Annotated in this window: 103 protein-coding genes and 4 pseudogenes; 61 read left to right on the top strand and 46 right to left on the bottom strand. The window is 68.4% G+C overall.

The features are described 5' to 3' along the window. A partial coding sequence (locus HNR00_RS16030) for a heavy metal translocating P-type ATPase (protein WP_183571093.1) occupies positions 1–2029 on the bottom strand: 2029 nt, incomplete at its 3' end. Between the two features lie 100 nt (positions 2030–2129). On the opposite strand from HNR00_RS16030, the gene HNR00_RS16035 reads away from it, so the two are divergent. Together HNR00_RS16035 and HNR00_RS16040 are read left to right on the top strand one after the other, a co-directional pair. After that, positions 2130–2531: a MerR family transcriptional regulator gene (locus HNR00_RS16035; RefSeq protein ID WP_007557643.1), complete on the top strand. Its 402-nt coding sequence runs from the start codon at positions 2130–2132 to the stop codon at positions 2529–2531. A gap of 479 nt (positions 2532–3010) precedes the next feature. Beyond that, the gene (locus tag HNR00_RS16040) at positions 3011–3748 is read left to right on the top strand and encodes an NYN domain-containing protein (protein WP_183571095.1); all 738 of its coding nucleotides are present in this window, start codon (positions 3011–3013) and stop codon (positions 3746–3748) included. A gap of 13 nt (positions 3749–3761) precedes the next feature. On the opposite strand, the gene HNR00_RS16045 is transcribed toward HNR00_RS16040, so the two are convergent. Further along, entirely contained in the window at positions 3762–4238 is a 477-nt protein-coding gene (locus tag HNR00_RS16045; protein WP_183571097.1) for a DUF411 domain-containing protein, read from the bottom strand. 86 nt (positions 4239–4324) lie between these two features. On the opposite strand from HNR00_RS16045, the gene HNR00_RS16050 reads away from it, so the two are divergent. Then, positions 4325–4993 (top strand): hypothetical protein, encoded by a 669-nt coding sequence (locus HNR00_RS16050; RefSeq protein WP_183571099.1) that lies wholly within the window; start codon positions 4325–4327, stop codon positions 4991–4993. A 14-nt stretch (positions 4994–5007) separates the two neighbouring features. On the opposite strand, the gene HNR00_RS16055 is transcribed toward HNR00_RS16050, so the two are convergent. From HNR00_RS16055 to HNR00_RS16125, 15 genes are all read right to left on the bottom strand, one after another. Beyond that, complete coding sequence (locus HNR00_RS16055; RefSeq protein ID WP_183571101.1) at positions 5008–6177, bottom strand: LPD7 domain-containing protein; 1170 nt, start codon at positions 6175–6177, stop codon at positions 5008–5010. A 19-nt stretch (positions 6178–6196) separates the two neighbouring features. Continuing rightward, the gene (locus HNR00_RS16060) at positions 6197–8128 is read right to left on the bottom strand and encodes a type IV secretory system conjugative DNA transfer family protein (RefSeq protein ID WP_183571103.1); all 1932 of its coding nucleotides are present in this window, start codon (positions 8126–8128) and stop codon (positions 6197–6199) included. Then, complete coding sequence (gene virB11 / locus HNR00_RS16065; RefSeq protein ID WP_246390732.1) at positions 8094–9101, bottom strand: P-type DNA transfer ATPase VirB11; 1008 nt, start codon at positions 9099–9101, stop codon at positions 8094–8096. The genes HNR00_RS16060 and virB11 overlap by 35 nt, the downstream gene beginning before the upstream one ends. Positions 9102–9178: 77 nt before the next feature. After that, on the bottom strand, positions 9179–10345 hold the full coding sequence (virB10, locus tag HNR00_RS16070; protein WP_183571107.1) for a type IV secretion system protein VirB10: 1167 nt from the start codon (positions 10343–10345) through the stop codon (positions 9179–9181). After that, positions 10342–11217, bottom strand: coding sequence for a P-type conjugative transfer protein VirB9 (virB9, locus tag HNR00_RS16075; protein WP_183571109.1), 876 nt, complete (start codon positions 11215–11217; stop codon positions 10342–10344). Before virB9 ends, virB10 begins: the two co-directional genes overlap by 4 nt. Beyond that, complete coding sequence (locus HNR00_RS16080) at positions 11214–11888, bottom strand: VirB8 family type IV secretion system protein (RefSeq protein WP_183571111.1); 675 nt, start codon at positions 11886–11888, stop codon at positions 11214–11216. Before HNR00_RS16080 ends, virB9 begins: the two co-directional genes overlap by 4 nt. Beyond that, positions 11881–12234 (bottom strand): hypothetical protein, encoded by a 354-nt coding sequence (locus HNR00_RS16085; protein WP_246390716.1) that lies wholly within the window; start codon positions 12232–12234, stop codon positions 11881–11883. The genes HNR00_RS16080 and HNR00_RS16085 overlap by 8 nt, the downstream gene beginning before the upstream one ends. A 73-nt stretch (positions 12235–12307) precedes the next feature. Next, positions 12308–13291: a TrbL/VirB6 family protein gene (locus tag HNR00_RS16090; protein WP_183571113.1), complete on the bottom strand. Its 984-nt coding sequence runs from the start codon at positions 13289–13291 to the stop codon at positions 12308–12310. A 13-nt stretch (positions 13292–13304) separates the two neighbouring features. Then, the gene (locus tag HNR00_RS16095; RefSeq protein WP_183571115.1) at positions 13305–13592 is read right to left on the bottom strand and encodes an EexN family lipoprotein; all 288 of its coding nucleotides are present in this window, start codon (positions 13590–13592) and stop codon (positions 13305–13307) included. Then, on the bottom strand, positions 13589–14281 hold the full coding sequence (gene virB5, locus HNR00_RS16100) for a P-type DNA transfer protein VirB5 (RefSeq protein WP_183571117.1): 693 nt from the start codon (positions 14279–14281) through the stop codon (positions 13589–13591). The genes HNR00_RS16095 and virB5 overlap by 4 nt, the downstream gene beginning before the upstream one ends. Beyond that, the gene (locus HNR00_RS16105; protein WP_183571119.1) at positions 14278–16653 is read right to left on the bottom strand and encodes a VirB4 family type IV secretion/conjugal transfer ATPase; all 2376 of its coding nucleotides are present in this window, start codon (positions 16651–16653) and stop codon (positions 14278–14280) included. The genes virB5 and HNR00_RS16105 overlap by 4 nt, the downstream gene beginning before the upstream one ends. Next, positions 16646–16981: a VirB3 family type IV secretion system protein gene (locus HNR00_RS16110; RefSeq protein WP_183571121.1), complete on the bottom strand. Its 336-nt coding sequence runs from the start codon at positions 16979–16981 to the stop codon at positions 16646–16648. Before HNR00_RS16110 ends, HNR00_RS16105 begins: the two co-directional genes overlap by 8 nt. Before the next feature lie 69 nt (positions 16982–17050). Then, on the bottom strand, positions 17051–17347 hold the full coding sequence (locus HNR00_RS16115) for a TrbC/VirB2 family protein (protein ID WP_183571123.1): 297 nt from the start codon (positions 17345–17347) through the stop codon (positions 17051–17053). Between the two features lie 59 nt (positions 17348–17406). Then, entirely contained in the window at positions 17407–17946 is a 540-nt protein-coding gene (locus HNR00_RS16120; protein WP_183571125.1) for a lysozyme family protein, read from the bottom strand. Positions 17947–17956: 10 nt separating this feature from the next. Beyond that, the gene (locus tag HNR00_RS16125; protein ID WP_183571127.1) at positions 17957–18601 is read right to left on the bottom strand and encodes an acyl-homoserine-lactone synthase; all 645 of its coding nucleotides are present in this window, start codon (positions 18599–18601) and stop codon (positions 17957–17959) included. A 238-nt stretch (positions 18602–18839) separates the two neighbouring features. Here HNR00_RS16125 and HNR00_RS16130 point away from each other — a divergent pair, with 238 nt between their 5' ends. Beyond that, positions 18840–19562: a helix-turn-helix transcriptional regulator gene (locus tag HNR00_RS16130; protein WP_183571129.1), complete on the top strand. Its 723-nt coding sequence runs from the start codon at positions 18840–18842 to the stop codon at positions 19560–19562. Positions 19563–19780: 218 nt separating this feature from the next. Here the strand turns inward: HNR00_RS16130 and HNR00_RS26140 are convergent, their stop codons facing one another. From HNR00_RS26140 to HNR00_RS16180, 11 genes and pseudogenes are all read right to left on the bottom strand, one after another. Beyond that, a complete protein-coding gene (locus HNR00_RS26140) occupies positions 19781–20329 on the bottom strand; it encodes a DUF4396 domain-containing protein (RefSeq protein WP_312886072.1) in 549 nt (182 codons plus the stop codon). Positions 20330–20341: 12 nt separating this feature from the next. Further along, positions 20342–20903: pseudogene (locus HNR00_RS25580) on the bottom strand (YHS domain-containing protein); the annotation flags it as partial. A gap of 208 nt (positions 20904–21111) precedes the next feature. Then, positions 21112–21348, bottom strand: a complete 237-nt coding sequence (locus tag HNR00_RS16140; RefSeq protein WP_183571131.1) for a hypothetical protein — start codon at positions 21346–21348, stop codon at positions 21112–21114. Positions 21349–21445: 97 nt separating this feature from the next. Continuing rightward, positions 21446–21925 carry a DUF305 domain-containing protein gene (locus tag HNR00_RS16145; protein WP_183571133.1) on the bottom strand — a complete coding sequence of 160 codons (480 nt, stop codon included), beginning with the start codon at positions 21923–21925 and terminating at the stop codon, positions 21446–21448. Positions 21926–21980: 55 nt separating this feature from the next. Further along, complete coding sequence (locus HNR00_RS16150) at positions 21981–22313, bottom strand: four-helix bundle copper-binding protein (RefSeq protein WP_183571135.1); 333 nt, start codon at positions 22311–22313, stop codon at positions 21981–21983. A 179-nt stretch (positions 22314–22492) separates the two neighbouring features. Next, on the bottom strand, positions 22493–22894 hold the full coding sequence (gene copM / locus HNR00_RS16155) for a CopM family metallochaperone (protein ID WP_183571137.1): 402 nt from the start codon (positions 22892–22894) through the stop codon (positions 22493–22495). A 26-nt stretch (positions 22895–22920) separates the two neighbouring features. Next, the gene (locus HNR00_RS16160) at positions 22921–23286 is read right to left on the bottom strand and encodes a hypothetical protein (RefSeq protein WP_183571139.1); all 366 of its coding nucleotides are present in this window, start codon (positions 23284–23286) and stop codon (positions 22921–22923) included. Between the two features lie 24 nt (positions 23287–23310). Further along, complete coding sequence (locus HNR00_RS16165; protein WP_183571141.1) at positions 23311–26460, bottom strand: efflux RND transporter permease subunit; 3150 nt, start codon at positions 26458–26460, stop codon at positions 23311–23313. A 12-nt stretch (positions 26461–26472) separates the two neighbouring features. Beyond that, positions 26473–28212 carry an efflux RND transporter periplasmic adaptor subunit gene (locus HNR00_RS16170; protein ID WP_183571143.1) on the bottom strand — a complete coding sequence of 580 codons (1740 nt, stop codon included), beginning with the start codon at positions 28210–28212 and terminating at the stop codon, positions 26473–26475. 85 nt (positions 28213–28297) lie between these two features. Continuing rightward, a complete protein-coding gene (locus tag HNR00_RS16175) occupies positions 28298–28756 on the bottom strand; it encodes a hypothetical protein (RefSeq protein WP_183571145.1) in 459 nt (152 codons plus the stop codon). Positions 28757–28848: 92 nt separating this feature from the next. After that, complete coding sequence (locus HNR00_RS16180; RefSeq protein ID WP_183571147.1) at positions 28849–29061, bottom strand: heavy-metal-associated domain-containing protein; 213 nt, start codon at positions 29059–29061, stop codon at positions 28849–28851. Between the two features lie 333 nt (positions 29062–29394). On the opposite strand from HNR00_RS16180, the gene HNR00_RS16185 reads away from it, so the two are divergent. The 8 genes and pseudogenes from HNR00_RS16185 (at position 29395) to HNR00_RS16215 (ending at position 35057) form a co-directional block, all read left to right on the top strand. Next, entirely contained in the window at positions 29395–29862 is a 468-nt protein-coding gene (locus tag HNR00_RS16185) for a MerR family DNA-binding protein (protein WP_246390719.1), read from the top strand. Further along, positions 29859–30080, top strand: coding sequence for a heavy-metal-associated domain-containing protein (locus HNR00_RS16190; RefSeq protein WP_183571149.1), 222 nt, complete (start codon positions 29859–29861; stop codon positions 30078–30080). Before HNR00_RS16185 ends, HNR00_RS16190 begins: the two co-directional genes overlap by 4 nt. A 33-nt stretch (positions 30081–30113) precedes the next feature. Then, the gene (locus tag HNR00_RS16195) at positions 30114–32576 is read left to right on the top strand and encodes a heavy metal translocating P-type ATPase (protein WP_183571151.1); all 2463 of its coding nucleotides are present in this window, start codon (positions 30114–30116) and stop codon (positions 32574–32576) included. Further along, positions 32573–32917 carry a heavy-metal-associated domain-containing protein gene (locus HNR00_RS16200; RefSeq protein WP_183571154.1) on the top strand — a complete coding sequence of 115 codons (345 nt, stop codon included), beginning with the start codon at positions 32573–32575 and terminating at the stop codon, positions 32915–32917. Before HNR00_RS16195 ends, HNR00_RS16200 begins: the two co-directional genes overlap by 4 nt. Beyond that, positions 32914–33594, top strand: a complete 681-nt coding sequence (locus HNR00_RS16205; protein ID WP_183571156.1) for a cytochrome c biogenesis protein CcdA — start codon at positions 32914–32916, stop codon at positions 33592–33594. The genes HNR00_RS16200 and HNR00_RS16205 overlap by 4 nt, the downstream gene beginning before the upstream one ends. 14 nt (positions 33595–33608) lie before the next feature. Next, positions 33609–33848: a heavy-metal-associated domain-containing protein gene (locus HNR00_RS16210; RefSeq protein WP_183571158.1), complete on the top strand. Its 240-nt coding sequence runs from the start codon at positions 33609–33611 to the stop codon at positions 33846–33848. A 92-nt stretch (positions 33849–33940) separates the two neighbouring features. Further along, positions 33941–34126 (top strand): annotated as a pseudogene (locus HNR00_RS25840) (MFS transporter); the annotation flags it as partial. Positions 34127–34226: 100 nt separating this feature from the next. Beyond that, complete coding sequence (locus tag HNR00_RS16215; RefSeq protein ID WP_312886068.1) at positions 34227–35057, top strand: MFS transporter; 831 nt, start codon at positions 34227–34229, stop codon at positions 35055–35057. A 769-nt stretch (positions 35058–35826) separates the two neighbouring features. Here the strand turns inward: HNR00_RS16215 and HNR00_RS16220 are convergent. The 3 genes from HNR00_RS16220 to HNR00_RS16230 form a co-directional block, all read right to left on the bottom strand. Further along, positions 35827–36222, bottom strand: a complete 396-nt coding sequence (locus HNR00_RS16220) for an SCO family protein (protein ID WP_183571160.1) — start codon at positions 36220–36222, stop codon at positions 35827–35829. Positions 36223–36342: 120 nt separating this feature from the next. Beyond that, positions 36343–36987, bottom strand: a complete 645-nt coding sequence (locus HNR00_RS16225) for an NrsF family protein (protein WP_183571163.1) — start codon at positions 36985–36987, stop codon at positions 36343–36345. Beyond that, complete coding sequence (locus HNR00_RS16230) at positions 36984–37541, bottom strand: sigma-70 family RNA polymerase sigma factor (protein WP_183571274.1); 558 nt, start codon at positions 37539–37541, stop codon at positions 36984–36986. Before HNR00_RS16230 ends, HNR00_RS16225 begins: the two co-directional genes overlap by 4 nt. Positions 37542–38570: 1029 nt before the next feature. On the opposite strand from HNR00_RS16230, the gene HNR00_RS16235 reads away from it, so the two are divergent. The 18 genes from HNR00_RS16235 (at position 38571) to HNR00_RS16320 (ending at position 58142) form a co-directional block, all read left to right on the top strand. Then, positions 38571–38894 (top strand): hypothetical protein, encoded by a 324-nt coding sequence (locus HNR00_RS16235; protein WP_183571165.1) that lies wholly within the window; start codon positions 38571–38573, stop codon positions 38892–38894. Positions 38895–39083: 189 nt separating this feature from the next. Next, positions 39084–39317 (top strand): hypothetical protein, encoded by a 234-nt coding sequence (locus HNR00_RS16240; RefSeq protein WP_183571167.1) that lies wholly within the window; start codon positions 39084–39086, stop codon positions 39315–39317. A 238-nt stretch (positions 39318–39555) separates the two neighbouring features. After that, complete coding sequence (locus HNR00_RS16245) at positions 39556–39786, top strand: hypothetical protein (RefSeq protein ID WP_183571169.1); 231 nt, start codon at positions 39556–39558, stop codon at positions 39784–39786. Between the two features lie 68 nt (positions 39787–39854). Then, on the top strand, positions 39855–40736 hold the full coding sequence (rpoH, locus tag HNR00_RS16250; RefSeq protein WP_210306520.1) for an RNA polymerase sigma factor RpoH: 882 nt from the start codon (positions 39855–39857) through the stop codon (positions 40734–40736). A 1127-nt stretch (positions 40737–41863) separates the two neighbouring features. After that, positions 41864–42217, top strand: a complete 354-nt coding sequence (locus tag HNR00_RS16255; RefSeq protein ID WP_312886069.1) for a FixH family protein — start codon at positions 41864–41866, stop codon at positions 42215–42217. 98 nt (positions 42218–42315) lie between these two features. After that, positions 42316–42783, top strand: coding sequence for a FixH family protein (locus HNR00_RS16260; protein WP_246390723.1), 468 nt, complete (start codon positions 42316–42318; stop codon positions 42781–42783). Beyond that, positions 42783–44294, top strand: a complete 1512-nt coding sequence (locus HNR00_RS16265) for an efflux RND transporter periplasmic adaptor subunit (RefSeq protein ID WP_183571173.1) — start codon at positions 42783–42785, stop codon at positions 44292–44294. The genes HNR00_RS16260 and HNR00_RS16265 overlap by 1 nt, the downstream gene beginning before the upstream one ends. Further along, on the top strand, positions 44291–47485 hold the full coding sequence (locus HNR00_RS16270) for an efflux RND transporter permease subunit (protein ID WP_183571176.1): 3195 nt from the start codon (positions 44291–44293) through the stop codon (positions 47483–47485). The genes HNR00_RS16265 and HNR00_RS16270 overlap by 4 nt, the downstream gene beginning before the upstream one ends. A 72-nt stretch (positions 47486–47557) precedes the next feature. Continuing rightward, positions 47558–48553 (top strand): NAD(P)/FAD-dependent oxidoreductase, encoded by a 996-nt coding sequence (locus HNR00_RS16275; RefSeq protein WP_183571178.1) that lies wholly within the window; start codon positions 47558–47560, stop codon positions 48551–48553. Positions 48554–48674: 121 nt separating this feature from the next. Further along, complete coding sequence (locus HNR00_RS16280) at positions 48675–48956, top strand: hypothetical protein (protein ID WP_183571180.1); 282 nt, start codon at positions 48675–48677, stop codon at positions 48954–48956. Positions 48957–49724: 768 nt separating this feature from the next. Continuing rightward, entirely contained in the window at positions 49725–50102 is a 378-nt protein-coding gene (locus HNR00_RS16285) for a copper-binding protein (protein WP_183571182.1), read from the top strand. 24 nt (positions 50103–50126) lie between these two features. Then, positions 50127–50564, top strand: a complete 438-nt coding sequence (locus HNR00_RS16290) for a DUF411 domain-containing protein (protein WP_183571184.1) — start codon at positions 50127–50129, stop codon at positions 50562–50564. Positions 50565–50611: 47 nt separating this feature from the next. Continuing rightward, on the top strand, positions 50612–50875 hold the full coding sequence (locus HNR00_RS16295) for a hypothetical protein (RefSeq protein ID WP_183571186.1): 264 nt from the start codon (positions 50612–50614) through the stop codon (positions 50873–50875). Positions 50876–51151: 276 nt separating this feature from the next. Then, on the top strand, positions 51152–51457 hold the full coding sequence (locus tag HNR00_RS16300) for a hypothetical protein (RefSeq protein WP_183571188.1): 306 nt from the start codon (positions 51152–51154) through the stop codon (positions 51455–51457). A 515-nt stretch (positions 51458–51972) separates the two neighbouring features. Beyond that, a complete protein-coding gene (locus HNR00_RS16305; RefSeq protein WP_183571190.1) occupies positions 51973–54348 on the top strand; it encodes a heavy metal translocating P-type ATPase in 2376 nt (791 codons plus the stop codon). A gap of 324 nt (positions 54349–54672) precedes the next feature. Next, on the top strand, positions 54673–55734 hold the full coding sequence (locus tag HNR00_RS16310) for a tyrosine-type recombinase/integrase (RefSeq protein ID WP_183571192.1): 1062 nt from the start codon (positions 54673–54675) through the stop codon (positions 55732–55734). Between the two features lie 549 nt (positions 55735–56283). Then, the gene (locus HNR00_RS16315; RefSeq protein ID WP_183571194.1) at positions 56284–57447 is read left to right on the top strand and encodes a nucleoside triphosphate pyrophosphohydrolase family protein; all 1164 of its coding nucleotides are present in this window, start codon (positions 56284–56286) and stop codon (positions 57445–57447) included. Then, positions 57444–58142, top strand: a complete 699-nt coding sequence (locus tag HNR00_RS16320) for a uracil-DNA glycosylase (RefSeq protein ID WP_024827161.1) — start codon at positions 57444–57446, stop codon at positions 58140–58142. Before HNR00_RS16315 ends, HNR00_RS16320 begins: the two co-directional genes overlap by 4 nt. Here the strand turns inward: HNR00_RS16320 and HNR00_RS16325 are convergent. From HNR00_RS16325 to HNR00_RS16345, 5 genes are read right to left on the bottom strand one after another with little or no spacing between them, the layout of a single operon-like run. After that, positions 58115–58885, bottom strand: a complete 771-nt coding sequence (locus HNR00_RS16325; RefSeq protein WP_183571196.1) for a thymidylate synthase family protein — start codon at positions 58883–58885, stop codon at positions 58115–58117. The two genes, HNR00_RS16320 and HNR00_RS16325, sit on opposite strands and share 28 nt — an antisense overlap. Next, on the bottom strand, positions 58857–59543 hold the full coding sequence (locus HNR00_RS16330) for a C1 family peptidase (RefSeq protein WP_183571198.1): 687 nt from the start codon (positions 59541–59543) through the stop codon (positions 58857–58859). Before HNR00_RS16330 ends, HNR00_RS16325 begins: the two co-directional genes overlap by 29 nt. Then, positions 59540–60553, bottom strand: a complete 1014-nt coding sequence (locus HNR00_RS16335; protein WP_183571200.1) for an ImmA/IrrE family metallo-endopeptidase — start codon at positions 60551–60553, stop codon at positions 59540–59542. Before HNR00_RS16335 ends, HNR00_RS16330 begins: the two co-directional genes overlap by 4 nt. A gap of 5 nt (positions 60554–60558) precedes the next feature. Continuing rightward, positions 60559–60933: a helix-turn-helix domain-containing protein gene (locus HNR00_RS16340; RefSeq protein WP_024827157.1), complete on the bottom strand. Its 375-nt coding sequence runs from the start codon at positions 60931–60933 to the stop codon at positions 60559–60561. Continuing rightward, a complete protein-coding gene (locus HNR00_RS16345) occupies positions 60933–61280 on the bottom strand; it encodes a hypothetical protein (protein WP_210306521.1) in 348 nt (115 codons plus the stop codon). Before HNR00_RS16345 ends, HNR00_RS16340 begins: the two co-directional genes overlap by 1 nt. 162 nt (positions 61281–61442) lie before the next feature. On the opposite strand from HNR00_RS16345, the gene HNR00_RS16350 reads away from it, so the two are divergent. The 3 genes and pseudogenes from HNR00_RS16350 (at position 61443) to HNR00_RS16360 (ending at position 67399) form a co-directional block, all read left to right on the top strand. Beyond that, positions 61443–63668: a metallophosphoesterase gene (locus tag HNR00_RS16350; protein WP_183571202.1), complete on the top strand. Its 2226-nt coding sequence runs from the start codon at positions 61443–61445 to the stop codon at positions 63666–63668. A gap of 214 nt (positions 63669–63882) precedes the next feature. Beyond that, positions 63883–64890 carry an ArdC family protein gene (locus HNR00_RS16355; protein WP_183571204.1) on the top strand — a complete coding sequence of 336 codons (1008 nt, stop codon included), beginning with the start codon at positions 63883–63885 and terminating at the stop codon, positions 64888–64890. 355 nt (positions 64891–65245) lie between these two features. Further along, a pseudogene (locus tag HNR00_RS16360) lies at positions 65246–67399 on the top strand (ParB/RepB/Spo0J family partition protein). Positions 67400–67573: 174 nt separating this feature from the next. On the opposite strand, the gene istB reads toward HNR00_RS16360, so the two are convergent. Continuing rightward, positions 67574–68365 (bottom strand): IS21-like element helper ATPase IstB, encoded by a 792-nt coding sequence (gene istB, locus HNR00_RS16365; RefSeq protein ID WP_183571206.1) that lies wholly within the window; start codon positions 68363–68365, stop codon positions 67574–67576. Next, entirely contained in the window at positions 68362–69381 is a 1020-nt protein-coding gene (gene istA / locus HNR00_RS16370) for an IS21 family transposase (RefSeq protein ID WP_183571208.1), read from the bottom strand. Before istA ends, istB begins: the two co-directional genes overlap by 4 nt. A gap of 513 nt (positions 69382–69894) precedes the next feature. Between istA and HNR00_RS16375 the strand changes: the two genes are divergently transcribed. Then, entirely contained in the window at positions 69895–70215 is a 321-nt protein-coding gene (locus HNR00_RS16375) for a DUF736 domain-containing protein (RefSeq protein WP_183571210.1), read from the top strand. A 348-nt stretch (positions 70216–70563) separates the two neighbouring features. Here HNR00_RS16375 and arsH read toward each other — a convergent pair whose 3' ends face one another. Next, positions 70564–71310 (bottom strand): arsenical resistance protein ArsH, encoded by a 747-nt coding sequence (arsH, locus tag HNR00_RS16380; RefSeq protein WP_183571212.1) that lies wholly within the window; start codon positions 71308–71310, stop codon positions 70564–70566. Positions 71311–71360: 50 nt separating this feature from the next. Here arsH and HNR00_RS16385 point away from each other — a divergent pair, with 50 nt between their 5' ends. The 27 genes and pseudogenes from HNR00_RS16385 to HNR00_RS16515 all read left to right on the top strand — a co-directional run bounded on the left by HNR00_RS16385 (position 71361) and on the right by HNR00_RS16515 (position 104632). Further along, complete coding sequence (locus tag HNR00_RS16385) at positions 71361–71717, top strand: ArsR/SmtB family transcription factor (protein WP_183571214.1); 357 nt, start codon at positions 71361–71363, stop codon at positions 71715–71717. Beyond that, positions 71710–72237, top strand: coding sequence for an arsenate reductase ArsC (locus HNR00_RS16390; protein ID WP_183571216.1), 528 nt, complete (start codon positions 71710–71712; stop codon positions 72235–72237). Before HNR00_RS16385 ends, HNR00_RS16390 begins: the two co-directional genes overlap by 8 nt. Continuing rightward, positions 72237–72662, top strand: coding sequence for an arsenate reductase (glutaredoxin) (gene arsC, locus HNR00_RS16395; RefSeq protein WP_183571282.1), 426 nt, complete (start codon positions 72237–72239; stop codon positions 72660–72662). The genes HNR00_RS16390 and arsC overlap by 1 nt, the downstream gene beginning before the upstream one ends. An 8-nt stretch (positions 72663–72670) precedes the next feature. Continuing rightward, positions 72671–73735, top strand: coding sequence for an ACR3 family arsenite efflux transporter (gene arsB / locus HNR00_RS16400; RefSeq protein ID WP_183571218.1), 1065 nt, complete (start codon positions 72671–72673; stop codon positions 73733–73735). Further along, a pseudogene (locus HNR00_RS16405) lies at positions 73725–74921 on the top strand (MFS transporter). Before arsB ends, HNR00_RS16405 begins: the two are co-directional and overlap by 11 nt. A gap of 423 nt (positions 74922–75344) precedes the next feature. Next, positions 75345–79706, top strand: a complete 4362-nt coding sequence (locus HNR00_RS16410) for a strawberry notch family protein (protein WP_183571219.1) — start codon at positions 75345–75347, stop codon at positions 79704–79706. Continuing rightward, positions 79706–80779 carry a DUF7146 domain-containing protein gene (locus tag HNR00_RS16415; RefSeq protein WP_183571221.1) on the top strand — a complete coding sequence of 358 codons (1074 nt, stop codon included), beginning with the start codon at positions 79706–79708 and terminating at the stop codon, positions 80777–80779. Before HNR00_RS16410 ends, HNR00_RS16415 begins: the two co-directional genes overlap by 1 nt. A gap of 344 nt (positions 80780–81123) precedes the next feature. Next, on the top strand, positions 81124–82065 hold the full coding sequence (locus HNR00_RS16420) for a DUF2493 domain-containing protein (protein WP_183571223.1): 942 nt from the start codon (positions 81124–81126) through the stop codon (positions 82063–82065). Positions 82066–82642: 577 nt separating this feature from the next. Next, the gene (gene repA / locus HNR00_RS16425; RefSeq protein WP_183571226.1) at positions 82643–83869 is read left to right on the top strand and encodes a plasmid partitioning protein RepA; all 1227 of its coding nucleotides are present in this window, start codon (positions 82643–82645) and stop codon (positions 83867–83869) included. Further along, complete coding sequence (repB, locus tag HNR00_RS16430) at positions 83866–85005, top strand: plasmid partitioning protein RepB (RefSeq protein ID WP_183571228.1); 1140 nt, start codon at positions 83866–83868, stop codon at positions 85003–85005. Before repA ends, repB begins: the two co-directional genes overlap by 4 nt. A gap of 410 nt (positions 85006–85415) precedes the next feature. Continuing rightward, a complete protein-coding gene (gene repC / locus HNR00_RS16435; protein WP_312886070.1) occupies positions 85416–86630 on the top strand; it encodes a plasmid replication protein RepC in 1215 nt (404 codons plus the stop codon). Between the two features lie 153 nt (positions 86631–86783). Next, the gene (locus HNR00_RS16440) at positions 86784–88025 is read left to right on the top strand and encodes an ATP-binding protein (RefSeq protein ID WP_183571230.1); all 1242 of its coding nucleotides are present in this window, start codon (positions 86784–86786) and stop codon (positions 88023–88025) included. Between the two features lie 765 nt (positions 88026–88790). After that, the gene (locus tag HNR00_RS16445; protein WP_024827133.1) at positions 88791–89543 is read left to right on the top strand and encodes a ParA family protein; all 753 of its coding nucleotides are present in this window, start codon (positions 88791–88793) and stop codon (positions 89541–89543) included. After that, a complete protein-coding gene (locus HNR00_RS16450; RefSeq protein WP_183571232.1) occupies positions 89540–90541 on the top strand; it encodes a ParB/RepB/Spo0J family partition protein in 1002 nt (333 codons plus the stop codon). The genes HNR00_RS16445 and HNR00_RS16450 overlap by 4 nt, the downstream gene beginning before the upstream one ends. A 397-nt stretch (positions 90542–90938) precedes the next feature. Beyond that, complete coding sequence (locus HNR00_RS16455; protein ID WP_053621730.1) at positions 90939–91487, top strand: plasmid mobilization protein; 549 nt, start codon at positions 90939–90941, stop codon at positions 91485–91487. Then, positions 91484–92536 carry a relaxase/mobilization nuclease domain-containing protein gene (locus HNR00_RS16460; protein WP_312886071.1) on the top strand — a complete coding sequence of 351 codons (1053 nt, stop codon included), beginning with the start codon at positions 91484–91486 and terminating at the stop codon, positions 92534–92536. Before HNR00_RS16455 ends, HNR00_RS16460 begins: the two co-directional genes overlap by 4 nt. 398 nt (positions 92537–92934) lie before the next feature. Continuing rightward, positions 92935–93330 carry a hypothetical protein gene (locus HNR00_RS16465; RefSeq protein ID WP_183571234.1) on the top strand — a complete coding sequence of 132 codons (396 nt, stop codon included), beginning with the start codon at positions 92935–92937 and terminating at the stop codon, positions 93328–93330. Positions 93331–93338: 8 nt separating this feature from the next. After that, complete coding sequence (locus tag HNR00_RS16470) at positions 93339–93701, top strand: hypothetical protein (RefSeq protein WP_183571236.1); 363 nt, start codon at positions 93339–93341, stop codon at positions 93699–93701. Positions 93702–93834: 133 nt separating this feature from the next. Then, positions 93835–95184, top strand: a complete 1350-nt coding sequence (locus HNR00_RS16475; RefSeq protein WP_183571237.1) for an efflux RND transporter periplasmic adaptor subunit — start codon at positions 93835–93837, stop codon at positions 95182–95184. 14 nt (positions 95185–95198) lie between these two features. Continuing rightward, complete coding sequence (locus tag HNR00_RS16480; protein WP_183571239.1) at positions 95199–98459, top strand: efflux RND transporter permease subunit; 3261 nt, start codon at positions 95199–95201, stop codon at positions 98457–98459. Positions 98460–98652: 193 nt separating this feature from the next. Next, the gene (locus tag HNR00_RS16485) at positions 98653–99081 is read left to right on the top strand and encodes a threonyl-trna synthetase (protein WP_246390728.1); all 429 of its coding nucleotides are present in this window, start codon (positions 98653–98655) and stop codon (positions 99079–99081) included. Positions 99082–99167: 86 nt separating this feature from the next. Continuing rightward, positions 99168–99506 carry a hypothetical protein gene (locus HNR00_RS16490; RefSeq protein WP_183571243.1) on the top strand — a complete coding sequence of 113 codons (339 nt, stop codon included), beginning with the start codon at positions 99168–99170 and terminating at the stop codon, positions 99504–99506. Between the two features lie 676 nt (positions 99507–100182). Next, complete coding sequence (locus HNR00_RS16495; RefSeq protein WP_183571245.1) at positions 100183–100860, top strand: Crp/Fnr family transcriptional regulator; 678 nt, start codon at positions 100183–100185, stop codon at positions 100858–100860. A 156-nt stretch (positions 100861–101016) separates the two neighbouring features. Then, positions 101017–101403, top strand: coding sequence for a hypothetical protein (locus tag HNR00_RS16500; RefSeq protein ID WP_183571247.1), 387 nt, complete (start codon positions 101017–101019; stop codon positions 101401–101403). A gap of 598 nt (positions 101404–102001) precedes the next feature. Then, positions 102002–103348 (top strand): TolC family outer membrane protein, encoded by a 1347-nt coding sequence (locus HNR00_RS16505; protein WP_183571288.1) that lies wholly within the window; start codon positions 102002–102004, stop codon positions 103346–103348. A gap of 126 nt (positions 103349–103474) precedes the next feature. Further along, the gene (locus HNR00_RS16510) at positions 103475–103987 is read left to right on the top strand and encodes an RT0821/Lpp0805 family surface protein (RefSeq protein ID WP_183571249.1); all 513 of its coding nucleotides are present in this window, start codon (positions 103475–103477) and stop codon (positions 103985–103987) included. Between the two features lie 129 nt (positions 103988–104116). Then, positions 104117–104632, top strand: coding sequence for an MgtC/SapB family protein (locus HNR00_RS16515; RefSeq protein ID WP_183571251.1), 516 nt, complete (start codon positions 104117–104119; stop codon positions 104630–104632). A 19-nt stretch (positions 104633–104651) separates the two neighbouring features. Here the strand turns inward: HNR00_RS16515 and HNR00_RS16520 are convergent, their stop codons facing one another. The 7 genes from HNR00_RS16520 to HNR00_RS16550 all read right to left on the bottom strand — a co-directional run bounded on the left by HNR00_RS16520 (position 104652) and on the right by HNR00_RS16550 (position 113580). Then, positions 104652–104900 (bottom strand): hypothetical protein, encoded by a 249-nt coding sequence (locus HNR00_RS16520; RefSeq protein WP_183571253.1) that lies wholly within the window; start codon positions 104898–104900, stop codon positions 104652–104654. Between the two features lie 33 nt (positions 104901–104933). Next, positions 104934–106943, bottom strand: a complete 2010-nt coding sequence (locus HNR00_RS16525; protein ID WP_183571255.1) for a class I SAM-dependent methyltransferase — start codon at positions 106941–106943, stop codon at positions 104934–104936. Positions 106944–107724: 781 nt separating this feature from the next. Then, entirely contained in the window at positions 107725–108987 is a 1263-nt protein-coding gene (locus HNR00_RS16530; RefSeq protein WP_183571257.1) for a calcium:cation antiporter family protein, read from the bottom strand. Positions 108988–109265: 278 nt separating this feature from the next. Continuing rightward, on the bottom strand, positions 109266–110558 hold the full coding sequence (locus HNR00_RS16535) for a YkgJ family cysteine cluster protein (protein ID WP_246390730.1): 1293 nt from the start codon (positions 110556–110558) through the stop codon (positions 109266–109268). A 1074-nt stretch (positions 110559–111632) separates the two neighbouring features. Beyond that, on the bottom strand, positions 111633–112352 hold the full coding sequence (locus tag HNR00_RS16540; protein WP_183571259.1) for a cytochrome c biogenesis CcdA family protein: 720 nt from the start codon (positions 112350–112352) through the stop codon (positions 111633–111635). 6 nt (positions 112353–112358) lie between these two features. Further along, positions 112359–112751, bottom strand: a complete 393-nt coding sequence (locus tag HNR00_RS16545; protein WP_183571261.1) for a thioredoxin family protein — start codon at positions 112749–112751, stop codon at positions 112359–112361. A gap of 28 nt (positions 112752–112779) precedes the next feature. Continuing rightward, complete coding sequence (locus tag HNR00_RS16550; RefSeq protein WP_183571263.1) at positions 112780–113580, bottom strand: pentapeptide repeat-containing protein; 801 nt, start codon at positions 113578–113580, stop codon at positions 112780–112782. Between the last annotated feature and the right edge of the window lie 163 nt (positions 113581–113743).

The following is a 113743-nucleotide window of genomic DNA, read 5'->3' on the forward strand; positions in this document are numbered from 1 at the left end:
CCCGAGAGAGGGAGACCAGCGCGGCCACGTCGCCCACCCGGTCGTTCAGCACCGCCGCGTCCGCCGTTTCCAGGGCCGCGTCGGTGCCGCCGCCCATCGCGATGCCGACGCTGGCGGCGGCGAGCGCCGGCGCGTCGTTGATGCCGTCGCCGACCATCGCCACCGGAGCCGCCGCCTTCAGGGCCGCGATCTCGGCGAGCTTGTCCTGGGGAAGGAGCTCGGCCTTCACGTCGAGCCCGAGCTCGGATGCGACCGCCTCGCCCGTGCGCCGGTTGTCGCCGGTCAGCATCACGCTGCGCACGCCCAGCTTCCGCAGGGCCGAGATGCCGGCCGCCGCGTCCGCGCGGGGTTCGTCCCGGACAGCGACGGCACCCAAGGCCTCGGCGCCGCGGACGACGATGACCACCGTCTTGCCGCCAGCTTCCAGGTCTGCGACCGCGCGCTCGGCCTCGGGACCGAGCCGCGCGCTCTCGGCGGCGTGGCGCGGGGAGGCGACGAGCACCGTCTGACCCATCACCGTGGCCGACACCGCCTTGCCAGGGATGGCGCGGGCGTCCCGCGTCGGGCGCAGCGGCACCCCGTCCGCGCTCGCCCGGTCGAGGATGGCCCGGGCGATGGGGTGGCTGCTTCCGCTCTCGACCGCGGCGGCCAGCCCGAGAAGCGAGCGCTCCGACGCGTCCCGGACGAAGACCAGGATGTCCGAGACCCGCGGCCGTCCCGCGGTCAGCGTCCCGGTCTTGTCGAACGCGACCGTGCGAACCCGCCCGATGACCTCCAGCGCGGCGCCGCCCTTCACGAGCAGCCCGCGCCGCGCCCCGGCGGCCAGTCCCGAGGCGATGGCCGCCGGGGTCGAGAGCACCAGCGCGCAGGGGCAGGCGATGAGGAGGAGCGCCAGGCCTCGGTAGATCCAGGTGCCCCAGTCGGCGCCGAGCAGCGGCGGCACGACCGCGACCGCGGCCGCGAACGCGAACGCGATGGGCGTGTAGACCGCGCTGAACCGGTCGATGAAGCGCGCCGTAGGCGACTTCGACGCCTGCGCCTCCTCGACGAGGTGCAGGATGCGGGCGACCGTGTTGTCGGCCGCCGTCTTGGTGACCCGGACCTGGAGCGCGCCGTCGGCGTTCACGCTACCGGCGTAGACAGGGTCGCCGACCTCCTTGGGCTTCGGGACCGACTCGCCGGTGATAGGGGACTCGTCGAGGCTCGACGCGCCGTCGGTGATCACCCCGTCGGCGGGCACGCGGTCGCCCGGCCGCACGACCACGACCTGACCGATGGCCAGCGACGCGGCTGCCACCTCGCGGATGGTGCCATCGGCCTTGTCGACCAGGCGGGCGGTCTTCGGCACCAGGGCGGCGAGCGCCTTTATGCCGGCCCGCGCCCGGCCCGCCGCCACGACCTCTAGCATCTCGCCGACCGTGAACAGCAGCACGACGATGGCCGCTTCCTCGGCGGCGTGGATGGCGAGCGCCCCCGCGGTCGCGACCGACATCAGCATCTCGATGGAGAAGGGCGTGCCGGCGAACGCCGCCACGGCCGCGCGGCGACCGTAATAGGCGAGGCCGACGAGCGCCCCCGGCCAGTAGGCGTACTCGCCCGCCAGGCCCGGCGCGATCCGCTCGACTAGGAAGCCGGCGGCGAACAGGGCGCCGATCAGGAGGCCCAGCAGCGCCTTTCGGCTCCGCCAGAGCGACGGCTCGGGCTCCTCCACGGTCTCGGCGGGCGGGGCGCCGCCCGAGGCTTGCGCCACGGCAAGGTCCGCGGCCGTGGGGAGCGGCGCGACGCCGTAGCCCAGGCGCTCGATGCGCCCCTCCAATTCGGTCCTCGGCGTCGCGGCCTCGTCGAGCGCGAGGTCGAGGACTTGGCTGCCGTAGTTCACGCGCACGTCCGCGACGCCCGGCAGCCGGGAGACGGCGGTCTCGATCTTCCCGGCGCAGGTCGGGCAGTCCATGCCCTTGACCCTGTAGCGCAGGGCCTGCGGGCCGCTCGTGGGGAAGGATGTGCGGTCCGCGTCGGCGGCCTGGTTCATGGTGCGCTCCGTTCGCCGGGCTCCTGGTCCGGACTGGGAAGGCCCCCTACATGCACCCTGTAGTCGCTACAGGGTCAAGGCCGTGCGCACCACCACTTCCATGACCATCGGCAGCCTCGCGGAGGCCACGCAGACCCGTGTTGAGACGGTCCGGTGGTACGAGAAGGTCGGGTTGCTGCCCCCGCCGGCGCGGTCGAGCGGGAACTACCGGCTCTACGGGCCCGAGCACCTGCGCCGGCTGAGCTTCATCCGCCGCGGTCGCGCCTTGGGCTTCACCGTGGAGCAGATCCGGGACCTGCTCGCCCTGGCGGACGACCGGGATCGCTCCTGCGGCGAGGTCGACACCATCGCCCGCGCTCATCTCGCCGACGTGGAGCGCAAGCTGGCCGACCTGACCCGGCTCGCCTCGGAACTCCGCGAGGTCATCGGCCAATGCGGCTGTGGGTCTGTCGCCGACTGCCGCATCATCGAGGCCCTGTCGCCGTTGGGTGAACCCGCGTGAGCGACCTAGGTGCGGGGATCAGAGAGCGACGTAGGGCGTCATCAGCACCCGGCTCTCAAACAGCCCCTTGGCCACGAACCCGCAGCACGCGACGGCGAGGACTGCGACCGTAATCGCGACGAAGGCTCGCCGCGCGGCCGCCCGGATATGTGGCCTGACACGACGGCGACGACCCGCGTTCCTCTGGCCCCAGGAATGGCGTTCCACGCGAACCGCTCCGTTCCGCCCGACGAGCCTCGCGGGTCTGCCACCGCGACCTTCCAAGGCCCGGGGGGACCATGCCGGAGGGCAAAGTCGGAAGGGCCAGTGCGGCCTGCTCACGAGAGGCAAAAAGACAGTACCACGCGAGGCGAACTCAGAATAGAACAGCCTCGAAAACCAAGAAGCCCACAGGTTGGAACCTGTGGGCTTCACACGGGCCGGAGCCCATGGGTTGCTGACGGCGCACCGTTCAGCGTTGACGGATCGGATATGAGTGCATGGGGCTGGATAGTCAAGCGGGAAAATCCAGGAAACGGGCGGCACTCTACATCGACGGCTTCAATTTATATCATTCCGTCAACGACTTAGGAGAGCCGTTCCTGAAGTGGTGCAACTTCTGGAAGCTGGGGGAGTCGATCATCCCGCGCCAGTCGGAGGAGCTCGTCCGCGTCGTGTTTTGCACGGCCTATTACCCGGGCGATCACAGCAAGAAAATCCGCCACGAGCGCCTGGTCCGGGCCCTCAAGCTGGTCGGCGTCGAGACCATCCTCGGCCACTTCAGCCATGAAGATGCCAAGTGTCGGGACTGTGGCTCCATTTGGCAGAAGCCGACCGAGAAGGCGACGGACATCAATCTCGCGCTCAGCGTCTATGACGACGCTGCACAGGACGTCATGGATACTGCATATCTCCTGACGGCCGATACGGACCAGGCAGCGACAGCCAAGCTGTTAGCCAAGCGCTTTCCCGGCAAGAGGCTTGTCAGCGTCAGCCCCCCGGGGCGGACGCACTCGCAGCACATCCTGTCGCACACCCCGCACAAGATCGCGCTCAACCGGGAGCATATCGAGAGGGCTCTGTTCCCGGGGCTCGTCACCGCGGAAGGCCAGGCCTCCGTCATGCGCCCGCACGAGTACGACCCGCCGGCGGGCTACGTGATCTGGGATCAGCGTCCGAAACCCGCGCCCAAATCGGGAGCGATGGCGGCTGCACCGGCGGCGATGCCCGAACGCTGAACCCGCGGCGGCCTTAGGCCGGCTCCCCGCCGCGGTACCGCGCGAACGTCGACCGTCCGTCCTTCCCGAACAGGACGACGTCGTAAGTATCGGGCTGCGTGTCCTCTACCTCCATGCCGGGCGAACCGACCGGCATGCCCGGCACGGCCAGACCCGTTCCCTCGGGCCTCTCCGCGAGGAGGCGCTTGATCGCCCCGGCCGGGACGTGCCCCTCGATCACGTAGCCGCCGACCTGGGCGGTGTGGCAGGAGGCAAGCTCGCGAGGCACCCCGAGGCGGATCTTGAGCGGGTTCACTGGGCCCTCGGTCACGGTGACGCTGAAGCCGGCCTCGCGCAGATGGGTGACCCACCTCTCGCAGCAACCGCAACTCGGATCCTTGGTCACCGATACTGTCGGCAGCCCCTCCGCCAAGGCGCCCGGTCCGAGCGCCAGCCCCGCCGCCAAGCCCACGAGCACGGCACGCCGGGATGGCATCGCATCGCTCCTCATCGTCCTCTCCCGTTCGCTCTCACTCGGCCGCCTGCGGCAGCCGCATCGCCCCACCGTTCGTCCTGTCACGGACCGCGCCGGCCGGGATGGCCTTTCGCGACGATCTCGATGAAGCAGCCTCGGTCGAGGAACTCGAAGCCCTCTCGAACAAGAAGCGCAGAGCCAAGCTCGACGCGACCCGTGACGCATGCCGGGCCTATATCGTAGGCCTCTTGCGGGAGGCGCTGCGCACGCCGCTTGCCGAGGCGACGGATGGCGTTGCACGGGTCGAGGTGGACGCGGCCGACCCCGACGGTCAGACCCTGCTATTGTGGTATCCGGAAGCGGAGCCGGCGGACGACGCCTATGCCGGCCCGGTCGTCTGCATCGAATCGGTTCCCAAACCGCGCTCGACCCCCACCGATTCGCGCTCATACGACCGTACATTACCAATGATGTCGCTGGTCGCAATCTCTCACTGCGACCTGCATTGTTCGAGCCGCTCGGAGGCGGGCCGCGCAGCCATGGCGGATCAGTCACTTTGTCTCGGCTGTGTCAAGCACGCGCGCATGTTCTTCGATCGTCCGGACTATGCTTTCGTTTCTGCCCGACCAGGTTCGGTTGCGTACCTTTCATCGGCCGAAATGATCGACCCGTTGCGGCGGGACTACGACAACGCGACCACCATGAGCTTAGGGACAGCGCCGACATTTGACGCCATTCACGAATCCCTTCCAACCGTCGAGGCAGTGATTAACCGAGCGCTAAAGAAATAATCTCTTAGCAAGTTTTAGCGGTCGCGGCCTCGCTCGCGGGTGTGAAGGCGCTCCTCTCGCCGATGATTGACGCGCGATGCGGGCTCGACGGCATCTCTTACTGCCGTCCGCTCAGAGGCTCGGATCTCGGCTCGGCGGAAGGTCCGCCCCTGTTCCAGATGTTCCGCGATGCGCTGGCGGGCCGCGTTCAGGATGATCTTCCGCGCCCCCTCATCCTGCGGGAACTGCGCCTTCAAAGCGCGCTCCAGAACCGCGACGTTCGAATGCGCTGCGGCCAGCGCGGGATCGCGGACGGCCTCATGCCGGTCGAGTGATCGGAACTGCTCCGCCGTGACCGCCCAACGATTGCGAGCCAGATCTCGCCGTTCGACGGAGATCGTATCGGTATGGCCCACGACGGTCCCGGCATCCTTCCCCGCCCGCTCCAAGCCATCGCGGTGAATCCGAACGCCGTCTCCGATCCCAACCTTCGCCGCCTCCAGCGCTTTCGGCAGCGCCGCTCCCCTGATCCGCCGGGAGCCGCCATCGCTCAGCGCGAGGTCGACGTAGGCGGATGGCTCAGCACGCTCGCGACCGGGATAGCGAGCTCGGCCGAGTTCGACGAGACGGCCCTCCACTCCGACGTCGAGATTCGTCCGCGGTGACGGCACGCCAGCCTCGGTCGTCGACGAGAAATCGCGATCGGGGGCAGGGCGGACTGAGTCGCTTCTGTGGTGGACCCGATCAGCAAGACGTTTTCGCAAAGTTTCGTGGTCGAGTTCCGCCGGCTCGTAGCCGCGGAGGGTCAGTCCTCGCGCTGTGGCTTCCAGCCACGCCTCCCGACGAAACTCCACCGACCCGCGCACGCTGACCGTTTCCCAGCCGCGGTGCTCCGCGACCGCAACCATGTCACGAACGACGCCCGGCGATCCGTTCCTGGTGGACAGACGATCACCCGAATCCTTGAAGGCTAGGTACTCGCCCTGCCGGTCTGTGTAGACCCGAGCGTGGTCCGGCTCCCCGTCAGGTCCTGCTTTCGTCGCGACGACGTAGTATTTGCGCCGAACCCGATCGGGAAATCCGTTCCGATCCTCCTGCTCGCGTTCAGGGCTGCCCTGGGCTGATCGCTTCTTCGGGTGCTGAGCCGAGGTGCCCTCGCTCCTCGCGCCGCGTTCCATCGTGAACTCGACAGCCTCGTCCGTCATGCGATCAGGATCCTTCCGTTCACGCCGCCGCGGGCCTGTCGAGTGCGCCGTCGATCAGCCCGCGGGCGAAGGCCTCGAGATCCGCATCGGACAGGTGGTCGCGCTCGATCGCGACCTCGGTAAAATCGATCGTCAGAGCCTCAACCGGTATCTGGTCGGGATCGAGGATCTCCGCATCCGTGACCGGCCGCACCCGGATCGTGGCCGAGAGCTCGGCCACGGTCGCCGAGAGGCGGCGCACCTGTCGATGCAGATGGATCATTTCTGGTGCTACGCCGGAAACGAAGGGCTTCACGTCCGGCGGCGCCAGGAGGCGCGCGGTGAAGGCCGGGTCGGCATGGTAGATGACCTTCTCGGCCCGAATCGGGGCGAGGCCGCCCATCAGGATGAACGCCGTGCCCTCGTCGGCAAGCTTGAGTTCCTGCGGAAGCATCAGCGGCCGCGCCTGGTCTGACAGCGTCTCGCTCCGGCCCTGTCGCCCGCCATGCAAACCCCACGGGCGGCTGCGCGTTCGACCCTCGACGGTGTCGATCCCGAACCGGCGAGAGAGCTCCTCGGCGACGTCCTGCTCCTTCGGTCGGAAGACGATCTCGACGGCGTGGTTCGTCATCAGCGTCTTGGTCACGTCGGGGCCGTAGATCGCGCGCAATTGCGAGGGGCTCTGGAGGATGGTGAGCAGACGGATGCCGTAGCCGGCGAGGAAGGGGACGGCGTTGGCCAGCACCGCGACGTTTCCAAGCGCCGGAAACTCGTCGAGAAGGAGCAGAACCTGCCGGGCGGGATCGCGCTCATGGGCGGTCGACTTCGGAAGCTCGCGCGTGTGCAGATCGATCACCTGCTGGAAGAACAGGTTGAGCAGAGGCGCCAGCCGCGCCAGATTGTCCGGCGTCACGGCGAGGTAGATCGACATCGGCCGCTTGCCGAGCTGTCGCAGATCGAAGTCGCTCTCGGCGGTCGCGAGATCGATGCGGGGATTGAGCCAGATCTCGAGCGAGGCGGTGACACTCTTCCGGATCGACGAGAAGGTGTTGTCGGAGGTCGCGAGAAAGTCGTTGAGCGCCGTCACGCACGAAGCGGAGAGTGGCGCGTCGCCGTCCTTTCGCCTCATGATGATGTCCGTGAAGTGCTTCTTCGGGTCGGCTTCCGCGGTCAGTTGGCGCAGAATCTCGCCGACGGTGAACGGCAATCCCTCCGTCTCGGCGATGTAGCCGCCGATGCCGACGAAAGCCGCCCGCGCCGACTTGGCCCAAAATGGGTCTTCCTGCGCGCTGGCGGGATAGAGCATGGCGGCGACCCGCTGGAGGTCGTCGTAGAGATCGATCGGGTTGCGCCGCACGTAGCTCAGCGGGTTGTACCGGGCCGTGCGTCCCTCGGCATCGAGCGGATCGAGGATGAACACCTCCTGCCCGTGCGCGGCCCGGAAGCCGGCGGTGCGCAGGAAGTTCTCCTTCTTGATGTCGAGCACCACGACGGAACCCGGCCAGTTCAGCAGGTTCGGGATCACGACCGCGACCCCTTTACCCGACCGGGTCGGGGCGTAGACGACGACGTGCTCGGAGCCCGGAAAGGTCAGGGGATGTCCGCCCTTGCGGCCGAGCAGGATCCCGGTCTCGGCGCGCAAACCGGCTCGTCGGATCTCGCGCTCGGTCGCAAAGCGGGCGCGCCCGTGCAGCGGACGTGGCCGCGCACGCAGGATGGCGCCGATCCCGAACAGGAACAGGAGCCCGGTTCCGATGAGGCTCAAGCGAACCCAGCGCGCCACCTTCGGGTCATGACCATAGAACCAGCCGTACTCGACGACCGACAACAGGTGCAGACCGCCATCGTGCCGGCGTAGCCCCAGGAGCATCACGTTCGAGGCAATGAACAGGTAGAGCACGACCGCGATGATGAGGGCGGCTATGCCGAAGGCGAGCTTAAGTCGCCAATCGACGTTTGGCGTCAGGCTCATAGTAGATCTCCGAGATGCGGTAGCGCCCCTCCACACGGCTCATCTGGACGACGACGTCGACGGTCAGCGTCAGCAGCTCGCGGATATCGTCGCGGGCGAGATCGCGGCCCTCGGCGCTCTCCTTCACCAGAAGGGTGAGCTGCTCGAAGGCGAGGCGCGCGGAATCGGCGTGGACCGTGGTGATCGAGCCGGGATGGCCGGAATTCACGTTGCGCAGGTAGTAGAAGGCCGTGCCGTCGCGCAGCTCCTGGAGCAGGATGCGGTCGGGCCGCATGCGTAGTGACGATTCGAGCAACTCCCGGGGACCGATCCGTGCGATGCCGAGGCCGTCCTTCGAGTAGAGCAGCCGCACGTGGTTGGCGTGCGGGACGGTGAGTTCGGCGGTGTCCTCGATCGTGAGGATGCGCTCATGGGCCGGGATGCAAGCCACCAGACCCTTGGCGAGCGTGGTCTTACCCGAGCCCGTCGCGCCCGAGATGATGATGTTGCGCCGGGTCCGGACCGCGAGCTCGAGGAAGGCGCGCCAGGCGCCGCCGTCCCAGAGAAGCAGGAGCTCCTCCTCTTCGATCGAGAGGGCGCCGGTCGCGGGCTGGACCTCACCGAACAGATCACGCCGCTCGAGTTCGTCGAGCGTCATCGCGATGCGAGCGGCCTTGCGGATCGTGAGGCTGACGGACCCCGCCGGGACCGCAGGTGGCACGACGATCTGGCAGCGCTCGCCCCCGGGCAGCACGGTCGAAACGATCGGATGGTCGGGTGTGATGTCCTGGCGCGTGTAGGCCGCGGCAGCCAACGCGAGATTCTGCAAGTGCTGACCGGTGAGGGCAGGGGCGTCGTGCCGGGTCCAACCATTTGGCCCTTCGGTAAACACAGTGCCGGGCTGGTTCACGACGATTTCGGTCAGGCACTCATCGACGAGGTAGGGCCGTAGCGGATCGAGGTAGCGCTCCAGCACCCGCCGCTGCGGCGACAGCGCCTCAGGCCGTCGCTCCGGATCGACGCACTCTGCCGATAGGGGAGGGGGCAGCGACAGGTCGCCCAGTGCGGCCGTCATGGCTTGAACACCGGCCGGCGGGGGGGCAAACCGGCGGCCCGGTCCAGAAGGTCCGTTCGACGTCCCGTCACCCGCAGCGCGTAGACCGAGGAGAAATCGAGATCGCGAGCGACGAAGATCGAGACAAGCTCACCCTGGTTCTTGTTGAGCGTCGGCGGGATGTTGATCGAGTTCTCGGTGGCGATCGCGGCGGCCGATTGACCGCCGCGCTGGACAGAGTTGATCTGCAGCCCGCCGTCCGAGAATTGCTGGCCCGCGAACTGGCCGGCATCACCGACGATGGACAGGAGGAGCGCGCCGCCGAAGCGCTCCATGAAGTGCCCGTCGATCTCGCCGTCGAAACCCGCGCGGCCGAGCGCGTCGGTCGCCGGTGAAGCGAGGTTCACGATGACGCCGGTCGGAGTCTTCGCCCTGCTCCAAAGCACGAACATGCGCGACGAGCCGCGTCGGATGGTGCCGCGGTACTCACCGACCACCTGAGTGCCCTTCTCCATGAGGACGACGTTGCCGTTGTCGCTCATGACGTCGCGGTTGATCACGCACGACACGAAGCCCGCCACGTCCGACGACATCGCGGTCTCGAGCACGCACGGGATCGCGGTGCCCTGCGCGACGAGGAGGTTGCGATTCGGAAGACGCGCTGCCTGGACGCCCTCGATCGGGGTTGGCTTCAGTTTGTCGGACAGCTCGTTGCGCGGTTCGGGCGCGCCGTAGCCCAGCCCGTAGGAAAGGGGGCTCGCTGGGTCGTTCGGATAGCCCGGTGATGCCGATCCCGATCTCGCCTGCGGCGGCCGGTTGTAGACCAGCACCGGCGCGCGCCGGCTACTCTCCAGGAGATCGTCGGCGGGCGAGCGCTCAACCCGTTGAGGGGATGCAGGCGGTGGCTGGCTCACCGGCAGCGCTGCCGTCTGCGCGGGTTCGCTCGGCGGCTCGCGCAGGCGTTCGAAGCTGCTGGCGACCGAGATTGTCGGGTTCGTCCGGGTCTCTGGTTCGGACGGCGCCCGCTTCCAGCTCGCCCAGAGCAGGCCGCCGCACAGCGCGACGAGCGCCACGGTGCCGGCGACCTTGCGCGCGCTCCCCGGCCGGGCGGTCGCCGCGCCGGCGACCGGTGTGATCGCCCGGTCCGACCCGTTGAGGGACTGCGCGTCGTGCGGATCGGTCATCGTGCTGCTCCCTGGCGTCGGCTCGGCCGTCGGGCTAACCGCGTGACGGCCGGGCTCGTGGTGCGCGTGCCGTAGTTGATCCCGACCGGGTCGAAGGCCTCGTTGAACAGGCAGGTCACCTGCGAGCCCTGGCGCAGGCGCAGCTCACGACCGATCGCGTGGACGACGACGAGCTCGCCGCGCACGTCCTTGGGCACCAGGCTCTCGGTGCCGTCGCTCGCCACGAGGTAGACGGCCGGCACCTCGCGGTTGCCCTCGAAACGCAGGTAGGTCTCCCGGCCGTCGTCGTAGACGCCGTCCGGCTCCAGCGCGGCGGCCCCCTGTGCCGAGTAGCGCCAGTTGCGCGGACCGGCGGCATCCGAGAGTGCGAAGGTCTGGTCGACCGCTCCGGCCTCCGCCGCCGAACGGCGGAGCGAGGCCTCGGCACGGCGAATCTCTGCCTCATCCTCCGGATAGGAGAACCGGACGACGAAGTAGCTCTCGGCCAGCGAGCCCTCATTGATCGTGAGCTCGAACTGGTAGGAGCGCTTGCGCCCGTCGCGGCGCGTGGTCACCACCTGCAGGTTGGTGGCGGGATGCCGCTCGCGGGGCTTGAGGAACAGGATGTTGCCGGCCGGTGCGATCTCCCAGGAGACGGAGTCGCCGATTGCCACGTGCGCGATCTCCTCGCCCTCGGCGAACAGGACCTGCGTCGAGGCGCGGATGACGCCGTTGACCTTCACGACGTTGGACGGATCGTAGACGACGTTTCGCACGCGCGCATCGCGGCTCCCGGCTTGAGGATGCTGCAGGGCCAGGGCCGGTAGAGGACCGAGCGAGGCCAGCACGGCACCCATGAGCAGCGTCGCCGGGGTGAGGGCCAAGCGGTTCATGGCGCCACCTCCGGGTCGGAGCGATACTCGGAGACGAGGAATCCGAGCGGATTCACGAGCCGGTCGCTCGTCGACATCTTCGCCCGCGGCTCGAAGCCGAAGGCGAGGGTGGCGATCCAGTGCGAGACCTTGGTCTCGTCGCCGCGCCGGCTCTCGCGCAGGTAGCGCACCGAAGCGAGGTGGGGTCCAAGCAGCGAGATCGCCTTGATGCGGATCTCGGCGATGCCGGACCGGCCGAAGGCGACCTGCGGGCTCTCCGGGTTCGAGCCCTTGTAGAGCGTCGCGAACCGGACCTGTTCCGGCCCGCTCGACAGCAACGAGACGGTGCGGAAGTTCACCGGTGCCTCGACGAAGCTGTAGCCCTCACGCATCCGGACGTACTGGCCGAGGAAGTACTTCATCACCGCCTCGTCGTAGGAGGCCGGGCCGGCATTCAGTCCCGAGACGACGTCGACGATGCCGGTGGCGTTGTCGACGCGCACCACGAAAGGCTCGACGCTCTTCAGGGGACTGAGCGCCGCGACCGCGCCGACGGAGACGATCGAGAGCAGGCAGGCGCCGGCGGCAACGCCCCAGGCGAGGCGTTTCGAGCGGTAGGCGGCGGTGAGCTGATCCTGTTCCCAGAGCCGGGCGCGCGCAAAGTAGGTCTTGAGATCGCCCGCCTCAACCATGACCGACATCGCCGGCGCAGGGCAGCAGGGAAGCGGCGATGTCGAGATTCGGCAGCACCCGCCCGCGAGCCACACCGACGCGCTCGCGCGTGTCAGCGTCACCTTTGCGCATGATCGGCTTGCCCGGAACGGCCGGTGGCGACGCCGGTTCCTGACCCGAGGCGGGCGCAGTCAGGTTCGCGACGGGCGCACCCGGCCTCGTTCCTTCCCAGTCCCACATCGAGCGGTTCAGCGGGCGGCGCGCACCTCCGTCGCAGCTCGGCGCCGGCGCCGGCCCCATGACGCTCGCGCATCCCCCAAGCCCGGTCGCCGCTGCGACCAAGCTTGCCATCATGATCCGATGCATGACTCTGTCCCCTGTATGCCGGGCCCGGCTCTGCGGCGGGCTCCTGGTTTTCGGTCGGTGCCGAGATCGCTCGCTACCCGGCTCGGCTTCGTTCGATGCTGCCGCCGGACCGCGCGGTGCGGATCGCGGCCGCCGATTGCCTTGCCGCCGCGCGCGAGCCCGCATAGGCGCCTGCCGCGGCGGCCGTGCCTCCCGTCAGCGCGGCCGCGGTCAGGCTCCGGCTCATCGCGCGGCCAGCGAGCGACGCCCCACCGCCGGCGAGCGCGCCGGCGATCTCAGGCAGCTGAAGGGCGACGTAGGCGGCGAGCCCCAGGATGGCGCTGATCGCAACGGCCCCGACGATGAGTTGGCCGCCAGTCGCGGCGTTGGCGCCGTACTTGTCGACGAACTGCACGACCGTCGTCAGCATCAGTCCGACGAGCGCGATCACGAGGATCTGCAGGACGACGAAGTTGGCGAGCTGGCGCGTCCAGGCCTCGGCGAAGGGGCGGGTCGCCTCGAACAGGGCGAGCGCGACGAAGATCGGTCCGAGCGCGATCACCAGGGCCATGCCGACCTTGGCGTAGAGCATGATCGCGAATTGCAGGAAGCCGGCGGCCGCGGTGAACACCATCAGGATGGCCGCGACCAGCGCCGGGGCGATGTTGGTCAGGCCCGCCTGCTCGTAGATCTTCGTGGCAACCTCGATGCCCTTGTTCAGGAGCTGATCGAAGGGCTGGCCGGACTTCATGCTAAGGCCGGAGCCCGCGATCGCGTTGCCGATCTCGCGCGGCAGGGTGTCGTTGAACAAGTCGGTGACGTGTTGCTGGAAGGTGCCGGCGTTGGTGGCGAGCATGACGATGGCCACGAGCCGGACCGAGCGCCAGGCGAAGTCCATGACGGGCTCGCGCACACCGCCGCGAATGATCGCGATGCCGTAGAGGACGATATAGAGCATCAGCCCGACACGGAGTGGCCCGCTGACCGCTGAGGTCAGATTCGTCACCGAATCCGAGACGAACCGCGTGAGCGGCTGCTCGAACTCGCGCAGGAACTCGTCGAAGATTTGGATCGCCACGCGCGTCTCCCGTTCAGCTCTTGAGGCTCTGGATGGCGCGCTCACGACCGAGCATCATGATCCGCTCCTTGGCGTGGCCGGCGTTCCGGCAATCGGGCGTGTCACCGATCCCGCCCGGATCGTTGCGACAGCGCGCCCAGGCCTCGTCGAGCGCGGCAGGATCCTCGAGGAACTGCAGCACAGTGCGGTTCTTCGGCTGGTGGCTCGCATCGCTGGCCCGAGGCTGAGCAGGCGGCCCGGAGTCATTGCAGGCGCCGAGGACGACAACGACGCCGAAGGCGAGAGCAGGGCGGATCATCATCGGACCGCCGCCTTCATCTCGTCGACGAGCTGGCGCCCGCGCTCGCGCTCGCGCTGGCCGTTCATCTCGCCCTGCGCCCGCTGGACCATGGCAAGGCCCTGCATGCGCAAAACATCGTTCTGGAGCAGCGTCGACTCGACCTGGACGCGGGCGGAGAGATCGAGGACGTCCTTGACGTCGCGCGCCTGCCCGATCTGCTGACGCAGCTTGTCGAGCCCGTCGACGCGCTTGGCCGCTGTGTCGTAGACGGCCTGCCCGATCGAGTGGCTCGTCCCGGTCTGGCGCGCGATGCGGTCGAGCTCGGCCGCGTAGAAGGCGTTGCCGGGATTGGCGGTGTAGACCCGGTTCTGGGTCAGGTAGCTGTCGAGCGAGGACGCGAAGGACCCGCTTCCTGAGCCGTTTACGAGGCTCTCGATCTGCGAAAACTCGGCGGGCAGGTATTTCCGGAACTGTGTGGAGTTCAACAGCCCCGCGACGTCGCCTGCGTTGGTCAGCTTATTAAAGCTGTCGTAGAGGCGTTTGGCTTGGGTAAGCTGATCGTTCAGAGCGGTAAGCTGCTTCTCCATCTGCTGGACCTGGTCGACGAGCTTGGCGACCGCGGTCGGATCGTAGACGATGTCGAAGGCCGGAGCCGGACTGGTGAGGAGGATCACGGTCAGCGACGCCGCCAGTCGCGCGAGACGTCTCATGGCAGGGCGCTCCGTTCTGCGTGGAAGGTGGGAAGCCAGGCCGCCGGGTCATCGCCGAGCTTGGAGCGAAGGCGGTCCAGAAGCTCGACCGTCGCGGTGCGGCCTGACAGCACGGCGAGGTGATCCTTCATCCCGGTGAGATCGAGCTCGGCGACGACGGCGTGCCGCCCCTGCTTGACCAGGAAGCGCCGGCTCTCGTTCGAGAGCTCTTCCTTGACGAGGCGGTACTCGCGCCGGCTGAGATGAAAGCCGTCGATGTAATCCGCCGCCTGGCCCCGAGGGTTCGGGAAGAACACCTGGGTCGGGCATTGCTCCACGATGGTGTGGGCGATCGGGCTTGCCAGGGCGTCGCGTGGCGACTGCGTGCCGAACAGCATCGCGCCGTTCTTCTTGCGGATGGTCTTCAGGCCGTCATTGGCCAGCGCCCTGAAGGCCTCGTCGCCGAGCGCCTTCCAGAACTCGTCGATGGCGATCAGGATGCGACGCCCGTCGATGAGTTCCTCGACTCGGTGGAACAGCACCATCATCAGCGGCGTGCGAATCTGCGGATCGTCGAGCACCTCCGTCATGTCGAAGCCGAGCGCTGGCGCGTCCAAGCTGATCGCGTCGGCGTCGTTATCGAGCACCCAGCCGAGCGGGCCACCCCGGCACCAGCGCTCGAGGCGAGCACCGATGCCGTCGGGATCGCGCTGGCCGAGAAAGACGCGCAAGGCCGAGAAGGAGCGCTCCTCCCGCGGCAGGTCGCGCAACGCCAGGAGCCCCGCGTCGATCCGGCCTTCGTCCACCGTGGAGAGCGGGCGTTCCTCGGCCGAGGCGAGCTGCCGGACGAGCCGGCCGAGGAAGGCGAGGTTCTCCGGCGTCAGGTCGAGATGCTTCAGGGGCGCGCAGCCGGTCGGGTGTCCGCTGCGGAGGGCGAGATACGTGCCGCCGAGTGCCCGGATCGCGATCTCGGCGCCCCGGTCCTTGTCGAACAGCACCAACTGGCAGCCGAGCTTCTCGGCCTGCGCGAGGGCAAAGGCGATGAACACCGTCTTGCCCGATCCCGATGGTCCGCAGACGAAGGTGTTGCCAAGATCGCCGACGTGGAAGGAGAAGTGGTAGGGCGCACCCGACACCGTCTTCAGACAGGCGACCGCCGCACCCCAATGGTTCCCGTTCGCCTGTCCCGTCGGATAGGTGTGAAAGGGCGACAGGGCGGCGAAGTTGCGCGAGGTGATGGCGCCCGCCCGCGCCCGGTAGCGGAACAGACCCGGGCACTGCGCCCAGTATGCCGCCTCAAGTCCGAGGTCCTCGCGCGCGACGACGGCACCGGCATCGGCGAGGATGCGCCGCCCGCGCGCCATCGTCTCAAGCAGAGCCGCCGGGCTGTCCGCGCGGACCAGCACCGAGACATGGTGGTCGCCCATGACGAAGCGCCCGGATTCGAGGTCGTCGAGGGCGGTGTCGAGATCCACGATCTGACTGGCGGCCGGATCGTTCGACGAGAGCAGCTGGTTCTGCTTGCGCGTCATCACCGCCTTCGCCTCGTGCTTCGAGAGGAAGGCGAAGGCGTGGGTGACGACGAGCTCCATCGGAGCCGCGAGCAGGCCGTCGAGGAGCCCGGGCTTCGTCGTCGCCGGGTATTCCTTGAGGCCGAACATCCCGGCGAAGTGCGACCGGCCGGCGCCGCGGATCTCCACCGCCTCGCGGCCGAAGATCAGGCGGTTGGTGTAGAGCGCCGGACCGATCGGGCCGTGAACGAGCGGGACGGGGAGGGGTTCGCCGGAGACGAGCTCGTGCAGGAACTCGCTGACCTGGGAGAAGACGACTCCGCCGCGATCGTAGAGCCCAAGCCGGCGCGGTCCATAAGGAGCAAGAGCCGCCGCGAGGTCGCGCGTTGCATCCTCGAGCCTCTTCAGCGCCCCACTGTCGAGTTCGTCGTTGGCGGTCCGTGCGCGGCCAAGCCTAGCCAGTAGCCCGACCGCGCGCTCGGCCCGATCCCGGCCCGGATGCCAGACGAGGGTCAGCGTCAACTCGTTGCGGTAGAGATCCTGCTTGGTCAGGCGCTCGCGGTAGGAGGCATCAAGGTCGCGGGCGAAGTCTGAGCGAAATCGCCCGGTCGGATAGTCCTGCGAGCGCCGGCGAACGACGTGGGTCCAGAGCGCGAGGCGCTCGTCGGCGACGTTGCGCAGCGCCAGGTTGAGCTTGGCATGGAGGTCGTTGAGCTCCGCCGGGTCGGCCGTCTCGAACGAGACGCCCTCGATCCGCAAGCAGGTGATGAGGGCGCGTGTGGCCAGCGTCACGACATGCTCGGTCGCGTGGCGCAAGTAGGGGAGGTGGGCGGCCGGGCCGACCTCGCGCAGCTTCAGGCGCTGCGTGGCGAGGCTAACCATGGGCGAGCTCCTCCAGTCGGTAGCGGCGAACGAGCGGAAGGGGGGTGCAGGAGGCGCCACCCCACAGGCCGGTATTGCGGTGGCGGCCACGGGTCTCGAACCAGGCGAACAGGATGCGGAACTGGTTGGGGTCGTGCCGGCACACGACCCGGCAGGCGAGATGGATCGGCAGCGCCACGAGGCCGTAGAGGAGCGAGCCCGCGAGGATGAACAGGATCGAGGAGACGATCATGTTCACGCCCATGGCCTCCATGGTGACGCCGAGCAGCATCGCGGGTCGGGTGCAGGCGAGGAACAGGGTGTCCTCGACGAGGCGTTCGTCGGACATGCCGGGATCCGGATTTAGGGAGGTTAGGGGCTTCGATCGCAGCGCTGCCTCAGCGCAGCCGGCGGCGGTCTATTTGCCGGTGATGGTGGAGACGATCTCGGACGCGCCGAACAGGATCGCGACGCCGAAGATGACGTATCCGGCTTTGCGGAGGTCGAGGTAGCCAAACATCCAGGCCATCCCAGTGACGATGACGGCGAGCGTTGCGAGCAGCTTGGCGACGTTGCCGGTCAGCGTGTCGACGATGTTCTGCAGGACCTTCTCGACGCCGCCGAGCGACTGCGCGGATGCGGGCTCGGCCCAGGCCAGGCAGAGCAGGGCCGCGGTGAGCCCGAGGCAAGCGGCGTGGCGATAGGCGTGCGACATGGGAGTCCTCGTCGGGAGGGACGGGCATACGGGCCCGGGAAAACGGAGCGTTGCCGTCGCTACTCGGATGCCGGGTAGACGAGCGCGGCGCTGACCTTAGCCTGCCCGTAGACGTCCCAGGCCCTGGCGACCGGAGGCGGGACCTGCATCGGCTCCGGATCCGATGGGACGGACCCCGACGCGGTCGGCCGCGCTGTAGGCGGAGATGACGCTGTGAGGTGCGGGGAGGGGGGATCGCTCTTCCTACCCAGAGGCTGGAGCGCACTCGGGTCCTCTTTCATGAGGCGCGCTGCAACGCGAAGGTTCGTGCAGGGCTCGAAGACGTCGCCGATCGGCACGCCGAGTTTCTCGAGAGCACGGCTGTCGATGCCGGCAAGCCCGAGGCGGTTACGCTGACCCGCCACCCGCATTTCGATGGCGAGCGCGACGGCCTCATCCTTCGACATCGCCTGAACCGAGAGGGGGCGCCCACTCTGCAGCGTTGAGAGGACCAGCGGCTCGAACCCGCTCGCCTCGCGCACGATCGCGACGAGCGGTGCTGCGGCCTGACCGGGCGCGCATTGCCCAATTAGGGCGGCGAGAGCGATCGCGTCCAGCATGGCCGCGATCTCACGCCGCCAGCTTCAACGACCCACCGAACGCGGTGGGACGAACCGGCTCACATGCCGCTTCGCGAAACGCGCTGAAATGCTCCTGCGTGATCGGGAGCAGCCCGGCGACCGCGTCGGTCGAACCGATCCTGCGAGGCGCACCGAGACGTTGCAAAGGCCAACCGGACCGGCGCAGGATCCGCTCCATACGGATGTCGGTGACGGTGGCGAGCGTGTGTTGCCCGTGAGTCAGGCACCAATCGAGGATGGCGGCGAACAGGAGCCTGGTGGCGCGACACGTTCCGCTTCTCATCGCATCCGTGACCCGGCTCGTGTCGACGCAGAAGCGGGAACTCTCGATGATTTCCGAGCTGCAGGGCGCCTCGCCGTCGTCCACCAGGAAGGGGAAGGTGTCGGCGAGCATGTTCGGGCCGAGCGTCGATAGTAGTCGGACATGCCCGACAACTTCACGTCCGTCCGCAATGACGAGCAGGTAAGTCGCGTCCTCGGCGTCGTAGCCGTCGATCTCCATGTCGCCCGACACGATCACATCCCACTCGAGCCGATCCTTGAAGACCTGGCGGCGCAACCGGTGCATGCCGGCGACGAGGTCCAAATGCCGGCCGAAGTCGCCGCGGGTCAGGGTCAAGGTGCTCAACTGCATGAGTTTTCTCGCTGGCGGTGATCGATGCCGCGAGCAAACCAGACGACCGCCAGGTTCCGATACCTGGTGAAAACCACAGGTGTTGCGCATCAGCCGCAGCAAGTCACCGAGTGCCGGCTGAGCCGGTCAGCCGGGTTGATTGACCGTCTGCTTCGGGTTGCAACGAGCGCCTGCTCCCACACTCCAAGTGGCCGCGCGGGAAGGATACCGAGCGGCCCAGCAAGGCTGAGGAGGATCAATGACCGCTACTCATGTGGTTCAGGAGTTCATGGATGCCGTGCACACGGCTTCTGACGAGGTCGCCTTCGCCGGGGCCGCCAGCCGCTTGGGTGAGGCCCTCGGCTTTCGTTGGTTCACCTACCTGAGCGTCGACGCCGGCAGGCCGGACGTGATCAGCACCTATCCAGCTATCTGGAGCGAGCACTACCTCAGCAGCGGCTATGATCAGGTCGATCCTGTCGTGGCTGCCTCCCGACGGCAGACGATACCCTTCTTCTGGGGCGCGCTGGACGGTGCGAGACCGTCGGATGCGGCCGCTGTCCGCCTGTTCGATGACGCAGCGAGCTTCGGGATCGTCTCGGGCCTGACAGTGCCGTTGCGTGGCCCGAAGGGAAGGATGGCCCTGTTCACGCTTTCGACCGACGAAGTCTCCCCCGCTCTGCTACGACGTGCGGAGGAACTCAAAACCTATGTGCAGGTGTGCGGCCTCCATCTTCACAATGAACTCGCAGCACGCGTCGCGCGGTTCATGCCCGAGCACCAAAAACCTGCGCTGACGCCCCGGCAGCGGGCCTGCCTGCTCGCCGCCGCCGAAGGTCAATCCGCCAAACAGGCGGCGCGCTCGATCGATCTCACCCCGCGGACCGTTCAGCATCATCACGAGGAGGCAAGGCGCCGGCTCGGCGCCCGTTCCCTGACCCACGCGGTGGCCCTCGCGTTGCGGGACGGGATGATTTCGTGAGGGTAGGGAAAGGCTCGCGCAAACTGCGGTTGCCGTCACCTGATCCGGACGTGTCGCAGCTTCCTGCCAAGCTGACCCACGCGGTTGCGTCTGTGGCCGGAGATCGCGTTCGGCCATTGAAAAACGGGCGCATGTTGCTAAACGTCTCGCCCGCGCAGCAATAACGGCGCGACTCTGTTCTTCGCTGCCCTGTGCCGGACGAAGCGTTCTGCTTCGGATCATGGCCGGCCTACATCCGCTCCTTGATGCCGAATTCGATAAGCCAACAGTTCACCGGGTAGCTGGTCAGGAAACCCGTGACCATGGCGACCTGCATGGCGAAACAGAACTCGACCGAATTCACCGGCGCGCTGGCTGCCTAGTCGCGGGTGGCGTCCAAACTGCACCAGGGCCATGAGGCCGTACATCCCGACCTGCCAGGCGATGAGTGACAGGGCGTCGGCCTTGAGGGCGGCGACGAGGCCCTTACCCGGCGAGAGACCCCACATCTGCACGATAGCATAATACTTGAACCCGATCCCGAGCGCGTAGGCGAAGACGAAGTCCAGCACCCAGACCGCGTACATCTTCTCCTCGAAGAGCGACCGCCAGCCGAACCACACCGCCACAGCCGGCACCAGGAAGGCGAGCCACTCGGCGGCGACGTTGCCGAGCATGCAGCCGCTGCCGCAGTGAAGCACGCCCTTGCCCACCATCACGGGGAACGGTGTACCGGTCATGTTCGGCGGCTTCTCGCCTCGCTCCTTGGCGTGGCGGTGCGCATCCATCGTCGCGAGCCGGCCGTAGCGGAGCACGACTGGGGTCGCCAGCGCGAACTGTATCCAGTTGGAGGTCTGCTGGCCGAGGCGCTCCGTCAGACCGAAAAGGTGGCCGCCCATCTCCAGCACGAGCACCGGCAGGGTTCAGGACGAGCCCGACCCAGAACCGGCGGGTCATGTCGACCAACTCGTCACTGGGGCCGGTGTCGGCGCCGATTATCGCCGGCTCCAGCACCATGCCGCAGATTGGGCAGGCGCCCGGGCCGACCTGGCGCACCTCGGGGTGCATCGGACAGGTGTAGATCGTGCCCTCCGGCACGGGCTTGGGCTTCGCCGCCGCACTGGCCGGGTCGAGGTAGCGGGCTGGGTCGGCCTCGAACTTGGTGCGGCAGCCGTTCGAGCAGAAATAGTACGGGTGACCGTTGTGCTCGGCGCGGTGCTTGGCGGTGTGCGGATCGACGGTAATCCCGCAGACCGGGTCCTTGACTGTGTGGGCTGGGGCGGCCGCCACGGCCTTGCTGTGGCCGCCGCAGCAGCTGTGCCCCGCGGTGTTGGGGGCGGGCTTATGAGGGTGCTTGGTCATTGCCGCTCCTCCCTGTTGCGTTGAACCTCCGTGTTGAGTTTAAACTGCGAACCAGTCTGCACCTTCCCATGATGGGAAGGCCAACTTGCAACACCGGGGGTGGTTGAACCGCTGGTGGGTCCTTCGGTCGGCCGTGGGGGCCACGCGCGCCAGGGGGAGCAGGGTAGCGGGCGAGATCACCCGCCGCCCTGCCACAGGCACCGTAGGATTAGTGCTTGCTGCCATCCCCGTGGCCGTGGGGCGTATCGGTATGCGTCGGCGCGGTGCCGGCGGGCGCGTTCCTAGCATGATCGGCGCCGTGGGACGGGCCGCCGGCCGTGTTGCCCCGGCTGGGCGTCGGCTGGGTCTGCTGCTCGGCGTTGGCACTGCCTTCGTCGTTGGCCAGGGCCGGCATCGCCAGCACAGCCAGCAGCGCCGCCGCAGCCGTGAGAGCCTTAATTGTCATCACCGTGTTCCTTGGTTGGTTGAGCTGCCATCCGTTGGCAGCGTTCAGCGCCGGCGCCGACGCAACGTGCGCCGAGCCGGTCACGCCAGCGGGCGACCTAGTGGTTGCCCGCTGTCTTGGCGTTCTTGTCGAGCCAGGCGACGAGCTCCTTGATGCTCTTCTCCTGCTCCTCGATGGTCTTTTCGGCGAGGCGCTTGCTCTCGGCGTTGTCGGCGCCCTTCAGCCCGGCTCGGGCCATGTCGATAGCCCCCTGGTGGTGCGGAATCATCGCGCAGATCCAGGCGACGTCGGGGTCGCCCGCCATCATCCCCTGCATCATCGGGCCGTTCATCGACATCATGGCCTGCTGGAGCCCCTTCTGGGTCTCGGTCGTCTGGCCGCCCATGCCCTGCATGGCCTGGGACATGTGCCCCTGCATGTCCTTCATCATGGCGTCCTTGCCGGCGGTGGCGGCCTTGCAGGCCTCCGGCAGCTTCACGGCGGACTGCATCGAGCCGTGGTCGTGGTCGGCCGCGAAAGCCGTCCCGGCGCCCGGGAGCGCCAGGGTCGCCGCGAGGATCAAGGTACGAAACAGCATGGTTGCCTCCTCTCGTTGGGGGTGAGGGGCGGCCCAGCCGGCCGCCCCGGGTCTGTCAGGCGGCCATCTTCCGGCAGCTCTCGGCGCAAGCCCGGCACTGCTCGACGCAGTCCTGCATGTCGCCGACCTGCTCGCAGCTCCGGGCGCAGTCCTCGCAGACATCGGCGCACTCGGCGCAGGTGTGCTTGTGGTGCGCGGTCCCGAGCAGCATGAAGTGCGCCGAGGTCCGGCAGATCTCGGCGCAGGCCAGGGTCAGCCGGAAGTGCTCGGGCTCGATATGCTTGCCGCCGGCCGGGAGGCAGTGGTTCGAGGCCATACCCAGGCAGGTCTGATAGCAGCGCAGGCACTCGTCGATGCAGGGCTGCATCTCGCTCAACATCTGGTGCATTCAGGTTCTCCGTCTATCCATCGCAGGCATTGCGGCATGACCGGAATGCTGACCTAGTATTGTTTAAGTCAGACCGTCACTACCTGAATATTCAACTCTCCCGATACAGATGCGTTCAGAAATAAATACTCTCACGCATCACGTATCGGGGAGAGCCGCCTACGCGCGGACGCGACCGCTCAGTTGGTGCCGCGCTTCCTGAGGAAGGCCTCCATCTGGGCGATCTCGACGTCCTGGGCCTTGATGATGTCCTCGGCCAGCTTCCGGATCTCGGGGTCCTTGGAATACTGGAGGGCGACCTTGGCCATGGCGACGGCCCCCTTGTGGTGGGGGATCATGCCGCGCACGAAGTCGACGTCGACGTCGTTCGTGTAGCGGATGTCCATGTCCCGGTGCATCTCGGCGCCGACGTCCCGGAACGCCTTGGTCGCTGGCGTGTCCGCTTTGTCCGACGCGGCCATCGCGGCGTGGTCGTGCCCGCCATGCCCGGCATGGTCGTGGGCCTCGTGCGCCACGGCGATGCCCGAGAGGCCGAGGGCCAGGGCCGCGGCGGCGGCGAGGGTCGAGGTCAGGGTCTTCATCGAAGGGTTCTTCCTGGTCCGAGGGGTCAGTTGAACTTGCCGCTGGCGGTCGCGCCGTCCGGGCCGGTGAGCTGCACGGCGCCCTTCGGGCTGTCGCCGAGCGCCGCCTCGGCCTTGCCGGTGAGGCGGTTGCCGTCGGCGGGCTGCAGGGGCACGCGGGCCGGCTTGCCGCCGACGACGAGGATGGCGGTACCCTTGAAGCCCGCGGCCGCGACCGGCTTCTGACCCTCGTCGGACAGGAACACGTCGACGGTCTCGCCCTTGGCGACGAGTTCGACGTGGAACTTGCCCGCGTCCGTCACCCGGCCGCCGTGCTGGCCGGAGGTCTCGTGGGCGCACACGGCCGTCGCGGCTAGCAGACTGGCGACGAGGGTCACTCTGGGAAGGATCATGGAGGTTCTCCCGGGTTGTGCGGGTCAGTAGGCGTCGGCCGGGCGCGGGCGCGCGCCGTCCGGGGATGGGTGGGCCGGCGCCTCGGCGTGCAGGGCGCGCAGCCGCTCCAGCGGCCTGCGGCCGAAGCGCAGGAACAGGACGGGGGTCAGGAAGGTGTCGAGCAGCGTCGCGCTGACGAGGCCGCCGAAGATGGTCACCGCGACCGGGTGCAGGATCTCCTTGCCCGGGCTCGCCGCGTCGTAGAGCAGCGGCACCAGCGCGACGCCGGCCGAGAGGGCCGTCATCAGGACGGGCGTCAGCCGCTCCAGGCTGCCGCGCACGACGAGGTCGGGCTCGAACGGCACCCCCTCGTGCAGCGACAGGTTCAGGTAGTGGCTGATCTTGAGGATGCCATTGCGCGCGGCGATGCCGGTCAGCGTGATGAAGCCGATCATCGACGCCACCGACAGCGGCTGCCCGACCAGCCACAGGGCCGCCACCGAGCCGATCAGGGCGAGCGGCACGTTGCCCATGATGATGAGCGCTAGCGCGGCCGAGCGGTAGCGGCTGTAGAGGATGGCGAACACCAAGGCCAAGGACAGGGCCGAGAGCGCCCCGATGGTCCGGCTCGCCTCCTCCTGCGCCTGGAAGGTGCCCTCCAGGCTGGTGAAGAAGCCGGGCGGGAGCGGCTCCTTCGCCACGGCCTCGCGGATGGCCGCCACGACGGTCGCCATGTCGCTCTCGCCGTTGGTGTTGGCCTGGACGACGATGCGGCGGCGGGCGTTCTCGCGCAGGATCTGGTTCGGCCCGTCCGTCTCGCGGATGTCGGCCACCTGCTTCGCCGGCACCCAGCCCGAGGGCGTCTCCAGCAGGAGGTCACCGAGGCCCGTGGTTGTGCGGCGGTTCTCCGAGAGGCGCAGCACCACGTCAAAGCGGCGCACGCCATCGACGACCGTCGAGACCACCCGCCCGTTCGAGAGGCGGCTGATCTGCTCGACCACCGCGGCCGGCTGGACGCCGTAGAGGGCCGCCCGGGTGTAGTCGACCCGCACCTCAAGCTGCGGGATGCGCACCTGCCGCTCGACCTGCAGGTCGACGAGGCCCGGAATCGAGGCCATCCGCTCGCGCAAGGAGTTCGCCACCCGGCGCAGGGCGTCGAGATCCTCGCCGAACACCTTGAGCGCGATCTCGGCCCGCACGCCCGAGAGCATGTGGTCGAGCCGGTGCGAGATGGGCTGGCCGACGTTGACCGCGACCGGCAAGGCGGCGAGGCGCCCGCGGATGTCGGCGACGAGGGCCTCCTTCGGCCGCTTGGCGCCCTCGTCCAGGGCCACCTCGATCTCCGAGGAGTGAACGCCCTCGGCGTGCTCGTCGAGCTCAGCTCGGCCGGTGCGGCGGCCGATCGCCTTCACGCCCGTGATGTCGAGCAGCAGCCTCTCCGCGATCAGCCCGACCCGGTTGCTCTCGGCGAGCGAGATGCCCGGGTTGAAGGTCATGTTGACCGTGAACGAGCCCTCGTTGAACGGCGGCAGGAACGCGCGCGGCAGGTTCCACGCGGCGACGCCGGCCGCGACCACCGCGACCGCGACCGTCCCGACGAGCAGGCCCTGGTGCCGGAAGGCGACCCGCAGGAGGGCAGCGTTGCCGCGCTTGAGCAGCTTCAGGAAGCGGCTGTCGTGCTCCTCCAGGTTCTTCAGCCCCGGCAGCAGCAGGGATGCCAGGACCGGCGTCAGGGTGATGGAGGTGAGCAGGCTCGCCAGGATGGAGATGATGTAGGCCTGCCCCAGCGGCGCGAAGAGCCGGCCCTCGATGCCCGACAAGGCGAACAGCGGCACGAACACCAGGATGATGATCAGCGTCGCGTAGACGATGCCGGAGCGGACCTCGTTCGAGGCCTCCACCACCACCTGGAACACGCTCTTCGGGTTGCCGGCCCTCCGGTTCTCGCCGAGCCGACGATAGATGTTCTCGACGTCCACCACCGCGTCGTCGACGAGCTCGCCGATGGCGATGGCCAGACCGCCGAGCGTCATCGTGTTGATGGACAACCCGAACAGGTGGAACACCACCGCGGTCGTCAACACCGAGACCGGGATGGCGAGCAGCGAGATTGCCGTGGTGCGCACGTTCAGGAGGAAGGCGAACAGCATCACCGCCACCACCAGCACGGCCTCGACGAGGACGCGCTCCACGTTGCGGATCGAGGTCTCGATGAAGTCGGCCTGACGGAACAGGACCTGGTTGGCCTTGATGCTGGCCGGCAGGGTCGGCGACATCTCCTTCAGGGCCGTCTCGATGCTGCGGGTGAGCCGCACCGTGTCGACGTCGGGCTGCTTCTCGACCGAGACGATGACCGAGGGCTTGGCCATGTAGCCGGCGTCGCCCCGCTTCACCTTCGCGGCGAAGGACACCTCGGCCACCTGGCGCAGGTGGACCGGCGTTTCGGCGACGGTCGCGACCACGAGGTTGCGCAGGTCGTCGAGGCTCATGGTCCGGCCGATGTTCCGGATGAGGTACTCGCGAGAATGCTGGTCGGTGAAGCCGCCACCGGCGTTGGTGCCGAACTGCGCCAGCGCCGCCTCCAACTGGGCGTTGGTGATGCCGAGCGAGCGCATGGCGGCCGGGTTCGGGCTGACCCGGAACTGGCGCACCTCGCCGCCGATGGGGATGACCTGCGCCACGCCCGGGATGGTGAGGAGCCGCGGCCGGATGGTGAAGTCTGCGACCTCGCGCACCTGCATCGGGCTGGCGTTCTCGCCGGTGACCGCCACCAGCAGGATCTGCCCCATGATCGAGGAGACCGGCCCCATCACCGGGGTCACGCCGCGGGGCAGCTGGTCCTGTACCAGGGCCAGCCGCTCGGCGACCTGCTGGCGGTTGCGGTAGATGTCGGTGCCCCAGTCGAACTCGACGTAGGTGATGGACAGGCCGACACCCGAGACCGAGCGCACGCGGGTGACCCCGGGCAGCCCGTTCATCCGGGTCTCGATGGGATAGGTGACGAGCTGCTCGACCTCCTGAGGGGCGTACCCTTCGGCCTCCGTCATGATGGTGACGGTCGGCTTGTTGAGGTCCGGAAAGACGTCGACCGGCAGCTTGGTCGCGGTGAAGGCGCCGTAGAGCACCAGCACCGTGGCCATGGCGAGCACGAGCAGGCGGTTGCGGACCGACTGGCTGACGAGGACGGTGAACATCGGGCGGCCTCCTCAGCGGACCTGATCGAGGAGTTCGGCGCCCTGGGTCACGACCCTCTTGCCGGGCCCGATCCCTTCAGCGACCAGCACGCGGCCGCCGTCGAGCGGCTCGACCCGAACGGGACGCGCCTCGAAGCGCTCGGCGGTGGTGTGCTCGTAGACGACGTCCTGCCCGTTGCCGGTGCGCACGACGGCCGAGCGGGGCAGCGCCAGGCCGGACTGCTCCGTGTCCGTCCCGGCCAGCACCGTGACGAACTGGCCGACCCGCAGGCCGGAGGCTTCGCCCTGAACAGCGAACTGCACCGGGATGGCCTGGTTGCGGTCGGCGAGCCCCGTGCCCTGGTAGGCTAGCTTCAGGGTCCGGCCGTCCGCGAGCCGCGCGGTGGCGTTCTGCGCCGCGGTCAGCGCGTCAAAGCTGAGCGCCTCGACCCAGAGACGGTTTGGGTCGACGATCTGAAAGACCATGGCGCCGGGCGCCGCCATCTGGCCGGCCACCGCGGTCGCCTGCGCCACCACGCCATCGACGGGCGACACCAAGGTCTCGGGCTGCTGCCGGATCTTGTCGAGGGCGGCGCGGCGGTCGTGCAGGCCGTTGAGCTCGGCCACCGCGTCGTCGAGCTGGGTCGTGGCGACGGCGCCGGTGGTCGCGAGCTTGCGGTAGCGCTCGACCCGGCGCTCGACGATGGCGATCTGCTGGTCGAGTTCGCCCTGGCGCTGGCGCATGTCGGAAACGTCGACCGCCTGGACCGGCGGCGTCACCGTGGCGAGGACGTCGCCCTTGCGCACCTTCGTGCCCAGGCGCGGGAAGATGCCGGAAGGCGGGGGCGAGAGGCGGCCGCCGACCGAGGACTGCACGACGCCGCTGGCGTTCGGGTCCGGGATGATGCGGCCGGGCAGCTCGACCGAGCGGTGGAAGCTGCCCCGCTCCGTCAGGGTCGTGCGCAGCACCAGCAGGCGCTGCGTGGGCTTCGGCACGAAGACCGACCCGTCGGGCAGGCGCTGCGCGAGGTCCGACGAGGCCGGCGCGGTCTGGCGCGGCTCGATCAGGGCGGCCCCCTGCACGGGCGCGCCGTGGTCCTCGTCGCCGTGCGCTAAGGCGGCGGTGCCGAGGACGAGGGTGATGCCGATGGCGAGCAGGGCAAGGGCCGGAGCCCCCCGACGGCCGCGTGCGAGCGCCGTCACGAGCACGCCGAGCAGGAACGCGACGGCGACCGCGGCCACCAGGGTCGGGTCCTTGGCCGTCAGGCGCTCCCGGACGCCGTAAGCGATTTCGGTGACGCGCGCCAGAGCCGCCTGCGCCGGAGACGGCGTGGCAGGCGCGGCGGCCGGGGCGGCGTTCCGGTCGGGGACGGTAACCGCGACGGTGAGCACGTCCACGGCGTCGCCCGCCGTGACGGTCGCGACGAGGTCGTGCCGGCCGGGCTTCGATAGCCACGGGGCCGGCAACGTGTAGCCGCCGTCGGCCGTGGCGGTCGCGGTCTTCGGCCCCTCGGGCGTCTCGACCTCGACCGTCGCGCCGGTCACCGGCTCGTTCGTCCTGAAGCGATCGAGGAACAGCGTCAGGGTGCCGTCGCGCGGGATGGCGACGAGCTCGAACGCGTCCGAGAGCGCCTCGCCGCGCGGGGCGATGGTCTTGGAGACGGGCGGCGGCGCGGCGCCGTGGTCGTGGCCCTCGTGGGCGAGCGCCGGCCCCGCCAGGACGGCGGCAAGCAGCGCCACCGCGCTATAGGCGGCGGCAAAACGGATCGGCATGAACGGGAATCCTCGCGTCGGGAGGTCCGGACGGCGCCGTTCGCGGGCGCATTCCGGGCGTCGCGCGCCTCAGGCGCGCCCTACTTCACGCGAGGGTTCGTGGGGGCTTGGGCAGGGCCTCTGGACCGGCGCCCGAACGGCCGGCGACGTCGCGCGGGATCAGCGTGACGGTCCGGAACAGAGACGGTGAGAGGCCAGACGGGCCCGAAAGGACGCCGGTGGCGCAGCAGGCCATCGTCCCGCAGCAGCGGGTCTTGCAACCGGGCTGGCAGCAATCGTCCCCGGTCGGCTCGATGCGCGCCGTCTCCATGGCCGCGAGCGTGACCTTGGACCAGGCCGGCGCCTCGGACCGGGCGGTCGGCTTGGCGGGCACGGTCCCCGCCGCCTTGGTCGTCGCAGGGACGGGCTTCGGCTGAACCGCGGCCATGTGGTGGCCGCGGTGCGCGTGCCCCTCGTGGGCCTGGACGGCGGACGGCGCGACGTAGGCGATGATCGCGAGGATCATCGCCGCCATCAGGCGCACGATTTGCCGGTCGAGGCTCATGAGGTCTGGCTTACACCGATTCCGGTGGCGGGACTATGTCCGCCGTTGAGACGTGAATGCCCGCAGGCATGTTTGGTTTCCGGCGCGTTCTTTCAAGCCGCCGCGAGCAGCGGCATCGCCGGATACCCCGCGGTGGCGATGGCCTGGGCGATGCGGTCGGCCGGGCCGGCGGCACCGGACACGGTCACGAGCTTGGCTCCCAGGTCTACCTCGACGCGGGCGTTCGGCTCGATGCCGAGGACGGCGCGGGTCACGGACTTGGCGCAGCCGCCGCAGCCCATCTTGTCGACCTTGTAGCGGAACATGACGCTCTCCCTCTGGTGGCGTCCTGCACAGATGGGGCTTCCTATGATGGGAAGGTCAAGGCATCGGCGAATCGGCCAGATCGAGTTCCCGAGATCCTGGGGGGTTCCGTTCATCCGTGAAGCCGCAGAGCGGATGAGCGTCCCAAGGTGATTGAGGTGGCAGTCGAAGGCTTCCTGCCGGTCTCTTGGTGGACACCGCTGTCTCACTCTAGCGAACTGCGACGATACCGGATGCCCTCGCCGGACCACCTGTCCCGAGCTGCGAACCTCTCCGACAACTCCGCCCTTGACCCCGTACCACGGTACGGAGTGTAGGCTCTTGGAGTGTTAGTGATGCCGGGGCGGCAAATGAGGGATTTGACCATCGGAAAAGCGGCGCAGGAGGCCGGTGTCGGCGTCGAGACCATCCGGTTCTACGAGCGCCAGGGCTTGATCGAGCAGCCGGCCAGGGGGGCAGGCTATCGGACCTACCCGCCCGAGGTGGTCGCCCGCATCCGCTTCATCCGGCAGGCCCAAAGGATCGGCTTTTCTCTCAAGGAGGCGCAGGAAGTCCTTGCCCTGCGCGCCAACCCGGAGGCCGACTGCGCCGATGTGCGGGCTCAAGCCCAGCACAAGATCGCAGAGGTGGACGAGAAAATCTCCGAGCTCCTGCGCGTCCGCGCCGCCTTGGAGGCCGTGGTCGTGTCGTGCCCGGGCCACGGCAGCCTGGGCGGCTGCACCATCCTGGAAGCTCTCGACGAGGCTCCGCGGGAGCCGGGTGCCTGCCGATGCGACGAACCGAGGAAGAGGAACACACCATGAGGACGGTCACCCTGAAGGTTGAAGGTTGGCGGTGCGCCGCCTGCTCCGCCTCGGTCGGCTCTCTGCTGGAGGCTCATCCCGGCGTCCGCGGCATCGACGTCTCCTTCGACGAGGGACGCGTCCGAGCTCTCTTCGACCCGGCGGCCACCAGCGAGGGCCGCCTCGTCGAGCTGATCGAGAAGCGCGGCTTCCGGGTCGTGGCCCGGACTTCGGCCTGACTCACCCGACCGGACATTCCAGGAGACAGACCGATGGCCGCAGCGGCACTCAACACTGACCTTTCCTTGTGGAGCGAGGAGCCTGCCAGCCGGCCCGACCGGGCGCGCATCCGTGCCCGAATCGGTGGCCTGCACTGCTCGCTCTGCACCGGCACCATCGAGAAGGCTCTGGGCAGCCAGCCCGGCGTCGACAAGGTGGCGGTCAGCCTGACCCACGAGCAGGCCCTCGTCGAGTACGACCCGGCGGTCGCGCGGCCGGCGGCGTTGCTGGGGATCCTGCGCGACATCGGCTACACCATCTCCGACCCGCGCAAGGTCCGGCCCTACGAGGAGGAGGAGCGCGATCTCGTGCGCGAGAGCCGCCGCTTCGTTGTGGCGGTCGCGCTCAGCGTCGCCTCCATACCCATCATCGCGGACCCTACCCTCGGCTGGATTGGCTTCCTGCCCGCCCTGGTCTGCCTCAGCCTCGGCGCGATGGTCTTCCTCGTCCTGCGGAAGACAAGTCTCCTCGCGGCGGCCGCCAGCACCGCCGGTCTCGCCGTCCTGGCACTCGGCCTGCTCTACCTGAACCTCCAGGGCTACCTTGCGGCCTCCGCCCCCTGGCTCGTCGCCGCGCTGGCGGTCGTGATCGTCTTCGGGGTCGGGCGCCACATCCTGCACATGGCCGTCCAGGCCCTCCGACGCGGCATCCTGAACCAGCACGTGCTGCTGGAGATCGGCGCTTTCGCGGGCATGCTCGGCGGCGTCATCGGGCTGGCCCTCGATCGGCCGGACTACCCGACCGCGCCGTTCTTCGCCGTCTCGGTCATGGTCGCGACCTACCACATCTTCTCCGAATGGCTGTCGCTCATCGTCAAGACGCGCAGCTCCCAGGCCGTGAAGCGGCTCCTCGACCTCCAGCCGGAGACCGCCCGCGTGGTCCAGGATGGCCAGGAGCGGGATGTGCCGCTGGACGCCGTCGCGGTCGGCGACCTCGTCCGCATCCGCCCCGGGGAGCGCGTGCCCGTCGACGGCACGGTCGCGGGCGGCCGCTCCGCCGTCGACCAGTCCCTCGTCACCGGCGAGCCCATCCCGGTCGAGCGCGCGGAGGGCGACGCCGTCATCGGCGGCTCGATCAACGGCACCGGCACCCTACTGGTGCGGGTGACCGCGGTGGGTGCCGGCAGCTTCCTGCAGAAGGTGGTGCGCGAGGTCGAGGACGCCCGCGCCCTCAAACCCGGCCTGCTCCACCTCGTCGACCGCGTCCTGCAGGTCTACACCCCGACCGTGCTCGTGGTGGCCGCGCTGGCCTTCGTCGGCTGGTTCGCTGGTTCGTGGTTGGCCGGCGGCGAACCCGACATCGAGCGGGCCGTGTTCGCGGGCCTGAGCGTCCTGGTCATGGGCTATCCCTGCGCCGTCGGCATTTCGGCGCCGCTCTCCATCGTACGGGGGGCCGGCGAGGCCGCCGAGCACGGCATCCTGATGCGGACCGGCGAGGCCTTCCAGGGCTACCGCCTCGTCGACACCGTCGTCCTCGACAAGACCGGGACCCTTACCGAGGGCCGGCCCGCGGTCCGCGAGGTCGAGGCGTTCTCCGGGAGCGAGGCCGATCTCGTCGCCCTTGCCGCCGCGGCCGAGGCCTCGTCCGAGCACCCGCTCGCGCAGGCGGTGGTCAAGGCCGCGTTCGCGCGTGGCGCCGTGCCCCCGGACGTGACCTCGTTCGAGGCCGTTCCGGGCAAGGGCGTCGTCGCCCGCACCGGGGCGGGCGAGGTCCTGGTCGGCAGCCCAGCGTTCCTGGCGGGCCGGGGCATCGACCTCTCGTCCGCAGCGGCCCGCATCCAGCACCTGGAGGGGGCCGGGCGCACCGTCATCGTGGTCGGCCGGGACCGTCGCCTGCTGGGCCTGCTCGCTCTCGACGACAGCCTGCGGTCCGACGCGGCGCAGGCGGTCGCGGCCCTGCGGGCTGAGGGCCTGCGGACGGTCCTGCTCACCGGTGACAACGAGCGAGCCGCCCGCAGGATCGCCGCCGAGGCGGGCATCGACGAGGTCCACGCGGGGGTACTGCCCGACGGCAAGGCGGAGACCGTGCGGCGCCTCCAGGCGACGGCCAAGGTCGCGATGGTCGGCGACGGCATCAACGACGCGCCCGCCCTGATGCAGGCCGACGTCGGCATCGCCATGGGCGGGGGCACCGACATCGCCATTGAGGCTGCCGACATCATCATCCTGTCGAACCGCCTGGCCGCGCTGCCGCTCGCCCGCCGCATCAGCCGGCGTAGCTACGCCAAGATGCTCCAGAACGTCTGGCTGGCCTTTGCCTTCAACGGCCTCGGCATCCCGGTCGCCGCGGCCGGCCTCATCAACCCGATCTGGGCCATGGTCGCCATGGCGGTGAGCGTCACCGCGATCTTCCTCAATTCCCTCTGGGGCCAGCCCGGACTGTTCCTGGGAGCGGTCACGAGCGTCGGCAGCCTGCCCGGCACGAACGGGCTCGCCATCGAAGGAGGTCGGCGATGAGGTTCCTGAATTCTTCGAGCGGCGCGGTCGCGCTCGCAGCCCTCCTCCTGGGACCGCCCGGCCCGGTCCGTGCCCAGGAGGACACGCCGGCCATGTCACACCGCGGCTCCGACCTGAAGGTCGCGACCATCCCGGTGGAAGGCATGGTCTGCCTCTCCTGCGCCGCCTCGATCAAGCGTGCAGTCCGGAAGGTGGACGGCGTGACCGACGCGGAGGTCGACTTCGTCGGCCGCACGCTCCGCGTCACCTACGCCGCCGGCCGACCCCTCCTGCTCGGTCGCGTGCGGACGGCCATCGCGGGCCTCGGCTACACCCCCGGTACCCCCGTGGTGGCGCCGTGACGCTCGAACATCTCGTCCAGCCCCTGGCGACCGGCGCCGGCGGGCCGGCCGCCCTCTGGATCGCGTTCCTTGCCGGGGTCCTGGCCAGCGCGGTCTGCCCCTGCACCCTGCCGGTCGGGCTCGGCCTGGCCAGCGTCGCCGGGGCCTCGGAGGCGGGGTCCCGCCGCGCCGGACTGCAGGTGGCCGGGTCCTTCTTCGCCGGGATCGTCCTGAGCCTCGCCGCCCTCGGCTCCGCGGTGGGACATCTCGGCGCGCTCGCGACGGAGGCGTTCGGCCGGAACTGGGCCCTGCTCATGGCCGCCGTCTCGCTCGCGTCTGCGCTGCTCGCCTTCTGGTGGCCGCGCCTGCGCACCCGAGCGCTGACGGCCTGGCGCCGCCCCGGCCTCCTCGGCGCCTTCGCCTACGGCGTAGTGTTCAGTGTTGGCACCTCGGTCGCGCCGCTGCTGCTGCTGCTCACGGTGGCGGCCGCGGAGGGTCGGACCGGGCGCGGCGTCGTCCTCGCCCTCGCATTCGGCCTCGGTCGGGGCCTGCCCTTCCTCGCCGCCGGCGCGGCCGGGAGCGCGGTCACCCGCCTGGCCCGCCTCGGCGTCTGGGGGCGAGCCCTGCAGCTCCTCAGCGGCGCCGCCCTCCTACTGGTCAGCGCCTACTACGCACGGGTCTACGCGGACCTGCTCTGAACCCCGGAGACCGCATGAGCGACGAAACCGCCTCCCTGACGGAGGTCACCCTCTCCGTGCCGGGCATGCTGTGCGACGGCTGCGCCGAGATGGTCCGTGACCTGCTGATGGCCGTTCCGGGGGTCCGGCAGGCGAGGGCCAGCGCGTGGCGCAAGCACGTCGCCGTTCGGTTCGAGCCGTCCCGCGTCGGACCCGCGGAGATCCGGTCGGCGCTCGCCAACGGCGGGTTCGACGGCGCCGAGGTGCAGGCATGATCCCCGGAGCGGCGGAACCCGCGGAGGCTGACCGCGAGCGCCTGCTCCGCGTGCTCGCGGCGGCGGCGTTCGTGATCTTCTTCCAGGCGTTCATGGTCGCGCCGATCCTGCCGCAGTTGGCGCAGGGGTTCGGCGTTTCGCCCGAGCGTGTCGGGCTCATCGTTCCCGCCTACTTGATCCCGTACGGCGCGGCGACGCTGGTCTACGGATTGCTGGCCGACCGCCTCGGCGTCTGGCGCGTCATGGCGGGTTCCCTGGCCACCTTCGCGGCGCTGACGGCCCTGACAGCCACGGCGAGCTCGGTCGGGCAACTCGCCACGTGGCGCTTCATGACCGGCCCTGGGGGCGAGCGGGGTCGTTCCGCTCGGCCTCGTTCTCGTGGGCCGGCTCTTCCCCTACGAACGAAGCGGGCGCCCCCTGGGATGGCTGTTCGGCGCCATGGCCGGCGGCATGGCCTTCGGGTCGACTTTCGGAGCCCTGCTCGAACCGATCGTCGGATGGCGCGGCCTCTTCCTGACCGTCGGCGCCGCCGGGGGCGCGCTCCTGCTCGTCCTCGCGCCGTCACGGGTGATCATCCCGGGCGCCACGGCGGCCGGGACACGGCTGCCCGACCTGTTCCGCGGCTATCGCGACCTCCTGCTCAACCCACGCGGACGCCGCACCTATAGCTTCGTGCTGCTCAACTCGATGTTCCACTCCGGCGTGTTCACCTGGCTCGGCCTGTACTTCGAGCAGCGATACGGGCTCGGTCCCGTCGGGGTCGGCCTGGCGCTCCTCGGCTACGGCATCCCCGGCTTCCTCCTGGGGCCGGTCATCGGCCGCATCGCGGACCGGCGAGGGCGCGGCCGCCTCCTTCCGGCCGGCCTGCTCCTGGGGGCCTTGTCGGCGGCGGCCCTGACCCTCGACGCGCCGCTTCTCCTGGCGGCGGTGGCGGTGACGGTCCTGTCGCTCGGCTACGACATGACCCAGCCGCTGCTCGCCGGCGTCGTCACCGCGCTCGGGGGCCAACGTCCGGGCCAGGCCATGGGGCTCAACGTCTGCCTGCTGTTCACCGGGTTTGGGCTGGGAAGCCTGCTCTTCGGCGGGTTGCTCCGTTTCGGGTTCGGGACGACACTTGCCCTGTTCGCGGCGGCGGAACTGGCGCTGGCCGCAGCTGCCGTGCGTCTCTTCCGGTCCGAGACGCCGCCGGTTAAGGGAGGACGCCCATGAGTGCGCCAAGGTCCGAGTTCGAGGAGGAAGCCCTCGACACCCTCATTCTCGCCGCGTTCCGGCAAGCGCAGCGGGAGGGGCATCGCGAGGTGGTCGAACACCTCATGCGAGCCCTTGAGGCGCTCGCTGAGGCGGATGACCCGAGATCGGCCGCGGCCTGTGTGGCCGAGGCATACCTTGGCTTTGCAGACGAGCAGGGCACGGGACGCGCTTCCCCAATGAATGAAGGTCGACCGAGGCGGCCGCACTGAGCCTCGACGGCTCGCGCTCGTCCGCGGCAGCAGGTCTATCAGGCCGAGCGCAGCGAAGCGGGTCCATAGATCGCATTCGATGCCCTTCAGGTCTGCACAGTCGGCCAGACCAGCTTGAGGTGACCGCGGACGACCCGAGCGGTGCTGGCGCGCCCACTCAGATGCACCGAGCCCCCGCATGCTGGCGGAAAAGGAGTGTAACATTGCTGATTCCGGTGCGCAGCTGTGAAGGGGTCGATCGTGCCGCTACGCCGTACACGAGTTGGTTTGCCAGACCGCTGGCCCGCGAGAGCGTTGGGTACTCTCGACCGGACGAGGCGAAGCGGTGACCGGGCGCCATGGTTCGCCGTCGATCAGCGACATGGCGGTGCCTGTCACAAAGCCAGCGCTGATGGGCGCCATCCAATACACACACGGCCGCCGTGTGGTTCAGCGCGCAGCCGCTGGAGACCGTCGGCACCTTCTCCACGAAGATCCGGTAGGCTTTCGTTGCGGCCGCAACTTCCTCGTGGGGTAAGTCAGCGCATGGAGGCGCGGGTTGAAGGCCTGCACGTATCAGGCGAGCGCCTCCCGCCTGTCGCGTTCGAGTCAACCGTGAAGAACACCACCTGCAGCCCGTCGGCATCGGGCCCGAGGTCCACCATCAACTGGGACAGGCTTGCCAGCGCAGTCGGGCACACGCCGGGGAAGTGGGTGAAACCGAAGAAGACCACCAGGAGCTTGCCCTGTAGGACGCGCGAAACGAGCATGGCTCCGGTATGGGTCACCACCCGAAAGGGACCGCCAATGTGGGGTCGACCGTCGGCCATGACCCAGCACTGCGGCGGAGCGGTCATGTAACTGACCGTTGTGAGGGCGATCACCAGGCCGGCCGCCGCGAGGGCCCCGTCTCGGATAACCTCCACCGAGTTCATCTCCGTTCGCAAGTCCAGGGCAGGGTGTGCTTGGCCCGCGCGGCCGGAGGGCTGCGGACCGGGCGGGCCAAGCGGAGCCCGCGTCTGCCTCCGGAGGGCGGCCACGCGAACTCGCGGACCTCACCAACGCAGGAGACGGGGTCCGAGCAGGGCTCCGGCAAGTGTGCAGAACGCAATGGTGCCGCCGTACCAGAGCGCCACGAAGGGAACGGAGTCGTCCATGCAATGGAGGGCGTACCCCATCGCGCTGATCCCTCCGGCGGCCAGCCCGACGAGCGCGCCCGTCCGGACGAGGTCGGTCGGCGCGGCGAACCGGCGGACGGCCCAGACCAGCACGGCGAAGGGCAGCACGCCAATGATCGGGATCGACACGAGGCACTCCAGCCACATGTGGCCAACGAGCATCCTGTCCCAGTGCGAACTCGGAGCCGAGGCGAGGCTGAGACCGGCCAGCAGCATGACGCCGAAGAACGGCGCCGCGGCGACCCAGGCCCGGATCCTGGTCTCGCCGCCCGGACGCGCGACCTTCGTCAACAGCCACCCGGCCAGGACGACGATGCCGGCGCCGAAGGCGACCTTCAGGAGCAGGAAGCCGAGCACCCCGGGGTGATGGAGGTCCGGCCTGACCCCGAGTAACAGAAGCGCGACGCAGAGCGCCGCCCCCGCGCCGAGCGCGGCGGCGAGGCCGAGGCCGCGCTTGAGCCGGCGGTGGTCGGTCGGCTCGATGTTGCTGCTGAGCATCTCGATCAGCTCGTTCGTTCTCATCGTGTCCTTCCTCGGCTAATCGCGGACGCCATGGCCTTGAGGCCACGATGGACGCTGACCTTGATGGCGGATTCCGACATGCCGGTTCGGCTGGCGGCCTCGGCGACGCTCAAGCCATCGAGCTTCACGTAGCGGATCGCGAACCGCATCTTCTCTGGTAGCTTGGCCAGGAGCCGATCGAGGTCATGCGCGCTCTCCACGCCAGCATGGTCGTCCTGCGCCGCGAAGTCGCCCGCATCCTCGATGGGCACATCGGCCATCGAGGGGCGGGTGTGGCGCAGGTGGTCGATCAGCTTGTAGCGGGCGATAGCCTGCACCCATGGGGTGAACGGCTGGTCCACGTCGTAGGTATGCCGACGCGTATGGATTGCCATCAGCGTATCCTGCACGAGGTCCTCCGCCTCGGACTGGCTTCGCCCGATGCGGGCCAGCTTACCACGGTAGTAGGCGCGCAGATGCCGGCTCAGTCGGTCGAGGACCGCCCGGTACGCGGCCGCGTCGCCGTCCAGGCTGGCCCTCATCAGGCCCCTGAGCTCTGCTTCACTGGCAATCATCATGCGCTCCTCACGAAGTTCGGGAGGCCTGCCTGAACGGTTACAATAGCCCGCTGACGCGATGGCAGCGGGGCCAAGTCGTGGCGGCTCCCGGCTCGGACCACCGCCTGATGGCTCGGGTCGGGCGCCGGGCTAGGAAGGGAAGGGCTGGGCGCGCGGGTGCGCGCCGAGAACAGCCGGCCATAGGCCGGGTCCTGGCCTTTCGATGCGTGCGGCGGCCTGTTATGCCGGGCCGGATGTCCTGGCTCCGGTCCCATTCCGTCTGCTCGTGGCTCCTGACCCTCGCCCTCGTGGCGGGGTTCGCGCTGCATGGCCTGCAGGCCGCGCATATGAAGGCGGCCATGCCCGCGGTCGCGATGCAGGGGCCGATGCCCGACGGATGCGACGGTTGCGATAAGGCAGGGAAAGCCCCCGCGGCCTGCTTGCTCCTGTGCGCTGGTTTCGTCGCCGTCGCTCCGGCGGCGCTCAGCCCGCGGATCGTCGGGGCCTCGTTCGCGTTTACGCTCGCCGATGTCGGGGGCACGGGCCTGCAAGGACCGCCCGATCCCCTGCCGCCCAAGAGCACCGTCCTAAGCTAGGCGCGCCGTCCGATCGGCGCCCTGACAGCCGCGCTTCCGGCGACAGCCCAGGCGCGGGCCTGTGCCCGGGTCTCTTATCGAGGGTCCGGCCCTTACAGCATTCCAGGACGAGACCGATGTCATCCCACCAGGCATTGGCTGGGCGCCCAGTTTACCGCGCATGGTTGAGCCGGATGTGCCGGACAGCGGGCGTCGCCCGTACAGCCCCTGTTGTAACGAAGGGCCCATCGCCTCCGAACTCGGCATCATGGATGAGATATCGCCGGCGGTTCGTGAGGGGCATTGCGGCTTCTTGCCCCTCAGGGCGATACGATCCTCACGGCCGTGGAGCGCGCTCTTCGCGCGACGCGGCGGCGCGCGGCGCCAACCTATACCAGCCGAGCGCTACCGATACCTGGCCGAACCTGAGCGGGGTGGATCGGGTGCGCACGGGGCCGCCGAGGGGAGGGCCATGGGCCGCGGAGACCCGGGTTCGCGGCAAAGCCTCATCGGGCTCGGAGACCGCGTCGCGACGCTCGCCGAGGGTGCTCGGGCCCAGGCGAAGCCACCGAAGCGGACCTACGTCATCTTCCAGGCCCGGTTCGCCCGGGACCTGTTCTGCGCGGTGCCGACAAGCCTGCCGATCCCGGACTTCCTCACCGGTGCGGCGTGGCGGTTCCGGGGCACCCTCGGCAAGAGAGGCTTCATGCCGCCGGGCTTCAAGGCGGCATCGGCCCGGAAGGCGGCCAACCGTGACGGATTCTACCTGTTCTCCCCACCGTGCACTCAGGATTGAGGCCTGCCCGACCGCGCGCATCCTCGCCTCCGGCGGAGGAGCGGTCCCCATCGAGGGGCGATCGCGGAGATCCTCGCGGCGCCGGCTGAGCCCCGTAATAAACTCTGAGGGTGCTGTAACGGCTTCCGCGAGAGGTCCGAAATCAAGGGCAGAGGCGTCAAGCCTCAAGGTAAGCAAAAGAGTCCCGCCATGAAGAGCAAGATGATCCCCGTTTTTGCCGGCATCGCCATGCTTGCCGGGCTGCCGGGTTACGCCCTCGCTGGGTGGATGGACAATGTCCCGCCCCGCTTCCGACCTGGGGCGCACCAGACGGCACCCCGCAACCTCGAAACGCCGGACGCCGTCCGCACCACGGGGGCGGTCAACGTCGCGCCCGGTCGCCCTGCGACCCGTCAGCCGGCGCGGCCAGGCGCGCACTTCTGACGCGACGGCCCGAGCCGCGTTGAGCCGGCGCCGGCCCGCTGGGGCTGAACGCACGAGCACCGCGCCTGCCCGCCATCGTAGGTTCGGGGGAACTGCCGCAGGGCCGAAGCTTGGCATGTCGCCGTGCCGCGCCTTGGCACTTTCCGTCCAAGAAGCATTCAGATCCATGACGCCTCGCGGCGAAGCTAGTGGATCAAGGCGGCACGTAGAAGAAGTCTCACTAGAAGGATTCACGGCCATGAAATCTTCAGCCATAGCCCTTGGGATTGCCGCCGCGATCACGGCGGCAACACCATACGTTGGCTTCGCCGGCCCGAACGGTATCGACACCATCAAGCTCTACGAATTGAACAGGCGGCATTCCGCTGCCTCGACGCCCAACGTCAACCTGGACGTGAGCTCGACGGGTTCGGTCAACGGCATCCCTCGTCGGGAGTACACGGACCGCCGGGGGCGTGGCCGACAGTGATCAGACCTGGACCGACCCCGCATCCAGCCCGGGGAACATCGGCGGCACCCGTCGTGCGGAACATCTCCTTGTCGGTCTCGCCTGAGTTCGGGATCCCGCCCCGCTATCTCGGCGAGATCCGCAGGTTCCCGATGCTGGAGCCGACGGAGGAGTTCACCCTCGCCAAGAGCTGGCGCGACCATGGGGACCGCGAGGCGGCCCATCGGCTCGTCACCTCGCACCTGCGCCTCGTCGCGAAGATCGCGATGGGCTACCGCGGCTACGGCCTGCCGATCGGCGAGGTGGTGTCCGAGGGCAATGTCGGCCTGATGCAGGCGGTCAAGCGCTTCGACCCCGAGAAGGGCTTCCGGCTGGCCACCTACGCGATGTGGTGGATCAAGGCGGCGATCCAGGAATACATCCTGCGCTCGTGGTCGCTCGTGAAGATGGGCACCACGGCCAACCAGAAGAAGCTGTTCTTCAACCTGCGCAAGGCCAAGGGGCGCATCTCGGCGCTCGACGAGGGCGATTTGCGTCCCGAGCAGGTCCAACAGATCGCCACCTCGCTCGGCGTGCCCGAGCAGGACGTGATCGACATGAACCGCCGCCTGTTAGGCGACACCTCGCTCAACGCCCCTTTGCGCAAGGAGGGTGAGGGCGAGTGGCAGGACTGGCTGGTGGACAACTCGCCGAGCCAGGAGACGGTGCTCGCCGGCGAGGAGGAAGGGCAGAACCGGCTCGCGGCTCTGCGCGACGCGCTCTCCGTCCTCAACCCGCGCGAGCGCCGCATCTTCGAGGCGCGGCGGCTGGCCGACGACCCGATCACCCTGGAGGATCTCTCCGGCGAGTTCGGCGTCTCCCGCGAGCGCGTGCGCCAGATCGAGGTGCGCGCCTTCGAGAAGGTTCAGGAAGCGGTCAAGAAGAACCTCGCCGTGCTCGAGTTGCCGCAAGTCCGCGCGCAAGCCGCCTGACCGCTGGCCTTTTGGCGTGCGCGGACAAGCCCCGAGCCGGGCGACCTGCCGCCTGGGCGCTCGTCACGGCCCTGACCCGGATTTCCGCATCCCGCGTACGACCTGACATCTCGACGAAGATGCCTCGGGCCGACTCACCAAGCAGGCCAACGACATTCAACGCTCTCCGTTGTCGCAAGAAGGCGTGTAACCATCGATCTGCCAACCTCGAAGTAAAGAAAGTAAAGCCGCGAATTAAGACATTGTGGCCCATCTTCGGAGTGCACTCGTGAATAATTATTTCGTGGTTGTTTTGGCTCTCGCGGCCTCCGCGGCGCCCGCATCAGCCAGTCCTTCCTCCGGCACCTGGGCTCCTGCCGCAGCGGCAGCGGTCTTCCAAGCTCAATCGACTCCTGGCCTCGGCCCACAGGCGACCGGGAGCTTACCCAGTGACTCTCGCGTGAAATTGGATGCCCGGGACGTGCTCGGCCGGGATATGCGGAGCAGCACGCGTGGCAATGCGCAGTTTCCTGAACGAGCGCCGGAGGCACAGAACCTCGGCGACACCTCCGGCGGCCCGCAATACTGACGAGGCGCTGGGAGCCACCCTCGCGCCAGCAGCGCTCGCAGTCACGAAGGCAAGCCATCGAATGTAACGAAATAATCCAGCCCCCCGAACTTGAGAGCAATGGCGCAGAACGGATGGCGCCTCCCAGGAAACGGAGACACGTCATGAAGCTCACGGTTGGCATCACCCTTGTCTCACTGACCTTGGCCGGTGCGGCATCCGCCGCGCCGGGATTACAGGCACGAACTGGCCCGCAGCGACACCACCATGATCGGCCTTCGGCTCACGCACTGCGCGAGCCGGCGACGACCGGAACCATCGCCGGCAGCATTGGACGCGTTCGGGTCTCTCGCGACGTGCAGGGGCGCGATTTCCGAAGCAGTACTCGCGGAAATGCGCAGTTCCCGGAGCGTCCGCCAGTCCAGCAGAACCTCGGTGGCACAACAGGCGGCCCTGAGTTTTGAGCGTCCTACCTTACACGCCTCCGCTGGCCGCAGCACGTGCTGCGGCCAGTCCCGCACAGCGGCGCCTTCCATTGTGGCGTGCTCTCGCGCTGACTCCGTTTCTCATAAGCGCCGGCGTGACCTTCGCGTCGTCCTTTAGCCGCGACGCTTCGCCCCATTACGCCTTCGAGCTCGTCGAGCGCGAGGTGAAGCAGGGTTATGGCACGACCATCCTGGTCCGGCTCGTCGACGAGCGCACCGGCAAGGTGGTTCCGGACGCGGTCTTGTTCATCAGCCGCATCGACATGTCGCCTGACGGGATGGGCGCGATGACGGCGCCGTTGGAACTCCAGGCCGATACGCTGCCCGGCTACTACCGTTTCGAGACCGACCTCTCAATGGAGGGCGGCTGGGCGCTCACACTCGCGGCCAAGATCCCCGGCCTTCCAGACCCAGTCCAAGGCAGGCTCGTCCTGCAGGCAGTGCCATGATGCATCAGAACACGCCCTTTCGTGACTTCGAAGAGTTCGAGACCGCCCCCCGCGGTGGTCGAGCAATTTGGATCGTGGGCATTGCTTTGTTTGCCACGATGCTCCTGGCTGCCGTCGCCCTCGGCTACGGCTTGGGGCGTGGGACCTGGGCGGTCCCGAGCTCAATCACCGCGCACGTGCCCGCCGCGGTCGTCGGCTGGCTGCCGGCCTCGGGAGCTGCCCCCGCCAGCGCCGGCACGCCGGTCGCGCTCAAGGACTATGCCTTCGAGCTGACCGAGGCCCAAGCGAAGCAGGGCGAGGCGGTCCTGACCGTGCGCCTCGTGCACAAGCCGACGGGCAAGCCGGTCGCGGATGCGGTCGTGTTCGCACACCGCCTCGACATGACGCCCGCGGGTATGCCGACCATGACGACGGAGCTGGAGCCGCAGCCCGCGACCGAGCCGGGCCTCTATCAGTTCGCAACCAATCTTACGATGAGCGGCGACTGGCAGCTCTCGCTGGCCGCCAAGGTGCAGGGCCAGACCGGCACCGTCCAGACCAAGCTCGCGCTCAAGGCGATACCGTGATGGACCAGATGACACCGTTCGAGGTCGGCGAGGCGCGTGGGCGCCGGGATACCAGCCGAAGCCTCATCTCCTGGTTCATCGGGCTCGTGGCCGTGCCGACCGCGCTCGTGGGCGCCCTCGTCCTCGGCCTGAAGGTCGGCGAAGCCCGCTGGCCCCTGCCAGCCTGGCTGCCGGCCTCGATCTCCGCGCTCCTCGTCCGGGACGAGGTGGGCCCGGCACCGGACGCACCCGTCCTCTACTACCGCGATCCCGACAAGGCGCTCTACGCGCTGGCTCCAGCCAAAACGCCCGATGGCCGCGACTACCGGCCCGTGCGCGTCGGCGCGGATGTGGACTTCGAGCCCAAGGCGGCGGAGCAGGCCGGTGTCAGCCAGACCGGCATGGCCCAGGCCGGGGATAAGAAGGTTCTCTACTACCGCAATCCGATGGGTCTGCCCGACACCTCACCGGTTCCGAAGAAGGACTCGATGGGGATGGACTACATCCCCGTCTACGAGGGCGAGGCCGAGGAAGGCAACACCGTCAAGATCTCGCCCGGCAAGGTCCAGCGCACCGGCGTCCGCTCCGAGAGGGCCGAACGTCGCGTCGTCAGCCGAGCCGTGCGGGTGCCCGGCACCGTGACGCTTGACGAGCGTCGCGTCACCGTCGTGGCGACCCGCTCGGATGCCTATGTTGACAAGGTGGAGAACGTCACCACCGGCGACCGCGTCCGCAAAGGGCAGCCGCTGGTCGACATCTACTCGCCCGAGATCAATGCCGCGGCGGCCCAGCTCATCGCCAACCCGGGCTTCGACGGCTCGCGCCGACGCCTCCAGAACCTGAACGTCCCAGCCGAGGTCATCGCCGAGATGGAGCGCACGCGGAAGGTGCCGATGGCCATCACTTGGTCCTCGCCCCGCGACGGCCTCGTGCTGCAGCGCACCGCTATTGAGGGCATGAAGGCCGCGGCCGGCGACACCCTGTTCCGGATCGCCGACATCTCGGTGATGTGGGTGCTGGCCGACGTGCCCGAGTACGACCTCGGCAATGTCAAGGTCGGCCAGTCCGTCAGCGTGCGCGTGCGCGCGCTCCCCGGGCGCAGCTTCACCGGCAAGGTCGGGCTGATCTATCCGCAGGTGAACACGCAAACCCGCACCACCCGCGTGCGCATCGAGTTGCCGAACCCCGACGGGGTACTGCTGCCCGACATGTACGCCGACGTCGAGATCGGGACCGGGGCGACGAAGCCCGTCGTCGCGGTCCCGAACGATGCCGTCATCGACACGGGCGCACGCCAGGTCGTGCTCGTCGACAAGGGCGAGGGTCGCTTCGAACCCCGCGAGGTCAAGGTTGGCGCCCGCGGCGAGGGCTACACCGAGATCCGCGAGGGAGTGCAGGCTGGCGAGCAAGTCGTGACCGCGGCCAACTTCCTGATCGATGCCGAGAGCAACCTGAAGGCGGCATTGCAGAGCATGGCCGCGCCCAAGTCCCCCGCCGAGCCCCGGGCGCAGGCCGAGGAGAAGGCAGAATGATCGCGCGCCTCATCGGCTGGTCGGCCCGCAACCTCGTCTTAGTCCTGATCGGCACCGTGTTCGTGGTGGCGGCTGGTCTCTACAGCGTGCGCACCCTGCCGCTCGACGCCATCCCGGATCTCTCGGACGTGCAGACCATCGTCTACACCGAATACCCAGGTCAGGCGCCCCAGGTCATCGAGGATCAAGTCACCTACCCGCTCACCACCGCCATGCTGACGGTGCCGAGGTCGAAGGTGGTGCGCGGCTTCTCGTTCTTCGGCGTGTCCTTCGTCTACGTGATCTTCGAGGACGGCACCGACCCCTACTGGGCCCGCTCGCGCGTGCTCGAATACCTGAGCGCGGCGGGCAAGCGCCTGCCGTCCGGCGTGACGCCGACGCTCGGCCCCGACGCCACGGGCGTGGGTTGGGTCTACCAATACGCCATCGTGGCCAAGCAGCAGACGCTCGCCGAGCTGCGCTCGCTGCAGGACTGGGTCGTCCGCTTCGGCGCCTCGCGCGCCGAGGGTGTGGCCGAGGTCGCGGGCGTCGGCGGCTTCGTCAAGCAGTACAACGTCGTCGTCGACCCGAACCGCCTGCGCGCCCAGGGCATCAGCCTCAGCAAACTCCGGGAGGCGATCCGGTCGAGCAACGCCGACGTCGGCGGCCGCACGGTCGAACTCTCCGAGTTCGAGTTCATGGTGCGCGGCCGCGGCTACCTGAAGAGCGTCGCCGACATCGAGAACATCGTGCTCAAGACCGCTGGCGGCACGCCGCTGCGGGTGCGGGACGTCGCCCGGGTCGAGCTCGGGCCGGACGAGCGGCGCGGTATCACCGAGATGAACGGTGAGGGCGAGGTCGCCGGCGGCATCATCCTGCAGCGCTTCGGCGCGAACGCCCTCAACGTCATTGAGGGCGCCAAGGCGCGCCTCGCCGAGGTGGCGGCCAGCCTGCCCAAGGGCACCGAGATCCTGCCGGTCTACGACCGCTCGCAACTCATCGAGGCGGCCATCGAGACGCTCAAGGGGACACTTGTCGAGGAGAGCGTCATTGTGGCGCTCGTCTGCATCGTGTTCCTGCTGCACCTGCGCAGCGCTCTGGTGGCCATCCTGATGCTGCCGGTCGGCATCCTGATGGCACTCGGCGCCATGCATCTCCTCGGGATAGGCGCCAACATCATGAGCCTGGGCGGCATCGCCATCGCGGTCGGCGCCATGATCGACGCCGCCATCGTGATGATCGAGAACGCCCACAAGCACCTGGAGCGGGCGCCCCCAGGCAAGCCCCGGGTCGAGATCCTGGTCGAGGCGGCGGCAGAGGTCGGCCCCTCACTGTTCTTCTCGCTCCTCGTGATCACGGTCTCGTTCCTGCCCATCTTTACCCTGGAGAGCCAAGAGGGGCGGCTGTTCGGACCGCTCGCCTTCACCAAGACCTTCGCCATGGCAGCAGCGGCCCTGCTCTCGGTGACGCTGGTCCCGGCGCTGATGGTGCTGTTCGTGCGGGGCCGCATCATCCCGGAGCACAAGAACCCCCTCAACCGCTTCCTGATCTGGGTCTACCGGCCGGTCATCCATGGCGTACTTCGGGCCAAGGTCCTGACCATCTTGCTCGCGTTCGTGACGCTCGGCGCCACGATCTGGCCCGCGCGCCAACTCGGCTCCGAGTTCATGCCGGACCTGAACGAGGGCACCCTGATGTACATGCCCACGACCTTGCCGGGCATCTCGGTGACGAAGGCAGGCGAGTTGCTGGCGACGCAGGATCGCATCATCAAGTCGTTTCCCGAAGTCGCCTCGGTCTACGGCAAGGCGGGGCGCGCCTCGACGGCGACCGACCCCGCGCCGACGGAAATGTTCGAGACCATCATTAGCCTCAAGCCGAAGAGCGAGTGGCGCCCGGGCGTGACGCTCGCGAGCCTGAAGGCGGAGATGGATCAGGCGCTCCAGTTCCCGGGCGTTTCGAACGCCTGGACGCAGCCGATCCGTGCCCGCATCGACATGCTGGCCACCGGCATCCGCACGCCGGTCGGCATCAAGGTCTACGGCAAGGATCTGGCCGAGATGGAGAAGGTCTCCCGCGAGGTCGAGGCGGTGGTGCGGGCCGTGCCGGGCACGTCGAGCGCGTACGCGGAGCGCGTGATCGGCGGCTACTTCCTCGACATTACGCCGGACCGCGAGGCGCTCGGGCGCTACGGCCTGATGGTCGGCGACGTGCAGGACGTCATCGCGACGGCGCTCGGGGGTGATACGGTCACCAACACGGTCGAAGGCCGCGAGCGCTATACCGTGAACGTGCGCTATCCGAGGGCCTTCCGCTCGGACCCGCAAGCCATCGCGACTGAGGTGCAGGTGCCCATGCCGGATGGCGGTACCGTGCCGCTCGGCGAGGTCGCCAAGGTGCAGCTCACCCGGGGGCCGACCTCGATCCGAACCGAGAACGGGCAACTCGCGGTCTACATCTTCGTCGACATAACGGGCCGCGACCTCGGCGGCTACGTTGCTGAGGCGCGCCAAGCTGTGGCGAACGAGGTCAAGCTTCCCCAGGGCACGACGCTCCAGTGGAGCGGCCAGTTCGAGTACCTGGAGCGAGCCGAGGCCCGGCTGAAGATCGTCGTGCCAGTCACCCTGCTGATCATCTTCCTGCTGCTCTACCTGAACTTCCGGCGCCTGACCGAAACACTGATCGTGATGCTGTCCCTGCCGTTCTCGCTGGTGGGCGGGGTCTGGCTGCTGTGGTGGATGGGCTTCAACATGTCGGTCGCGGTGGCGGTGGGCTTCATCGCGCTCGCCGGCGTCGCCGCCGAGACCGGCGTCATCATGCTGATCTACCTCGATCACGCCTGGGACGAGCAGCGCGCCGAGGCTGCCGCCGCGGGCCGCGAGGTGACGCGTGCGGACCTTTACCGGGCCATCATGGTGGGCGCGGTCGAGCGGGTGCGGCCGAAGATGATGACGGTTGTCGCCATCATGGCCGGGCTCGTGCCGATCCTGTGGAGCACGGGCGCGGGCTCGGAGGTGATGCAGCGGATCGCGGTGCCGATGATCGGCGGCATGGTGTCCTCGACGGTGCTGACCCTCGTCGTCATCCCGGCCATCTACGGCCTAGTGAAGGCGCGCGGGCTTCCACACCGGGCTCGGTCCGGGACCGGGGCGGCGAGGCCCGACCGAGCCGAGGTTCGCGTGCAGCCTCCGCCGGTCAATCCTGCCGAATGAGCGCGGAACTGCCCCCGCAACTCCGGTCATCGGGACGAGCAGTCATCCGCAAACGGGAGGAAGTCGGAAACCATGCCGCGGAGCGTCCTGGATTGTCTCGTGATTGGCGGTGGACCGGCTGGCCTGACGGCCGCCATCTACCTGGCCCGGTATCGCAGGCGCTTCCAGGTGGTTGACGCCGGCCGGAGCCGGGCCGTCCTGATCCCGACCTCGCATAACCACGCGGGCTTTCCCGAGGGCATCAACGGGCGGGTGCTTCTAGGCCGGATGACGGAGCAGGCGCGCAAGTACGGTGCGCATATCGTCCCGGGTTCCGTCACGCGCCTGGAGCGCCGGCCAGACGGCGTCTTCCTCGCCACGCTCGACGGGGAGCCGATCCCGGCCCGGACTATCCTGCTGGCGACCGGCGTGGTCGACCGGGAGCCGGAACTGCCGGCTGTGTCGGACGTGATCCGGCGTGGGCTGGTGCGCCATTGCGGGATCTGCGACGGCTACGAGGCGATGGGCCAGCGCGTCGGAGTCATCGGACAGGGCAACAGCGGCCTGCACGAAGCCCTGTTCCTGCGGACCTATGCCTCCGACATCACCCTGCTGTCACTTGGTCGGCCCCTGACGCTGACGGCGGAGGAGCGCCGGCAGGCGGCACAGGCCGAGATCGCGGTCGTCGAGGAGCCGGTCAGGCGCGTGGTCGTCGAGGGGGATCAGGTCCGTGCACTCAATATGCTCAGCGGGGTGTGCCGGTCGTTCGACGTGCTCTACGCGGCGCTGGGCAGCGCGGCCAGGTCCGAGCTTGTTCGTGGCCTCGACACGCATCTGGACGACAAAGGCTGCGTGGTGACGGACGAGCACCAGCGCAGTTCGACGGATGGACTATTCGCCGCCGGCGACGTGGTGCGCAGCCTCGACCAGATCAGCGTCGCGATGGGCCAGGCCGCCATCGCCGCGACGGCGATCCACAACCGGCTACGCGGGGTTCCATCGCCGAGAGAGGCGCCCGACGACACCCTCTCGTTCTCACCCCAGGACCTGTGCACCTGCTGTTCGCCGCTCGATGCAAGACGGCGCTGAGTCTCTGCACGGGCGCCATTGCGATGCGAGTGGTCAGGGGTGAAATCCCTCGGCGCCCGCGGCCCTGCCGCGGCGACCCACTCGGTTAGCGCTCGCTCTCGACCTCGGAGCTCGTTCCCGCATGCTGAACGCTTCTCAAGTGACGAGCCTTGCAACGCACGCGCTGGAACTGATGATCGGCGTCGGTGCCATCCTCGGACTCGTTCTCCTGACGCGTGGTCGTCGTGCCGAGTTCGGGCTGGTACTCATGGCCGCAGCCATGGCCGTCGTGGTCCGGAAACCGCGCGTGCAGTTGGGGATGGTCGGGATCGGCGCCTATGTGGCCCGCTTCCTGGGTGGTCTGTGGCTGTTACTCGGCCCCGGATCACCGGGTCCTGGCGGACCGGCAGCACCCCGCGGATGAGTGGCCGACAGCGTGCGGCGAAGGGCGAGCACAGGTTCTCGCGCACGGCCCCGAAGCCCCGCACGCTCTTGTCGAGAGTGCTTCCGTGTCGGTTACCAGCGTCAGCCCGGACCGATCTGTTTGGTCAGTCTCTCCGGAAAACACTCCTCCTGTAACTGTTCGCCTGCCATTCAGAATTCATACAAGACGCAGCACGCGCCAAGGAGAACCAGGGAAGGACTTGGCATGGAGCGCATGTTTTTGCGCTACTCCTTGGAGAACTCATTACGTCGACCGGAGCGATCTACGCCTCTGGGGGTTGGGTGGACATCGTCCCGCCCCGTATTCGTCCGGGTGCACACCGAAACCCGTCCCGGGCACCGGAGCCGGTCGATAGCGGCTCGGTGACGGGATCGGTCAACAAGACGCCTGCCCGATCCAAGCGTCCCTCCCGGCCAGGCCACGCGGGAAGCCCTAACGCGACGGCTATGCTGTGAGCCGTGCTCCTGCGCAAGAAGGGCCGGCGAGCGGCAATCGCGTGCGCACCTGGCACCGGATTGCGCCGAAGCACGGTACAAACGTTTCTCTCATCCGGGCGTGAAAAAGCGCAACTGTCGGCCGCCCGCAGATAGGAGGTCGGCGAGTTGTAACCTTTCCCGGACCGGGTCCGAAGTTTGTTGTGAAGGGGCCGCACGCGCGTGGCCTCCGCCTCGAAGGAGCATCCAGGATCTCGCGACGGTGGCGCCCTTGGTGCCCCGGCCAGCCGGACCAGGAAGGGAAGGAACACCGATGTCTGATTTTGGCCAGTCGAGCCGAAAGGGTGCGCTGACCGCGGCCGTCGCCGCGCTGCTGCTTGCAGGAGGCGTTGAGGCGCAGGCCGCGCCGATGGGCGACATGCCCGGTATGAGCGGCAAGGCTGGCGCGGAGAGCGGAAAGCAGCAGACGGCCAGCGCCACTGGAACCGTCTCGGCCGTGAACGCGAGCCAGCACAAGGTGACCTTCGACCACGAGCCGATCCCGGCGATCAACTGGCCCGCCATGCACATGGAGTTTCCGGTCGCCCAGTCGGTCGATCTCTCGAAGGTCAAGCCGGGCGAGAAGGTCAAGTTTACCCTAAGTGGGAGCAAAGGTTCCTACACCGTTCAGTCGATCACTCCGGCCCAGTAGGGCAAACAGGCCGGAGGGCACGCTATGATTCACCGCCGTACGCTCCTCGGCGTTCTTCTTGCAGTGACCGCGCCGTCCATGGCCGCGGCGGAAGGCGCCCCGACCGCCATTCTCTATAAGAACCCCCAGTGCCAGTGCTGCGACGCCTACGCCAAGGTGCTCCAGAGCAGCGGGATTGCGGTCACCGTCAAGGAGACTCCCGCGCTTGCGGCGCTCAAGCGCGAGCACGGAGTGCCCGAGCCGCTCCAGGGCTGCCATACGCTGCTCGTCGACGGCTACGTCGTCGAGGGGCACGTGCCAATCGCCGCCGTCAAGCGGCTACTAGCTGAGCGGCCCGCCATCAGGGGCATATCGCTGCCGGGCATGCCGGCGGGCTCGCCGGGCATGGACGGGGAGAAGATGGGGCCGTTCACGGTCTACGAGATCGGCGACAGCACCCCGAAGGTCTTCGCGCGCGAGTAGCGCGAAGGCAGGACTATCTCGAAACGCACATTCGACAGGAGAAGTCTATGTCCAAGATCTTGCAACTCGCACCCGCCGCTCTCGGCCTTGCTCTGTTTGCCGGCATCGCCGCTGCCTCGGCCGAACCAGCCACGAACCCTGCGCCCTCCGACAAGGGGACGATGGGCGGCATGATGCAGGGTGACGGCATGATGCCGATGATGCAGGAAATGTCGAAGATGATGGGGAACTGCAACAAGATGATGCAGACCATGATGGACCGGCAGAACCAGGGCGGGTCTGGCCAGCAGAATCCGGATAGGCGCGGCTGAGCCAGGGACGCGCGCTGGCCCTTTGCCCATGAGGGCCACGCACGCGGACCGGGCCTACCGCGCCCGTGATTGGATTGTCGGCCGGCGAGTTCCGCCCACAGCTGAGCTTTATGCTCCACCTTGCGGGGTCCACTCTGGGCAACCGTCCTGGCCCCCTTGCCCCGGCCTGCATCATCTCAGCCGGTCGGGGCCTTTTACCACGAACGGGAGGCCAGCGCCCGGTTCTCGTAGTTCCAACGGATCGGGAAAACCGGATTTGCAAACGAGGAACTCACGATGCCTAAACAGGATTGGCGCAAGAGCCCGAACGTCGCAACCGGGCCGAGTACCGCTCCCGAGCCTTCGGCGACGCAAACCCGCGTTCGCGGTGGAACGGGCTGCGGCATGGGTCGTGGTTCTATGGCCATGATCGTGGCGGTGCTGAGCGGTGTGGCGCTCGGGGCAATCCTGTTCGACGGAGGAGCAGAGGGTGTTGCCCAGGTCGGCGGCTGGGCGTCCCTGGTGTTCCTGCTGCCCTGCCTGCTGATGTCCGGGGCCATGATGATGATGGGCGATAGCTCCGGGTCGGACCGCAAGCGCTAAGGTGCACCGCGGGTTGCCCGTCCTCTAACGCCCGGGTGGTGTTGGCCGGCTCTGCCGTGCTCAGGAGGATCGAACGGTGAGCGATCGGGAGCGAAGGAGTATTGACCTTCGTCGGATCGCCGTTGTCACCGTGTCGGGTTCGGGCATCTTCGCCGGCGGCCCTGCCCGGACGCTCGAATGCCCGCTCCCGCACCCTACGGGAACTCCGACCGCGATTGAGCAGACGGCTGAGGACGTTCGGACTTACGCAGAGTTGCTGGCGGTTCAGGGCACCGGGGCAGTGCCGGAGATCGTCTCGCAGCTGAGACAGGCTCATCCCGGTGCTACGGCCGCCGAGATCGTGAACGTCTTGGTGACCGATTACTGTCCCATCGTGAACGGGAACGCATGCCTGGAAGAAGGGCATAGAGGGCACACTACACGGCATTCTCCTCGCGTCTCATGCAGAAGCTGGCCGCGGGTGACGGGCGGTAGCCGCGGCCCGGGCGAAACTGCGGCTGAGGAGGTCATCGCTTATGTTGAAGGATCCTGGCGAGAGCACGCGACCCGACGCCGCCGACGTCCATGAGCAGGTCAGGGATCCTGTTTGCGGGATGATGGTCGACCCGAGCACGACAGCGCATCGGCGTGATCTCGGCGGGGCGACATACCACTTCTGCAGTGCCGGCTGCGCGGGCAAGTTCGCGGCCGATCCGGACCGGTACCTGAACCCGCCCGATCAGGACCCCGCAGTCCAGCAGCCGGCTCTGGGCTCGCTCGCTGAAGCGGCGGAGGGGGCGGTGTGGACCTGCCCGATGCACCCGCAGGTACGTCGCCCCAGGCCTGGCAGTTGCCCGATCTGCGGCATGGCCTTGGAGCCGGCCGCACCGACCCCGGAGGAGGGCCCCAACCTCGAACTCATCGACATGACCCGGCGCTTTTGGGTCAGCGCTGCCCTGTCGATACCCCTGCTGGCGCTCGCCATGGGTCACGAACTCCTCGGCTGGACCCTACTGCCGGCCAGGACCTCGACCCTTGTCCAGCTCGGCCTCGCAACCCCTGTGGTGCTGTGGGGGGGGTGGCCGTTCTTCGAGCGGGGGTGGGCCTCAGTTCGGACGCGCAACCTCAACATGTTCACGCTGATCGCGCTCGGCGTCGGCGTGGCCTACGCCTACAGCACCGTCGCCGCTCTCGCGCCCGGTCTGTTTCCAGTCTCGTTCCGCTCGCCTATGAGCGGCGAGGTGCCGATCTACTTCGAGGCCGCCGGCGTCATCGTCACCCTCGTCCTGCTCGGCCAAGTGCTCGAACTGCGCGCCCGCTCTGCGACCGGCCGCGCCATCCGGGCCCTGCTCGGTCTCGCGCCGAAGACGGCCCGCATGGTGCATGACGACGGACGCGAGGAGGACGTGCCGCTCGACCTCGTCTCGGCAGGCGCCATACTCCGCGTCCGCCCGGGCGAGAAGGTGCCAGTTGACGGCAAGGTCGTCGCGGGGCGCTCTGTCGTCGACGAGGCGATGCTGACAGGCGAGCCCGTGCCCGTCGAGAAGGGCCCCGGCGATACGGTCACAGGTGCCACCGCCAACGGGACGGGCGGTTTCCTCATGCGCGCGGAGCGCGTCGGGCAGGAGACCATGCTGGCACAGATCGTCCGGATGGTGTCGGAGGCGCAGCGCTCGCGCGCGCCAATCCAGGCGCTCGCCGACATCGTCTCGGGCTGGTTCGTACCCGGGGTGATCACGATCGCCGTGCTCTCTTTCACCGTCTGGAGCCTGTTCGGCCCGGCACCTGCCTTCGCCTTCGGCCTCGTAAACGCGGTCGCCGTGCTGATCATCGCTTGTCCCTGCGCGCTCGGGCTTGCCACGCCGATGTCGATCACGGTGGGCACGGGCCGAGGCGCCCAGGCAGGTGTGCTGGTCAAGAACGCGGAGGCGCTTGAGCTGATGGAGCGCGTCGACACGCTCGTCGTGGACAAGACCGGTACGCTGACCGTCGGCAAGCCGCGCCTCGTCTCCGTTCTGCCGGCCTCGGGCGTGCCGGAAGACGAATTCCTGCGCCTTGCCGCGAGCCTTGAACGCGGCAGCGAGCACCCGCTCGCGGCGGCGGTGGTCGCGGGCGCGGAGGAGCGGGGCTTACGGCTCGCCGACGTGACCGACTTCCGGTCGGAGACCGGCAAGGGTGTGATGGGTCGGGTCGACGGTCGCTCCGTGACCCTGGGCAACCGCGGCCTTCTGGAGGCTCTACGGATCGATCCGGCCGACCTGGAGCGCGAAGCCGAGAGGCTGCGGTCTGACGGGCAGGGCGTGATGTTCGGTGCCGTCGATGGGCGCGCCGCAGGCCTCTTGGTCGTCGCCGATCCGGTCAAGGACAGCGCCCCCGGGGCCGTGCAGGCCCTGCGCGCCGATGGCGTCCGCATCGTGATGCTGACCGGCGACAACCGGACGACTGCGGAGGCGGTCGCTCGCCGGGTCGGCGGTATCGACGAGGTCGTCGCCGACGTGCTCCCGGACCAGAAGCAGGCGGTGGTCGAGCGGCTTCGCGGGCAGGGCAAGCGGGTCGCTATGGCGGGCGACGGGATCAACGATGCGCCAGCGCTCGCTGCGGCGGATGTCGGGATTGCCATGGGGACCGGCACGGACGTGGCGATGGAGAGCGCGAGCGTCACACTCGTGAAGGGGGACCTCGGCGGTATTGTTCGGGCTCGCCGCCTGTCCCGCGCGGTCATGCGCAATATCCGCCAGAACCTATTCTTCGCCTTCGTGTTCAACGCGCTCGCCGTCCCGGTTGCCGCGGGCGCGCTCTACCCATTCACCGGCACCCTGCTCAGCCCGATGATTGCGGGCGCAGCCATGGCATTGAGCTCCGTCTCCGTGATCGGCAACGCGCTCCGCCTGCGAACGGCGCGCCTGTCCTGAAACGAGATTGTACACGGGGAGCGCTCGCTTAAGGAACTGCCGTCCGTTCTCTGAACCGCGCCGGGTTCTCCGGAGGCTGTTTGATTTGGGTCAGGTGGCGAGGGCCTGCCCCTCGGCCTGAGCGAAGTAGCGCGCTTCCGCCTCAGAGGCAGGCATGTTGCTGACTGGCTCGAGCGGCCGGAGATTGTTGGACCGGCGGCTGGTCTGAATGTGGCGAACTCGACCGCCTCGACGGAGCGCCACGGCTTTTAAATTGGCTATGATAATGCAGTTTATCGCAGAGAATTTGTGGATCGTTAGGATCCGGGCGGTTAAGCTCGCACCATGACGCTTGACGCCGCCGATCTTGCCCCGGAGCCGCCTCGCGGCTCAACCATCCTCGCCGTCTCGTTCGCGGGCGCGCTGCCGCCGGGCCTTGAGGTTTTGGTCGAGCGGCTCGAGCAGCACGCCCGCGCCGCGCGCGGCGCGTTCGCCGACAACACCGTGCGCGCGCTGGCAGCCGACAGCCGCGTCTTCGCGGAGTGGTGCCGAGAGAACGGGCGCGAGATGCTGCCGGCGTCGCCCGAGACGGTCGTCGCCTTCATCGACGCCCAGGCGGAGCTGAAGTCCCGCGCCACGGTCGAGCGCTACCGCTCCTCGATTGCCGCGCTCCATCGCGCCGCCGTTTTGCCGAACCCGTGCGACGACGAGGTCGTACGCTTGGCCATCAAGCGCATCAGCCGAGCCAAGGGCCGGCGGCAGAAGCAGGCCGAGCCGCTCAACCGGCCAAGCGTCGAGAGGATGCTCGCGGTGAAGGCGACGGAGCGGCTGCACCGGCGCGTGGCGGAGGGCGAGCGGGAGGTGCCGCTGATCGCGCTGCGGAACGCCGCGCTGATCGCAGTCGCCTACGACACACTGCTGCGCCGCTCCGAGCTCGTCTCATTATATATAGGGGATCTGCAGCGCGGGGCGGACGGTTCGGGGACCGTCCTGGTCCGCCGCTCGAAGGCTGATCAGGAGGGCGAGGGCGCGATCAAGTATCTCGCGCCCGACACGATGACGCGCGTCGAGGCTTGGCTCGCGACGGCGAGGCTGGAGAGCGGCCCGCTGTTTCGGCCGCTCACCAAGGGTGGTCGACCGGGCAGGGCGGCGCTCGGCGGCGCCGAAGTCGCGCGCGTGTTTCGCGAGGTCGCTGCTGCAGCCGGGCTGAAACTCCCTCGCCTCCCCTCCGGACACTCGACCCGGGTCGGGGCGACGCAGGACATGTTCGCGGCCGGGTTCGAACTGCTCGAGGTCATGCAGGCGGGTTCCTGGAAGACGCCGGCGATGCCCGCCCGCTACGGAGAGCGGTTGAGAGCTCAGCGCGGAGCAGCCCGCAAGTTGGCGACCTTGCAAAATCGTGCGTAGCGCGCCAGAATTACTGAGATTGCTCAAGGCTTAGGCAATTCTCAGCGCAATATTCTTGTTATTATTGACAAGTATTGCAAGCATGCTCAGGTTTTATCCGGGATAGCGGCTCAAATCTGCTTCGTAGCTCTCGCACTGGAGGCTCCCCCCGTCACGCCTTCTCACGCAATGCTTGGCTTCGTCCGCTATTCCTCGAGCGCGAGGTCGAGGGCGTAGGTCGGTAAGCGGAACTCCTCGAACGCGATCCCTAACACTCCCCTCTCGGTGGCGCGGGGCGCAGAATGCGTTGGCCATGGTGGTGGAAAGGCCGTCCGAGAGCGGAGGAGGGCGGGGGCTTCGTGACGGGGCGGGTGCCTGAGAGAGATCTTGGCACCCGACGCCCCTTCCCGTGCGCACTGCCTCCGAGCCCGCTCGGGCATTGACGGGCCGCTGATGGCTCTGCCAACGTCAAGTTCGACGAGGGCCCGGTTGCTAAGGGGGAATAGATAGCGGCGTTGGCGTCGGCCATGTCGGAGCCGGAGGAACCGTGATCCAAGGAGCGTTTGTTGCATGACTGACGAGGCCTTCGCTCCCCTCACCATCGCGGACTACGCGGCTCAGGCGGCGCTCACCGACCAGCGCAGTGACGGCGGTTCCCTAGCCTTCCCGCTGCTCGGCCTTTTCGGCGAAACCGGAAGCCTTCTCAGCGAGGTCAAGAAAAAGCAGCGCGATCGTGCCTCCTACCGCGGCTACGCGGGCGCCGTCGTCGAGGAGCTCGGCGACGTCCTCTGGTATCTGGCGGCGGTCGCGTCCCGCGTGAACGTCCGTTTGTCCGATGTCTTCGTTGAGGCTGCACCCACAATCGGCACCAACGGCCATATCACACTGGCTTCCTTACAGCCCGCCATCATGCCCCGAGCGGGTGAGCCGACCATCGCATTCGAGCGCACGCTGCTGAAGCTGGCAGGCGAAATCGGGCTCCTCGTGATGGATCTCCAGGAGCAAGGAACGGAGACGCGCAATCACCTTTCGAGCAGCCGTTTGGCGGTCATCGCACGCACGCTTATCCAAGCCGCCAACGAGGCCGGTGTCACGCTCGAGGCGGCAGCGGTCAAGAACCTCGCCAAGATCGCCGATCGCTGGCCGCGCGAGCGCCACTATCCGGCTCCTCTCGACGCGAACGCGGAGCCTGAGGAGCGCCTACCACGCAGGCTCACCATCGAGATCTTCGAGCGGCAAGTTCGAGGGCGCACCTTCGTCTTCCAGCGCTGCAACGGCATCAACATCGGGGATCGGCTGACCGACAACGCCATGGCGGCCGATGACTACCGGTTCCACGATGCCTTCCACTACGCCTACGTTGCCGTGCTGGGCTGGTCGCCGGTCACCCGCGCGCTCTTCCGCCTAAAGCGTAAGTCCGCTCCGAAGGTCGATGAGGCGCAGGATGGCGCCCGCGCTACGCTGATCGAGGAGGGGATCACCACGTGGATCTTCGGGCAGGCGGTTGAACTCGACCTGTTTGCCGGTATGAAGCCGGGCGACTTGCCGTTCGACCTCCTGAAGCACGTCCGGCAGTTCGTGGCGGGCTACGAGGCGGAACGGTGTCCGCTGTGGCTCTGGGAAGAAGCCATTCTGCAGGGCTACGCGGCGTTCCGCTTCCTCCGCGAGCATCGGCGCGGACGTCTCATTCTCGACCTGGACAAGCATCAGATGACGATCGAGCCGCTTTCGTGAAGACGCCTCGCACCTTTGCCGACACTCTCGCCGACACGACGCTCAAGTCGGTGTTCAATCCCTATCGCGATCACTGCGTTCTCCACGATCGCGATGACGGTGCGCGCGTCCGCAAGCGCAATCTGGTTCACTGCCTGGAGGCGGCGATCGAGGCGAAGGTCGACACGATCTGGATCGCCCGCGATCTCGGCTATCGCGGGGGTCGGCGGACCGGGGTACCACTCACCGACGAGGTTCACCTGACATCCGCCAGCGCGCTCCTCGGCGGGATCGCGCTCGACCGCGCCACGCGCGGCCCCATCGTCGCCGAGCGCACGGCCGCAGTTGTCTGGCGGGTCCTCTCCCGAGTCGGCGCGCCTGTCGTCCTCTGGAACGTCTTCCCGCTACATCCGCACGAGCCCGACGACCCGCTCTCCAACCGTTGCCACACTCGTGCCGAGCGTGACGCCACCTGGCCGTTTCTGACAGCGCTCATCGGCATGATCGCGCCGCGTCGGATCGTGGCGATTGGGCGCGATGCCGGCTTGGCGCTCTCCGGGATCGAAATCCCGGTGATGACGGTCCGCCACCCGAGCTACGGCGGGCAGTCGGAGTTCATCGCCGGCGTCCATGCGATCTATGGGGTGAATGAGCAGCTCACTGCTCCGCAGTTGCCCTTGCTGGCGGCTCAGGCTGCGAGCGGAGCAATTGCCTGATCGAACCGCGCGAGAAGAGCCTTGATCTCCCCGCGCATGGCGCCGCCGGGCTGGTCGATCTTCGCATGGGTCGAAATCACGGTCAGCGGACCCACCTCCATCCCAGTCTCGCGGGCGACGAAGGCCATCAGGCGGCCCAGGCCGATCAGATTCCCCAGCAGCTTCTCGACGTAGTAATGGTTTCGATACTGAGCCGTGAGCGTCACCTTGCGCGGTGATCCGGGAACGACCTTGAAGCTCAGGAAGCTGAGGCACTGACCACCGTAAGGAGAATTGTCGACATCGCGGATGGGATCGAACAGCGAAAGCTCGAACTTGTTGAGCGCCCGCACGCTGTCGTCGTTCATCCGCTCGACAATGTCCCAGAGCTGGTTGGGCGGAACGCCCGCGGTTCCCTGGTAGGCGATCATCCGCTCGAAATAGTAGCCGGACCACCGACCGCCGCGGCGCACTTTCGGCAAGACCCGATCGTTGAACACGTCGAAGAACGCCGGCGCGCCGTGCCGCAGGTACAGCGAGGTCGGAAAGATCGTGTTTGCGACCGTCTCGATCGGTTTCGCCCGATCGGCGAGGAAGCCGTCGACGGCTGCCACGCCCGGATGTGCGACCGTCGACGCCGCCGTCGGATCGTCGATGTCGATGATCACGTTGTAGGCTTCGTGATTGCGCATGTGGTCGACATGGCGCACCGCTTCGCGCCAGGCGCTCGCGCAGTCAGGCTGCGAGGGGACGGGCAGATACATCGACATCCTCCGTAAGAAGCGCGGCCCCGAATAGGCGCGGCACGATGAACCCTTCGGTCAGCCAGCCATGGCCGCCGACGCCCCAACCCGGACCCCAGCTATTGCGCACGAGGATCGCGCGTGCGCCCCGGATCGTCCCGTGACCGACCGCGACCACGGCGTGCCGCCGCGCGGGGTCGGGCGCCTCACCAGCCGCCGGCTGAACCACCCCTTCAGGTGTGGGCATGTAGAAGGATCGCGACAGCCTCAGCAGCAGGATGACCGGACGATCCGCTTCGAGCTCGGCAACAATCGCATCGATGGCGTGAGCATGAGGTGCGCCAGCCCGTCCGAACCGCGGGCCAACGGCCGCGGGCGGGGACCACAGCGCAGGATCGGCAGGCATCGCAGCGAGATACGGCCACCCGGTTTCCTCCGGCTGCCCCTCCTGACGCAGTGTCGCCAGCATCGCGGACAGCGTCGCGCCCTGTTCCGGCAGACGTCCGGCGCGTTGCTGTGCGTGGTAGAAGGCGAACTCGCACGACAGCGGCGACCACCCCGGCCGCAACGCGGCATGCGCGTCGCTCGCCGCGAAGGCGAGGCAGGTCGGGCGCGATGCTTGGTTGCGGGCCGCTCCGAATGCGGACCGCAGGTCCTTGAGAATGGTCACGGAGGTCATGCGGCTTCGAGCAGCCTCCGCCGCTCGGCCCGCGAGAGGCCTTCCTCTTCCGGTCCCGTCAGGTCGAAGTCGAGCTGCAACCGGGACAGCGGCGGATCGGGCTCCCAGGGCCGCCGCTCGTCGAGCTGCAACGATCCCCGCCGGCCTTCCTCGGGCGCCGCGGTCACGCGACGGATGACCGGGCCGCCGATACCATCGCCATCGATGGCTTCCGTCGCATCGCGAACGACCGCAAAACCGCTCGCCGCGAGCTGCTCGATGTTCCAGATGTAGCCGCCCCCGCTGTGCTCCTTGAGGCGGAGCACGAAGACGTCGTTTCGGCTCCCGTCGATACGGGTGCCGGCATCGCGCTCGGTCAGCAGCCAGACATCGCCCCGATAATCCTGGGGTCGATAGTCCTGCAACAACGCGACCTTCAGCTCGCGCGGCTGCGTCTGCTGAAGCTCCCGTGCCAGCGCTGCCGCGATCATCCGGTGGCGCACAAGCGTCCAGCACGTCGCTTCGTAGCTGGCGCCGAGCCGCAGAGCGAGCTGGTACACCCGGTTCGGCCGCCGGAAGTCGTCCACTGTCCAACCCTGACGCGCGGCATGCCATTGGATCAGCCAGCGCGGCATCATGAACCCAACCGCGAACGCGTCGGCCTCGACCTCCTGGAAGTCCTCTGCCGGTGCGCCTGCCATCGGCATGCGTCGCAGGATGCTCTCGTCATCGAGGCTCGGCAGATGCTTCATGGTGTAGTGGCCGAGTTCATGCGCGGCGGTGAAGCGCTGGATCGCCATCGGCCGCTGCGTCGTGACGAGAACGCCCGGTGCGGGGTCACTTAGATAGGCGCCAAGCAACCCTTGCAGGGGGCGCAGCAGCAGCGGCAGATCGAGGGTGTGGATCGCGCCGAAGACATCGACGGACCCACCCTGCGCCTCGACCATAAGACGCAGGTCAAGCGCTTGATGAAGGCGCGCGGCCGCCATGGTTCCGGCCCGTACCGCACCTGCATAATCGCCGGCGGCCATGCGCGTCAGCCCCGTGCGGCTTGCGCGCGCGTCCGCAGGTAATCCGCGAAGCGGCCGAGTTCGTCGCGATCCTGCATCGACAGCGCGGCCGCGCGGCGGGCGAGATGCGCGACATCAACGGGCAAGGCCGCTGCCGCCTCGTCCTCTCCCGTGAAGAATGCGACCGGTTGTCGATAGAGCTTGGCCAAACGCGTCAGCTCGATCGCTTCCACCCGCCGCTGGCCGTTCTCGATATCGGTCAGCGCGGTGCGCGGGATCTTGAGATAGGTCGCGACCTCCTCCTGCTTAAGGCCGAGATATTTGCGGGCTTCGCGTAACCGCTCGCCGAGCCGGCGACGCTCGGCGTCGTCATCGTCCTGCTGGATCGCCGCCTGGGTCATCACTTGCCTCCTTTGCGCTTCTTCCAACAGGCTTCGATCCTCGGCAGAAGCTGCGTCAGCGCCTGGTCGACCGAGCCATAGCCGCCTGTCCGCACCACGCTGTCCGGCAGCTCAATGCCGAGAATCGGCTCGACGACACACAGGATCGAGACCACCACGAGGGAGTCGATCTGGAACGGCGTGCTTCCGATCGCTGGCAGTGTCGGCGGCAGAGCGACGCCTTTGATCGAGGCCTCGGCCTTGACTGCCTTGATCAACTCGCTTCGCAAATCCTTCGCCACCGCAGCCGAAGGAAACGGTGCGACGACCGGAGCCGAGATGGGTGGCGCAAGCGTAGCGGTAGCCATGGCGTCCCTTTCCAGCACTTGCGGCCAATTTAATGTCGGATTTTCCGACATTCAAGGGTGGGACGGCAGAGCACCTGCTCTTGGCGCTTCCGGCCGGTGGAGCTCTCGATACGGTCAGCGGTGGCGTGTGTTCAGCAGCGGCGCGGCTGGCTAAACAGGGACATGGCTGACCGCGCGACCTTTCTTCACATTACCGATGCTCATGTGTCCGCAGCCGGCGCCCCGTTCGAGCGGGATGACCGGAAGGTCGACGTCGCGGGCCTCCCTGCCGCTACCCGCGAAGGACCGCTCGATCTGCTGTTCCGACGCCTGGCCGAGCGCCTGACCAGAGAACGCCGCACGCTCGACGGCGTGTTCTTCTCCGGTGACGCCCAGAGCAAAGGCGCAGCCGGCGGCCATGAGCTCGTCTTCAAGCTGATCGCGGATCATCTCGGCGTCGCGACAGACCGCATCGTCTCTGTCCCAGGCAACCACGACGTACCGCGCGATGCCGATCCCGGCTCTGCCGAACGCTACGAGAACTTCGTTCGGGTCTGGAGCACTCCGGGCTGCGTCGTGCCGTGGCTCGACGGGATCGACGGCTGGCCGGCGATCGCGGCGCCCGAACGGCATCGGCTGGTCGCCGCCGACCGTAGCTGGGCGGTGTTCCCAATCAACACGAGCAATTGGTCTCACGTCACCTCGGTCCTGCCCGAGCCGCTGCAGACCTATTGGAACGCGATCCCCGAAACGCTCGCCCCGGGTGACGCAACCGTGGCGGCGCAGTTGCGGTCACAGCTCCAAGCCCTGGCCCGGTACGACATGGCCCGCGTGTCGGAACACCAGCTCGAGGCCTTACGGGCGATCATCGCCTCAACGCCCCAGCCGGATCGCGGCCGTCAGTTGCGTATCGCGGTGATGCACCACCATCTGCGCTCGCCAAGCCTACGCGAGGAACTGAAGCCCTTCGCGGATATGTCGAACCTCGAACAGGTTCGCGCTTTCCTGCGCGGAAGCGGCATCGGCGTGGTCGTCCACGGGCACAAGCACGAGCATGCCGCCTATTTCGATCACATCTATGCCGGCGATGCCGATGACATGCATCGCGTCCTGGTCCTCTCCGGCGCGACCTTCGACGTCGGCCGTGAGACGGACGCGGTCCGGCTCATCACCCTCGACGGCCTGCCGCACACGCCCGAGGTGACAATCGATGCGATCCCGCTTCCGCGGTCGGGTGCCGAAGACCTGCGGCCGGCTCCGATCATCCGCCGCCTCTGGGCGACCGGCGTCCGCCCCGCCGAGACAGTCCTCGTCTCGCCGGGTGCACCTGTGATCGTCGAGGGAGCCGATCTCGATGAGGTCTACGCGCGCGCTCTGGCCATTGCCGGGACGAACGCGAAGCGGGGCACCCTGATCGTTCACCTCGATCTGCCCGACGACGACGGCAGGACCCTGCCGTTGCCCAGTGCCTATGCCGTACCGGACGATCTCCAAGGCGACGAGCGGCAAGCTTGGCTACGTGAACTGGTGGAGTGGTGGCAGCTCGACCGGTCGCAGCTGGAACCGCGCATCCCCTATCTCCACGGCGCGCGCCTGCGCCGATACGGGGGCAAGATCGACCAGATCGAACGCATCATCGCGCTTCTCAGGACGAAGCCGAGCACCAGGGCGATCGCTGTCCTCGTCGACCCGTTCCGTGACTTCGCTCCGAACGGCGCGGGCGAGGAGTTCGCGTCGTTCTGCCTGGTGGAGTTCCGTCGAAGGGACGCGGATGCCGGCCGGATCGCCGTCGATGCGATCGCCTTCTACCGGGCGCAAGAGTTCGAACGCTGGTGGCCGATCAACATCGCCGAGCTACGCTTCCTGCAACGAGAGATCTGTGAAGAGCTCGGCTATCGCCCGGGTCGGATCACCACCATCGCCGCCGACGCGCGAACGATCTCCCGATCGCCCACGCAGGTCGCGATGCCGATCGTCGATCGATGGCTCGACCAGGCTCCGGAGCGGCTCCACCTCCTTGCCGACGCGCTCGTTCACAAGGCCGTGCAGGGCGACGCCCAGGCCAGCGCCGTTCGCGAATGGCGGCGCTCGCTGGCGGAGCTGCGCACGGCGACCAACGGTTTCAACTCCGATGGCATTCCTGTCGCGATCGAAGGACTGCTCACGCTTGCCGCCTACATCGAGGCGACCGCGACGGTTGGCGATGCGGAGCTTCCCGTCCTGGCGCGAAACCTGGGCGACCGCGCGCGGGTCAACGAGACCTTCGAACATTCGACGCGCTCCCGCGCCTCGTTCAACCGATGGTCGCCGGTGGCGCAGAGCCTCGTGACCGCGCTGGAGCGCCTGACCGACACACGTCTGCCCGACGATCGGCCGAAGGCTGCAAGGGGAGGGGAGGGCGCTGCGTAATGCCGACGAAAGCGCCCTGCCCTTCTCGGAGCGATGACGGATTTTCCATAACGGATGTCATGCGAATGCGTGGTGTGAACGCAAAGTCGAGACTAAAATATTGGTAAGGTGTGTGCGGGCACCGGGCAAGTTCAAGAGCCAGAGGAGGGCCGGAGCGGAGTGCCAGGAAGGATGGTCGGAGAGAAGCTCCGGCGCCCGGCGCGAAAGCTTTCCGATGGCCAGACCCACGTCCCACCGCGCGACCCAACCCGAGCGCACTAACCTCTACCGTGAAATTACCGATCGGATCATCGCTCAACTCGAGGCCGGCTGCGTTCCCTGGGTCCAGCCCTGGGACAGCGGCCCCGGCGCTGTCGCGGTGGCCATGCCGCGCAATGCGGTCACGGCCCGGGCGTATAGCGGCATCAACGTCATGCTGCTCTGGGCGGCCGGCGTCGCGGCGGGCTATCGGGACCAACGCTGGCTGACCTTCCGCCAAGCCCTGTCCCTCGGCGGCTGCGTGCGCAAGGGAGAGCACGGGACCGGAATCGTCTACGCCGATCGCTTCACGCCGGCAGACGAGCGCCGACGAGCCGATCGCGACGGGGGCGCCGTCCGGCAAGTGGCGTTCCTCAAGCGCTTCACCGTTTTCAACGTTGCGCAGGTGGACGGCTTGCCCGCGAACCTCACCGATCCGCTGCCCCCGCCGCGCGAGGACCTCGTCATGCCGCGCTTCCGCATGCTGATGGAGGCCTCCGGCGTCACCATCCGCATCGGCGGTAGCATGGCCTTCTACCGTCCTTCCGATGATGTCGTTGTGCTACCCCCGCCGGAGGCGTTTCACGAGCCGATCAACTTCCACCGTACCGCCGCGCATGAGCTGTCGCACGCTACCGGTCATCGCTCGCGCATAGACCGCTTGATGAAAGGGCCACGCGGCGGCCCCTGCTACGCCCGCGAGGAACTCGTGGCGGAGATTTCCGCAGCCTACGTGTGCGCGAGCCTCGGCATCGTGCCCACCGTGCGCCACGCCGACTACATCGCCGCCTGGCTTCAGGTCCTGCGCGAGGACGAGCGAGCCATCGTGCGTGCGGCCTCTCACGCCAGCAAGGCCGCCGACCGGCTGCTTAGCCGTCTCGCGCTCGCGGAAGAGAGCTCGGAGACGGTCGGAAACGACGGCGAAAGAACGCCAATCCCGGTGACCGCGCGGGAGACGCAGCACCTGCAGGATCGGGCCGCGTGACGCGTTTCGGCGGTTCGCTCCGATCAACAAAAGATACGGGAGATGGAAAGCGGAGGGGGTCGATGCCCCCCGACTATGCGTACTTGGAGATAGGCTGCCACCTTAACCCCAGGCTCTGCGGCCCAACCGAGGAAAGAGGGGCCCTCTCGATCGTTGTAAACTGGCCGGGTCATGGTTCTGACGATGCAAACCTGCGTCTCGCGTCGGCAAGTCGCGAGGCGCTCAGGCTACGCTGATCCAGTCTGCCGTTCTCCCCATCGCGGCGCTGCCCTCCAGAGGAAGAGGGCGGCGCTGCGCGTCGTGACGGATCGAGTTTGGAGGAGAGGCCTCCGGCGCCCGTCGCGGAGACAGTACAATGGCGAATACGGTTCAGAAGATCACCCTGGCACCCGCCCGCCCGATCCCCTTCAACAAGCTGGTGTTGAGCCAAGCGAACGTCCGGCGCGTGAAGCTCGGTCTGCCGGTCGAGGACCTCGCCGAGTCCATCGGCCGGCGCGGCCTGATCCAGAGCCTGCACGTTCGGCCGGTGCTCGACGGTGAGGGTCGGGAGACCGGGATGTACGAGGTGCCGGCTGGCGGCCGGCGCTACCGGGCTCTCGAACTCCTGGTGAAGCAGAAGCGGCTGGTGAAGACCGCACCGATACCCTGCATCGTCTCGGATGCCGCCAGCGGCGTCCTCATCGAGGAGATCTCGCTGGCCGAGAACGTCGAGCGGGCGCCGCTCCATCCCCTCGACCAGTTCCGCGCCTTCCAGGCGATGCGCGAGAAAGGCATGACCGAGGAGGCTGTCGCCGCGGCCTTCTTCGTGCCGGTCAACGTGGTCAAGCAGCGGCTGCGCCTCGCAACGGTCGCGCCCGCGCTGCTCGAGGTCTACGCTGTTGACGGCATGACGCTCGAGCAGCTCATGGCCTTCACCATCACGCACGATCACGCCCGCCAGGAGCAGGTCTGGGAGGCGGTGCGGAATTCCTGGTCGAAGGAGCCTTACCAGATCCGGCGGCTCCTGACCGAGAAGGCCGCGCAGGCGTCGGACAAACGGGTCCTGTTCGTCGGGATGGACGCCTATGAGGCGGCCGGGGGCACCGTGCTGCGCGACCTGTTCCAGGCCGATGGCGGCGGCTGGCTCCAGGACGTCGCGCTTCTCGATCGCCTCACGGCCGAGAAGCTGAAGGCCGAGGCCGAGGACGTCGCGGCCGAGGGCTGGAAGTGGATCGAGGCCGCGATGAGCTTCCCCTACGGTCATCAGTTCGGCCTTCGTCGGATCGACGGGGAGCCCGTCGAGACGACAGAGGCGGAGCAGGCGACGATCGACGCACTCACGGCCGAACAGGAGCGGCTCGTCGCCGAGCATGGTCAGGAGGACGAACTGCCGGAGGCGGTCGACGACCGGCTCGGCGAGATCGAGGCAGCGCTCGAGGAGCTGGCGAACCGCCCGTTGCGCTACGATCCGGCCGAGATCGCCTGCGCAGGCGCCTTCGTTGGCCTCGGCCATGACGGCCGGTTGCGGGTCGAGCGTGGTTACGTCCGACCTGAGGACGACGTGCCAGCTACTCCGGCCTCGGAGAGCGAGGGCGACACCACGGGCGGCGAGACCGACCGAGATGGTGCGCCCGCGCAGCCGGCGGTGCAGCGGGCCGTCATCACCATCGGGGGGACGTCGCCCGCTCACGAACCGGAGGAGGAGGACGGCATCCGGCCCCTTCCCGAACGCTTGATGGCGGAGTTGACGGCGCACCGTACGCTGGCGCTGCGCGATGCAGTGGCGAGCCGTCCACAGGTCGCGCTGACGGCGCTGCTGCACAAGCTGGTGCTCGACACCTTCCGCGTCCGCTCGGGATCGGGCTGCCTCGAGGTCTCGGTCCGAGAGGTCCACTTCACCGCGCAAGCCGATGACCTTAAGGACAGCGCCTGCGCCCGCGCCATCGCCGAGCGTCATGCGAGTTGGGAGGCCGAGTTGCCCGCCGAGAGCGATGCGCTCTGGGACTCGCTCGACGCGCTCGACGAGGCGAGCCGCCTGGCCTTGCTCGCGCACTGCGTCAGCTTCGGGGTCAATGCTCTTCACGAGAAGCCGAACCCCTACGGCGGGATGGGCGTCTCGGAGCACGGGCTGCGGGTCCGCCTCGCCCAAGCCGACCGGCTCGCGCGAGCGACGGACCTCGACATGGTCTCCGCCGGATGGCGGCCCACCGTGGCGAACTATCTCGACCGCGTCACCAAGGCGCGGATCCTGGAAGCCGTACGGGAGGGGTCAGGCGAGCGGGCGGCGCAGCTCATCGATCACCTGAAGAAAGGCGACATGGCGAAGGAGGCCGAGCGCCTGCTCGCGGACACCGGCTGGCTGCCCGAGCCGCTGCGCCTCGCCGTAAGTAACAGCGAGCCAGCCGCGACCGCAGAGTGTGACGCCGATTCCTGCGGAACGTAGGAGGCTGACGCGCTACCGCCTTTCCTGGCCGCCGACGCCGAGGAGGACGGTCCGGTGGCCGAGTCCTACGACGTCGCCGCGGAGTAGGCGTCACGCCAGACCGGACAAGCGGCTTCGGGCACAGGCCCGGAGCTGGCCCTCCTCGCCTGACCCTGACATCGTTGTCAACGCCGGTTGAACTCTGACCCGCTTTCGTCCTGCTCGCCGATTGGAATCTGACCCATCCTGCTTCCAGGTAGGCATGCCCACCCGGAAGCCGCGTCAGGCCGCTGCCTTTTCCCGTGCTGGTCGGGCGATCAGGCCAGCGCGCCGCTTGCCCTTGAGCCGATAGCTCTCGCCCTGGATCGTCACGACCGTGGCGTGATGGAGAACCCGGTCGAGCATGGCGGCGGTGAGGACCGCCTCGCCGGCGAAGGCCTGGTCCCACGAGCCGAAGGTCAGGTTCGAGGTCAGGATCATCGAGCCGCGCTCGTAGCGCTTGGCGACGACCTGGAAGAACAGGTTCGCCTGCTCGCGCCCCAGCGGCAGGTAGCCGATCTCGTCGACGATCAGGAGCCTGTAGAGGTTCACGGCCCGGTGCATCGCCTCCTTGATCCGGCCCTGGCGCTGCGCCGTCTCGAGGGCGAGAACGAGATCGGCGGCCGTCGTGAAGCGGACCTTCCAGCCGCGCTGGGTCGCCGCGTAGCCGAGCGCGATCGCCAGATGCGTCTTGCCGACGCCGCTCGGGCCCAGGAACACGACGTTCTCGCCTCGCTCCACGAAGGCGAGGCTCGCCAGTTCCTGGATCTGCTGCCGCGGTGCGCCGGTCGCGAAGGCGAAGTCGAAGCCATCCAGCGTCTTGACGGCCGGGAAGCCCTCCACGCGCGCGAACATCTCACGGGCCCTTGCCCGTCGCGCATCCCGCTCACCTCGCAGCACCTCCTCCAGGAACGCCGCATAGGAGATCTCCCGCGCCACGGCGCCCTGGGCCAGCGCGCCGTAGAGGTCCGGGACCGCGCTCAGCCGCAGCTCCGCGCAGAGCTCGGCCAGTCGGGCATGCTGAAGGTCGCTCATGCCAAGCCTCCCGCGAACGCATCGTAGAACGACAGAGGATGCTGCAGGCCGAGGATCGGGCGCGGGATCACCGTCTCGACCGCACGCACGATCCGTCCACCGTAGGGCGCCGGCACGGGCTGAAGATGGGTGCGCTCGACGGCCAGACGCTCGGCTGGAACAGCGCCCGTCGTTGCGTGAACGCGCGGGTTGGCGACCTCACGAAGCCAGCGCGCGGCCGCGACGTTGGCCGCTTCGCGGTCGACGACGAGCCCATCCTGAGCCAGCCGGCTCGCGAGCGGAACGTAGAAGCTGCCGCGCAGGTAGCGGATGAACCGCTCCACCTTGCCCTTCGTTTGTGCCCGGTAGGGCTGGCATAGCCGAGGCCGGAAGCCGCAATGCCGGGCGAAGTCGCCAAAGGCGGGATTAAAGCGATGGCGCCCCGTCCCGTAGCCGTGCCGCTCCGCTACGACCGTGCGCATGTTGTCGTAGAGCACCTCCCGCGGCACCCCGCCGAAGAACAGGAACGCGTTCTCGTGCGCGGCGATCAGGGTCTCGATCCGCTCGTTGGCTACGAACTCGACATAGGCGGCCCGGCTCCAGCCGAGCGTGGCCACGAACACCGACAGACGGTCGCGCCCGCGCCGGATCGTAGCCCAGTCGACCTGCATCTGCTCGCCGGGCGCCGTCTCGAAGCGCAGCGCCGGCAGCGCGACCGGCCGCGGCCTGAGCGAGGCCATGAAGACCTTCAGCATCGTGATCCCGCCAGCGTAGCCCCGCTCACGCAGCTCGATGATCAGCACCGTCGCCGGGATCCGCTCCGGTGCCGCAGCATCAAGCCGCTGGCTGACGTAGCCCTTGAACGGGTCGAGCTTGGTCGCCCGAACCGGACGCGCCTTGTAGCGAACCGCCGCCTCGTCGCGCAGGTACCGCCGCACCGTGTTGCGCGACACGCCCGTTTCTCGGGCGATCGCCCGAACGCCCTTCCCATGTCGATGCAAAACCCGAATCTCCAACGCCGCCTCCGCTCCCACCACACGGGCCTCCTCCGTCCAGAGGAGCCCAAACCTACAGAGTGGGTCAGCATTCAATCGGCGACCGGGTCAGTTTCACATCGGCGGCTACATCGTAAAAGCGGCAGCGCCATCAGCCGCCTTATGGTGCTGGAACGGGATGTGGATCGCGAGGTGCTCAACCAAGCGCCGATCGGATGCTGAACCCGTCACGGCGGTCCCTGAAGCGGCGTGTCACCAGCCTCTCCGTGATGGTCCTGTCGCAGCCCGGTGACCGCGCGGCCTCTCTCATGGCCTGATCTGGCTGGGGACGGCTGACGCCTCGTCCGGCTTAGCCGCAACGGCGGCCGGCCAAGTTTCTTCCCCTGCTGCGCTGACGCTCTCGCATTCCTCGCGGGACAACAAACCCGCCCGCCAGCCGTCCTCCACTGACGCTCCAGCCTGCACACGCAGGTGCGGCGCCGGTCGCCTCCGGCCTCACCGATCGCCATCGAGGCCGCGGCGGTCGCGGGCTCGGAACAGACACGGAGACATCCCATGGCGAACATCGGCAGCTTCACCAAGATCGAGGAAGGCTTCACCGGCCAGATCGTTACCCTCTCGGTCCAGGCTCGCAACGTCCGGATCGTCCAGGATCCCCGCGCCGCCGGCGAGAACGCCCCGAGCCACCGGGTCTATGTGGGTCGGGCCGAGATCGGAGCCGCATGGTCCAGGCGCTCGAACGAGGGCCGCGAGTACCTCAGCCTGAAGTTGGACGATCCGAGCTTCACGGCGCCGATCTACGCGAACCTCTTCGACGACGGAGAGGGTGAGGGCTACTCGCTGATCTGGTCCCGGCCTACGGGGCGCCGGGACTGAGAGTCGCTGCGGTGCCTCGTCTGGTCATGCCGGGCGAGGCGCAGCCGTCTCCGGTCAGGTCATCTCTTCGTCATAAATGAAAGTCGGAAATCACAGATCCGATTTTGCTTCGAACGTCTGCTGTAGGTTGATTTGCAACTGCCCGCTTCCGAGCAGCAGATGCATTATAGCGGACGTCGACCTGCCACCCGCTTGGAACCCAAATCAGCCTCTTAAATCCGTTCCGGCAACGGTCAGATTAGCCAGAAAGCCGCCTCTCCGCGAGTTCATTGAGACATCTGCGTGCCTGCTTGGCATCTGAGTGCAGCACAGGGCAAACTACTTGATTTTGCACGTTCGCCGGCCGCGTTATCGCTTCGCGAAACCGATATCGGCCGCAACCGCCTTCAGCCGCTCAGGCTCCTGCTCCTTCCGCTCGCTGTAGCGGTCGACGAGGTACTCGGCCCGCTCGCGGGTGAGCAGCGTGAACTTCATCAGCTCCTCGCAGACGTCGACCACGCGGTCGTAGAGCGACCCAGGCTTCATCCGGCCGGCGTCGTCGAACTCCTTGTAGGCCATCGGCACCGAGGACTGGTTCGGGATCGTGATCATCCGCATCCAGCGGCCGAGCACGCGCAACGAGTTCACGGCGTTGAACGACTGCGAGCCGCCCGAGACTTGCATCACCGCAAGGGTGCGTCCCTGCGTCGGCCGCACCGAGCCCTCGCTCAAGGGCAGCCAGTCGATCTGGCTCTTCATCACACCGGTCAGGTTGCCGTGACGCTCCGGCGAGACCCAGACGTGCCCCTCTGACCAGAGCGAGAGCTGCCGCAGCTCCTGCACCTTCGAGTGATCGGCCGTCGTGTCGTCGGGCAGGGGCAAGCCGTGTGCGTGGAAGATCCGCACCTCGCCGCCCATCGCCTCCAGCAGCCGCGCCGCCTCGTAGGCGAGGAAGCGGCTGAACGAGCGCTCGCGTAGCGAACCGTAGAGGATCAGGAAGCGCGGGGCGTGAGTGACGGGCGTGACGGCATAAACGCGGTCACTCGTCGGCGCCTCGAAGTGCGCCTCGCTCACGTTCGGCAGACCATCGGTGAAGGGCTGATCGGGCTTGTACACGAACTCACTATCATCTACGTCTCAACACATGTTGAGATGTTGGACTGACTATGGACGAACCGCAAGCCCTCGTCGCCTTCGCGGCCCTGTCGCAGGAAACTCGCCTGCGCGTCGTCCGGAACCTCGTCACGGCCGGTCCTGACGGTCTGGCAGCTGGTGTGCTCGGCAGCGAGATCGGGGTCTCGACCTCGAACCTGTCTTTTCACCTGAAGGAGCTGGAGCACGCCGGGCTCATCCAATCGCGGCGCGAGGGCCGCTCGATCATCTACAGCGCCGTTTACCCGACGATGTCGGCGCTCATCGCCTTCCTGATGAAGGATTGCTGCCAGGGCCGCCCCGAGGTGTGCGCGCCGGCTGTCGCAGCCCTGGGCGACTGCTGCGCTCCTGAAGAGGTGCTTCATGCCTGATCGCGTCTACAACGTGCTGTTCCTCTGCACCGGCAACTCGGCCCGCTCGATCCTGGCCGAGGCGATGCTGAACAAGGAGGGACAGGGCCGCTTCAGGGCGTTCTCAGGCGGCAGCCAGCCGAAGCCAGACGTAAACCCGCTCGCCCTGCAGGTGCTGCGGGAGACCGACTACCCGATCGAGGGGCTGCGCTCGAAGAGCTGGGACGAGTTCGCCCGGCCCGACGCGCCGATCATGGATTTCGTCTTCACGGTTTGTGGCAACGCCGCCGGCGAGACCTGCCCGTACTGGCCGGGCCAGCCGGTGACGGCGCACTGGGGCATCGAGGATCCCGCCGCCGTCGAGGGCACCGACCTCGAGCGCATGACGGCCTTCGTGACGGCCCAGCGCTACCTTAAGAACCGCATCGCGGCCTTCGTCGTCCTGCCGATCGCCAGCCTCGACAAGGTCGCGCTCAGGTCGCGCGTTCGCGAGATTGGCCAGCAGACGGGCGCCACCTCGCCCCGTCCGGAGGTCGCATGATGGACGTCGTGATCTACCACAATGAGGCCTGCGGCACGTCCTGCAACACGCTAGCGATGATCCGAAATGCCGGCATCGAGCCGCACGTCGTCGAGTACCTGAAGACGCCTCCGACACGGGCGCTCCTGTGCTGGCTGATCGACCGGGCCGGGATCACCGTGCGCGGCCTCCTGCGCGCGAAGGGCACGCCCTATGCGGAGTTGGGGCTCTCCGATCCGTCGCTGACCGACGACCAGCTGCTCGACGCGATGATGGAGCACCCGATCCTGATCAACCGGCCGCTCGTGGTCAGCCCGAAAGGCGTGCGCCTCTGCCGTCCCTCCGAGGCCGTTCTGGATCTCGTGCCGGCGCAGCGGGGCGAGTTCGTGAAGGAGGATGGCGAGCGCGTCACCGACGAGCACGGTCGCCGCGTCGCCACCGCTTGAGGAATCCCATGAGCACGTTCGAGCGCTACCTGACCATCTGGGTCGCCCTCTGCATCGTGGCCGGCATCGCGCTCGGCCACGTCATGCCAGGCGCCTTCCACGCTGTCGGCGCCGCCGAGATCGCCAAGGTGAACCTGCCTGTCGCGGTGCTGATCTGGCTCATGGTCATCCCCATGCTGCTCAAGATCGACTTCGCTTCGTTGCGCCACGTCGGTCGGCACTGGCGCGGCATCGGCGTGACGCTCTTCATCAACTGGGCCGTCAAGCCGTTCTCGATGGCGCTGCTGGGCTGGCTGTTCATCGGCTACCTGTTCCGGCCCTACCTGCCGGCCGACCAGATCGACAGCTACATCGCCGGCCTGATCATCCTGGCGGCAGCGCCCTGCACCGCGATGGTGTTCGTGTGGTCGAACCTGACGCGCGGCGAGCCGCACTTCACGCTTAGCCAGGTCGCGCTGAACGATACGATCATGGTCGTCGCTTTCGCGCCGATCGTCGGCTTGTTGCTCGGGCTCTCGGCCATCACCGTCCCTTGGGGCACGCTGGTCCTCTCGGTCGTGCTCTACATCGTCATCCCGGTTGTGATCGCGCAGGTGATCCGGCGCAGCCTGCTGGCCTCGGGCGGGCAGGCGGCCCTTAACCGGCTCCTGGCCAAGCTCGGCCCGATCTCGCTCGTGGCGCTCCTGGCCACGCTCGTCATGTTGTTCGGCTTCCAGGGCGAGCAGATCCTGGCGCAGCCCGCGGTCATCGGCCTGCTGGCTGTACCGATCCTCATCCAAGTGTACGCGAATTCCGGGCTGGCCTACCTCCTGAACCGGGCGGCCGGCGAGGAGCATTGCGTGGCTGGTCCCTCGGCGCTGATCGGTGCCTCGAATTTCTTCGAGCTGGCCGTGGCCACCGCCATCAGCCTGTTCGGGTTCAACTCGGGCGCGGCTCTGGCTACTGTCGTCGGCGTTCTCATTGAGGTGCCGGTGATGCTGACGGTGGTCTGGATCGTGAACCGCTCCAAGGGGTGGTACGAGCGCGGCGCTTCACAGAGCGCGGCCCTCAAGCCTGCCTCTCGTGAGATCTGACGCCATCGGCCATCATCGTCTGCTGGTGATCAGCGCCCTGGGCGTAGTGCAGATCCTCGCCTGGGGCTCGTCGTTCTACCTGCTCGGCGTGCTCGCCGGCCCGATTGAGGCCGACACAGGCTGGGCGCTCGCCTGGGTCTTCGGCGGTCTGACCCTGGGTCTGCTCGTCGCCGGCCTAATCTCGCACAGCGTCGGCCGGCTCATCGGCGAACGCGGCGGCCGGCCGGTGCTGGCGGCCGCGGCCGTGGTGCTGGCTTGCGGGCTCGTTGTGATCGGCGCGGCGCCGTCGCTGCCCGTGTTCCTGGCAGGCTGGGCACTGCTCGGCCTCGGAATGGGCTGCGGGCTCTACGATCCGGCCTTTGCAACGCTCGGCCGGCTCTACGGCGCGGAGGCGCGGCCTGCGATCACCACGCTGACGCTGTGGGGCGGCTTCGCCAGCACGGTCAGCTAGCCGCTATCGGCCTTCCTGCTCGACCATGTCAGCTGGCGAACCGTGTGTTTCATCTACGCCGGGCTGCAGCTCACGGTGTCGCTCACTCTGGTCCTCCGGCTCGTTCCGCCCGTGCCGGATCGGGCGGCCGACGCGGTGGCCGCTCCTCCGCCGGCCGTGGACCTTGCGCCGCGCGAGCGCTGCCCATTCCTGCTGATGGCCGGTGTGTTGATCCTCGGCGGTGCGGTGATGAGCCTGTTCTCGGCACATGTGCTGACGCTTCTGCAGGCGCGGGGCGTGCCGCTGGCCTCGGCCGTCACCTACGGCACGCTGATCGGGCCGTCCCAGGTCGCGGCTCGGGTGGTCGAGATGGCGTTCAAGGGCCGACATCATCCGCTTTGGACTCTGACGGTAGCGATGAGCCTCGTCGCCATCGGAGTCTTGATGCTGGCCCTCGGCCTGCCGCTGGTCGCCCTGGCCGTCATCCTGTACGGCGCCGGCAACGGGATCTATTCGATCGCGCGGGGTACGGTGCCACTCGCGCTCTTCGGTCCCGAGCGTTACGCGCCGCTGGTGGGACGGCTCGCTCGGCCGAGCCTGATCGCCCAGGCTCTCGCTCCTCCCCTAGGCGCCTCCGTGCTCGCTCAAGGTGGAGCCGGGGCCACGTTCGGCTTGCTCGCCGTCATGGCGCTGCTCAACGTCGGTTTAGTAGGCGCGCTTTGTCAGACGAAAAGAGGGAAGCGTGGCGCTTTTTGAGGTGTGAGGGAAAACTCGAAGTACTGAAAAGTCAACTTCGGAGCACGTTACAAGCTTCCGGTGAATCTGAAGCGAACATCTGCTTCACATTCCGAGCCGAAGTAGCTGCCCGGCCGACGAAGAGCCGCCTTCGGGCAGCGCCGATCGGTGTTGCCACGATGGCATCGGCCAATAGCGGCGGTTCAGCCAGACCGAATTTCAATCTGAGACATCGCCTGATCTCCGCTCCGCCGAGATCGACGGGCCCTGTAACCTGCCAGCCTCGCCCTGGACGTCACCCCGCCTGGTAAGGCGCCCTTTCTCGTCCTGCGTGCTCGACGAGGGCGCCGGGAGTGAGAGGAAGGCCGGGACAGGATCGAGCCGGTGCGGATCGAGAGAGCGCCGCCTGAGCTCGGTCCCTCCTGCTCTCCTGGAATCTCGTCAATGACCGCCCTCCCCTCCTCCGCCGCGACCTCAGTCGCGGCGGCGCATCTGCACGTCTCTTGTACCGATCAAGCCGCCGCGATCGTCACGGCTGCCCGTCTCCTCCAATCATGCCTGGAGCGCGGCGAACCGGTCGACGCCGCAGCCCTGCGCTCCACTATGGAGACCGCCTTCGGCGCGTCCGACGCGGCCGGTGCCTGGGACTGGAAGCTGGCCTATGAGGCAGGTGAGGCGGCGACCGTGCTGTTCCTGCGCAAGTACGGTCGCGCGCTGTTCCGCGCGGTTCCCTCCCCGGTTGCGCGCCTCCGGCTTTTGTCGAAGATCGCCGGCCTTCTGCCCGCGCACACGCGGCGCTCCGCGGAGACGCTGACGCACCAGCAGTTCTCGACCCCCCTTCCCCTCGGGTTCGCCGCACTGACCGCCGCAGCGATCACCCCGGGCGATCGAATCCTCGAGCCCTCGGCCGGCACAGGACTTCTGGCCATCCTGGCCGAGATCGCCGGCGGCGTGCTCACGCTCAACGAACTCGCCGAGACCCGTGCCGGCATCCTGGCCTCCCTTTTCCCGTCGACCCCCCTCACCCGCTTCGACGCCGCTCAGATCGACGATCATCTCGATCCGGGCGTCACGCCCAGCGTCGTGTTGATGAACCCGCCCTTCTCGGTGCTCCCTGATGTCTCGGGCCGCATGTCCGACGCTGTCCTGCGCCACGTGGCCTCGGCGCTGGCTCGCCTGGCGCCCGGCGGCCGGCTTGTGACGATTACCAGGGCAGGCTTCTCGCCGGAAGCATCCGCGTGGCGCGACGCCTTCATCCGGCTGCAAGCCCAGGGCACCGTCGTGTTCACGGCGGCGGTCGACGGCGCCGTTTTCGCGCGCCACGGCACGACGATCGATACGCGGCTCACCGTCTTCGACAAGCGGCCGGCGGACGAGCCCACCCGCTTTCCGGCCTCGGCCGGCATGGCACCGGACGTCCCCACCCTTCTTGCCTGGATCGTGGAGAGGGTGCCGCCGCGGCTGCCGATCGCGGTACCGCCGCTCCCGCCGAGTACACCGATCGTCGACAGGCGGCCTGCCGGCGTGCTGCCAGGCGCCGCCGCCGTCCACCGACCCGCCCTCGCCCGCGCCTTGGTCGAGCTCAAGGGTGCCAAGCTGGTCTACGAGACCGTGGACGGGCAGCCCGACGACAAGGGCAGGCTGACGGAGGCCCTTTACGAGCCCTATGCTCTGCAGGCGATCCATATCCCGAGCGCACAGCTGCACCCCACCAAGCTTGTGCAATCGGCCGCGATGGCCTCGGTCGCGCCGCCGAAGCCCTCTTATCGCCCGCTGCTGCCGGCGAGCGTGGTCGCGGACGGCTTGCTCTCGGATGCCCAACTCGAGACCGTCATCTACGCCGGCGACGCACACGCCGTCCATCTGGCCGGATCGTGGACGGTCGATCCGACGTTCGACACCGTCGCCCCGGCGCCTGAGGACGCGGCGAGCGCGGTGCGCTTCCGTCGCGGCTTCATGCTCGGCGACGGCACCGGAACCGGCAAGGGCCGCCAAGTGGCCGGCGTCCTCCTCGACAATTGGCTCTCCGGCCGGCGCAAGGCGGTGTGGGTGTCGAAGTCCGATACCCTGGTCGAGGACGCACAACGCGACTGGTCGGCACTCGGTCAGGAGCGCCTGCTGGTGACGCCGCTGTCGCGCTTCCCGCAGGGCAAGGCGATCGCGTTGCCGGAAGGCATCTTGTTCGCCACCTACGCCACCCTGCGCTCGGACGGGCGCGGCGAGAAAGTCTCCCGCGTCCGCCAGATCGTCGATTGGCTCGGCGCCGGCTTCGACGGCGTGATCGTCTTCGACGAGAGCCACGCCATGCAGAATGCGGCGGGGGGCAAGGGCGAGCGCGGCGACGTCGCCGCCTCGCAGCAAGGTCGGGCGGGACTACGCCTTCAGCACGCGCTGCCCGACGCCCGTGTGCTCTACGTCTCGGCGACGGGGGCAACAACGGCGCACAACCCTGCCTACGCTCAGCGCCTCGGTCTCTGGGGCGGGGCCGACTTTCCCTTCGCCACGCGTGCGGAGTTCGTCCAGGCGATCGAGGCGGGCGGCGTCGCTGCGATGGAGGTGTTGGCGCGCGATCTGCGGGCGCTAGGCCTCTATACAGCCCGCTCCCTGTCCTACGAGGGCGTCGCCTACGACCCGGTCGAGCATGCGCTGACGCCCGAGCAGACCGCGACCTACGACGCATATGCCGGGGCCTTTGCAATCATCCACGCCAACCTCGACGCGGCGATGCGGGCGGCCAACATCACGGGGACGTCTGGCACGCTGAACGCCCAAGCGAAATCCGCCGCGCGTTCGGCCTTCGAGTCGACCAAGCAGCGCTTCTTCGGCCATCTGCTGACCTCGATGAAGACGCCGGCGCTGATCCGGGCGATCGAGCGGGATCTGGCGGCGGGTGATGCCGCGGTCGTGCAGATCGTCTCGACCGGCGAGGCCCTGACCGAGAGGCGACTGGCCGAGATTCCGCCTGAGGAATGGGACGATCTCTCGATCGACGTGACGCCGCGAGAGTACGTGCTCGGATACCTCCAGCACGCCTTCCCGGTGCAGCTCTACGAGCCCTTCTCGGACAGCGAGGACAACCTCTCCTCCCGGCCGGTCGCGCGCGATGGCCAGCCGGTCTTCTGCCGCGAGGCGGTGGCGAGGCGCGACGCGCTGATCGAGCGGCTTGCCGCGCTCGACGCCGTGCCGGGCGCCCTCGACGCGATCGTGCAGCATTTCGGGACCGATCGCGTCGCCGAGGTCACCGGGCGCTCGCGCCGAATCGTGAGGAAGCGCGGTGCAGACGGCATCGACCGGCTCGCGGTCGAGAGGCGTGCGGCGGGCGCCAACCTTGCCGAAGCCGCGGCCTTCATGGACGATGTGAAGCGCGTCCTCGTGTTCTCGGAGGCGGGCGGCATCGGGCGGTCGTACCATGCGGATCTGGCGGCGAAGAACCGGCGGCTGCGGGTGCATTACCTGCTCGAGCCCGGCTGGAAGGCGGATGCGGCGATCCAGGGGCTCGGGCGGACTAACCGCACGAACCAGGCACAGCCGCCCCTGTTCCGGCCGGTCGCCACCGACGTCAAGGCCGAGAAACGCTTCCTCTCGACCATCGCCCGCCGACTCGACACGCTGGGGGCGATCACACGGGGTTCCCGCCAGACGGGTGGCCAGGGCCTGTTCCGGCCCGAGGACAACCTGGAGAGCGCCTACGCGCGCGACGCCCTTCGGCAACTCTACGGGCTGATCGTGCTCGGCAAGGTCGAGGGCTGCCCCCTCCACATCTTCGAGACTGCGACCGGCTTGAGGCTGACGGGCGAGACCGGAGGCCTCCTCGACGAGCTGCCGCCGATCACCACCTTCCTCAACCGGCTGCTGGCGCTGACCATTGCCCTGCAGGGCGTCTTGTTCGAGGCGTTCGAGGGTCTGCTCGCTGCCCGGATCGAGGGGGCGATCGCCAGCGGGCACTACGACGTTGGGCTGGAGACGCTGCAGGCGGAAAGCTTCACGGTCACCGATGACCGTGTCAGCCACGTCCATCACGGCACGGGTGCTCAGACGCGGCTGCTCACGATCACCCGACGCGAGCGTAACCGACCGTTAACCCTGACTGGCGGTCTCGACCTGATGTGCGAGCGCGGTGGCCGGCTTCTCGTCAACGATCGCTCCGGCCGCGCCGCCGTGCAGGTCTCGGCTCCAAGCGTGATGCTCGACGACGGCTCGGTCGAGCGACGCGTGCGGCTTGTCCGACCCATGGAGACGCAGAGCCTGCCGGAGCGGCTGATAGCGGAGACACACTGGGTCGATGCAGGGCGGGAGGCCTTCGCCGCGACCTGGGCGGCGGAGGTCGCCGGGGTAGCGCCCTTCACCGACTCGACCCTCCACATGGTCGCCGGGCTGCTGCTGCCCATCTGGAAGCGGCTGCCGGCCGACTCGACGCGGGTGTACCGGCTCAAGACCGACGCAGGCGCGCGCCTCATCGGGCGGCGCGTGTCACCGGCCTGGGCCGCCGCGGCACTGGCAATTGGGGGCGGGATCACGTTGTCGGCTGAGGCAGCCCACGCTGCTCTCCTCGAGGGACGGACGGTGCTCGACCTCGCTGACGGACTCCAACTCCGCCGGGTGAGGGTGATGGGCGCGCACCGCATCGAACTCCTTGGCTTCACCATGCCAATGCGCGAGCGGCTGCGCGCGCAGGGCCTGTTCAGCGAGATCATCGCCTGGCGCCTGCGCTTCTTCGTGCCGATCGATGCCGGTGGCGTGACAGTGCTGGAAGAGCTTCTCAAGGCGCACCCGTTGACCCGCATCGCGGACCGCGAGGCGGCGTGATGGACCGCGTCGCGATATCCGACCTGGCCCGCCGCCTCGGTGAGGAGGCCGAGGCGGTCTGCCGCCACTACCTCTCCAGGGGCCGACGTCAGGGTCGGTACTGGCGCGTCGGCGACGTCCACAACAGCCCGGGCTCGTCACTCTACGTGCGCCTGACCGGGCCGGTTTCCGGCAAGGGCCGGCGCGGCAAGTGGACCGACGCGGCCACTGGCGAGCACGGAGACCTTGTCGATCTGATCCGGCTCAATCTTGGCCACGACGATTGGCTCGAGACCCTGGACGAGGTGTGCGGCTTCCTGCGCTTGAAGCGGCCCGCCATGTCCAGCGCCGAGGCCTGCCGCGGGTCCGGCCTAGACGTGGTTCGGGATGCCTCGGAAGCCGCCAAGCGATTGTTCCGCATCGGCCGGCCTCTCGCTGGGACACCGGCTGCCACCTACCTCGCCGGCCGTGGGCTCGCCCACGCGCTCGCCGCGCCCGCCCTGCGCCACCATCCTCGCTGCTACCATCGCCTGACGTGCGGCACGACGCTCCAGCGCCCTGCCCTGCTGGCGGCCGTCACGGATCTGGGCGGGACGGTCACAGGGGTCGCTCGGACCTGGCTCGCCCGGGACGGACGTGGCAAGGCCGACTTGCCCGATCCGCGCCGGGCGCTCGGCCACCTGCTCGGCCACGGGGTCCGGTTCGCCGGGACCGGGCCGGGCGTAATGGTGGTTGGCGAGGGTCTGGAGACCGTGCTGTCGGTGAACCGCCTCCTGCCGGGCATTCCGGCGGTGGCCGCGCTCTCCGCCAGCCATCTCGCCGCCCTTCTCCTGCCGTCCGGTCTGCGCCGCCTCTATGTCGCCCGCGACGCCGATCAGGAGGGCTCGCGTGCCTACGAGACACTCCGAGCTCGGGCTTCAGCCGCGGGCGTCCCCGAGGTGTGGGAACTCGTCCCAGCGGAGGACGATTTCAACGCGGACCTGATGCGCCTCGGCCCGCGCGGCTTGGCCCTCCATCTGGCGCCCCAGATCGCCGAGGTGGATGCGACGGCCCATCTCCGCTTCGGTGGCGAACCGGCCGACTCGGTGACCTGATCCGGTCGCGAAGGGGGACGGCTCGCCGGTCTAACGGAATGCGCCGAGGTGTCCGAGAGAGCCGGCGCGGCGGCCCTTCCGAGAGGACGACCCATACCGAGCCGGTTGGCGCGTGCAACGGCCTCGCGATCGGCGATTTTCCGCCGCCGCCTTCAGGCGGCTTTGCAGCGCGAGGCAAAATCGCCCCCGCCGGCCGTCCTCCGCTGCCGCTGCGGCCCTCGCGCCCCATCGCGACCGCGTGCGATGGGGCCCCTCCCCGCTCGGGTGCGCGCGCCGTCCGATCCCGGTCCAGGTCGCCGTGAAGGCCGCGGCGGTCGCGGCTTCCCGGACCCGAAGGCGCTCCCATGCTCGACCAAACCGATACCCACGCGTTCGCTACGGACCATTACGGCAACGGCCAGGGCGATCACCTCCTGCACGCGTTGCTGACGCATCATTACCGACCCTTCGAGCAGGACGCGGACCCGCGTCCCCTGCCCGAACCCGAGGCGGTCGAGGCGGCAATCGTGGGTGCGATGAACGCGCTCACCGATCTGCTCACCGAGACCCGCCTCGAGGATGATGCCACAGACGTGCTCTGGGGCTTCGTCAATCTTTTCCAACGCCGCGTGGAGACCCTCGACCGCAAGCTAGACGACAACGAGGTGGCGCAGAAGCGCTCCCAGGGCGAGCAGGACGGATCCGAGGTGCGCTCGGTCGAGCTCGAACGGCTCATCGCCGAAGGGCTCAGCCTCACCGAGCGACGCAACGCCTTCGAGTTCACGAGGGACGCGGCAGCCGCATTCTACCGCGTTCAGACCGGCTCGCTCTGGCGCCCGCGCTCCGGCTCGCAGGTCAACCACCGCACCATGACGGCAGCGATGATCGATAGCCGTGACTTCCTGGCCGCCAAGCGTCGGGTGGAGACCGAGACTCTGGTGCCCCCGGGTCCGCGCATCGCCTTCACCGGCGGCAATGACTACCAAGACGTCGAGCGAATTTGGAGCGTTCTCGACCGGGTGATGGGGAAGCATCCGACGATGGTGTTGTTGCATGGCGGCAGCCCGAAGGGCGCCGAGCTGATCGCCGCGAAGTGGGCCGACGCGCGCAAGGTACCGCAGGTGGCGTTCCGGCCGAACTGGACGAAGCACGCCAAAGCAGCGCCCTTCCGTCGTAACGACGCGCTGCTTGAGGCGCTGCCGATCGGGGTCGTCGTGTTCCCCGGGAGTGGCATCAGTGAGAATCTCGCCGACAAGGCCCGCGCCAGGGGAATCCCGGTGCAGCGCGGCGTACGAGACGGCGCTTAGGCGTCGGTATCTCCGGGATGTCGTTCGGTGAAACGGCGGCGATGGACGGCTACCTGCCGGCTTCATCGCCGCTCCTGGCCGATCGTTGGCAGCAGAATCGTCGTGAGGCGCCTGTGCTTGAAACGGGATCGTCCGGATTGAGCGCGTGCCGATGCGCCCGACGCCCTGCAGCGCGCAGAAGCAGCGGACACGTCGAGCTCTCACGGGATTCGTCCGATCTCGGACTGTCGGCTTGACCTATAGCAGTTGGGAGCTCCCAACAGCGTCCACGATCGAGAGCCGGCCCTCTCAGGCGGTGCATCGATATCGTATTGTTGGGAGCTCCCAACTGGCTGCTTGGAACTTGCCGAGGACGTCGGGAGACGGCGCGCGTGCGAATCGAGGATGTTCGCGCGACCGTCCAGGGCGTTCGCGGTTATGCGTCCGGCGCCGAATCGCCCTCGGCATGGTCCTGTCTCGGTCACAATTGTCCGTTGTCGACGCCTGAATCGTGCCGTGGGCGGCCGAATCGCTTGACTCTTTCCAGTCGACTCGCCCCAACTACGCCGAATGCGGAGATCGGGGCTTCAGAGCGTAGATGGCCAAGCGTGGCGAAAACCGGGTTGAGGAGCGTGGACGAGCCGCGCTGCCGTCTTTCGACACGGTGATTGCCGGCCACGCGCAGGCGCTCTCCGAGCAGTTGAACACGATGCGGATGCGGCTGTTTCCCCCCTCCGCCGAGAAGCAGTTGCGTCGCTTTCCGACTGGGGAGGCTGCGCGTCTGATCGGTATCACCGACGCCTATCTGCGTCAGGTCACCCTCGCGGCCGACGGTCTCGAACCCGAGAAGGGGCCGGCCGGGCGGCGTCTGTTCACCTTGGAGCAGATCAACGATTTGCGTCGCCATCTGTCCCGGTCGAAGCCGTCATATCTGCCCCATCGGACAGGCGCAGAGCATCTTCAAGTCATCGCCGTCACCAACTTCAAGGGCGGCTCCGGCAAGACCACCACGGCGGTGCATCTCGCGCAGTACCTCGCGCTGCAGGGGTATCGGGTCCTCGCGGTCGATCTCGATCCGCAGGCTTCCCTATCGGCCCTCTTCGGCTACCAGCCGGAATTCGATGTCGGCGAGAACGAGACGCTCTACGGCGCGATCCGCTACGACGATGAGCAGCGGCCGCTCGCCGACATCGTCCGCTCCACCTATTTCACGGGCATCGACCTCATCCCCGGCAATCTGGAACTGATGGAGTTCGAGCACGAGACACCGCGCGTGCTGCTCGAACGCCGGCGCCCCTCCGACGGGATGTTCTTCGCGCGCATCGCCAATGCGCTGTCGACCGTCGAGGCGGCCTACGATGTCGCCATCATCGATTGCCCGCCGCAACTCGGCTACCTGACGCTGGGCGCCCTATGCGCCGCGACAGCGGTGCTCATCACGATCCATCCGCAGATGCTCGACATCGCGAGCATGTCGCAGTTCCTTCAGATGACCTCGAACCTTCTGGAGGTTGTCCGTGAGGCCGGCGGAAATCTCGAGTACGATTTCCTGCGCTATCTCGTGACGCGCTACGAACCCAACGATGGACCGCAAGCGCAGGTCGTCGGACTTCTGCGGTCGCTGTTCGGGGACGAGGTGCTGACCCACGCGATGCTGAAGTCGACGGCGATCTCGGACGCGGGCCTGACCAAGCAGACGCTCTACGAGGTCGGTCGCGAGCAGTTCACCCGGCAGACCTACGACCGTGCTCTCGAAGCGCTGGACGCCGTGAACGGCGAGGTCGCGGGGCAGATCGCACGCGCCTGGGGGAGGGGGCCGGCATGAAGCGGCGCGACGCGTTACGCGAACTGATGAAACCTGCGCTCGCGAGCGAAGGACCGACCGCCGACGATCCGGCGGAGGCAGCCCGGCCGGCCAAAACGCGCGCCGAGCCCGTTCGGCCGGGCGCGCTGCGCACCATGGGACTCTCGCTCAAGCAGATGTCGGCCGACGCCGACGATGCGCGAACCCTTCGCGCGCAGATCGAGGGCGGCCAGCACGTGGTCGATCTGGATCCGGCCCTGGTCGATCCGTCGTTCGTCGCGGACCGCATCCCCGTCGAGCATGATCCAGGCTTCGACGCCTTCGTGCAGAGCGTCGCGGAGGCGGGACAGCAAGTGCCGATCCTTGTGCGGCCTCATCCGGACGTTCAGGGGCGGTATCAGGCCGCCTATGGACACCGGCGGCTGCGCGCTGCGGCCGCGCTCGGCCGCAGCGTGCGCGCGATCATACGCCCGCTGACCGACACGGAACTCGTCGTCGCGCAAGGCAAGGAGAATGGTGAGCGGCGAGACCTCTCCTTCATCGAGCGTGCTACCTTCGCGACGCACCTGGAGCAACGTGGCTTCGATCGGCCGACGATTATGGCCGCGATTGGCGTCGACAAGGCCGACCTGTCGCGTCTGATCGGCTTGGCCAAGAGCGTGCCCGTCGCCCTCGTGCAGGCCGTCGGGCCTGCTCCGAAGGCGGGTCGCCCTCGCTGGTCCCAACTCGCCGACGCGATCGCCCGACGCGCCGATGCGACCGCGGCCATAGAACAGACTCTTCGGACCGCCGCATTCGCGGCCGCCGACAGCGATCGGCGCTTCGGCCTCGTCCTGTCCGCCCTGAAAGCACAGGACGCGTCCGCGCCGCTCGAGGCGTGGAGTGATGGGGGGGGGAGGGCGCTCGTTCGCATCGAGCGCTCGGCAACCGGTACCAAGTTGCACGTCGACGAGCGCCTCGCGGCGGGGTTCGGCGATTTCCTGATCGAGCGCCTGTCGGCCCTGCATGACGAGTTCATGCGAACCGGGATGCCGACAGCCCGCACACGCGCCGAAACGCCTCATCGGCCGCCCCGGCGTGGTGGGGCCGACGGCGCGAAACGGGCGCGCTCGAACCAGCGCTCCGCAGAAAACCCAGGAGGTGCCGATCGAGACTGATGTGAACGAGAACCGCTCCGCCATCGGCGGACGCCTCAGAGCCGCGCCACCGAAGCTAGACCGAAACTCCGGCTAGGGGACGGTGGTCAACCCGCGAGGCTCTGCTGCAGCGTAACGTCGGACACGGCCGCTCGCGAACGGCAGCGCTGTTCTGACGAATAGCATCCGCTCCGCCATCCCGGCGTGGCGATGCGTCTTCACCCCGCTCCCGATCAGGGGCTCGCCCTTCGGGAGCCTCTCGGCAACCTGAAACGAAAGGATCGTCCCGGCAAAAGAAAAAGGCTCCCGAACTCGACGCCCGGAAGCCCCTCTCTCAGTGTGTTTGGCGACCATGAGAGAATCACCTCCGGCACAAGCTGTCAAGAGTCGCGCCGATTCGGCGAGCGCTGATCTGTTGCCTGACGACAGGCATGACCATGCGACTGACCCAACCGACGACGCCCTTTGGGCGGCGACCGCTTTCGCTCGCCATGATGACGGCGCAGGCGAACGCAAAGGCGTGTCCCGACGATGCCGCCGCGCACAAGTGGCGGGTGTTCCGAAACCTGACCGAGGCCAAGACGCCCCTCGGCCTCGGTGACCGAGAACTGGCGGTGCTCTCGGCTCTGCTGACCTTCCATCCCGACGTTGCGCTGACGGCTGGCTCCGACCTCATCGTCTTCCCATCGAACCACGAACTCTCCGTTCGCGCGCACGGACCCTCGCCGACGACCCTTCGCCGCGCGCTTGCTCAGCTCGTCGAGCACGGGATCGTCATTCGGCGGGACAGCCCCAACGGCAAGCGCTACGCCAGGCGCGGGGAGGGGGGCGAGATCGAGCAGGCCTTCGGCTTCGACCTCGCACCGCTCGTCGCTCGCGCGGCCGAGTTCGAGCGCTTGGCCCAAGAGGTGAGGGCGGCCGCCAAGGCGCGCGTCCTCCTGCGAGAGGAGATTTCGCTGCATCGTCGCGACATCGCCAAGATGCTCGCGGCCGCGCTCGACGAGGGGCTTCCCGGCCCTTGGGCCGAGCTCATGGTTCGGTTCCGCGACCTCGAAGGTATGCCCCCGCGCTCAGCGGATACGGACCGTCTCACGATGGCCGTCGGTGCGCTGCGTAAGCTGCGCCTCGATGTGGATAAGCACCTCTGGGAGACGCTCAATTCTCGGAATCTGGATGGCAATGAGTCCCAGGATGGGCGCCACCATCAGAATTCAAAACCAGAGTCTCCTGAGAATCTTGAACGAGGCTTCCGAGAAAGCCCCGGCCAAACCGATGAGCCTCCTTCGCGATCGGAGGGTTCGCCACCGAAGGCATTTCCCCTCGAAATGGTCCTCCACGCTTGCCCCGACATCCTGATGTACGCTCGCGACGGCATAAGGAGCTGGCGCGAGTTCGTGACGGTCGCAGCACTCGTGCGCGGATCGCTCGGTATCTCATCGAGCGCGTGGGAGGCGGCGATAGCGGCCATGGGCGAGGAAGAGGCTGCGATCGTGATCGCTGCAATCCTCCAGCGCGGATCGATGATCAACTCGGCCGGCGGCTATCTGCGGAACCTCACCGGGAAGGCCAAGGAGGGCAAGTTCTCAGCCTGGCCCATGGTGATGGCTCTGTGGCGTGTGAGCCAAGGTCTCACGAAGAAGGAGTGATGTTGCACCGTCGCTCGCGCGCGCGAAGGCTGCAACGCCTCAGGCCGGGCGGTCATGCGCTCCAGATCGGACGTCGTTAAAATACGGATCGGACGATTGTAAATTCGGGATTGGACGGTATGGTCGGAAGGGTCTCAAGACACGGCAGGTTCGATGTTTCCTCGCTACGCCGAAGGCGCCATTCGCGAAGCCCTGGCCGATACCCGTGTCGTGGCGATCAGCGGGCCGCGTCAGGCCGGCAAGACCACCCTTGCGCGCAAGATTGCCGGGCGGGACCGGACCTTCCTCACCCTCGACGACGCTGCGGTGCTGGCGTCTGCCCGCCGCGATCCGAATGGACTCGTGCGGAGTCTCGACGCCGCCGTCATTGACGAGATCCAGCGCGCGCCCGAGCTGCTCCTCGCCATCAAACAGTCGGTCGATGAGGACCCTCGGCCCGGGCGTTTCCTCATCACAGGCTCGGCCGATCTCCAAGCCATCCCGCGTACGCAGGACTCGCTTGCCGGACGCATCGAGGTCGTGCCGCTGCTCCCGCTCGCGCAGGCCGAAATCCTTGGATATCCGTGCGCACCTCGCTTCGTCGATGCCGTCTTCGCGGGCGAAGTCGCTCGTCCTCCCTACAAGGGGAGCATCAATTCAAGAGATGCCGACGATGCAATGACGGCCGTCCTCGCCGGTGGTTATCCTGACGCCGTCGCACGCCGCAGCGGGCGCCGAAGGGCGGATTGGTATCGCGCCTACGTCTCCGCGATCCTCACACGCGATCTCACCGATCTCGCGACGCTCGACAAGATCGACCGAGTGCCGAACCTCGTCGAGGTGCTGGCTCATCACGCCGGAGATCTCGTCAATTGGGCGAACCTCGGTGGAAAGCTCGGCCTCGATGCCGCGACGGTGCAGCGCTACGTCACGCTGCTCGAGCAGTTGTTCCTGGTGCGCCGCGTGCGCGCCTACAGCGGGAACGAACTCAAGCGCGTGGTCTCGACGCCAAAGCTGCACTTCCTGGATTCCGGCCTGCTCGCCGGGCTTCTTGGCCTTGAGGCCGACCGGTTGCGTGTCGACCGGCAGCCGCTCGGACCGGTGCTGGAAGCTTTCGTCTTCGCGGAGCTGACGAAGCTCGCTGCCTGGAGCGATGCACGGCCCGCGATCTACCACTATCGCGACAAGGATCAGGTGGAGGTCGACTTCGTGCTGGAGGATGCGCAGAGAGGCGTCGTCGGCATTGAGGTCAAGGCGGCCGCCACCGTTTGGGACAGCGACTTCAAGGGTCTGCGTCGGCTGCAAGCCCATCTCGGAGATCGCTTTCGGCTCGGCCTCGTCCTCTACGACGGCGACCGGCTGCTTCCGTTCGGCGACCGGATGGTGGCAGCACCCCTTTCAGCTCTGTGGCAGTGAGCCAGGCTGAAAGAGGCGCGAGGGCGCGTCCGTCTGGCCTTTGGCCAAACGGTCAGGCTCTACTCGGGGCCTGCAGCCCCTCCCCGAACCGCGCCGCGTTTCGGCCGCTCACGCGGTGACGATCCTTCGCGCGGGTGCCCCCTCCTGAACCGGGGGGTCTGCTCAGTCCCCCCAGAATACCGGCCCGCGCCCGTCCGCTTCAAGGACAAGCGGTTCCCCCAAAATGCTGGCGCATTTCGGCTCCCCCGCTCGCCGGCTCCGCCGGGCTCTACCGCGCTCCTTGACCCGACCCGACACGACCCCGTGCGCGCTCTCGTCTTCGCATGACGAGAGGAACAGGACATGTCGCACATCGATCACGTTGCGGAACTGCGCGCCGAGCTCGCCCACTGCCTGCTGACCAAGCGCGAACGCGCCCGACTCGAAGCAGAGCTGAGGAGGGCCATTGCGGCTCGGGCTTCGCGCAACAGGCCGATCCCGACGCCATGCACGGCACGTACCTAGCCCGGGGCCGAATGCGCTCAGGCGACAATGGAGGTGGCGGACGCGCCGCCTCCTCGCCTCTCGCGTGATCGACTCGATGCATGGGCGGGCACCAGCCGAACACGCGGCAATCCGGCGACAGGCGTTTGCCCGGGCAAACACCTGAGACTTTTACCAGGCTGTCTCGGGTGCGCAGCCATCGGTAGGGTCGCTTCGATCCGCCGACGATCGTGATCCCTCGCTCTCGCCGAGCAGGAGCGATGGCGCCAGCCGGACCGTCTCATGAAAGTGCTTGTCGTCAACAATCAGAAGGGCGGGGTCGGCAAAAGCACGATCGCCGTTCACCTCGCCTGGTACTTCGCAGAACTCAGCCAGCGGGTGCTGTTCGTCGACCTAGACCCGCAGCGCAACGGCACGTCGACCCTTGAGGCTCATGCCGGAGCGCTGCCGGCCTCCGCCCTGTTTCTTGATACCGTGCTGATCGACCCCCTCTCGGAACCGGGCATTCGCGTTGTCCCGGGCGATCCCAGGCTTCAAGGCATCAACAACGTCGAGGCGAACGTCATCAACCGATACAAGGCGAACTTGATCGCGGTCGACGACGGTTTCGATGTGGCGGTCATCGATACGCCGCCGACCTTCGGTGTGCGCAATCTCGCGGCGCTCATCAGCGCCGGTTATGTGCTCGCTCCCATCGATCTCGACGAGTACGCGATCGAGGGCATCGAGGCGCTCCTGCGCAACGTCACCGGCGTGAAGCAGCGCTTCAATCCCGATCTGACCTTCCTCGGACTGATGCCGAACCGACTACAGGCGACCTCCCCGCGCCAGCGCGCGAACCTCGAAACGCTCGTGCGCAACGTCGGCCCGCGCTACCTGTTCGACGGCGTCATCCCGCAACGGTCGGCCTTCGGCGAGGCCTTGTCCGAGAGGAAGCCCGTCTGGGAGCTCACGAAGACGTCGGCACGGGAGGCCGGCCGTGAAATCCGGGCCGTGCTCGCAAAAGTTGCGACCCGGATGGAGATCGCAGCATGAGCTACGCCCAGAAGGTCGAGGGCTTGTCGGGCCTGTTCGAGGGCCTCGACGACGTCGCCGGCGCTGCGAGCGGAGCACCCCTTGAGATCGCGCTCGACGCGATCGAGGAAGACCCCAACCAACCCCGTACCCGCTTCTCAGAGCGCGAACTCGACGAACTCGCGGCCTCGATCGTCGGGCGTGGCGTCCGGCAGGCCATCACCGTCACACCGAGAGGGGAGGGGGGGCGTCACCGTATCCTGTACGGGGCCCGCCGGTTTCGGGCGGCCCGGCGCGCCGGTCTCTCAACGATTCCGGCCGTCATCCGGGAGCCGTCGCCCGATGACGCCTACGACCAGATGATCGAGAACATCCAGCGGGACGACCTGACATCGGTGGAGATCGCGGGGTTCGTCTCGCGTCGCATCGGGCTCGGTGAGAAGCAAGCAGACATCGCTCGTCGCCTCGGCAAGGATCGCGCCTTCGTGGCCATGCATGCCGCCGTGGCCCACATGCCGGACGCGCTGCGGCGCATGATCGATACGTCGCCCATCCGCGGTGTGTACGAACTCTATCAGGCGTGGCGCAAGCATCCCGAGCCCATCCTCGCCTTCTGCGGATCACGGGACCGGTTCACGCGCGCCGAGGCGATCACCTTCGTCGACAGCCTGAAGAACACTCCTGCGGCCGGTCCAGACAGCGCTACGTCGATGGAGGAGGCGCAAACGTGTTCTGGGTCAGCCGATCCTCCCGCGGCGAGATCCCCGGCACAGTCGCGCGAGGCCCGCGTAGGACGTAAGGTCGACCACCTGGACGGCGTTGCTTCGCTCGAGGCGGCGTCGGTCCCGAGAGCCGAAGCCCTCGTCCGCGTCGGCCGGCGCGAGGGACGGCTTGTGCTCGACCGTCAGGCCGATCTCGGCGCCGATCATGCCCGCGTCCGCTACGACGATGGTGCCATCACCGAAGTTGCCCTGAGTGACCTTCGCCTCGTGGCGGTGCGCACTCGGCAGTCCCAATGACTTGGTCCTTGCGTGTCTGCGGGGGCGACACTCGGGTCCCGTCCGCCGGCCCGCGGTCCAACTCCGTCCTCTCACCCTGGAACCGAGCCGCTTTTCCACCCGCAGGGCGGAGTGGAACGCGGAGCAGCCGGAGGCCGAACGCGCTTCCCCATAGCGCCGTAGAGAGGCCGGAGGCTGTGCGGAAAGCGGCTCCCGCTCGCGAAGCCTGCGGAGCGATGGGGCTCACCCCTTGTCGTGGCCACACCGGCGACCCGCTTCCTCGGTATTTCCGCTGGCCTCTGCAGAGCTGCAAGACGAACACCCCGAACCAAGAAGCCTCAAGGAAGGTGCAAGGTCTAGTGCAGGATAGGCTTGCCGCCAGCATCGTATTACAGGGGTGTTTATCCATCGAGGCGCCATGGCGACGCTGACGTTTCGCGTGCCGGATGAGCTCGCTGTACGCTTTGCGGCGCATGCTCATCGCCAGGGAGGTAAGTCGGCCGTCCTCCGGCGCTTGGTCGACGAGGCCGTCGGTGCCCACCAAGCGGTATCGGCAGACGGTGCCGGATCGGCGCTGCCGGCGATCTCGGCCGCATTCGGACCGTCGACGAAGGTGACGTTGCGTCTGCGCGTGGAGGAGGTGAATCAACTCGTCGCGCTCGCCGAGGCGCGCGGGATGAGCCGTACTCAGTGGATCACCTCCTTGGTGCGGGCTCGGCTCGGCGTGGAGCATCCACAGACCGGCGACGAACGCGTCGCCCTGCGGGCGATCGCCCGCGAGCTCAACCGCATTGGCGGAAACGTCAATCAAATCGCCCGCGCCGCGAACACCGATGCGCGGTCGAATCGGGCGGTCTCGGTCGACGTCGGTTTCCTCGCGGACATGAGTGCCGCCGTGGACGGGCTCACGGACGCGCTTCGCCAAGCGCTAGGGCGCAGCGCCGGCTATTGGGATAGCGAATCGTGAATGGAGGAAAGGCCGGCGACCTGCCGCCGATCTCCTACGTGTGGCAGACGCCGATCCGCCGTCCCAAGCGGCAGCCTTGGGACATGCCCGCGGCCCCAGGCGGGAAAGCGGTCACCCCCGCGATGCGAAGCCGCCTCGAGCGAATCGTCGCGCGCGTGCCCGAGGTGATGGTGAAGGTCACCGGACGCACGAAGGGCATCGCGCATCTGTGTTCTCATCTCACGTATATTACGCGAAACGGCAATCTCGCAGCCGAGACAGAGACCGGTGTCGCTATGGAAGGGCGTGAGGGGCTGCGCGATCTCCAGGCGCGATGGTCCGAGGATGTCGCTCTCGACACGAAGCGGGCAAACCGGACGCTGTCGGTCAACATGATCCTGTCGATGCCGCCGGGAACCGACGGGGTGAAAGTGCGCGACGCGGTTCGGGCCTTCGCGATCGACACCTTCGAGGGGCGGTACGACTACGCCTTCGTGCTTCACCAAGACGACGTGCATCCCCATGTCCACCTCACCGTGCGCGCGGCGGGCTATGACGGTCGACGGCTCAACCCGCGCAAAGCCGACCTCCACCAATGGCGCGAGCAGTTCGCGCACGAACTCCGATCCCGCGGGATCGCAGCAGAGGCAACGCCGCGCCGAACGCGCGGCCAAGTGCGCAAGGCTGATCGGGGGAAGGTCCGAGCCATCAAGGAGCGCGGGGTGCAGCCCCGGGTGGAGCGTCAAGCGCGTGAGGAGGTGGTGCAGACTCTGTCACGGGACACGGCCGCGCGACCTTGGGAAGAGCGGATCCGGCAGCGTCAGGCTGACATCCGAACCCGCTATCTTGCGTTCGCCGAAGAGATGGGCCGCTCCGCCGACCCGGCTGACAGGGCGTTGAGCGCGCGCATCCGCGGCTTTGTGGAGGAAATGCCGCCGTTGGAGACGCGCCGGCATGCCCTGCGTGAGGAACTCGCGCGCATCAGCGCTTTTCGAAGATCACAGCGCGAGCCGCTCCTGCGCGATGGTGACCGTAGATATAATATGCCAGAGGAGGACCGGTCGCGCTGAGCTACTACAGCACCAGGGAGTGTTCCAATTTGAGATTTTCATGCCGTCTGCGCTGGCTTGATTCACGAGGATCTGCTTCCGAGCGGCGGATTGAAGAAGCGGACGTTCGGCCTTTGACGGAAGCGGGCCGTAAGCTGTCTGTCTGCTTCGGGGCTCGAACAGTAGCTAAGCGGATGTCTGGTAAGGCTTAAGTGAAAGCCTCAGAATGACCCCCTTCCGGACCTTTTGCCTCCTGCGCAACCTCCTCTCCGCGGTCCTCTTGGCCGCCATAATCGCCATCGGTGCCGCCGTCTCCGACTTCGTCTGGGGCACCCTCGCCGCCGCGGGCGTACACCCGACCCTGTTCGCGTTCACCGCCGCGCCGGCCAAGGCACCCGAGGCCGGGCACTCGGAGGGCGATGGCCGCAGCCATGAGGGCGCCGAAGAAGGCCGAGGCCGGGCACGACCACGAAAGCCACGCCAAGCACGAGCACGGTGGGCAAGAGCATAAGGAGGGGGAGGAACACGCCGAGGAAGGCGTGATCAACGTGCGGCCGGACCTGGTCGCCGGTCAGGACATCAAGATCGCGAAGGTCGACAGCAGGACGCTCGCACGGCACATCCTCGGAGCCCGCGGCCAGCCTCGGTCTCCCAGCTCCATACGCCCGCCCGGCGGCCAGGACCGCCGCCGGCACCGCGCCCGTCGTCGCGACGAGGCTTCGCCGGCGGCATGGAAACACCCCCAGGGCCCGTCGCCGCACCGCGACAAACCCGATTGTATTCGCGGCCTCGAATCGCCATATAGACCGGGATGACCCTCGGGATGCGGCATAAGAGCTTCGACGCCGGGCGTGGCTGGTCGGTGACCACCCTGCGCCTGCTCGCGCTCGTGCTCGTCCTGCTCATCGCCGCTCCCGACCTGGGCTTGGCAGCGGATTTCGCGTACCACGGCAAGGCACCTGGCGGGACGGAACTCTCGGTGGTCGAGCCGGCTGACGGCTCCGCCATCGACACGACCGATCCGGGCGTGACCTGTCACGTGCATTGCAGCTGTCACCCGGCCATCACCGCGGACGCCGCTCCGGCGACGACGCCCGCGGCGGCTGCCCAGCCCAATCGGTCCCGGTCCGTCGGCGCGCTCGCATCGACCTGGCCGGACCGCCTGTCGAGGCCTCCTCGCGCGTGAGGTGACCGCGCCACCGAGGTGGCACGGGCCGCCCGGCGACCCGCCAGGCCAGTCGACACCTTACGTGAACATGCGGGATCGACCGTCACCGCCGCGCAGGCGGCCAAGCGGCGTCCCGGTCGAGTCAGGTTCAATGCGCATTCTCCTGTCCGTGGTCATCCTGGCCACCGGCATCGCCATCGGTGGTGCCGTTCCCCGCGTGTCCGACTTCGTCCAGGACGCCCTCGCCTCGGTCGGGGTTCCGAGGATCCACCCGGCGCCTGCCGCCGGTCCGCCCCCCTCCGAGACCGACGTCCCGGAGCCCGCGGGCGAGCATCCTCGCCCGCGAGGGGCGAAGCCGGAGACCGGGCATGCGACCGCCGGGCATCCGCACGAGGAGGGTGGGAGAGAGGCCGAGCCGACCGTGATCAAGATGCAGCCCGAGCAGGTTTCCGGGCAGGACATCACGGTCGTGACGGTGGAGGGGGGCACGCTCGCGCGCCACCTTCTCGTTCCCGGCACCATCGCGCCGGACGCCGACCGGATCGCCCGAGTGCCCGCGCGCGTGGTCGGGATTGTGGCCGAGATGCGCAAGCGCCTGGGCGAGGAGGTTGTGAAGGGTGAGGTCGTCGCGGTGCTCGACAGCCGCGAGGCCGCGGACGCCAAGAGCGAGTATCTCACCGCCTCAGTGAAGGCAGAGCTTGAGAAGACCAATTTCGATCGGCAGCAGGCGCTGTGGGACAAGCGCATCTCGGCCGAATCGGCCTTCCTCAATGCCAAGGCCGTCTATTCGGAGGCGCAGCTTCGCGTCGACCTCGCCCGGCAGAAGCTCTCCGCCCTCAGCCTCAACGCCGCCGAGGTGGCGAGCGCGGCCAAACGGGACGAGACCACGCCCAACACCTCGACGCTGCGCCGCTACGAATTGCGCTCACCGCTGAGCGGGCGCGTGGTTGAGCGCAAGGTCGACCTCGGCACCGACGTCGGCGGTCAAGGCGACCCGGACGACCTGTATACGGTCGCAGACCTGTCCACCGTCTGGATCGAACTGGCGGTGCCAACCACCGAACTGGCCAAGGTCAAGGAAGGCGCCCGCGTCGTGGTCACTCCGAGCCAGGGCGACGCCGACAAGCAGGCCGAAGGCAAGGTGATCTTCGTCAGCCCGATCCTGAACCCCGACACACGCTCCGCCCGCGTCATCGTCGCCCTGCCGAACCGGGACATGGCCTGGCGGCCCGGAACCTTCGTCACCGCCGAGGTCGAGGTCGGCCAGGATGCGGTGGAGGTGCGGGTTCCGAAGGCCGCGATCCAGACCGTCGCCGGCGAAAAGGTCGTCTTCGTGCGCACGGCCACCGGTTTCGAGAAGCGCGAGATCGAGCTCGGGCGCTCCGACGACGATGCTTACGAGGTCGTCTCGGGCCTGAGGCCGGGCGACGAGATCGCCGTCGCCAACTCCTTCCTCCTCAAGGCTGAACTCGGCAAGGCCGCGACCGGCGACAACGACTGAGCGAGAGCCCTCCCATGATCTCCCGCATCCTCGATTTCTCGGTCCACCAGCGCTGGTTGGTGCTGCTCCTGTCGCTGCTGGCCGCCGGTTTCGGGGGCTACGCCCTGACCAAGCTGCCCATCGACGCGGTGCCCGACATCACCAACAATCAGGTGCAGATCAACACCGTCGCGCCCTCGCTCTCGCCGGTCGACATCGAGAAGCAGGTGACCTACCCGGTCGAGACCGCGCTCGCTGGCATCAAGGGCCTGGAGTACACGCGCTCCCTCTCGCGCAACGGCTTCTCGCAGGTCACCGCGGTCTTCGCGGAGCGGCTCGACATCTACTTCGCCCGCCAGCAGGTCGCCGAGCGCCTGTCCCAGGTGAAGGAGGACCTGCCGCTCGGGGCCGAGCCGCACATGGGCCCGATCTCGACCGGCCTCGGCGAGATCTACATGTGGTCGATCCACTACGCGAAGCCAGACGAGCGGACGGTGTCGCCTGCAGGCAAGCCGGGCTGGCAACCGGACGGCAGCTACCTGACCCCGGAAGGCCAGCGGCTCAGGACGGAGCTGGAGCGGGCCGCTTACCTGCGCACGGTGCAGGACTGGATCATTCGGCCCCAGATCAAGACCGTGCGGGGCGTGGCCGGCGTCGACGGCATCGGCGGCTTCGAGAAGCAGTACCACGTCCAGCCCGACCCGGCGCGGCTGACGGCGCTCGACGTGTCCTTCTCCGACGTGTCGCGGGCGCTGGAGGCCAACAACGCCAACCAGGGCGCCCGCTACCTGGAGGACAACGGCGAGGGCTACGTCGTGCGCGCCGCCGGCCGACTGGAGAGCATGGAGGAGATCGAGAACGTCCTCGTCACCACCCGCGGCGGCGTGCCGGTCCGGATCAAGGACATCGCGGAGGTCCGCATCGGCCGGGACCTGCGCACCGGCTCGGCCAGCGAGGACGGGCAGGAGGTGGTCGTCGGAACCGCGCTGATGCTCATCGGCGAGAACAGCCGCACCGTCTCGGCCGCGGTCGACGCCAAGATGACGGAGATCCGCAAGTCCCTTCCGCCCGGCGTCGAGGTGCAGACCGTCCTCAACCGGACGCTCCTGGTTGAGGCCACCATCAAGACGGTGGCCAAGAACCTCGCGGAGGGCGCGGCCCTGGTCATCGTCATCCTGTTCCTGCTGCTGGGCAACATCCGGGCCGCCATCATCACGGCCCTGGTCATCCCGGTCGCCATGCTGATGACCATGACCGGCATGGTCGAGGCGAAGATCTCGGCCAACCTGATGAGCCTCGGCGCGCTCGATTTCGGCCTCATCGTCGACGGAGCGGTCATCATCACCGAGAACGCCCTGCGCCACCTCGCCGAGCGGCAGCACGCAATCGGGCGGGCGCTCGCGCCGGAGGAGCGCCTGGAGACGGTCCGGGCGTCGGCCGAGGAGATGATCAAGCCGTCCCTCTACGGGCAGGCCATCATCATCCTCGTCTACGTGCCGCTCCTCACCTTCACGGGCGTCGAGGGCAAGATGTTCGAGCCCATGGCGCTGACCGTCATCATCGCCCTCGTCTCGGCCTTCGTCCTCTCCCTCACCTTCGTGCCGGCGCTGATTGCCATCGTCATCACCGGGCGCGTCACCGAGAAGGACAATTTCATCATCCGCGCCTTCAAATGGGCCTACCGGCCCGTGCTGGCCGGGGCGGTGCGGGCGCCGATGGTGTTCATCGTCGCGGCCCTGCTGCTTCTCGTCGGCGCGGGCGTCCTGTTCACCCGGCTCGGCACCGAGTTCATCCCGACGCTGGATGAGAAGAGCATCGCCATGAACGCGCTGCGCATCCCCTCGACCTCGCTGTCGCAATCGCAGGCGATGCAGCTGAAGATCGAGCAGGCGATCCGCCGCTTCCCGCAGGTAGCCTACGTCTTCTCGAAGACCGGCACCGCTGAGGTCGCGTCCGACCCGATGCCGCAGAACTCCTCGGACACCTTCGTGATCCTTAAACCCCAGGAGGAGTGGCCGGACCCGGACCTGTCCAAGGCCGAGCTCCAGGAGCAGGTCGAGAAGGCGGTCGGCGCCTTGGCCGGGAACGTCTTCGAGTTCTCCCAGCCGATCCAGCTCCGCTTCAACGAGCTGCTGGCGGGCGCCCGCGGCGACCTGGCCGTGAAGGTGTTCGGCGAGGAGTTCGGGCCGATGACGAAGGCGGCCGATCAGATCGCCGAGATCCTGCGGAGCATCAACGGGGCCGAGGACGTCAAGGTCGAGCAGACGGCGGGCCTGCCGTTCCTGGAGATCAAGATCAACAAGGTTGAGGCCGCGCGCTTGGGCCTGAGCACGGGGGCCATCCAGGAAGTCATTGGGGCAGCCATCGGCGGCAAGGAGGCCGGCCTCGTCTTCGAGGGCGACCGGCGCTTCCCCATCGTGGTGCGCCTAACCGACAAGGTGCGCGAGGACCGCGAGGCTTTGGAAAACATCCCGGTGCCCTTACCCCCGGGCCCGAACGGGCGCGCTGCGTCGGTCCTCCTGAAGCAGGTCGCGAGTTTTTCCGTCACGGAAGGGCCGAACCAGGTCTCGCGCGAGAACGGCCGGCGCCGGGTCGTCGTGACCGCGAACGTGCGCGGCCGCGACATCGGCTCGCTCGTCGCCGAGGCCCAGGCCAAGGTCGGGGCGCAGGTGCAGCTCCCGCCGGGCTACTACGTGACCTGGGGCGGGCAGTTCGAGAACCTCGCCTCGGCTAAGCGGCGGCTCATGGTCGTGGTGCCGGTCTGCTTCTTCATGATCTTCCTGCTGCTCTACTCGGCCCTGGGCAGCCCCCGCGACGCGCTGCTGGTGTTCAGCGCCGTGCCCCTGGCGCTGACCGGCGGCATCGCGGCCCTTTGGCTGCGGGGCATGCCGGTCTCGGTGCCGGCGGCGGTCGGCTTCATCGCGCTCTCGGGCGTGGCGGTGCTCAACGGCCTCGTGATGCTGACCTTCATCAAGCAACTCGTCGCGGAAGGGCGGCCGCGGCGCGAGGCCATCCTTGAAGGCGCCATGACCCGGCTGCGGCCGGTGGCGATGACGGCGCTCGTGGCCTCGCTCGGGTTCGTGCCGATGGCGCTCGCGACCGAGACCGGCGCCGAGGTGCAGCGGCCGCTCGCCACCGTGGTCATCGGCGGCCTGATCAGCGCCACCCTGCTGACCTTGATCGTCCTGCCGGCCCTGTACGCGCGCTTCGGCGGTAAGGAGGTCGCGCGCTCCCCGCGCCGGGCCGAGGAGGCTTCGGCCGGCGCGCGGGCGCGGCTCCGGCAGGCGGCCGAGTGACCCGGGCCATGCATCCCCGGACCCGCGAGGCGCGGTCGCGACGGACCCGAGGGGGAGGCCCGTGATGCGGACGCTTCGTCGTGCGCTTGCGGCGGCGTTCCTAGTGGCGGCGGCCGGCATCCCGGGGTCGCTTGCCGGGGAGGCGCCCTTCGGCCTGCGTTGGGGTCCGCTGGCGTCCGTGCCGAAGCCGTCCATGGCGGACCGAGAGGGGAACGTCACGGCCCTGTTCTATTTCCAGGGCCGGCCCCCGGCCTCCGGGCCCGATACGGAGCAGGTCGTCCTGGAGGTCTGCCGGGACGAGGGCCTGCAGCAGGTCATCTGGTTCAGCCGCCCCTTCGCGGAGGCCGAGCTCGTGCCGGCCTACGCGGCGATCTACCGGGAGGGGGTGCGGCGCTACGGCGAGCCGCAGGAGGCCGGGCGGCCGAACGCCGTGACGTGGCCGGCGGGGCGCACGCTCCTGGCGGTCCGCCCTGCCGAGGGCGGCGGAAAACGCATCGTCATGGTCGCCGCGGGCGAGCTCTACGGGAAATGCTCGTCGGCGCACGAGGTCGCGACCGGCCACCCCGCCGCCCGCCATACCTCCGACCTACTCGAATCCCGGGACCGTCGGACGGTGCCATGATCATCCACCGACCGGGGTTCGACGGCGCTGGCTCCGGCTCATTCCACGAACTGGAGCGAAGGGGAGCATCAATGCGGAGAACACTGATGGTGGCCCTCGGCATCATGGTCGTGATGTCCGCGCAGGCAGGATCGACGGCCAAGATCGTCGGCATCGGCGCACAGACCTGCGCAGAGTTCAACAAGGAAATCTCCTCGAACCAAGCTGCCGAGCTGTACTTCTTCGCCTGGGCGCAAGGTTTCATGAGCGGCGCGCTGATTCGTGCGCCGGCAGGAATCGATGAAGACCTGGACCTGACACCGCCGTCCGTCCCGCTTCAGGCCCAAGTTCATTTCCTGCGCACCTTCTGCGCCAAGAACCCGGGTCAGGACTACATGGATGCGGTGAGGGCCCTTTACCATCGTCTGCGCGGGCCTGGGATCTAGCCGAGTTCGGCAGCGGGCCGGTCGGGGCGGCGCAGCGGCCACGCCGCTGCGGGCAATCCGGGGATCCGGGCCGCCGAAGGCGGCGAGCGCAACGGCCGGCGCCCATCCGCGGCCGGGCAATGCGCGGGCGTCGGTCGGACCGGCACGGGCCGGGAGGGATCGTGATGATCGGCTGGAGGAGGTTCGCGTGTGTCTTGGGGCTGGCCGCCACGGTCACGGGCTGTATTCACGTGCCCGACGTTCCGGGCTGGGCCACGGTCCCGTTCACCCTTCAGCTCCCGTCGGGGGAGCGCCTCACGGGCAGCGTGACCACCCGGCTCACGAGGCGCGAGTTCTACGCGACCGACGGGCGGACGACCTGCAGCGGCTTGTTTCACCCTTCCGGGGCGGACATGCCGGCCACTGTCCGGGTAAACTGCTCGAACGGCCAGCACGGCACTGGGTCGGCCGTCGGAACAAGCTCGTTGGGCGGGAGCGGAACGCTGAGAATGGAGGGCGGCTCCACCACGTTCCGGTACGGGCACGCCATCCAGGGTGGGTGACGGTCCGCACGCCTGCATCGGCCAACCCCGGTACCCGGGGGCGCCGCCCGTCCGTACCGCAGCCGCCAAGGCGGCCGTTCCCAGACCGCCGCTGGCACTCGACCGGTGCGCCGCGTTGCTGAAGGTTCCTGCGCATGTCCCACACCGAATGCGTGGAGCGTTGGTTCGAGCAGTTTCCCGTGCTCGGAAAACTCCCGGTCGACCACCTGCACATCCTGCGCGCCGGCGTGCACTTCCCCGTTCTGGAGGCCGGGGCGACCGCCTACGAGCTGGCGGGCGAGTGCGCGAACTACCTGATGTGCATCGAGGGCCGGACACGCGTCTTCCGGATGTCCGCGGGCGGGCGGCAGATCCTCATCTACCGGGTGGGCCCACGGGGGACCTGCGTCCTCACGACCCAATGCCTGCTCTCCGGCGGCACCTTTCCCGCCGAGAGCGTCGCGGAACAGCGCACGGTGCTGGCGGCCCTTCCGGCGGAAACCTTCCGGCACCTCATGGCCGCGTCGCCCGCGTTCCGGACTTTCGTTCTCGATGACTACGCCAAGCTCACGGCCATCCTGTTCGGACTCCTCGACGAGATCGCCTTCGCGCCCCTGGAGCAGCGCCTCGCCGGACACTTGCTCGCCCAAGCCGACGGTCGTGGAATGGTGACGGCGACCCACTGGCAGATCGCGGCCGATCTCGGAACCGTGCGGGAAGTCGTCAGCCGGCATCTCGCCGGCTGGGAGAGGGCGGGATGGGTCCGGATCCTGCGTGGTCAGGTCGAGATCCGTGACCGCATCGCCCTGGCCAGCCTGAGGACCAGGCCCTGAGGACAAGTGGGCCCCGGTGAAGCCCGGAACCCCTCGCGCCGGGAGGTTCCCACCCCGTTCCCACCGGGGGCGGCGAGGTATGCTGGGTTCCGGAAACCCAGCATACCTCGCCGCTGAGACCTTGCGCAGATCGGTGCGCCCCCGTAAGCGTGGCATATGGTCAGGCTTCGGCAGCAGTGGGACGGGCACGCGTCCGCCGTGTGGCGCTGCGCCCTGGCCTGCCTGCTCGCCATCGCCCTCACGGTCTCTCTCGTAGACCCGGCCCTGACCGCCCCGGCCTCGTCGGACGAGGACGCTGGCGGATCCGGCATCGTCACGATGCTTGACGCCGTCTCCGGGGCGCCCGCTGCGGACGAGCCCTCCGAGCGCGGCCTTGCGGGGCCCGCCCGTTGCAGCGCGCATTGCGCCTGTCATGCCGTCCTCCGTCCGGACAGCCCGGTCGTGGTGCCACTGCGCACCGCCAGGCCACCCGAGTTCACCCTCGGCACCGCCACTCTCTCCTCGCTGGCATCGTCGCCCCCGAGCGAGCCTCCGCGCGCCTGACCTGCCGGCCGCCGCGTGCCGCGGCGGCGCTCCGGGTCGCACGGCCATCCCCAAGGCCCGGAACGGAAGGCGCCCGCCTCGCGCGGCGCGGGTCCCGTCGTTGCGGCGGGACGACCTGTGGCAGCATCTCGCAGGGTGAGCGATGCCCGTCCCCCTCATCATCACCGAACCGGGAGCCGTCCCAGGAGAAGCGGCGCTGCGCGCCGGCGCGTCCCCGCTCGCCCGTGCGGGCCGGGCATCGGTCTCGTCGCGCGCCGCAGATCGGGGGCGCCGCGCTGCCGAACCTCCGGAAGGCGGTACGCCCCGGCCGCCGCAGGTTTTGGGTGCGGCCGATCCGGTCTCCGCCACAACGATCAGCCCCGACCAGGCTACCGGGCCGCCAGCCTCTCCGCGCTCCGGGCTCTTCGGGAGGCCTCGCCAGCGGCCGGCAATCGCTGAAGCTGGACCGCGCGATCCGGCTCCCACCGGTCGGTCGGGCCGCCAGAACACCGAGCCGGCCCTGCGCCGGTCCGAGGCTTGGCCGGAGGCGCGCGGCGCCCACCGGCCTTCCTATCGGTCACCGAGTGCCCGGTCACGGCGAACCCTCGCGGCCTGCGGCCTGAGTGCCGCGGTCTACCTGACTGGAGCCGCCGGGGGAGCCCGGGCCGAGACGCTGGAGGGTGCCCTCGCGCGCGCCTACCGCGCGAACCCGGAGCTGAACGCCGCTCGGGCGGGCTTGCGTGCGACGGACGAGGAGGTCGCGCAGGCCAGGGCGGGCTACCGGCCCACGGTCGGCCTCGACGCCGACATCGGGATCGAGCGGCAGCAGGGAGTCGAGGGTGGGGAACGCTTCGCGCGAACGGCCCTGCCCGGTGGGGCCGGCCTGACCGTGAACCAGACCCTGTTCAACGGCTTCCAGACCGACAACAACGCGCGGCGGGCAGAATCGAACGTGCTCGGCCAGCGCGAGAGCCTGCGTTTCACCGAGACCGCGACGCTCCTCGCCACCGTCCAGGCCTACATGGACGTGCTCCGGAACACCGCGACGCTGGAGTTGAACCGCAACAACGTCGCGGTTCTGCAGGAGCAACTCCGCCAGACGGCCTTCCGGTCCCAGGTCGGCGAGCTGACCCGGACGGACGTCGCCCAGGCCGGGGCACGCCTGGCGCTCGCCCGTGCGCAGGTGAGCGCGGCGGAGGCGCAACTGACCGCTAGCATCGGGACCTATCGCCAAGTCATCGGCGTGGAGCCGCGCCAGCTCTCGCCAGGCCGCCCCCTCGACCGCTTCGTGCCGGCGAGCCTCGACGCCGTGGTCGGAATCGGCCTCAGGGAACATCCGCAGATCCTGTCGGCCCTGCATGCGGTCGATGCCGCCGAGGCGCAGGTCAAGGTGCTGGAGGGTCGCCTCTACCCGCAAGCCGGTCTGACCGGACAAGTCGCCCAGCGCTACGACCAGGAGCAGCCCGGCGACAGCGCCGCCACGGCCTCGATCTCGGCCCGCCTAACCATCCCGCTCTACCAGGGCGGCCAGGAATACGCGCAGATCCGCCAGGCCAAGGAAGCGGTGAGCCAAGCACGCGTCCAGGTCGAGCAGGTGCGCGACCAAGTCCGGGCCGCCGTCGTCTCGGCCTGGGGCCAGCTTGAGGCAGCCAAGGCCCAGGTGGCCGCCTCACAGGCGCAGGTCCAGGCCAACGAGGTGGCGCTGAACGGCGTGCGCGAGGAGGCTCGGGTCGGCCAGCGCACCACCCTCGACGTGCTGAACGCGCAGCAGGAACTGCTCAACGCCCGCGTGCAACTGATCCAGGCCCAACGCGACCGCGTGGTGTTCTCCTACGGCCTCGTGCAGCAGATCGGGCGCCTCACGGCCCGGTTCATCTCGCTGGCGGTCGCCGCCGACAGCCCGAAGACGCACTTCGATCAGGTCAAGGACCTCTGGTCCGGCGTGCGCACACCGGACGGCCGCTGATGGGGCGGGAGACCTTCCGGCGCCAGGGCCGCCCGCTCATCCCTGGCCGGGCCTGCCGGGCGGTCTGGGACCGCCGGCGCACCCCGCCCGCCCTCTCCTTCGCCAGACACCGCCGAGCGCACCATCATGTCCCATTCCTGGCTCCGGCCAACCGCACGTCCCCTGTCCCGCGCCGGCGCCGCGCTCCTGATCCTGGCGCTGCCGGCCTGCGCGATCTCGCTGCCGATCTCCCGGCCTGCCGACGGTTCTCCCGGCGTGCCGGGGCAGGCCACGAAGCGCACGGCGCCCCTAACGTTCCCGGGGCTCGACCCGGAGGATTGGCGCCGGGCGCGCGGCATCCTCGGCCTCGCGTTGGAACCCAGCGGGAACGGTCTGCGCATCCGTTGGGACAACCCGGCGAGCGGGCGGAAGGGCAGCGTCGTGCCGACCGCCGCGCCGGTCGTACACGCGGGGCGGATCTGCCGCGCCTTCCTGGCAACCGTGGAAGAGGCGCACCGCACCACCAGGATCCGCGGCACGGCCTGCCAGAACGTCGGCGACGATTGGGAGGTGACGGAACTCGACCCCGGGGGCAGCGCGCCGGACCGTCAGGGCGTAACGAGGCGCGACGCCGAGCCGACCGGAACGCGCTCGCCCTAATTCGGGCCGCTCCGGCTAGGTTCCGTCAGGCGCGAGGGTCACCGCCGGCGCGCCGCTGGCGGCCCGCCTCGGAACGGCGGCACGACGCGCGGACGGACCATCGGGGCGTTCTCACACTGGCGAGGGATCATGGGTTCGTACTCGGGCATCTGGGGAGACCTTCCCAATCACTTGGTGCGGCTGGCCCTCGCCTTCGCGTTCGCATTCCCACTCGGCTGGAACCGCGAGCGCGAGGCGCGCAGCGCCGGACTGCGCACCTTCCCCATCGTCGCCATCGCCAGCTGCGGGTTCATCCTGCTCGCCAGCGAACTCCTCGGCGCGCGCACGCCGGAGCAGGCGCGCATCCTCCAGGGACTCATCACTGGCATCGGATTCATCGGCGGCGGCGCCATCCTGAAGGGCGGCGACAACGTTCACGGCACTGCGACCGCGGCGAGCCTGTGGAATGTGGGCGTGATCGGGGCGGCCGTCGGTTTCGGCTACTACGACCTTGGCCTCATCCTGGCCCTGTCCAACTTCCTGGTCCTCGCCTTCTTGACGCCCTTGAAGCGCAAGCCGCGGACGGCCGCGTCTCAGGACCGGGGCGCCGGCACCGAGCCGGGGGGAGGGCCGGCCGGCACGGGCGGGGCCGGGCACATCGAATGATGCCCCCCGGGATCGGAAGTCAGCGCGGACCGGCTCGGCCCGAGCGCGCCTGCCGCGCCCAGATCCGATAGGTGCCGCCGAAGGTGTCGGGATGGCGGGTCTCGAAACCGTGCCACGCCGCCGGCGACCGCGCCGCGGCCAGGTCCGGGTGCTCGGCCGCGAATCGGGTCCGGTCCAACGGGCGTTCGAGCTCCAGGCCCAGGAATTCCAGCCCGCACGCGTCCAGCATCGTGCCGATCCGGGGCAGCGTGAAACGGTGCTCCTCCACGTGGAAGATCAGGTCGCGGCATTCCGACAGGGTTCAGAAGTCCGAGGCGGGGCTCAGCAGCATGCCGAGGTCCGGCAGCGTCGCGGCCCGGGTCATGACGGCACGCCGGCCGGCGCGCACGCCGGCTGGCGTCGGCGCGAGCGCCAGTTCAGCGACCAGGGCGCGCCCCGCGACGACGCTGGCGCGAGCGATCTCGCTGTAGAGGCCGAGGAACAGCAGGCCGCCCGGCACGAGCAGCCCGGAGAGGATGCGCAAGCCCTCCAGGGGCTCGCGCATGTGGTGGAGCACGCCGAAGCTCTCGATCAAATCGAACCGCTCGTTCAGGTCGGCGAGGTCGAGGATGTCGGCCTGCAGGTGCCGGACCGAACCGACGCCGTACCCCGCCAGCTTGCGCATTCCGTAGGCCAAGCTGCTGCGGCTCAGGTCGACCGCGAGCACCGAGGCGTGCGCGACCGACTGCACGATCCGCATGGTCTGGATGCCGGTCCCGCACCCCGCGACGAGGACGCGCGGCCGCTCGGTTGCGGGCAGCTCGTCCGCGCCGAGGTGCGGCAGCGCGAGGCCGAGTCGCTCGCGCAAGGGGCGAGGGGTCCCGAGCAGGGCACGCGACCAGCGGGGATAAGGGTTCTCCTCGTACTGGGACTGAACCGCGAGCGATACGGGGTCGCGCACCGGCCTGAGCGGGACGAGGCCGTCCGCGAGCGCGCGCTCCTGTGCCGGCTCCTCAACCTGCTCGCGCGCGAGGGCTTGCAAGGCAGGTGGGGCGGCGCCGAAGTCGAGGCGGGCCGCGGCCGTGCGATGCAGGGCCACGTAGCAGGCCGAAAGGGCGACCCGGTGCCAATCGGCCCCGCCCGCGGGGTCGCCGGCCTGGTCGAGACCCGCGCAAAGGGCCGCCAGGGCGACGTCCTCCGGCTCGTCGGTCCAATACACGTACTCGTTCAGGAAGCATTGGCGCGCGAGGGCGCAGACGAACGCCAAGTCCAGCCCAGGGAGCGCCCCGTCCCGGGCTGCCACGAGCAGGCTTCGCCGCACGTCCGTCAGCAGAAGCTCAAGGCCGAGGTCGGGAATGGGAGTGGCGGACAGGAGCGCGCGGAACAACTCGTCGTCCAGGAGGACGCGGACTGTCGCACCGGCTTCCGCGACGGTCTCGTCGGCTTGAGCGGGATCGCTCGCCAGACGGGCGAGCAGGCCGTCGACGGCGGGATCCTGCCTCAGCGCCGCGACCGCCGCGGTGGCGAGCAGGCGCGGGTCGATGTCGGGACGCTGGAACAGGCCAATCAGCACCGTTCGGAAACGCGGCCCCGCAGGAACCGCGCCGACGTGCAAGAGCTCTCGGGCGAGCAGGCGCCGGAAATCGGCCTCGTCCGGTGCGCAGGCGACGGCCTCGGCGAGGGCCGAGAGGCCGGCAGGCGTATCGCCGGCCCGGATGCGGGCGCTGCCGAGATTGGCCCATAGCGGTGCCCGCGCCTGCGCCATGGTGGCGGGCGTGGCCCGGAGCGCGGCCTCGAAGAAGGGCACAGCTTGGCCGAACTCGTCCTCACGCACCAGCAGGAGCGCGAAGCCCGCCAGGCAATGGGCGAGGTCCGGCTTCAGCATCAATGCGCTCTGGTAGGCCTTGGCGGCCTCGGTGAAGCGTCCCAGGGCGCGGAGCATCTCGCCCGCCTGGCCATGCGTCTCGGCGAAGCCGGGGCTGAGTTCAGCGGCCTTCCGGAAGTGCCGCAGAGCCGAGGCCGGTGCGCCAGTGCGCCGGTGCGCCTCGCCGAGATTGAAATGCAGCTGCGGATCCTTGGACTGCGTGGCGCGCACCCGCTCGAAGAGAACCAGCGCCTCCTCGGGTCGGCCCCGGTTCAGGGCGACGCAGCCGAGCACGTAGAGGGCGCCAGGCTCCTGCGGGCGGGTCGCGAGCACGGACCGAGCCTGGTGCTCGGCCTCATCGAGGCGGCCAGCGTTCAGGGCCTCGGCCGCCCGCCGCAGCGCCAGCGCCGCCGAGGGGCCCGCACCCGAGAACGTCCCGTCGCCCGACCGCACCCATTTCTGCTGCATGATCGCCCTCCGTCCCGCTCGCACCACGTCCCTGCCGCCGGTCCGACTCGCTTGCCTGGCCATCGTTCACCCCGAGGCGACCAGCAGGAGGGCCACGGCAGCGAGGATGGCCGCCATCAGCAGGATGAGATCCCGCCTGGCGGCCGCCCGAACACGCCTTCTCACGCGGCGACGGCCGCCTCGGCCACCCGCGCTCCAACTCGCCGTCTGCCGCGCTAGCTTCTTGCTACCCATCGTGGGCGTCCCGCAGAGAGTGGGCAATAACGTCCCGCGATGCAGACGGCCCTGCGGCCGCCTGCCGGCGCGACGGGGCGCGCGAGGCTTTCCCCGTGGCCCGCCTGTCGCCGCGGCGCGGGTCACCGGCGAGTGCCTCGGCGGCGAGTGGGCGGGAGGCCATCACGGCCATCACCGCCAGATCTCTCGCGGCCGGCTCGGCACCGGAGCGGGGCGTCGGGGGCCAACGCTTCCCGGCCCCGAGCCAAAGGGCTGGCCCTGGGCGCGGAGCGCTCGCCACCCCGGCCGGTCGGCAACGGCCTGGGCGCGCCCTGATACAGCCGCGGGATGGGGGCGGGACCATGACACCGGCCGGACCACCGGCCCTGCGCGACGGCGGGATCCGCGGCCGCGATCCGGGGACGTGAACAGGCGGCACAGGTAGAGGAACGCCCTGCCGGGACACCGGGGGCCGGGACATCGCCGACCTGACAATCCGATGTGCCGCGGACCCGTGCGATCCGGGTGGGGCTACGCCCGGTTCGAGCGCGCCTCGCGCATTCGAGGCTCAACGGCGTCCCCCGGTCGACCTGGGTGCGCGCGTCGCGTCGGACGGCAGCTCTGAAACGACGGCGCGCACGAGTGCGGCCAGGCGGCGACCGTTCAGAACAAACAGGATCGCGGCAAGCCCCAGGTAGACCCAGGCGAGGGCGGACAGCGTCGTGATGGTTCGCGCCTCGTCGCTCCGGTACCAGAACGCGAGCCCGACCTGGATGCCGAAGAGGCCAGCCAGGGTGAGGCCCGACCATAGCCCCAGGCGCAGGCGCAGGAGCAGCGCCAGCGCGAACAGCGACTGCGCGGCGGTTAAGAAGAACTCCTCGCCCTGCCTGGCATCCAGCGGCAGGGCGGTCACGGCACCGGCTCCGGCGCTCATGGCCAATGGCAGCATGCCGACGAGCAGCGTCCACTGGTTGATCTTATCGCTCACCAAGGCGCCCAGCCCGTTTGCCGCGCGCCCCGCGAGCACGAATAGGATCGCGACCGTGATGGCCGGAGCCTCGCTTGCCAGCGGTGCTAGCCACTGGATCAGCAGGAACTCGTTGAGGCCCAGCAGCCGGCCTGAACTCACCATGGCCTCGGCGAAGGGCTCGGCCGAGACCAGGATGATCGCGCAGGCCACAAGCGTCAGCGCGGCCATGACCGCCCATTGCGAGCGAAGGGGCAGATCGCTCAGGGCCGCGGCGGGACCGGGTTCTTCGTCCTCATCCGCGCCCGCCTCGGGAGCGCCGCGCACGCGCCAGACATAGGCCGCGAAGATGGCGACGAGCACGGCGAGGTCGAGCAGCGAGATGGTGTCCTTCAGCACGATGACGAAGGCGTAGAGGCTCGCGACGAGCAGGGAGATGATCTCGACCGCGTTGCCGCGCGTCAACTCCACCGCACGCCCGCCGCCGCGCAGCCAATGCAGCACGACCAGCAGCGGCCACGCCAAGCCGACGAGAAGCCTGTTCGCTCCCGTCATGTTGGCGGCCGCGTAGTGGACGTACTGGGAGTCCGGGCCCGCCTTGCCGGCCTGGTAAGCGTAGTAGAGATCGACCGCATACTCGGGCAGCACGGTCACGAGGGCCACGACGGCGACGATCAAGCCCACGGAGACGTGACGTTCGGCCGCCTCCGCGCCCCAGGACAGCAGGAAGCCGGCCGACAGGATCGCCGCGCCGAACGACACCGTCTCGCCGATGGGGCCGACCTGCAGGCCGGTCAGGCGCAGCCCGACGCCCGGGAGCGCTGCCAGCACCGCAGCCGCGACCAACATCAGGAAACGTCTCATCAGGTCCTCCCAGTAATCGGTCTACTCGTCGGGCCAGGCAGCCCGACCATGGCCGATGCCATCGGCATCGGCCGAGGATTCCCCGGATCTTCGGCACCGTCGCGGCGGCTCGATCCCGCGCGGGGCGCTCCCGTTCCGCGAGCGACCGCCCCGGTCCACCCGGCCGCCGCGGCTTAGAAACCTCGGCCCGCATCCGTCACGCGTCCCCCGTTCCGCCGCAAGGAAGCCGCGCCAAGCATTCCGCGCGGTCGCCGGGCACCCGAGGGGGCGGCCTCGTGTCAGGAGCCGGATTTCGGCCTGAACACTCTCCCGCCCGCGATCCAGCGGTCGATGATGCCTTTGTCATCGTCGATCTGAGAAAGCGCCGACACGAGGCTCACTTCGTCGTGTTGAAGGCCAAGCTGCCCCGTTATTGCGTTGATGCCCGCGCGATGGGCGCATCCTATGAGCTGGATGACGCCGTAAGACTTCGTGTAGACATCGTTCTTTCCGGAAATCGCGGACTTCAAGGCTTCCTCGCAGCGCAAGTCGTCGGAGGACAGCAACGTACGGCATGCGAACGGCCGCACCGCGTAGACCGAGCAGGTTTTCCCCTCGCCCAGCAGAGGGCACGGCAGGCCCACCCGCCCTTGGCCGGAGACACCGGTTGATGTCGAGCTGTCTGAAGGTAGGCCGGACAAACGGCCTGCGAACTCGCTTCCTGCAGCTCGCATGCGCGCGACAAGGATCGCTTCCGGGATGGAAACCTCAACGTCTTGGTAGCAGCACCAGGAGCATCCCTTCCTGCAAGCAACCTGCAATCGCCCCCCTGGGGCATCCGCGATCAGACCGTCAACCGCGGCGTCGCCATGCTTGAAGAGCTCATTTTCAAGGTAGTCCAGCAGAACTTCGACTCTCCTGCTAGCAACTCCCTCCACGGTATGACATCTCGCCAAGCCATTGTCTCTGACGCTGCGCGCAATACTTGTTGCGGCTTCATAGACAAGAGGATTCATAATTGCTGGCATACCCACGGGGAGCGCGACTTGGACAAGATGTCTTGCTGGGGAAAAGGTGTGCTCGTTTGGTTGCCGCCGCTTAAGCCGTCGGCCGCGTGCTGGTGCCTTCATCGTCAACCTCGATACATACCCGTCATTCTGGCGAATAATTTGGGTTTTCGCCTGCAAGTTGCAGACAGAGTCGTATCGAGTCCTTGGTGGCTTGCTTGATTTGGTCAGATCGGCCGAAGAAAAAGCCTGCGCATGTGAAGGAAAATGCGGCCGGCTTGCGAGAAGATGCGGCTCGGCGCACACGGATGCGGCATCGAAGTCCAAGCCGCAGCTGCAGGCGCCACGGCAGGGGCTTGTTTCATGAAGGAAGCAGCAGGGGCAACACGAGCTACCGCGACTTCCGTCCCGTAATTCTCCCTGCAGTTCCGCAAGGGTGATGGTCATCTGCCTCTCGGCAGGAATGCCGGCGGACGCGCTCCCGAAGCCGATCAGCCCCAGGATCAGCGCAAGTGCGATTACGTACGCGCTCGGATAGTGGACGCGAATGGCCGACAGGCAGAGAAGACGGCTGATTTTCGGCATGGCCTTCAAACATCGACCTTCGGGGCGGGGACGATGTCTACGGTCGCGCAACCATCCGACGATGGCTTGCCGTGACGGTCCGGATTTCTCGAGCCGGTCCTAGACAGAGGCGCGCGCCTGATACCGGCTGCGGTAACCGCGTGGGATCTCCCCGGCTCCGGTCGGGCAATCCAAAGCACTCATCCTGCCGCGGAGGGATTTCGGGGCTACGAAAGTCGAGGATCTCGGATCCGGGAAGGGTCACAGCGATCATTGGGCACTCCGTCCGCCCGGCATCGTGAACTCGACCGGAAGAGCGCCTTCATGCACCCTGTAGTCACTTCAGGGTCAATGCCAAATCCCGGGCCCCTGTGCCCACTGGCAACGACCTCGACTGCGCCGCGACCACGGAGGTCGGAACAGTCCGTGGGTGGCGGGCCCTCGGCCTCCCTCTCAGCACCGTCGCGCACGGACGGTTGGATTGGTCCGTTGAGGATGCGCACCAACGTGGGTGGGGCTCGCCTCGCTGCAGTCGCGTCAGAGGTGGGCCGCGGGGCAAGTTCATGAGCGTCTTGCCCCGCGGGCCACCCGGGCGGCGGTCCCCAATGTCGTCGAGATCGACGGCCTCCGGCGTGCCGACGATGCCGTCGTCCGTGACGCGCATCGTGTAGTACAGGCAGCTGCCGAGCTTGGTCCCGTAATCTGAGGGCGCCTTGAAGAAGATGATCAGGCTGTGCTCCAGCTAGGCTCGGTTGCTTCGCGTCACGGACCGGGAATCGGGATAGGGATGAGGTACGTGGCGCTGGACCTCCGACCCCTCCACGCACTTGAACTCGCGCATCGACAGGAAGAAGTCGGCGAAGGCCTCGCGATCCAAGTCGAGCCTGAACCCCATCGCTCGTCCGGCTGGGGAGAACGTCACGGTGCCGATGGGTATGGTGGCGCCGCCGCGAGCCCGGAGCGAGACCCTTGGTTCCGGACATCTCCCAGGCGGCGGCGCCCCCGGACCCGCAAGGACCACCGACAGCATGGCGAGGGCGACCGGCGCGCGGTTGAAGGGGCGTCAGTTGTCCCTGCTCGGAGTAGGGCCAGTCCTCATAGCCGGGTCGTCAGGCTGGTGAGCCACTCCGGGGACGCGTTCACCAGGGCAGTCCCCACCGCCTTGTCGTACCCGAGCACGACCATCAGGCCCGTCGCGACGAGGATCAGGCCGAGGGCCGCCTTGAGCCCCCTTCCGAGCCCCAGCATCCTGTCCCTCCAGGCAACCAGTACTCTGCGTGAGAGCGTGCCGAGCAGGAGCAGCGGCAGCGCGGCCCCGAGACCGAACGCGAACATGGTGAGGGCGACGATGCCGAGGTCGCGTCCCTGCGCCGCCAGCAGCGAGGCGGCGCCGAGCGTCGGCCCCACGCACGGGCTCCACACCGCACCGAGAAGGATGCCGACCGCGAACTGTCCCCCGAGGCCGCGCGTAGAGAGGCCGCCGAAGCGGCTCTCCGTCCAGCCGCTCACGGGGCCCGCGGCCACGGCCAGACGGGTCTGGGCGACCGGAACGAGCAGGACGCCGCCGACCAGCACGAGCATCAGGGCCGCCGCCATGCGAAAGACGCCCGTGTCGAGGCCGACGGCGAAGCCGACGGTCGCCACGAACAGGCCGATGGCCACGAACGAGAGCGCGAGCCCGACCGCGAGCGCCGCCGGCCCGAGGCGATGCTCCGAAGCGGCCGCGCCGAGCACCAGCGGCACCAGCGGCAGGACGCAGGGCGACAGCACCGAGAGGATGCCGGCAAGGAAGGCGAGGCCGGGACCGGCCACCATGACGGCTCAGATTCCCTTGTCGAGAAGGGCCCTGATGGCCTCCGGCCTCGTCTCTCCCGACGAACGTCCGGCTTCCTTGTCGCCCTTGTAGACGATCAGCGTGCTCTGCATCGTGGCGCCGAACCGCCTCACCACGTCCTTGCGGCTGTCGAAGTCAACCTCAAAAACCTGTAGGTCCTTGAACCGGGGCTGGGCCTCAAGCTGCGCCAGGATCGGCTTCTGGGCTGCGCAGGTGGTGCACCAAGGTGCGGTGATGTGCACGAGGACCAGCTTGCCGGCCTTCTGGGCCGCCTCGAACGCCGCAGGCGTGTAGGCGATCGGGTTGGCGGCGGAAGCAGCCGTGCCGGTCAGCAGCGGGAACGAGGCGAGGAGGCCGAGAACGAAACGGCGGGTCGACATGCAGGGACGCTCCTTGGCGCGGGGGCGGTCAGTTGGACGCCTGGGTGATGGCCCGGTCGACGTTGACCCGAGCCGCCCAGTCCTTGGCGCTGTCCTGGCCCTTCAGCGACAGGAGGCGAGCGCCGCTCACGTCGACGTTCTTGAAGTCAGCGCCCGCAACGGTGGCACCGGTCAGGTTCGCACCGGATAGGTCGGAGCCCATCAGCACCGCGTCGGTGAGGTCCGCGTCCGCGAGGTTGGCGTAGTCCAGCCTCGATCGACCAAGGTTCGCTCCCTTCAGGTTGGCGCCCGAGAGGTTCACGGAGGTGAACACGGCCCGCATCAGCCCCATGGACTGGTTCTTGATGTCGGCGCCCCCCCTGAGGTCGACCAGCGTCGCGCCGCTCATGTCGGCGCCCCTGAAGTCACCGATGGGCCTGGACCGGCTGAGGTCGGCCCCGCTGAGTTTCGCGTCGCGGGCGGTGACGCCGAACATCCTCGCGTCGACGAGCTTGGCTCCCGAGAGGTCGGCCTTGATCAGCCAAGCCTGTTCGAGGATGGCGCCACTGAGGTCGGCCCCGCGCAGGTTCGCCTTGTTGAGCCGGGCTGTGCGCAGGTTCACACCCCTGAGATTCAGGCCGGAGAGGTCGAGACCGGACAGCGCCTTGTCGGCGAGGTCAAGGGGCTTGCCGTCGGCCTTGGCGATCATGGCCTCGATGTCCGCACGAGTCATTTCCGCCTGAGTCATCGCCGGGGTGTTCATGTCCGCCCCGAGCAGCAGGTCCTGCTCGGCCCGGACCGGGCCGACAACCAAAGCGGAAACGAGCATGATTGGTGCGAGGCGCCGCATGTTTCCCTCCCGGATGCGCCCGCCGAACCGGCCCCGAAGCTGGCTAGGCACGTCGAGGCGGGTTCTCGTCACGTTCCCGCGATAATACGCCCGTTCACCGGCGTCGTCTGTGACTGAGGTCACCGGGCGCGACAAAACTGGAGCGGAAGTCGGGGAAGAGGAC

The organism is Methylorubrum rhodinum (assembly GCF_014199935.1).
Classification (GTDB): Bacteria; Pseudomonadota; Alphaproteobacteria; order Rhizobiales; family Beijerinckiaceae; genus Methylobacterium; species Methylobacterium rhodinum.

What these genes read in the sequence shown, in the direction of transcription:
- HNR00_RS16035 (WP_007557643.1), top strand. Translation starts at nt 2,130, where the DNA reads ATGACCATCGGCAGCCTCGCGGAGGCCACGCAGACCCGTGTTGAGACG.
- HNR00_RS16040 (WP_183571095.1), top strand. Translation starts at nt 3,011, where the DNA reads ATGGGGCTGGATAGTCAAGCGGGAAAATCCAGGAAACGGGCGGCACTC.
- HNR00_RS16045 (WP_183571097.1), bottom strand. Translation starts at nt 4,238, where the DNA reads ATGAGGAGCGATGCGATGCCATCCCGGCGTGCCGTGCTCGTGGGCTTG.
- HNR00_RS16050 (WP_183571099.1), top strand. Translation starts at nt 4,325, where the DNA reads ATGGCCTTTCGCGACGATCTCGATGAAGCAGCCTCGGTCGAGGAACTC.
- HNR00_RS16055 (WP_183571101.1), bottom strand. Translation starts at nt 6,177, where the DNA reads ATGACGGACGAGGCTGTCGAGTTCACGATGGAACGCGGCGCGAGGAGC.
- HNR00_RS16060 (WP_183571103.1), bottom strand. Translation starts at nt 8,128, where the DNA reads ATGAGCCTGACGCCAAACGTCGATTGGCGACTTAAGCTCGCCTTCGGC.
- virB10 (WP_183571107.1), bottom strand. Translation starts at nt 10,345, where the DNA reads ATGACCGATCCGCACGACGCGCAGTCCCTCAACGGGTCGGACCGGGCG.
- virB9 (WP_183571109.1), bottom strand. Translation starts at nt 11,217, where the DNA reads ATGAACCGCTTGGCCCTCACCCCGGCGACGCTGCTCATGGGTGCCGTG.
- HNR00_RS16080 (WP_183571111.1), bottom strand. Translation starts at nt 11,888, where the DNA reads ATGGTTGAGGCGGGCGATCTCAAGACCTACTTTGCGCGCGCCCGGCTC.
- HNR00_RS16085 (WP_246390716.1), bottom strand. Translation starts at nt 12,234, where the DNA reads ATGCATCGGATCATGATGGCAAGCTTGGTCGCAGCGGCGACCGGGCTT.
- HNR00_RS16095 (WP_183571115.1), bottom strand. Translation starts at nt 13,592, where the DNA reads ATGATGATCCGCCCTGCTCTCGCCTTCGGCGTCGTTGTCGTCCTCGGC.
- virB5 (WP_183571117.1), bottom strand. Translation starts at nt 14,281, where the DNA reads ATGAGACGTCTCGCGCGACTGGCGGCGTCGCTGACCGTGATCCTCCTC.
- HNR00_RS16105 (WP_183571119.1), bottom strand. Translation starts at nt 16,653, where the DNA reads ATGGTTAGCCTCGCCACGCAGCGCCTGAAGCTGCGCGAGGTCGGCCCG.
- HNR00_RS16110 (WP_183571121.1), bottom strand. Translation starts at nt 16,981, where the DNA reads ATGTCCGACGAACGCCTCGTCGAGGACACCCTGTTCCTCGCCTGCACC.
- HNR00_RS16115 (WP_183571123.1), bottom strand. Translation starts at nt 17,347, where the DNA reads ATGTCGCACGCCTATCGCCACGCCGCTTGCCTCGGGCTCACCGCGGCC.
- HNR00_RS16120 (WP_183571125.1), bottom strand. Translation starts at nt 17,946, where the DNA reads ATGCTGGACGCGATCGCTCTCGCCGCCCTAATTGGGCAATGCGCGCCC.
- HNR00_RS16125 (WP_183571127.1), bottom strand. Translation starts at nt 18,601, where the DNA reads ATGCAGTTGAGCACCTTGACCCTGACCCGCGGCGACTTCGGCCGGCAT.
- HNR00_RS16130 (WP_183571129.1), top strand. Translation starts at nt 18,840, where the DNA reads ATGACCGCTACTCATGTGGTTCAGGAGTTCATGGATGCCGTGCACACG.
- HNR00_RS26140 (WP_312886072.1), bottom strand. Translation starts at nt 20,329, where the DNA reads ATGGATGCGCACCGCCACGCCAAGGAGCGAGGCGAGAAGCCGCCGAAC.
- HNR00_RS16140 (WP_183571131.1), bottom strand. Translation starts at nt 21,348, where the DNA reads ATGACAATTAAGGCTCTCACGGCTGCGGCGGCGCTGCTGGCTGTGCTG.
- HNR00_RS16145 (WP_183571133.1), bottom strand. Translation starts at nt 21,925, where the DNA reads ATGCTGTTTCGTACCTTGATCCTCGCGGCGACCCTGGCGCTCCCGGGC.
- HNR00_RS16150 (WP_183571135.1), bottom strand. Translation starts at nt 22,313, where the DNA reads ATGCACCAGATGTTGAGCGAGATGCAGCCCTGCATCGACGAGTGCCTG.
- copM (WP_183571137.1), bottom strand. Translation starts at nt 22,894, where the DNA reads ATGAAGACCCTGACCTCGACCCTCGCCGCCGCCGCGGCCCTGGCCCTC.
- HNR00_RS16160 (WP_183571139.1), bottom strand. Translation starts at nt 23,286, where the DNA reads ATGATCCTTCCCAGAGTGACCCTCGTCGCCAGTCTGCTAGCCGCGACG.
- HNR00_RS16165 (WP_183571141.1), bottom strand. Translation starts at nt 26,460, where the DNA reads ATGTTCACCGTCCTCGTCAGCCAGTCGGTCCGCAACCGCCTGCTCGTG.
- HNR00_RS16170 (WP_183571143.1), bottom strand. Translation starts at nt 28,212, where the DNA reads ATGCCGATCCGTTTTGCCGCCGCCTATAGCGCGGTGGCGCTGCTTGCC.
- HNR00_RS16175 (WP_183571145.1), bottom strand. Translation starts at nt 28,756, where the DNA reads ATGAGCCTCGACCGGCAAATCGTGCGCCTGATGGCGGCGATGATCCTC.
- HNR00_RS16180 (WP_183571147.1), bottom strand. Translation starts at nt 29,061, where the DNA reads ATGTTCCGCTACAAGGTCGACAAGATGGGCTGCGGCGGCTGCGCCAAG.
- HNR00_RS16185 (WP_246390719.1), top strand. Translation starts at nt 29,395, where the DNA reads ATGCCGGGGCGGCAAATGAGGGATTTGACCATCGGAAAAGCGGCGCAG.
- HNR00_RS16190 (WP_183571149.1), top strand. Translation starts at nt 29,859, where the DNA reads ATGAGGACGGTCACCCTGAAGGTTGAAGGTTGGCGGTGCGCCGCCTGC.
- HNR00_RS16195 (WP_183571151.1), top strand. Translation starts at nt 30,114, where the DNA reads ATGGCCGCAGCGGCACTCAACACTGACCTTTCCTTGTGGAGCGAGGAG.
- HNR00_RS16200 (WP_183571154.1), top strand. Translation starts at nt 32,573, where the DNA reads ATGAGGTTCCTGAATTCTTCGAGCGGCGCGGTCGCGCTCGCAGCCCTC.
- HNR00_RS16210 (WP_183571158.1), top strand. Translation starts at nt 33,609, where the DNA reads ATGAGCGACGAAACCGCCTCCCTGACGGAGGTCACCCTCTCCGTGCCG.
- HNR00_RS16220 (WP_183571160.1), bottom strand. Translation starts at nt 36,222, where the DNA reads ATGAACTCGGTGGAGGTTATCCGAGACGGGGCCCTCGCGGCGGCCGGC.
- HNR00_RS16225 (WP_183571163.1), bottom strand. Translation starts at nt 36,987, where the DNA reads ATGAGAACGAACGAGCTGATCGAGATGCTCAGCAGCAACATCGAGCCG.
- HNR00_RS16230 (WP_183571274.1), bottom strand. Translation starts at nt 37,541, where the DNA reads ATGATTGCCAGTGAAGCAGAGCTCAGGGGCCTGATGAGGGCCAGCCTG.
- HNR00_RS16235 (WP_183571165.1), top strand. Translation starts at nt 38,571, where the DNA reads ATGGGCCGCGGAGACCCGGGTTCGCGGCAAAGCCTCATCGGGCTCGGA.
- HNR00_RS16240 (WP_183571167.1), top strand. Translation starts at nt 39,084, where the DNA reads ATGAAGAGCAAGATGATCCCCGTTTTTGCCGGCATCGCCATGCTTGCC.
- HNR00_RS16245 (WP_183571169.1), top strand. Translation starts at nt 39,556, where the DNA reads ATGAAATCTTCAGCCATAGCCCTTGGGATTGCCGCCGCGATCACGGCG.
- HNR00_RS16260 (WP_246390723.1), top strand. Translation starts at nt 42,316, where the DNA reads ATGCTCCTGGCTGCCGTCGCCCTCGGCTACGGCTTGGGGCGTGGGACC.
- HNR00_RS16265 (WP_183571173.1), top strand. Translation starts at nt 42,783, where the DNA reads ATGGACCAGATGACACCGTTCGAGGTCGGCGAGGCGCGTGGGCGCCGG.
- HNR00_RS16270 (WP_183571176.1), top strand. Translation starts at nt 44,291, where the DNA reads ATGATCGCGCGCCTCATCGGCTGGTCGGCCCGCAACCTCGTCTTAGTC.
- HNR00_RS16275 (WP_183571178.1), top strand. Translation starts at nt 47,558, where the DNA reads ATGCCGCGGAGCGTCCTGGATTGTCTCGTGATTGGCGGTGGACCGGCT.
- HNR00_RS16280 (WP_183571180.1), top strand. Translation starts at nt 48,675, where the DNA reads ATGCTGAACGCTTCTCAAGTGACGAGCCTTGCAACGCACGCGCTGGAA.
- HNR00_RS16285 (WP_183571182.1), top strand. Translation starts at nt 49,725, where the DNA reads ATGTCTGATTTTGGCCAGTCGAGCCGAAAGGGTGCGCTGACCGCGGCC.
- HNR00_RS16290 (WP_183571184.1), top strand. Translation starts at nt 50,127, where the DNA reads ATGATTCACCGCCGTACGCTCCTCGGCGTTCTTCTTGCAGTGACCGCG.
- HNR00_RS16295 (WP_183571186.1), top strand. Translation starts at nt 50,612, where the DNA reads ATGTCCAAGATCTTGCAACTCGCACCCGCCGCTCTCGGCCTTGCTCTG.
- HNR00_RS16300 (WP_183571188.1), top strand. Translation starts at nt 51,152, where the DNA reads ATGCCTAAACAGGATTGGCGCAAGAGCCCGAACGTCGCAACCGGGCCG.
- HNR00_RS16305 (WP_183571190.1), top strand. Translation starts at nt 51,973, where the DNA reads ATGTTGAAGGATCCTGGCGAGAGCACGCGACCCGACGCCGCCGACGTC.
- HNR00_RS16310 (WP_183571192.1), top strand. Translation starts at nt 54,673, where the DNA reads ATGACGCTTGACGCCGCCGATCTTGCCCCGGAGCCGCCTCGCGGCTCA.
- HNR00_RS16315 (WP_183571194.1), top strand. Translation starts at nt 56,284, where the DNA reads ATGACTGACGAGGCCTTCGCTCCCCTCACCATCGCGGACTACGCGGCT.
- HNR00_RS16325 (WP_183571196.1), bottom strand. Translation starts at nt 58,885, where the DNA reads ATGTATCTGCCCGTCCCCTCGCAGCCTGACTGCGCGAGCGCCTGGCGC.
- HNR00_RS16330 (WP_183571198.1), bottom strand. Translation starts at nt 59,543, where the DNA reads ATGACCTCCGTGACCATTCTCAAGGACCTGCGGTCCGCATTCGGAGCG.
- HNR00_RS16335 (WP_183571200.1), bottom strand. Translation starts at nt 60,553, where the DNA reads ATGGCCGCCGGCGATTATGCAGGTGCGGTACGGGCCGGAACCATGGCG.
- HNR00_RS16340 (WP_024827157.1), bottom strand. Translation starts at nt 60,933, where the DNA reads ATGACCCAGGCGGCGATCCAGCAGGACGATGACGACGCCGAGCGTCGC.
- HNR00_RS16345 (WP_210306521.1), bottom strand. Translation starts at nt 61,280, where the DNA reads ATGGCTACCGCTACGCTTGCGCCACCCATCTCGGCTCCGGTCGTCGCA.
- HNR00_RS16350 (WP_183571202.1), top strand. Translation starts at nt 61,443, where the DNA reads ATGGCTGACCGCGCGACCTTTCTTCACATTACCGATGCTCATGTGTCC.
- HNR00_RS16355 (WP_183571204.1), top strand. Translation starts at nt 63,883, where the DNA reads ATGGCCAGACCCACGTCCCACCGCGCGACCCAACCCGAGCGCACTAAC.
- istB (WP_183571206.1), bottom strand. Translation starts at nt 68,365, where the DNA reads ATGAGCGACCTTCAGCATGCCCGACTGGCCGAGCTCTGCGCGGAGCTG.
- HNR00_RS16375 (WP_183571210.1), top strand. Translation starts at nt 69,895, where the DNA reads ATGGCGAACATCGGCAGCTTCACCAAGATCGAGGAAGGCTTCACCGGC.
- HNR00_RS16385 (WP_183571214.1), top strand. Translation starts at nt 71,361, where the DNA reads ATGGACGAACCGCAAGCCCTCGTCGCCTTCGCGGCCCTGTCGCAGGAA.
- HNR00_RS16390 (WP_183571216.1), top strand. Translation starts at nt 71,710, where the DNA reads ATGCCTGATCGCGTCTACAACGTGCTGTTCCTCTGCACCGGCAACTCG.
- arsC (WP_183571282.1), top strand. Translation starts at nt 72,237, where the DNA reads ATGGACGTCGTGATCTACCACAATGAGGCCTGCGGCACGTCCTGCAAC.
- arsB (WP_183571218.1), top strand. Translation starts at nt 72,671, where the DNA reads ATGAGCACGTTCGAGCGCTACCTGACCATCTGGGTCGCCCTCTGCATC.
- HNR00_RS16410 (WP_183571219.1), top strand. Translation starts at nt 75,345, where the DNA reads ATGACCGCCCTCCCCTCCTCCGCCGCGACCTCAGTCGCGGCGGCGCAT.
- HNR00_RS16415 (WP_183571221.1), top strand. Translation starts at nt 79,706, where the DNA reads ATGGACCGCGTCGCGATATCCGACCTGGCCCGCCGCCTCGGTGAGGAG.
- HNR00_RS16420 (WP_183571223.1), top strand. Translation starts at nt 81,124, where the DNA reads ATGCTCGACCAAACCGATACCCACGCGTTCGCTACGGACCATTACGGC.
- repA (WP_183571226.1), top strand. Translation starts at nt 82,643, where the DNA reads ATGGCCAAGCGTGGCGAAAACCGGGTTGAGGAGCGTGGACGAGCCGCG.
- repB (WP_183571228.1), top strand. Translation starts at nt 83,866, where the DNA reads ATGAAGCGGCGCGACGCGTTACGCGAACTGATGAAACCTGCGCTCGCG.
- repC (WP_312886070.1), top strand. Translation starts at nt 85,416, where the DNA reads ATGACCATGCGACTGACCCAACCGACGACGCCCTTTGGGCGGCGACCG.
- HNR00_RS16440 (WP_183571230.1), top strand. Translation starts at nt 86,784, where the DNA reads ATGTTTCCTCGCTACGCCGAAGGCGCCATTCGCGAAGCCCTGGCCGAT.
- HNR00_RS16445 (WP_024827133.1), top strand. Translation starts at nt 88,791, where the DNA reads ATGAAAGTGCTTGTCGTCAACAATCAGAAGGGCGGGGTCGGCAAAAGC.
- HNR00_RS16450 (WP_183571232.1), top strand. Translation starts at nt 89,540, where the DNA reads ATGAGCTACGCCCAGAAGGTCGAGGGCTTGTCGGGCCTGTTCGAGGGC.
- HNR00_RS16455 (WP_053621730.1), top strand. Translation starts at nt 90,939, where the DNA reads ATGGCGACGCTGACGTTTCGCGTGCCGGATGAGCTCGCTGTACGCTTT.
- HNR00_RS16465 (WP_183571234.1), top strand. Translation starts at nt 92,935, where the DNA reads ATGGCCGCAGCCATGAGGGCGCCGAAGAAGGCCGAGGCCGGGCACGAC.
- HNR00_RS16470 (WP_183571236.1), top strand. Translation starts at nt 93,339, where the DNA reads ATGCGGCATAAGAGCTTCGACGCCGGGCGTGGCTGGTCGGTGACCACC.
- HNR00_RS16475 (WP_183571237.1), top strand. Translation starts at nt 93,835, where the DNA reads ATGCGCATTCTCCTGTCCGTGGTCATCCTGGCCACCGGCATCGCCATC.
- HNR00_RS16480 (WP_183571239.1), top strand. Translation starts at nt 95,199, where the DNA reads ATGATCTCCCGCATCCTCGATTTCTCGGTCCACCAGCGCTGGTTGGTG.
- HNR00_RS16485 (WP_246390728.1), top strand. Translation starts at nt 98,653, where the DNA reads ATGGCGGACCGAGAGGGGAACGTCACGGCCCTGTTCTATTTCCAGGGC.
- HNR00_RS16490 (WP_183571243.1), top strand. Translation starts at nt 99,168, where the DNA reads ATGGTGGCCCTCGGCATCATGGTCGTGATGTCCGCGCAGGCAGGATCG.
- HNR00_RS16495 (WP_183571245.1), top strand. Translation starts at nt 100,183, where the DNA reads ATGTCCCACACCGAATGCGTGGAGCGTTGGTTCGAGCAGTTTCCCGTG.
- HNR00_RS16500 (WP_183571247.1), top strand. Translation starts at nt 101,017, where the DNA reads ATGGTCAGGCTTCGGCAGCAGTGGGACGGGCACGCGTCCGCCGTGTGG.
- HNR00_RS16510 (WP_183571249.1), top strand. Translation starts at nt 103,475, where the DNA reads ATGTCCCATTCCTGGCTCCGGCCAACCGCACGTCCCCTGTCCCGCGCC.
- HNR00_RS16515 (WP_183571251.1), top strand. Translation starts at nt 104,117, where the DNA reads ATGGGTTCGTACTCGGGCATCTGGGGAGACCTTCCCAATCACTTGGTG.
- HNR00_RS16525 (WP_183571255.1), bottom strand. Translation starts at nt 106,943, where the DNA reads ATGCAGCAGAAATGGGTGCGGTCGGGCGACGGGACGTTCTCGGGTGCG.
- HNR00_RS16530 (WP_183571257.1), bottom strand. Translation starts at nt 108,987, where the DNA reads ATGAGACGTTTCCTGATGTTGGTCGCGGCTGCGGTGCTGGCAGCGCTC.
- HNR00_RS16535 (WP_246390730.1), bottom strand. Translation starts at nt 110,558, where the DNA reads ATGCCGAAAATCAGCCGTCTTCTCTGCCTGTCGGCCATTCGCGTCCAC.
- HNR00_RS16540 (WP_183571259.1), bottom strand. Translation starts at nt 112,352, where the DNA reads ATGGTGGCCGGTCCCGGCCTCGCCTTCCTTGCCGGCATCCTCTCGGTG.
- HNR00_RS16545 (WP_183571261.1), bottom strand. Translation starts at nt 112,751, where the DNA reads ATGTCGACCCGCCGTTTCGTTCTCGGCCTCCTCGCCTCGTTCCCGCTG.
- HNR00_RS16550 (WP_183571263.1), bottom strand. Translation starts at nt 113,580, where the DNA reads ATGCGGCGCCTCGCACCAATCATGCTCGTTTCCGCTTTGGTTGTCGGC.